This window comes from Shinella sp. WSC3-e, assembly GCF_945994535.1.
GTDB lineage: Bacteria > Pseudomonadota > Alphaproteobacteria > Rhizobiales > Rhizobiaceae > Shinella > Shinella yambaruensis.
Map to the genome: position 1 here is coordinate 167,621 of NZ_OZ000536.1, position 115,343 is coordinate 282,963.

The following is a 115,343-nucleotide window of genomic DNA, read 5'->3' on the forward strand; positions in this document are numbered from 1 at the left end:
ACGAATTCCAGATCCGTGACGTTGGCTTTGGTTTGCCCGACCAGGAATGGGGGGATGGTCCACTCGATGCCCGCAAGATCTCGCTCCTGTCGGCAATCCAGGACACCGGTGCGAAATCCTTCAAATACCACTATGACTTCGGCGACGGCTGGACGCACAGCATCAAGATCGAGCGCACGTTCCCTGTCGTCGCGCTTGCAGATCCAATGCTGATCGAGGCAACGGGGCGCTGCCCGCCTGAAGACGTTGGCGGTCCGTGGGGATACCAGGAGTTCCGCGAGGCGCTCGCCGACCCCGCTCATGAACGGCACGCCGAACTTGTCGAATGGTCGGGCGCCAAAGACTTCGACCCAAACAATGCAGCCTTCGCTGATCTCAACAGAGCCGTGGAAAACCTGGCTGCGAAATGGGCGCGTCGATCACGCCGGAAAGCCTAACCGCAGCAACCTCATCACTATAGCCCGATTTGCCTAACTCGCGCGTGCTCATGCCGCGTGGCTGCTCGGATGCTTACGGTTCACTTCGCGATGAAGCGACAGGAAGGGATCGCGGTCGTCGTCGCGCAGGACAGTCGGAACCTGGTTGCCATTGTTGCGGCCCCAGGGGATCAGATCACGAACACTCATGATTTTTCTCCTTCTCATCTGTTGATTGGACAATATCCGCCCGTGACGCCGGGCAATGGCCCGGCGCCCTGATTGCAGACAACGTCGTTTGAAAAATCAGGCGGCCTGCTTGTCCGCTTCGATCTGCTTCGTCTCGACCTTCGGCAGTGCCACGTCGGTCGAAATCGCGATCTGGCGAGGCTTCATCTCTTCAGGGATTTCCGCTTGAGATCGACGGTCAGCAGACCATTGACGAGCCCTGCACCCACGACCTTGACGTGATCTGCAAGCTCGAACCGACGCTGGAATGAACGGCCGGCGATCCCGCGATGCAGATACTGCTGATTGTCGTCATTCGCCTTCTGCCCGGCGACGAAGAGCATGTTCTGCTCTTGGGTAATCGTCAGCTCGTCCTGCGTGAAGCCGGCCACTGCCATGGCAATGCGGTAGTCGTCCTCACCGGTCTTGATAATGTCGTAGGGCGGCCAGTTGTCGATCGATTCGACACGGCTTGCAGCTTCAAGTGCGTTCAACATTCGGTCGAAGCCGATGCTCGACCGGAAAAGGGGAGAAAAATCGAGGTTTGTCCTCATAACCATATCCTCCTTACAAGCAACATGGATACAAGGAGACGCCAAGAGCACAGGGCGCCTCCTGGACTTGTCGATCCCCGATTGGGCGATCGTACAATAGTCATTCAATTCAGTACGTTGCGGCTTCAAGAGGTTTTCAATAGCAGCATGAAAAATTTTCTTGGCCCGTGGCGAACTGAAGCACTCCGGTGCCTAAGACACCGGGCTTATTGCGCTTCCTCCGCCAGGACAAAATCAAAGCGGGACAGCCAAGCTGTATCGGCCTTTTGGCTTGCTTCAAAAGAAGCCACTAACGATCTCTTCACGCCGAATACGGCGTCGGTTTCCAAATAGGGATCGTCGCCGACAAATGTGTGCGTCACCAGCTTCTGGCACCCAGGCGCCTTAACCAGAAAATGCATATGGGCTGGTCGATAGGGATGGCGACCGAGTGCGCCGAGCATCTCGCCCACCGGGCCGTCATCAGGAATAGGATAAGACACCGGCTTGATGCCGACAAAATCGTAAACCCCGTCTGCCCCAGTTATAAAAATGCCGCGATTGTTCCATTTCGGCTGGATCTCGGGCTGCTGCACATCGTAGAAACCATCTTCATTATCGCACCACACATCGATCTGTGCGCCGACGATAGGCTTGCCCTGCAGGTCGAGCACCCTCCCGGTATAGCGACAGCTCTCTCCCTTACGGTCGAGACTAATCGTATCGCCCATTTGCCGTATAGGCGCGCCCTCAACGTGGAATGGGCCAAAAACGGTGTTTTCCGTTGCGCCTTCGGGCCGTCGGTTGTTGATGGCATCCACCAGCATCGATAATCCCAACGTATCAGAAAGCAGGATGAATTCCTGCCGTTCGGCGCTGCAAATCTTGCCTGTCCGAGTGAGGAAATCGATCCCCAATTCCCATTCGTCCTGCGTCAGGTTAACTTCCTTCGCAAATGCATGAAGATGCTTGACCAGTGCAGCCATGACGGCTGCAAGCCGCGGATCCACCTCAGACCCCATGCGTTCATTGACCGTTTTGATCGAGTTTCCTTCAGCGAAATATCGCGTCATCCCGCTTTCCTCTCAGGGTCGGGCCATTATGCTCGGTTCCCGTCCTTCGAACGCATCGCTGAGCATGCTGACCAGCTTTTTCCCGTTCAGCGGCGCCGGATTGGCATAGGGTGAGGACTGCAACTGGGCAAAGACCTCCTTAAGGTCTTCTTCTTTCAAGCCGAGCGCCAAAAGCGCCAGCGGTCCACCTTGCGCCCGCACCATGTGGTAAAGCGCCAATTCCGGCCGCTCGGTTTTCATCGCCGTCGCAAGATCGGCATAGGCGACTGGCGCGGCCTCTCTATTATATGCCAATACATGGGGCAGCATAATGCAGTGAGTCTGCGCATGGGGCAGATCAAATGTGCCACCAAGCACATGACAGATCTTGTGGTGCAGGCCCATAGTCGTGCCGCCGAGACAGGTACCGCACAGCCAGGCGGCATAAAGAGCCTGCGCCCGTGCCTCCGCATTAGCCGGATCGGTATGGATGATGGGCAACGCAAGCGTCATCGCGCCGACCGCCTCAACTGCCATTAGCCGCAAGATCGGCGTGCAATCGGGCGCGTAAAGCGCCTCGGCTGCATGAGCGAGCGCGTTAACACCACTGGCAAGCGTTATGGCAGCCGGCAGGGAGTATGTAAGTTCCGGATCGTAGATAACGAGACCTGGCAGGATTGCGTCGTCCCGCCGCGTAACTTTGCGCATATTTTCGGTCTCGCCCAGGATTGGTGTCACTTCGGAGCCAGCATAGGTGGTGGGGATCGCGATCTGCGGCAAGCCACAGCGCACCGAGAGTGCTTTGCCGAGCCCGGTGGTCGAGCCGCCGCCGATAGCCACTAGGCAATCAGCATCTAGTGACAGCGCCAGTGCCAGTGCCCTTTCGGTGACATCAACCGGCGTATGCATACGTGCGTCGCTGAAGAGCCCAACGCAGAGTGCTCCGATTTCATCAGCCAGCGACGTTCCAAGCGCGGCCTGTTGCGGGGTCGTCAGAAAGAATGCGCGGCCAAGCCCCCGCATTTTAAGCAGGGGTCCAAGTTCATGCCTGGCACCGGCGCCGAACCGGATGGTCGCGGGCAACATGCGGTGGGTGAAATTTGCCATTGCACACTTAGGCCGAGGTCTGTGAGGGAATGATAGCGTCAGTAAGCCAAGCCTTGCCACGTCGGTAGAGCGCGTCGACTTCTGGGCCCACGAGGCCCGGCATGTCTTTCTTGACCACATAGCCGATGCGAGTTTGGATATATGCCAGATGCCGGTAGCCGACTGGGAATTGCGACAGCAGATCCGCATCCAGATTTAGCTCAGCCGAAGGGTCGACCGGATCGATGCGGTCCTTTTCGTAGATCGGCTGGCGCAGTACGACGCCCCATCTGCCGTCCCGCTTTTCGAAGAAGTCATAGAAGCGCCCCGTGCAAACCACATCACAGATCACGCCATCCACCGACCCGCGCTGCGAAATGGTCATTTTGGTCTGAGCAATGGCTCGCACGCCCTCAAGTTCGATCGAACTGCCCCCCAAGAAGTGCAGGATGCTGACACCCTTTTCAAATCCTTCGCGGCTGACGCGGATGAATTCATCCGCGTCGCCCTGAAACCAGGTAGCCTGCATGACGCCATCGTCATGCCAAACGGAACGGAAACGAGCCCAGTCACCGGCATCGCGCCACACTGCCCAACTTTCAATCAGGTCGCGGATGGCAAGACGATCGAGAAGATCTTCGGACAGGTTCATTCTATTCTCCTTTGCTGGCTTGGTCGCTTCGGCAAAGCTCATCGCTTCAAACCGGAACATCTATGCAAATATTTCGGCGGCGAAATCTGCGAGTATGGCGTTGACCTCGTCGCTCGCCTCGACTTGAGGCGTGTGACCGATCCCTTCCAGCACCCGTAACCGCGCGTCCGGGATGGTCGATGCAGTATGGCGGCCGCTGGCAACAAGACTTAGCCGATCGTTTTGCCCATGAATGACTACCGTGGGGTGCCTGAGCCTGCGCATAAGCCCATCGTGGTCCATAGCTCGACCCATTGTCGCTTCCAGCGCCTGAGGCGGCATCATGTTGTTGTAGGCTAGGATTTCAGCCAGATCGGCCTCAGATGGTGACCTCTCGAAACACATGTCTACGAACTTGGCGCGCGCAGCGATGTTGTCCGCCATGTTTGCAGATTTTGCGCGGATCAGCACGTCAAGACATTCCTGGCTGACATGACCCGGCGCGGACTTGGTGTTGGCATCGATAAACACAAGCCCGGCGATGCGTTTATCATTTTCGTTGCGTTCCAGGTAGTCGAGCATGATCCGCCCACCAAACGACCAGCCGACCAGTATCACCCTCTCCAGCCCGCTCCAGTCGAGCACTGCTTTGAGATCGCTGCTCCATGAATCGCCGGAATTATAGTTCCGGGGCTCCTGCGGCTTCGAGGAGAAGCCGTGTCCACGCAGGTCGAAAGCCACGGATGTCCATTGCGCCAGCTTGGGCGAGCCAAGTTGATACTTCCAGCTCAGCGCCGCTTGCAGAATGCCGTGGATGTACACAATGCCATATTTGCCCGGTGCCGGCCCCACGCTAACCGCAAGCGTAACGTCCGATGTTACGCCAATACGCGTATATTCCATTTTCGGGATGACAAAAGAGGTTTCAGAGTGCATCGAGTTCATCCCAAAGTGCGTCCGGAATCGCAATGGACATCAGGTGCCGGTTTTGCACATATTGTTCGCGCGAGGCGTGGCCGGCCACAAGAGACCGGATGACGGGCTGACGGCCCGGATATTGCAGGGCAGCCGCGACCAGCGGCACACCGAAGCGGCGGCAGGCCGCGTCCATGGATCTGACCCGATTGAGGATCTCCGGTGGTGCCGTATGAAAATTATAGACCGCCCCGTCAATGGCGCCGGTGGCCAGGATGCCCGAATTGAACGGCGATGCGGCGATCACGTCGATCTCGGCTCTGACGCAGTGGTCAATGAGCGGTGCACTGTACCGGTCAAGTAGCGTGACGGCACCGGCAATCATGACTGCTTCGAAATCCGCATGCTCCACCAGATCCAGGCAAGCTTCCCACTCCATTGAAGCAATGCCCACATGACCGATCATTCCAGCTTCCTGTGCCTCGCGAAGTGCCGGCAAGGCGCCTTTGAGAGCCTGATCACGCAAAGCGGGATAACCATCCCCATGATGTTTTCTGTCAAGGTCGTGGATGAAAACGATATCGATATGACCACAGCCCAGATAGCCGAGGCTGCGGCGAAGAGATGCGAGCGTGCCGGTGTGGCTATAGTCGAAGAAAGAGGGTATCGGCGTCGCATTGCCAACGCTCTCGGGCGCCGGATAACGGCCCGTCTTAGTCGAAACGACATATCGCGAGCGCGGTATGTCACGCAGAATTTCGCCCAAGCGCGGCTCGCTTTGACCTTTCGCATAAAGTGGAGCGGTATCGAGATAGCATGACTCCCGCTCGACCGCGTAATGCACGAGGTCCCGAAAACTCTCCTGAGAAGACGACAAGGCAATCGTTCCGCACCCTATCCCAAGCGGCGGAAGCACCGGAAAGGCAGACATTTTCCTACTCATACCTCCCCCCGACGCACTTGCGCAGCGCAAGCGTCTTTAGGACACATTCTCGATACTCTTCCTCTGGTAGAGAGGCGGGCACGACTTTTGCGCCAGCATGCACCGTCATTCCCTTGTCCGTTTGCCACATCGAGCGCGTCACGGCGGCACTGTCGACCGACCCGTCATAACCAAAGAAACCGATCGTTCCAGCGAAGAAGTCCCTCGCGGTCGGTTCCGATTTGGCGATCAATTCGAGAGCTGGCTGACGCTTGTATCCAACCGCGGCGCCATGAGGGGACAGGGCTGCGACCAAGTCCAGCCCGTCGCGGCCTTCAGCCAATCGACCTTCCATGGACGCAAACAGATGCGCCAGATTGAAAAACCGCCGCTCTTCCATCTGCGAGACAAATCTTGCGCCACTATTGTCCGCCAGTGGCGTCAAGGCATCCTTGAGAGCAGAAACCACCACGTCATATTCATCAATTTCCTTGGGGGAAGGCGTCCACACAAAATCCCCGGCCTCGTATGGATGGGTCGCGCCGTCGGTCTCGGCCAAGAAATGGCCATTCGACATCTGCACCAGTCCCAAGGAAGTGGCGCCCCAAGCTTCGACTGAAGTGGTTCTGGCGATGAACATGTAGGTCGAGGGATTGATTCTACGAAGGCGTTTATAAGCCTTTAGGGCGTCGCATCGGTCAGGTGAGCGCAGGCGTACCGAAAGGACAGCGCCTTCTACGGGCTTGCCTTTTCCCATTTGCGCGATCGCTTGCCGTGCGATCTCGCAAAAAGCAACTTCTGAAATCTGTGCGCTCCATGAGGTGCTTCCGACGACTGCTTCGTCCGCCGCTTCGAAGGGGGCAACTGGGTTGGCAAAAGCGGCCAAAACGTCGTCATATAGTTCGCTCGCGGCATTTATGCCGCGCGCCAAAAAAGCACGATCAGCTGCATGGTCCAAGGTCACAAGCAGGTCCGGCTCGAGCAGAATTGCCGCAGGCGTTTCGCGCTCGCCATGATTTGGGGAAACCCCAGATAGCAACTCATAGCCGAGAATTGCCAAGACACCCCCGGATGCCCCGGGAGGCCCCATATCCGAGTTGGCGTTGTTGCTTGCGAGGCGCTTGCGCAACTGCGAAAAGACAGTCTTTTGATCCTCCTTCCACAGTTCATCCTTCCTGCCGCCAAACCCAACAAAGGTTTGAACCGGATCCCTGGTGCGAGGGTTCAGACGCTCAAAAACGAAATCCGGTTGGAGTCCGAGCAATCTCGAAATGATATCGTCGGAAACGTGATTTACTTCTTGAATATCCATGGCGACCACAGCTCCCTCCTCATAGGCCAATCCATGTCAAACGGATGCGTCCGAGCGCATCTTAATGCTATCTCGGTGGCGGTGTCCGCCGCTCCATTGCTTTGACACGACAGCTCATATATCTGGTAAACGGCTGAAAATCCTATGAGTTTTCAGCATAGTCGATATTGTGAATCTTTATGGACCGGCAGCGATTCGCGTCACTCCCTCGGTCGCCTTCATTGGACAGCGGCTATGACGGTCGGGGTGCTGGTAAGTGTTCCGCGGAGAGCGATAGAGTATATTCTTATTGGAGGTTGGGCCCAGCTTCTGGGCGATAAACCGAAGTGGAGGAGACATGCGAAAGGACCAAATTGACAATCAAGCCTTGATCGCCGCAGGGCTACGCCAGCCAATGCTGGACAATGCACTGCTTACTGCTTTCCTCGCCGTCGTCGATTGCGGAAGTTACACGTCAGCGGCCAAATTCCTTCATCGCACGCAGTCAGCGGTAAGCCTGCAAATCCGGCGTCTTGAAGAATCTCTGAACACGCAGCTCTTTGAATTTCCGAGAAATCACGTTGTGCTCAGTCAGAATGGGTTAGCGTTTGTCGAATATGCGCGTCGGCTGGTGGCGCTCAATCGGGAAGCATTGGCCTCCGTCGACGAGGGCGCCATGCGCGGACAAATCCGCATCGGCTCCAACAATTTCTACGCATCAAATGTATTGCCGCCGCTCCTTGTTGAATTCAGTGCGATGTACCCGGACGTCCAATTGATCCTGACTACGGGAGGACAATCAACGCTGGCCGAGGGCCTCGGAAACCGTTTCGACCTGATCTTCAATTTCTATAGGGAGACGGACTGCCGCGGTCAGATCCTCTCCCGCGAAACCTTGCATTGGGTCGAAGCACCAGATCAGCACATATGGAGAAAAGACCCGGTTCCCGTTGCGCTCATGCCCAAGGAGAGTCTGTTGCGTGAGATTATGATCGAGAGCCTCGGACAGCTCGGACGGAATTGGCGAATGGTATATGAGAGTCACAGCCTCGACGCTACGATATCCGCCGTTGCGGCGGGCCTTGCGGTCACCATCTGCGTATCGTCCCGGCTGAATCTCGCCGGGGACACACTTTGCGTTCTCGGGAAGGACGCCGCCGCTAGCCTTCCCGAATGCGTATTTGCAGTAGAACGGGCATCTGGTCCGACAGCGCGGCCGGTTATCGAATTCTATAATTTCATGATTCAACGTCTCGGAACACACGATCTCGCATTTCCATAAAGTTTCTAAATAGCTCAATTTTCCTTTCTCGTTGGCAATTTCCAAGTGGCTGGCCATACTCGCAAGAAGTGTTGGCAAAAGATTTGGGAGGATTTGCATGCCAATTTCGAGAAGAGACTTTTTGGTAGCCGGCGCAAGTTTGTGCGCGCTGACAGCAGCAATGCCCGGGCTGGTGCGCGCCCAGAATGTGCCGGCGATCGCACGCGGCGGCTCGATCGTGGCGTCGATGGATGCGGAACCCGTCAGCCTCCACCCCTTGTTCGGCAACGCGTCGACGACGGACAAATTTCTTTTTAACCAGCTTTTTGACGCACTTCTCGCCATTGCGGAAGACGGCACCGTAAAACCTGCTTTAGCGACCGACTGGGCCTATGGTGATGACAACACGGCGATCACGCTGACATTGCGGAACGACGTGGTCTTTCACGACGGCGAGCCGTTCAATGCCGAAGCGGCCAAATTCAACATCGACTATGCAATCAGCGGGAAAGTCGTTGCTCCCCATGTCAGCGATTTCGCCGACGTCGAGAGTGTCGACGTGCTTGATGAATTTACGATCCGCCTCAACCTGAAGCGTCCCTCTGGAGCAATCCTGGCGGCGCTAGGCACCGAGCCGGCGATGATGATGTCGCCAAAGGCCATCCGAGAGCAGGGTGACGACGTACAGCGCAATCCTGTCGGCACTGGCCCTTTCAAATTCGTGCGCTGGGTGCAGGGAGAATATGTGGAGGCACAGCGTTTCGACCGATACTGGAAGATCGGCGACGACGGGAAAGCATTGCCCTATCTCGACGGGATCCGCATGCGTTTTATCTCCAACAACGCCACCAAGGTTATCGAACTTCAGGGCGGCAATCTTGATCTTGCGGACGCCATTACATCTCGCGATGCGCTTCAGCTGCAAAGCGATTCCCGCGTCAAGCTGCTCTCACCTCCAGGCGGCATCCAGTCTTGGCTTGCCTTCAACAATCAAGCCGAACCTTTCAATAACATCCATGTTCGTCGCGCCGTGACGGCGGCTATCGATAGGAAAGGTCTGCTACAAGCTGTCGCTTTGGGCATGGGAAATACCCCCCCCGTCATGTTTGCCGAGACGGAATGGGCCTATAACGCAACGCCCGCTCCGCACGTCTTCGATCTTGATTATGCGCGCGCCGAGATTGAAAAATCCGGTCTCGGACCGAACATCAAAGCGACGATGAATGTGATTCAGCGTGACCCTGATGTTCAAATATCGCAGATGGTTCAAGCGATGTTGGCTCAAGTTGGCATAACGCTCGATATCCAGGTACTTGAACGTCAGGCATGGGTACAGGCAGTGCTCGACAAAAACTACCAGATCGGCATCGGCCGTTGGTCAATCCCATTCGTGGATCCGGATCAAGTCGTCAATTCGGTACTCGGCCGCGGAGCGCTCAACTGGGCCAATATCGATAACGAGGATCTCAAGCAGCTTTCGATAGAAGCTGCGCAGGCCGTCGACCGCGCTGAACGCAAAGCAATTTACAACAAAATTCAGACGATTTTGATCGATCAGGCCTGCTACAGTTTCCTAATGATGCGCAGCGTCAATTACATCAGTAATCCCAAGCTGTATGGGATAACGTTTGAGCCCAATGGCCTTTGGCTTCTCAGCGGCGCGTATCTCGCGCCATGAATTCGAATGTCAAGCCAAATGCAGATGCCTCTCGGACGGTTGCGCCTGGGGGGAATCAGGGTCCGATCCTGACGGTCGATGCGCTCGAAGTAGGATTCAGTTCTGGAGGTAAGGGCTTCTCGATCGTGGAAGGCGTGTCGTTTGCGGTCAATGCTGGTCGAACGCTTGCCGTCGTCGGAGAATCGGGATCGGGGAAATCCGTAACGAGTCTGGCACTGCTCGGCCTCTTGGGAAAGCTAGCCACCACTCGCGGCCACGCAGCCTATCGAACAAAGGACGGTAGGATCGTTGATCTTCTGCAGCTCCAAGAAAAGGAACTTCGATCCCTCAGGGGGGAGGAAATTTCCATGATATTCCAAGAGCCAATGACCGCCCTGAACCCCGTCCTCCACATAGAGGATCAGTTGGTCGAAGTCTTGCACAATCATCAGAAGATATCGCAGTTGGAGGCTAGGCGGCAGGCCCTTGAGATGCTGCGCTTTGTTGGCATCCCCGACGCTGAGCGCCGGCTGCGAACATACCCGCATGAGCTGTCAGGAGGCATGCGGCAGCGTATCATGATCGCATCGGCGTTGATGCGGCGGCCAAACCTGCTGATCGCCGATGAACCCACGACTGCGCTGGACGTGACCATACAGGCGCAAATCCTGCGCCTGCTTAGGCGCTTGCAGCGATCGCTTGGAATGGCGATGATCTTCATTACCCACGACCTAGGCGTAGTAGGCCAAATTGCTGACGACGTCGTAGTGATGTATTCGGGACGAGTTGTAGAGACGGGTCCGGTGCAGACCGTTCTGCAAGCTCCGCAGCATCCCTATACGCAGGGACTGTTGGGATCCGCACCCCGAGTTTCGGCAGACGGAACACCGGCGCCACTGACACCCATTCCGGGTATCGTGCCCAGTCCCGCAAGCCCTCCCCCAGGCTGCAGGTTTCATCCGCGATGCAGTCAGCATGTCGAGGGGGTTTGCGATGGCATCGAGCCCAAACTCGAGTCGGTGTCGGAAATTCAACAGGTACGTTGCGTGCGCTGGCAACAGATCGCCGCCACAGCGGAGGTGCGTCATGTCTGATCCGCTTCTCGAAGTCCGCTCATTGACCAAAGTGTTTCCGGCCCGAAATCGCGGGGGCGAACCTGTTCGTGCCGTCACCGATGTGAGTTTCGACCTTCTGAAAGGCGAAACCTTGGGTCTGGTTGGAGAATCCGGATCGGGAAAGTCGACCATCGGACAATGCATCGTCCGACTCGTTCGACCTGACCATGGCCAGATATGTCTTGAGAAGCGCGATATTGCGCAATTGTCGCGACGACAGCTGCGTCCCACGCGCAACGCAGTACAGATGATTTTCCAGGACCCAAGCTCATCTCTCAACCCCCGGATGACGGTGGGCGATGCGCTGCGCGAAGCGCTATTTCTTCGTCATCGCCATGACAATCGAGCCGCTATAGAGGCGCGACTTTTCGAGATGATGAATCTTATCGGTTTGCGTCCGGAATTCGTGGACCGTTACCCCCATCAAATGTCGGGGGGACAGAAACAGCGTATCGGCATCGCGAGAGCGCTTGCCATGGAACCCGAAATCGTGGTGGCCGACGAGGCCGTTTCAGCACTCGACGTTTCCATTCAGGCGCAAATCATCACCTTGCTGCAAGGTTTGCGGGAAAAGCTCGGGCTGACGATGCTATTCATTTCGCATGATCTAGGGGTCGTGCGTTATGTAGCCGACAGAGTAGCTGTACTGTATCTGGGTCGACTGGTCGAAATTGGCAAGACCCAAGACATTTTCACGCAGCCACGCCATCCCTACACGGAGGCGTTGCTTTCGGCCATTCCGTCGCTAGATCATCCCCTAGATGAAGAAGAGGAGCTGTATGAAGTGCAGTCCTCAGAGAAGACACAGCCGACCCAGGGCTGCGTTTTCGCACCGCGCTGTCCACATGTCACAACCCAGTGTCTCGAAAAGCAGCCTGTGTTGACGGAAGTGAATGCAGGACATGGCCATGCCTCCGCCTGCCTGCGCCAAGAAATCTATGCATCCCGAATGAAGGCGGAGGGTCATACCGATGCGTAAAATTGCGGACCTTTTGATTCAGACATTGCCGGTCGTATTGATCGTGAGTGTTGTCGCCTTTCTCTTGACCAGTCTGCTGCCCGGCGACGCGGCTGTCTCTCGTCTGGGGCTGGATGCGACCCCCGAACAACTGGCAGCTGTCCGTGAAACCATGGGACTAAACGACCCCGTGCCTATCCGCTACGTCAAGTGGCTAGGCAGCGCTCTGGCGGGAGATTTGGGCACTTCTTTGCGAAGCGGAGAGCCTGTAACCAATATCCTTATGCGCCGTATACCGGTAACCGTAGAACTAGCGGTACTGGGAACGACCTTGGCCATGCTGTTCGGCATACCTGCTGGAATATTGGCGGCTGTCTATCGTAATGGCCTGATCGACGGGATTACTAACATTCTTGCCTTGAGCGGCATGGCTATACCCTTCTTCTGGCTCGGATTGCTCTTGATCATGATGTTTTCGCTCAATCTGCAATGGGTGCCTCCATCGGGCTATGTGCCGTTTCTCGAAAATCCGCTCGAAAATCTCCGCCTTATGGCCCTTCCATCGCTCACGATCGCCGTGGCTTTCGCAGCGACATTGATGCGACAAACACGTGCGTCAATGCTGGAGGTTCTTACAGCTGACTATATCCGCACGGCAAAGTCGAAAGGCACGTCGCCCTTGCGGATCATTCTCCATCATGCACTGAGAAACGCTCTTATTCCAATCATCACTGTGGTCGGCCTGCAAATGGGAACATTGGTTGGGGGTGCCATTGTAACCGAGTCTGTTTTCGGCCTGCCTGGCCTCGGGCGGACGATTGTAGAAGGCATTTTTCAGCGCGATTTCCCTGTCGTTCAGGGAGTGCTCGTTGTCATCGTCGTCGCCGTCGTTGCGACGAATTTTGTAACCGATATTTGCTACCGGCTTGTCAATCCGAGGATCAAATGATGGCAGCATTAGCTGATACAAATCAAGTGCAGGAGCAAGCCACCACCGCCCCGGGCATCCTTGGCAAGGTATTATCTTCCTGGCCGGGCAAGGTCGGCGGCGGGCTTGTCGGGATCCTCATTGTGATCGCCGCGCTTGCGCAGTGGATAACTCCCTATTCCCCGACAGCCGTCGACTATATGACAATTATGACGCCACCGAGTTGGGACCACCCGTTTGGAACTGATGAGATTGGGCGCGACATACTGAGCAGGGTTATGGTCGGCGCACAAACCTCTCTCGTTGTAGTCATTGTCGCCACTTTCATCTCGGCGTCCATCGGTTCCATCATAGGGCTGTTCGCAGGATGGATCGGAGGAGTGACTGAAAAGATCATCATGCGTTCGATGGATGCCCTGCTTGCCTTTCCTCTCATTGTGATGGCTCTTGCAATCATAGCCATACTGGGACCAAGTCTGACAAACGCGATCATTGCCATTGGGATCGCAAAGGTACCTCACTTTGCGCGTCTTGTGCGCGGTGAAGTACTCACTATCCGGGATATGGACTACGTGCGCGCGGTCGAGGTACTTGGTCTTTCCACAACGAAAATTATCCTGCGACACGTATTGCCCAATGCCACCGGTCCTGTGCTTGTTTACATGTCTATCGCAGCTTCCTTGGCACTGATGACCGAAGCTTCACTCAGCTTCCTCGGTCTTGGCGTTCAACCGCCCACACCGAGTTGGGGCGGAATGGTATCGATAGGCATGCAGAATTGGCACTCCTGGTGGATGAGCTTTTTCCCCGGCTTGGCAATCTTTTTAACGGTCATGGCTTTCAACTTGCTCGGTGATGCCATGCGCGATGCCCTGGATCGCCGTACAGATCGGTAGACCGCATCTACTCGCGGAATTCAGTAGTGCCGCGGCGAAAACAATATCCCAATCAGGAGAACCCCAATGGACTTCGAGGGTGAGGGCATTCTTGCGCTCTGGAATGGTGCGGATGCGAGCCGCAGTGAGGAATACAATATGTGGCACAGCCGTGAACATGTGCCTGAAAGGCTGAGCGTACCCGGGATGCGAAGCGCGCGGCGCTACGTTCGAACTTCTGGTGAATTACCTGAATATTTGACGCTCTACGAAGTCGATAACCTATCTGTCCTTGAGAGCCAACCCTATCTGAAACTTCTCGAAAACCCCACTGAATGGTCAAGCTCGATGAGACCATCGTTTCGTGGGTTTCTCAGAAAATGCTGTAACCGTATCGTTAGCTTTGGCGGCGGTATGGGAAGTACCCTCGTAACTCTGCCTCTTGGTCGCGATTTTGAAGGCTCCGCCAAACAATGCGAGGCCCTGATTGAGCATGTTGTGAAAGACGCGGGACCTTTTGTGGCCACACATCTCATTGTGGAAAGCCCTGATATTCCCCCAGTGCCGTTTACCATCGGAGGGGATGACGTTCTACCGCCGTTGACTGGTGCTGTGTTACTGGAGAGCTACGACGCCCAATCGGCCGAAGTCGAACTTAATCGGTTGCTTCCCTTTTTCGCTGACTGCGGCATTGTCCACGAGGATGTCCGGGCCTCCTTTTACGGCCTGGTCTACGCTCTCAACGTAAAATCGCTTGAGCACATCGTTCCGATGAGCAAATCAAACTTTAAGGTTACTGCAGGTTGGAGCGCCTGAACGCTCTAATTTCCGCGAATATGACTTACGCAGTAGACGCCTGTTAAGTCGAAATGTTGGTCCCGAACATGCGCCTTACGGACTGCCATAACTTCCACGACTTCCGCCGCCTCGCGAAGCGCCGCCTGCCCGGCCCGATCTTCAATTATATCGATGGCGCGGCGGATGACGAGGTGACCTACCGGCGCAACACGTCCTCGTTCGAAAGCTGTGATCTGCTGCCGAGCGTTCTGCGTGGCGTCAGCAATGTCGACATGTCGGTTACGGTCATGGGCCAGCGGCTGGCGATGCCGGTCTATTGCTCGCCAACGGCACTGCAGCGTCTCTTTCATCACGAGGGCGAGCGCGCAGTGGCGCGGGCGGCGGGCAAGTACGGCACGATGTTCGGCGTCTCCTCGCTCGGTACCGTCAGCCTCGAGGAAGCGCGGCGGATCAGCGGCGCGCCGCAGGTCTACCAGTTCTACTTCCACAAGGACCGCGGCCTCAACCGCGAGATGATGGCGCGCGCCAAGGAAGCCGGCGTGCAGGTGATGATGCTGACGGTCGACAGCATCACCGGCGGCAACCGCGAGCGCGACAAGCGCACCGGTTTCTCAATCCCGTTGCGGCTCAATCTCGCCGGCGTCGCGCAATTCGCCGTCAAGCCGGGCTGGGCGCTCAACTTCTTCACGCATGAGAAATTCAAGCTGCCGCAACTCGACAGCCATGTCGACATGGGCAGTGGCACCATGTCGATCAGCCGCTATTTCACCGAGATGCTCGATCCTGCCATGAACTGGGACGATGGCGCCGAGATGGTAGAGACCTGGGCGGCCAGTTCTGCCTCAAGGGCATCATGACCGTCGAGGATGCCAAGCGCGCCATCGATATCGGCTGCACCGGCATTGTGCTGTCCAACCACGGCGGCCGCCAGCTCGATGGGTCGCGCAGCGGCTTCGACCAACTGGCCGAAGTCGTCGACGCGGTCGGCGACAAGATCGACGTGATGATCGATGGCGGCGTGCAGCGTGGCACGCATGTACTGAAGGCCCTATCGCTTGGCGCCAAAGCAGTTGGCCTCGGCCGCTACTACCTCTTCCAGCTCGCCAGCGCCGGCCAGGCCGGGGTTAAACGGGCGTTGACGCTGATGCAAGCGGAGCTCGATCGAGGCATGAGGCTGATGGGCTGCTCGTCGATCGACCAGCTAACCCGAGCCAACCTTTGCTTTAGGTGATTTGAGTTCAGAGCACATCAAGGATATGCGACGGCTATCCCAAGTGTAGCAAACAAACCAGATTGACTAAACAAAGAATCAAAAAAACCGATTCCCCAATCAACCTTTGTCCACGAACGCTAGGCGGACAAAACTACCTGAGAATTACTGATCGCGAATACGCGCATCCTGAACGAATTTGCGCTTTCGACCGATGTCGATACCGACGGTTCTGCGTAACTTCCACGTAATCTTCGGTGGCCATACGCATCCGCCTTAGTGCTTCTCAACGGTCGACTGGCGGCCGGAGGGGCAATCAATCGAGAGGACAGGTATGAAGAAGATCATTTCAGGCGTACTCGTTTGTTTGACGCTGACAGCGTGCAGCCAGACGGAAAAGGGCGCCGGCATCGGTGCGGCGAGCGGCGCTATCATTGGTGGGTTGGCAAGCGGCACTTGGGAAGGCGCTGCGGTGGGAGCCGCCGCCGGTGGCGCGGGAGGGGCCGTGGTAGGCAACATCAGTGAACGTAATGAAAGGAGCCGCCGCGATCGCTGGGAACAGCACGACCGGCGTAACTACGGCTGCAGATACCGGGATCAATACGGTCGCTGCCGATAGAGCTTCCGGTATTGGCAATATGCGGAAGGCATTAGGATACCGGGCAGATTCAGGCGTCCCGGTGTCCGTATCTGAACCGCCGACTGCCAGTTGATCCGGCGTCCACACGGTCACGGTGTTCGAATTTATCTGAATCGAACGTATTTTTTCTATAAGGATTCCTGGGAACGACTGCCCGAGATTTTTACGATAAGGCCACTATGAAACTTCTGCTTATCGAAGACGATCCGGAAATGACGGATGCGTTGAGGACGGCCCTCTCCCAGCATGGTATCGTTCTTGACGCCGTTGGAGATCTGGAAACGGCGCGGGAAGCAATCGCGATGGCGCATTACGATATCGTCCTTATCGATCGGCAACTGCCGGATGGCGACGGCAGTACGTTCCTTGCCGATTTGCGTCGCGCGGGTTCAATTACGCGATCGATCATTATCTCCGCTCTGAGTTCGACCGACGAACGTATTTCCGGACTCAATGACGGCGCTGATGACTATTTGCCGAAGCCCTTCGAAATCCCCGAACTGGTCGCAAGAATGAGCGCTGTGCTAAGGCGGGCACCAACAACCGACCCGTCCGTGTTGTCGGCAGGAAACGTCACCTATGATCGTGCTTCAAGCGATGTGCATGTCAACGGCGTCGGGGTTGCGCTCACCCGGCGAGAACTGCTCATCATCGAAACGCTTCTAAGAAACCGCGGTCGTACCGTATTGCGCTCGTCCCTTGAGGGTCACGTCTATTCCTTTGACGATGAGATCCAATCCAACTCACTTGAGGCCAATATGTCACGCCTGCGCCGGAAGCTCAGCGATGCTGAGGCTGACATTGTAATCAAGAACATTCGTGGCATCGGCTATTACCTTTATGAGCAGAAATAGGACAGCAAGCTCATCCCTTCGCTGGCGATTCACGCTTGGCTTCATCGTCCTGCAGGTCTGCGCGATCATCGTCTCGCTGGGCCTGGTTTTCTATCTCCTTTCCGGCATCAAGCCTGATGTGGCCATCACGTCCATCTGGCTGTCTCAGGAAATCGCAGACTCCGTCCGTCTCGAGCCGAATGGCCGGGCCTATCTGGCACCGACGGCCAAACTTAAGGAGATGATGGAGGACGCGCCTGACCTATGGTTCGTGGCAGACATGGGAGAAGATACTGTCCTTGCACACGGCACCCCACCCAAGAAAATCGCCGACAACACCACATTCTTGCGGACGTTCACAAGCGTCGAACTCCATGGTTCTCTGAATGACCCGCTGAGTGTCGCCCGAATGCAGCGTTTCGACACCCAGGCCGGTGAAGCAACGATTTTTGCCGGCGGTGTTCCGATGTCTCAATACGGTGTGACCGTCCTGTTGGGGAACCTTGCCATTGGCGTGCCGGCGCTGATCCTCGTCGCCATCTCCCTCATCGGCGTTCCGTTCGTCACGCGCTGGGCGCTGCGGTCCTTCAGCGATCTGACCGGGCGTCTCGACATGATCGATCTCGACGCTCGCGGCACCCTGGTGGAAGAGCGTGGCTTGCCCAATGAGGTGCTGCGCGTTGTGCGCGACATCAACAGGGCGCTCCGTCGTCTCGATAGTGGCTTCGAGGCGACGGAGCGTTTCTTCGTCAACGCGGCGCATGAACTTCGAACGCCGATAGCTGTCCTGCAGGTAAGGATCGATACCCTTTCACCAAGTGTGGACAAGACACACCTACAGACGGCCATCAAGCGACTTACGGCGATCGCGAACCAGCTTCTCGACACCGAGAAGTATCGGCAGAAGCCTCAGCAAAATGCACCTGTCGATCTCAAAAGCGTTGTGTCGAAGGTAGTCGCCGACCTTGCCCCGTTGGCCATCGTCGAAGGGTATGAGATTGCCTTTGAGAGCGACGCGGAAAATCTCTTCGTTCGTGGTGACGCCGACGCTCTGGAGCGTGCATTCGTCAATCTGGTACGTAATGCAGTCCAGTACGGAGGTGGCAGAGGGCAGATATCGGTTGGAATTGAGGCTGACGGTAGCGTGACCGTGGCCGATCAGGGCTGCGGAATTGCCGGCGACAAGCATGCGCGTATATTCGAGCCGTTCTACCGGGTCAGCCCTCACGGCTCAGGCGCGGGTCTGGGGCTCAGCATGGTCAACGACATCGTGACCCGCCATGGTGGTTACGTCGAGCTTTCTTCCGCGCCAGGCAAGGGGAGCATCTTTGCGGTACGCTGGCGCGACGGGCGCGTTTTCCACCAGCCGTAGGGAGTCGCCGGTTGTGCCGACTGGTCGATAAGACGGTTTCATTCGTTGATGTTGGCCGAACATGGCCGTGATCGCCCTTAATGCTTCGCGGACAATCTCCGGCATGTCATCCACATTGCCAGCACTCTTTGTCGATTGATCGACTGTGACGGTGCGCGCCAAACGGACCAGGCGCGGCAACGGACAAGTAGTGTCAGGTTGCTGTCTGCAGCGCCGGGGTTCGTTCGGCCGTCTGCGCGCGCCGCAGCGACATCCTCTCCCAGTTCCTGATCGAGGCCGTTCTGGTTTGCCTTGTCGGCGGCTTCATGGGGGTCATGCTCGCCCTCGGGCTCAGCGCTCTTTTCAATTTGCTGAGCCCCGACTTCAAAATGATCTTCTCCTCCGGATCCATCATCATGGCCTTCACCTGCCCGACCCTTATCGGTGTCGTCTTCGGCTTCCTTCCCGCCAGCAACGCCGCAAAGCTGGACCCCATCGAAGCCCTGGCGCGCGACTGATGACCCGCAAGCGTCTGTTCGGAACGACGGCAAAAGGTCGTAAGCTGCCCGGCAAGCCTGATCCCGTTGCAGCTCGCTTGTTACGCACTCCGCCTAATTATTGCCTCCCGTAAGGTCCACGTAAGGAATTGGTTCCAAGTCATCGAGGTCGGTTCGACATGTCGTCATCGCACAGGCGTCGCCATCCAAACCTGCATGCATAAGGAGCTAAAATGGAAAAAGTCATCGCAACGTTGTAGTGGCCATTGCCCCTACCGGCAGCTCACAATCTGTTGGCGCGGGTGCAACACTAGCGGCGGTCTCAGGCGCCCTGATCGGTGGACTAACCACCGATTCATGAGAACGCGCAGCCGTAGGCGGAGCCTCAGGGACGATAATTGGCAGGGGCGCGCAGTGACCTGCAATGTCCAGAAGTAGAGAATAACAATGGCGAACGAAGTCTCCCTAAAAACGAAACAAGCAAGGTAGGGCAATTCACCCCGGTGACCGCACCGGCATAACTGACCTTCGCGATAACCGAATTGTTTGATCTGCTTTTGAGCGCCGAGGCGAAGCGGTTCTGTTTCTCAAGAAGGAATTCCGGCAGCACCAGCAGCAACTTTGAAAGCCGTTCACAACGGACTGGCTACGGCCTATCGCGGCAAGGTGATCATGGCCTGCGGCACCGACAAGACGATCACCAGTCTCAAGATTGCCGAGGATCTTGCCAATGTTGGCAAGTAAGTACTGTTCATGGTGCCCTCGCTGGCGCTGATGGCCAAACCATTCGAGAATGAGTCAACGACGCTGTTGTCCCTTTGTGAACCTTCTCAGTCTGCTCTGAAAACCAGTTCTGCAAACGTAAAGGCAGTCAGCAAATTTCATCGCCGCATCACAATGAGACTTCCGAACGGTATCTAGGGCCCAGCAAGCCTCGCCGTGCAAAAGTCATAAAATAAGAGAGGCGACCATCAATGTAAGAATTGAAGAACAAGAATTGTTCTTCAAAAAGGATATTTTTATTGGCGGATTATCCATGCGACGTTTCTGGAAATGGCATCTATTTATAATGGAGTATCTAAATATGAGAAAACAAACCGAACGAGGACTACGGCCTGTGCCCGCAGTGGTGCCGTATCATCGGGTATTAGTCAGTGACAGGCTTCGAATAGGGCGCGACATTCTCGCTCTTGCACTGCTTATCGGCGGATTGTTTTTCTTTAGCTTGTTATCCCCTATAATCGGAGGCGTAATCGACACCCATGTCTTTGGGCGGGTTAATCCCATGTCCGGCGGTACGGACTTCACTCCGGTTTACGTAGCCGGAAATTTCGTTGGGGTCGCCGCGCTCATCCCATGGAGCATGTTTTTACAGCGCTGGCTTTACGGCGTGAAGGGTGCCACGTTGCATTCAGTACGCTCGGTCTTCCGTTTCGATGTGTTCGGTCGTGCTATGTTGATTATTGTACCCATTTGGACAGTCTATATGGTCTTCTTCAACTGGTTCTCGTCATATAACACCACGGAGTTTCGGGTCGCCGACTTGCTTGCTATCTTTGCTGTAAGCGTATTGCTCGGACCACTCCAAAGTGCTGGTGAGGAGTATGGCTTTCGGGGGCTGGTATTCCGGATCGCCTCCAGTTGGGTCCGCAATCCGAGAGCGTCACTTATCGTGGGCATCGCTGTCTCGAGCGTGTTGTTCGCTCTCGTGCATGTGTCGACCGATCCGTGGTTTAACTTGTATTACTTGGCTCTCGGCATCGCCTTTGCAACGATCACCTGGCGAACAGGCGGTCTGGAGAATGCGATTGTTATACATGCTGTCAATAATACGCTCGCCTATATCTTCGTTTTAATACTGCGCGTCGAGTATTTGACAGCCATCGACCGTTCGGCCGGGATGGGGTCAAAGATCATGCTGATGCCTTGTGCGGTGCTTGTGTTTGTCACAATGATTATATGGTTCAGCACCCGTCTCACCGGTCCTGAACGGACACCTCAGAACATGGCTTCCGTCAAAGCACACACAACACAATGAGAGGATCGGGCAAGTCCATGAAAATGCGGCCAAACCCGCCACGAGCCTCGCAAATCAAGTCTTTAACGCGCCTTTGTGTTGGTCGCGGCCCCAGTGTCCTGTTGCCGCCAAGGACTACGTGGGAATTTGTCGGACGCAGAGTGGCAGCTCATTGGGAGCGCTTGCCGGCCGAGCGAGGGCGAGAGTCCCGACCAGCGCAAGATAACCGACGATATCTGAACGGCATGCTCTATATTCTGCGGGGGGATCACGCGGATATTGTGGCCGCAGGCGCAGACGACAGCGAAGATCGCATCGCAGATGCGGCCCTCCCGCGAGCATCTGGCAAGGCTACCGTCGCTTTTCATGTGCCCGATCTCCGGCTCGATGGCGCTTCTTCACCTCGGTGCTTTGCTAGGAGCGGGGTGATGCCACGTCTTGTGCCCGCTGATCAGGATCTTGGTGGTCTCCACGGGCTCTGTTGCGAAAATCAGTTGGCGACCGCAGTTCCCCTTTCGCCGGACACACTTACCCCATTGCCACAGTGACCTGGATGCCGAGGGCCGTGAAGCGGTTCATGGCCGCCGCGCGGATCTGGACCTCGGCAAATGGCGGTCGGAGTCCCGCGACATCAGCCGCAGGCCGAGCTGCTTCATGCGGTTCATTTTCGTCTCCGCCCTGCTGCGGCGGTGATACCCGCTCCAGTTCCGCCAGAGCGCCCGGCCAAAGTGTTTCGAGGCCCGCAGGCTCTCGTTGCGTGCCCGGGCCCCGGGCGTGTCTGGCTTCCATGGCCTCGCATTCCGTCTCGGCGGAATGACCGCCGCTGCAATGTGGGCGGCGATAGCGTCATGGCAGGCCCGCGTGTCGTAGGCACCGTCGGCCGTAACCGTGGCGATCTCCTCGTCCTCTGGGATCTGGGCATGCAGGTCCGGCAGCATCGGAGCATCGCAGACATGGCTCGAAGTGACTTCCACCGCCCGGATCTCGAGCGTTCTTCTTCGATACCGAGATGGATCTTGCGCCAAACCCTTCGTTTCGAGAGGTCCGGCACGGGCCAGCGGAGCCCCGAAAGTTCCAGAAGGCTTGCCACGAAGCAGGTGGCATGGCGGAGCGGCAGGCCGAAGAGAACCTTGATGATCAGGCAGGCCTGGATCGCAGCGTCGCTGTAGGCGTGCTGACGGCCACGCCGCCCTGACGGCGCTGCTTCCCACTGCATCAAGGGGTCGAACCAGACGGTCAAAGATCCGCGCTGCCTCAGCGCCTGGTTATATGCGTGCCAGTGGGTGGTCTGGTAGGTCAGCTTCGGCGGTCTGCTCATGCCATTCGGCTATTACATTGGATTCCCAAAGTGAATCTCAAGCCTTCTTTGTGCAACAAGGTCCTCCCATTATCTTCTGTTGCGCAGCGTGTTCCGAAATAAGTCTTTAGGTGGAGAATGATCCCGCGTGTTATTCGTTGCTGCTAGCCCCGCCATCTTACGGCGCATCAGCTCTGGATTATGGCGCATTCTATGGCGCTGGATAGAATACTGATTGCCATGTCAATTTCTTTGTCACTCGACGTCAGCGGGGGAGCAATGCGGAACACCGCGCCCATCGCGGGGACCTTTACAATATTCATGCTTAAGCCCCGCTCCATGGCCGCTGCGGCAATGCGGTCAGCCATAGCGAGATCCGGCTGCGTGCTGTTTCGATCCGTCACTATTTCGAGACCAATCAGCAATCCCCTTCCCCGCACGTCGCCGATGCAATCATACTTCTGCTGTAGCGCGAGCAGACCGTGCCGCAGCCGTTCACCGGCTTCCCTTGCCCGCCCGACCAATCCATCGCGTTCCACCACATCCAGCACGGCGAGCCCCACCGCGGCCGGCAGGGGGTCGGAAACATGCGTCGTCAGAAAGATGAAACCGCGTTCATGAGCCGCCTCCTCAATCTTGCGGCTTGTCATCACCGCTGAGAGCGGCAGACCGGCACCGAGGGTCTTGGACAATGTCAAGATGTCCGGTGTCACCCCGTCACGCTGGAAGGCAAACATCGTTCCGGTGCGCCCGATCCCGGTCTGCGCTTCATCGAGGATAAGTAACATGTCACGCTCCTCGCATTTGCGCTTGAGCGCAGCGAGGTACCCCTGGGGCAATTCGATGATTCCGCCGGAAGACAGGATCGGTTCCGCAATGAAAGCTGCAAGGCTGCCCGTCGATTGCGCATCAATCAGCGCGAAAGCATCGTCCAGCTCGCTTTGCCAATCGAGGCTCCCATCGGCATGCCGGAAGCGAGGGCGATAAGCCTGCGGCGCGGGGATTGCAAACGATCCAACCGCCGCCGGGCCGTAGCCCTTGCGCGCGGCACTGTAAGTCGCTGAAGCAGCACTTCCCGTCATACCGTGCCAGCTCTTGGAGAACGCGACAATTTCGTGCTTGCCGGTAACACATTTTGCAAGGCGTATCGCGGCTTCGTTCGCTTCGCCGCCAGTCGAAAGCAACATCGCTTTTTCGAGCCCCGGGACCATCCGACCAAGCCGGGCGCAGAGATCGACGACAGGAGACGACAGCATGCCGCTGAAGAGGTGATCAAGCCGGCCGATCTGATCGCGAACGACACGAACCACATCGGGATGCGAATGACCCAGGAGCGAACTCATCTGCCCCGAGGTGAAGTCAAGGATTGCCGCGCCGTCTGTGTCGTAGACAAAGCTGCCTTCGGCACGCTGGATGATCCGCCGCTCGAACACTGGCCCGTAGCGCATGACATGGTCCGAGACATCTGACCAGAAAGAGTTTTTTCCGACGGTATCAGGCATAGCGGTCTCCCTTGCGTTTCGAAGAAGGTATCGCCGATAACCAATCAAGGATAATTAATTCCTCTGCATACAGAATCAAGGAAAACTCATATGAAGCCGAATCTTGACATCGCTCTGTTGCGTAGTTTCGTCGTCGTATCGCGTGTCGGATCAATCCGCGCTGCCGCTGGACGCATCGGGCGCACTCAGTCGGCTATAAGTCTACAGATCAAGCGGCTAGAAGAGATTGTCGGAGAAAGGCTTTTCCACCGCATGGGATCCGGTGTGGCGCTTACTGGCGCCGGCGAGCGCTTCTTCCCCGGGGCAGAGCGAATACTTGCTGTTCATGATGAAACCATAGAAGCCATTCGCTCCGAGAGCGTAACGGGATCGCTTGTCTTCGGATGCCCGGAAGACTATCTCACGGCCTTTTTCCCTGACCTCCTGCGACGCTACGGGGCCAAGTATCCGGGTGTCGAGATAGAGATCGTTTGCGCCCCAACTGTCGAACTCTATCCGCTTCTGCAAAGTCGCCGGATTGATCTGGCGCTTGTTTCTGTTTCTGCTTCGGCGCCGCCCCGAGATATTATTCGATACGAACCGCTGGTCTGGATAGCTTCCGAAAAGGCGCCTGCCCTGCTCAGCGAACCGGTTTTGCCGCTGGCCCTTTCGGGCTCGGAAACAATCGACCACCAAGAGGCGCGAAGAGCGATGGATGCTCTCGGCATCAACTACCGGGTCACCCATGCCAGCAACGGCTTGGCCGGTGTCCTAACGATCGCGCGATCAGGCCTTGCTATAAGCGTGGTAACTCGCGCGGCGGTTCCCCCAGACCTGGCAATTGTCGCAAAAGGTCTGCCACACCTTCCAGAAATAGGCGTCAGCCTTATTTATGCCTCAGCAAAGCCGACGCGTGCAGTACAATCATTCGGGGCTTTTATTTTATCCAGCCTCAAATCGGCATAGCGGCGTGCATCCGATCGCACGACTATCTATTATTTATCGTCAGGGGCGCGACGTCACCGAGCCCGAAAGTACAGAATCGAGTCCCACGAATGCTAGGTCGTGTTGACAAAGTGGATTCCCAAATCAGCGGAAGCGTGATTCAAGACTGCCTTTTAGGAGGCAGTCTTGGCGCGCGGCGACCTGACGGATATGGAATGGCGGATCATTGAGGGGCTGTTGCCCAGCGAACGCGGTAGGAAGTCCCGACCCTCGCACGATAATCGGCAGTATCTGAACGGCATGCTGCATGTTCTCCGGGTCGGCTGCCCATGGCGCGACATGCATGAGCGCTACGGGAAGTGGAACTCCGTCTATGTGCGCTTCCGCCGTTGGGCCGAACAGGGCGTTTGGGACGCTCTGCTTGAGACCCTCGTTGAACTGGGGCTGACGGATGACTGGCAGCACATGATCGACAGCACCACGGTTCGCGGCCATTCGCAGGCTGCGGGCGCTAAAGGGGGACTTATCAGGAGGCTTTTGGTCGATCACGCGGCGGCTTTACGACGAAAATCCACGCCCGAGCAGACGGTCAGGGACGCCCTCTTGGCTTCGTCCTGACGGGCGGAGAGGCTTCGGACTATAACGCCGTTCCTGACTTGTTGGCTATACCGGTCGGCAAACCGAGACTGTTCCTTGCAGACAAGGGCTACGACGGTGATTTCCTGCGTGAAGAACTCCTGATCCACGGCATCAGGCCGGTCATTCCGCCGAAGGCCAACCGGAAGAACCCGCCTGCCTGCGACTTCCGGGCCTATAAGGATCGAAACCGCATCGAGCGGATGTTCAACCGCCTCAAGCAGTTCCGTCGCGTCGCGACCCGATACTACAAGACCCGAAAATCCTTCTCAGCATTCCTCGCCCTGGCCGCCGCAAAGATATGGCTGCCATACTTTGTCAACAGGACCTAGATGGGCCCCGCCCTACACCGGGCTCCCGGGCGGTCAGGCGTTTCAGGCGGGTATTGATGGTTAACGCGCTCATGCGTCTTGGTCACGCCACGGAGTGTCATTTCGTCCAGCGGCTTGCTCGCACGTCAGAGCGCACCCTGCCCCTGGTTGCCTCGAGGGTTGCGCTGCTCGCATCTTGAGCGCGAAACGGTCTGTCATCGTGTACAACGACGGGGCACTTTGCCTTAGCAGGCCGCGCTTCTGTATTCGGACAGGCTCAGCGCCGTTGCGGCAATCGGCGTGCCGCTCATGGGCCAACCCCCACTTCAGTCGACGCAAGTTTGTCTCCTGCACGGACATGCCCTCGTTCAACGCTCTATTTTCGGGAGGAGGGTGTAGCCGAACCGGCTTGAAATAGCCCCGCCAGAAGAGCGATGATGGCAAAACAGGCTACCGCCGTTCCGGCTCCATAACCTGCCATCACAATACCGAATACCGGCGCGCCGACGGTTTGGCCGACGGCGATGGTCAGGAATCCGATCGTCAGCCCGATCGCAGGCCGGTCGGGCAAGGCACGCACGCCCCAGATCAGATAGACACCTGTCAGCATCATATAGGCAGCGCCAAAAAGCGCTCCGCCGATCAGCGCAAAAGCGGGGCCTGCGACATTGGACCCGGCTGCGAGGACGCCACCTGCTATGAGCCACAGAAAGGTCCGATGGACCCGATCGAGGCCGAAGCGGGCGACCAGGTGACCGGCCAAGGCGCCGGTGACGCCGCCCGCACCGATTGCGCTCCACAGGGCGGCGGCTCCCGTCAGTCCCCAGTTCAACCTCTGCGATACAAGCTCGCCGCCAAAGGACCAGAGCGCGGTGCTCGCCGCCCCCATCAGGAAAGAGGCGAGGACAAGATGCAGCACAGCGCCAGTCATTGGTGGCAGACCACCCACGCCACTAGCTTTGCGTGCGCATGGCAGCGATAGTGCAGCGGCGATTGCGAAAACCGCGGCAATAAAGGCAAATACACCGAAGGCCAGCCGCCATTGCCCGGAGATTGCCAGGGTAATCGGCGCCGAGAGGACCACGCCGGCACTTGTCCCCGCATTGATGGCGGTGTTGGTTATGTCCTGCCGGTTTTTCCGGACGGCAGCCGCAACGGCCGCAGCCATTGGCGGTGAGGCAAGGCCGGTGCTTGACCCGGCCACCACGACGGCAACGGCCAGAACAAGTGGGTTCGGAGCGAGTGCGATGCCCGCCATGCCGAGAGCGGCAACCACGCCTGCCGCTGTGGCGACCGCACGGGCGCCAATCCACTCGGTTAAGGCGGCGGAGGTGATGATGGCGATGCAGTAGGCGGCAAAAGCGCCACCGGAGATCAGGCCGCTGAGAGCGGGGCCAAGGCTCAGTTCGGCATTGATTTGCGGCAGGAACAGGCCAAGGGCAAAACGGGCAAAGCCATAGCAGACCGCGATCAGACCGAAGCCCACGGCGCCGACAAGAACAGCAGGGTTCATTGACGCGCCGCCTCCAGCAAAACAGCGGCCGCCGACCGGGCAGCGGACACAGCATCATTCCCGCGATAAACCGCGGCATGGGTCGCCCCTTCGAAGAGGATGAGCACCTGATCGGCCAGGGACGGATCGGCGTGGCTAAGCTCGGCGGAGACAATATCGCCAATCCGTTGCCGGAATGCCGCCTTGTGCGCAGCGACCGCCTCATAGATTTCCGGTATGTTACCGCCGGTCTCTGCCAGGGCGCGAAGGAACAGGCAACCCCGCATCCCCTCGCTCCGGATCCAGTCCGCAAGGGCGGTAAAGAGCGCATCCACGCTCTCCACCTTCATCCGGGCCATGAACCGCCGGTCACGTTCCGCAAGCACTCGCGCCATGAGCTGGGCCTTGCTGCCGGCATGTTTGTAGAGCGTCCGGCTCGACATGCCCGCTGCCGCCGTCAGCAGGTCCACCCCGGTCCCCACATAACCATGGCGGTCGAAAAGCTGTTCGGCGGCGACGGTGAGCCTAGTCGTTAGGTCCATGATCATCTTCCTCGTGAAACGGAGGAAGATGTAAAACGTTCGTTTTACTTATTCAAGTCCAGGTAGGCAAAAAGCAATGAAATCAGCGTCCTCATTGCCCCGCCCCGGTACTGCCGCCGGATGTCGCCGCAGCGGTACCGGTGTTCCGCAAGGCGGCACCGAGCGCCGCGCGACCGCTTCCCGCAAGCCAGGACCGGAACGAAAGTAGGTCGGGATTAAGTTCGCGCATGAAGTCGAGGTCGACGTGTTCTGCAAGGGGGCCGTTTTCAAGACTCGATGCCATCTGCGCCAGATCGGCATTGGCGGCCAATACCTCTTCGGGAAACCGGGCATAGGCGATAGGCCTGCCTGCAACCTCGGTGAACGCGTCGGCCAGCTCCTGGCCAGTGACCCTGTCGCCGGCGATTTTCATCGCTACGCCTGCAAACGGGGCCTCGTTCGCGAAAAGCGCAGCGACAATCTTGCCGATATCTTCCACGGCGATGAGCTGCATCGCTTGATCGGGACGGATCAGCGACACGAGCCGCCCTTCCTCCAGTCCGAAACCGGGCCGGACCAGCATTTCCATGAAGATCATCGGCCGGACAATGGTTGCAGTAAGCGGCAGATCACGAATATGGGCCTCGATACGCGGTTTGGCGTCGAAGCGCGGAACGCCGGTCAGTTTCTCTCCCACGCTTGCACCCGAAGAATAGACGAAATGGTCGACCCGGCTCTTTGCGGCAAGGTTGGCGATGGCTTTCCCGTATCGGACCTCGTCTTCCGCCGACAGGGTGCCGGGCAGCACGCTGAACACGCCACGGACGCCCTTCATTGCGGCCTCGATTGTCGCGGTTTCTTCGAATGAACCGCGCATGAGCTCGGCGCCCGCCTGCCGCAAGGCAATCGCGGCCGGTTTGGAAGGATCGGAGACAAAGGCACGGACGGGCCATCCGGCCTTCAGCAATGCCCTGGCAACCGATCCGCCCTGCCGCCCGGTGGCGCCGAAAACCAGAATAAAACGTTGATCATCTGTCATGGGTTACCCTCGCGTTGAACAAGGGCTATCCATATATACGGTATTCGCTAGGCCGGAAGACGGCACATTTCTGAGCCCCAGGCACAAGAATGTAGCTTACGGAGACAATATTGATCGAGAAAACCGAGGATGGCCGCTCCTTCAGGCCATATCCATCCAATGGCATTTGCGCGAAACTGGGCGATAAATGGACCGCGCAGGTGCTTTGGCAGCTGTCGCGCGCCAGCGGACAAAGGCTGCGCTACTCCGCGCTCAAATCCGGGATCGAGGGAATCACCCAGCGTATGCTGACACTGACTCTGCGCAATCTCGAGCGGGATGGTCTGGTGAACCGCCATTCCTTTCACGAGGTGCCGCCACGCGTCGAATATGAATTGACCGATATGGGCGCGGAGTTGTTACGGGCGTTGGAAAGCGTCAACGCCTGGATATGGGATAATCTGCCGCGCGTCGAGGAAAGCAGGCGAAACTACGATCATGCCGTAAGCTGACTATGCGGTTGCAGTCACTCGGATTCGCTGCCCTGCACAGAATTAAGATCGGACATGACGCGTTCCCTTGTCTTCTGCCATAGCTCAAGCAGTTCGCGGCGACGCCGTGGCGGTTTACGTTCCAGCACCCTGATTCCGAACATGCGCTCCGCGCGGAAATGGCGGATGGCATCGCGCCTTTCGCACCAGGCGATCAACAGGCAATGCGTATCGTCATAGCCGAGAAGGATCGGCCAGACGCTACGCTGGCTGACCGTGCCTTCCAGAGAGCGGTAACTGAAGGCCAGCACCCGTCCCCGCCGAAGCGCGTCGCGCACCAATGTCGTATCCGGCCTCTCCTGCGACACGGGATCGAGGGGACGTATGCCCAGTGTCGGCTGCTCCAGCACGAAACGGCTGCATTCAGGCAAGGCAAACCGGATCTTTGACAAGACATCCTGCGCCAGCCGGGCAAGCGCCCGATCGGGATGCCTGGCAACCCATTGCGCGCCAAGCGCAAACGCCTCGGCCTCTTCCGGGCTCAGCGCCAGCGGCGGCATCTCATAGTCGTCAGCCAGCACATATCCAAGACCCGCCTCGCCCTGGATCGGAACCCTCTGGCCAATCAGTTCGGCAATATCCCGGTAGACCGTGCGCCGGGACACTTCGATCTCTGCCGCAATCGCCGCAGCCGTGACCGGCCGCGATGTGCGGCGTAGGATTTGAATGATCTGAAAAAGGCGGTCGGCGCTGCGCATTCTGGACTCCTGTTGCCACAATGCTGGCATCAGCACTCATTCACAAGGCTTCTTCTCCGATCGTCGATCGGTTCCAGACAGGAAACTAAGATAAAACTCGCCTCTCTTCTCCTCACCGCGCAGGACATCAACGGCCTCGTCGCCTTATATGAAATGGTCACGGGTCTGAAGTCCAAATGGCTGGCGCCCGTCTTTGCCGAAATCGTGACGCCAACGGCAGCGCCGACACCGGTGCTTTTTATAGAAGAGACAGCGGAGCCCGCCGTGAACCGCTCCGCCATTATCGAACTGCAGGTTGCCTATCTGGATGCCGAGTTTGACGGGTTGAAAGGACTCGTTGAGGCCGTCCATCCGCCGAAGCTGCTGCCCTGGGGCAACCGAACCGTCCAGCTACGCGAACCGGAAGGAACGCTTATCAGTCTCCGTATGCCGGTAACCGATAAGAGAAAATGCTTGCGGATTAGGAATGTCTTCGGTTTCAGAGTGTGTTGATTTCCACTGAGAGCTGACCCGGCGCAGCCTGATAGGTCAGCTCTCAGTGGAAATCAACACAGAGTGTATCTGCCCGGTCTGACGGTTTGTTTCACGCAGCCCGGATTTCGCGCTCTATTGGGGGTTTCAGGCAATGATGCCCCACCGATTAAACCATCAGCCCTCCCCATGGACGGGAACAGGCGGAAGAACTGCCTGACTGCGCATTTTGCCCGGTGGCTGGCCGGTCGCGCGTTTGAAAGCACGGGCGAAAGCAGCCTGCGATCCATAGCCGAGGCGATCGGCGACAATGCTGATCGGCATGCCATCGCGCGCGATCCACTTCGACGCCTTCTGCATGCGGAGCGCCGTGACATACTTCTGCGGCGAGCTCCCCGTTACCGAAGCGAAACGCTCTGCGAAAGCGGATCGTGAAGCACCCATCATTTGCGCCATCTCCATGACCGTCCAGGCACGTTCTGGATCGCGATGTAATGCGGCAATCACGCGCCCGACACGTGGGTCACGCAACGCCTCGACCCAGCCTCGGGCCTGACCACAACCGCATTCGATCCATCCACGTACGATGGAGGCTGCCACGACATCCGCCAATCGTGCGAGAATGCCCGCAGAACCGGCTCGTGGCTGCGCCATCTCCCGTTCCATTGCCGCAAGCAGTGGCAGGATCTCCGGTTGCCTGTCGAGCAAAGTGGCCACTGGCATGATTGCCGGCATGAGTTCGACCAGCGGATGAAGTGTGTCGAGATCGAATTCGATCTCACCGGTGAAGACATTGGTGTCCGTGGGGCTGCATACTCCATCCGGGCAGGTAAGAACATCATAGACCCCAAGGCAGAGCGGTTCGCTCCGATAGCTGTCGAAATCGCGTGTTTTCTCGCCCTCCGCCGAAACTAGCCGATGCGCCCGTCCAGTTGGGATCAGGACCGCATGGCCACCATGGAGCCAGAGCGCGTCATGGCCGACAACCTCGAGGCGAACATCCCCGCGTGCCACGAAGTGAAATCGTGCTGCTCGCCCGTCGCCAAAATGAATACCGAACGGGGGCGCAAGACGCAGCCGTCCGTAGCGCGCGCCACGCAGCCGCATCCCAATGAGAAGCTCGCTGAGGATATCGGAGCCAGAATGGCCATCAGAAAATTTGGCGTTTCGATCAAACATTCTGGAATTTTTGGCATAGATTGGCCAGCCACTCCACATCTATTTTTTGCGCGAGAAGTGACAACTCAGTGGAATTGCGATGCTATCCAAGGATAGTCAGCTTAGCGAATATCACAGCTCGTCGGCAAGGTCAGCTGCAGTAACCTCTATGGCCGTTGGAGCCTTCGGTCTGGTCGGATCCGAATTCCTGCCAACCAGCCTGCTGACAACAATGGCCGCAGATCTTAACGACAGCGAAGGGGCGGTCGGACAGGCCGTCACGGCAACTGCGGTTCCGGCACTCATCGCGAGCCTGTTGGTAACGTTCTTGACGCGTAACCTCGACCGCAAAAACGTGATCATCTGCTTTTCGCTGCTGCTGATCATCTTAAATGTCATTGTCGCCTTGTCTCCGTCCATTTGGATGGTCTTGGCAGGCCGCGTCTTTCTCGGGCTTGCACTCGGCGGCTTCTGGACGCTCTCCCTCGCCATAACAGGGCGTCTGGTAAGAGAAGAGTATACCGCCCGCGCCTTATCGATCGTGATGTTCGGCATTTCTGCGGCGACAGTTTTAGCACCGCCCGCGGGGAGTTTCTTGGGTGATCTGATCGGCTGGCGAGGTGTCTTTTTAGTGAGCGCCTGTCTTGGAGGGCTCGCCCTCGTCGGCCAGATCGTCGCCCTGCCACGGCTTCCCCCTCAGGGCCCATCACACCTGGTAGTCCTGGTCGCAGTTGCCAGACGGCCCGGAATCGCTGCAGCGCTGGTATCAGTATTGCTGATCTTCACGGGGCATTTCGCTTTCTTCACCTATATCCGGCCATTCCTAGAAATGGTCACGCATCTGGGTGGGGAAGGAATTTCAACGTTTCTTCTCGGGTTTGGCATGGCGACCTTCGCAGCCAACTATCTGGGTGCCTACCTATTCGAAAAGTCTATGCGGCCAAAGCTTGCCGCAATGCCGTGCACTATGGGTATTCTGGCACTTTTTCTTTTAGAATTCGGGCGCAGTTTCATCATCACCGGCCGTCTTTTGACGTTGTGGGGGTCGCTTTAGGAACCGTTCCCGTTGCCTGGTCAGCGTGGTTTTCCCGCGCTGCTCCTGACGAGGCCGAAACCGCGAGCGGGCTTTTTCTTATGGCCGGAGCCTTCGTGGTCACTTTGCGAGTGCCGGGTTTAGCCAGCGAGGCCCCACCAAACAAAGGCCGGGCCGGCACATCACAGCCATAATAAATTGTCCAGAACAGACCTTCGTTCAATTAATCAATCACAGGAGCACAAAGAGTGAAGAACACGATCGCAGCCGCGTTTTTGGTACTCTGTACAATTGGCTCGACAGCTCGTGCCGAAGTCCCTTTGGCTCGGGGGTCGATCATCGCACCCGATGCCACTTTGGAAACTGTATATGCCGACGGTGTCTGGCTGGAAGGGCCAGTCCAGGCACCCGATGGCCACCTCTACTTCAGCGACGTAACGATTTCCTTCTACAGCGGAATGCAGGATGGCTCGATCCTGTCCCTTGACCCGGAAAACGGTAAGACTACGATCCTGCGCAGCCCTTCCGGCATGGCAAACGGGCTGGCGATCGGGCCGGATGGCGCGCTTCTCGTGGCAGCGGGAGCGGATTTTGGCTGCCGATGCGTCATGCGCACCGATGCCCGGACCGGAAAGACAACCATCATTGCGGGCACGTATGAAGGACTTCCCTTCAACGCACCTAACGATCTGGTGGTTACTTCAAACGGAACAATATATTTTAGCGATACGCGCTACTTTGGGCACGAGCCAATTACGCAGCCTGTCTTCGGCATCTACCGGATCTCTCCAAACGGAAAAGTCGATCTGGTCATCACAGACGCAGCAAGCCCGAATGGCTTGGCTCTTTCTCCGGATGAACGCACTCTATATGTCGCCGAGAACGATATCGGAACACATGACATCGGGCTTGATCGGCCGGCGCGCCAGGGGGGGATGGACATCCTTGCCTATAGCTTGGACGACAGTGGCATGCCGCAGAACCGGCGCGTGTTTGTCGCATCAAACGGCGCCCGCGGCGCCGACGGCTTGACCACGGATGCTGCGGGGAATGTCTACGCTACGATCCAGCAGCCGGACCGTCAGGGTATCTATATCTACGCACCCAGCGGCGAGCTTCTCGCGACGATCCCAACGCCGACAATGCCAACCAATGTCGCGTTAGCCGAATCCGGAACAACGACATACCTCTATGTCACCGGCGGCCGCTTTCTCTATCGCATTAAGACGCTCACCCAACTTAGAACGACTGAATACCGGCCATGAAAGATTGGAAGGGCGATGTGACATGGATTTCTCCCAGAGTATGATTCGACGGCCCAAGGTCACGATCAAATAGCCTGTCAACTTAGCATGTCTTTTCCACTATATGCATGTCACCCACGTGCAAGCATAGCAATTACGATCTCCTGCCGTCACCGACCGCGATGCAGCGCAGGATTTGTATGATCTGAGAAAGCCGGTTGGCGCAACACATTCTAGACTCCTGTTGCCACAATGCTGGCAGCAGGATGCATTTACAAGGCTCCGTCTTCGATCATCGATCGAGTAAAAACAGGAGACTAAAATGAAATTCGCCTCTCTTCGCCTCATCGCACGGGACATCAACGGCCTTGTCGCCTTTTATGAAATGGTCACCGGCCTGAAGGCCGACTGGCTGGCACCCGTCTTCGCCGAGATCGTGACCCCTTCCGCAACTATCGCCATAGGCAGCGCGGAGACCGTCGCACTATTCCAGGAAGGGACGGCGGAGCCCGGCGCCAATCGCACCGCCATTATCGAGCTGCAGGTGGCCAATCTGGACGCCGAGTTCGAGCGGCTGAAGGATCTGGCGGAAATTGTCCATTTACCGAAGCTCTTGCCCTGGGGTAACCAGACCTTCCAGATACGCGACCCGGAAGGAACTTTGGTCAGCCTCTACATGCCGGTGACTGAAGCTGCCAAAGCGCGCTTCGGCAACCGCTAATCCAGTTGTCTGTCGCCGTATTCGTTACCTCCGCGCTAGGGCCTGTTTCTCTCATGTTAGGGGGCAGGCAGGCGTTCGCATGCGATGACGTCAGACGATCGGACTGGCAGCAGCAATTGGTCCAGCGTCAACAAACCGAAGCGCTCGACAAAGATCGCTTCGACTTGGTCCATTGTGTTCTTCAGTGCAGCGTTCACCCTACGCTCGACAAGGCAATCGGGATTGTCGGCCCGCATGCCGATTGCAAAGAGAGTTGGTCTTCCAAGCGCCGAATAGACATCAAGCAAAGTGATCTGATCGAGCGACCTGGCGAGCCTCCAGCCACCGCCATGCCCCCTGTCCGACTGTACATGTCCTGCGTTGCGCAATCCCGCCATGGTGCGCCGGAAGACCGCCGGGTTCGTTCCCATACTCCTCGCCAGGAGTTCCGAGGTAACAGGTTCCCTCACCTGCGCCAGGTGCAGCAGGACGTGGAGCACGTCGGAGAGGCGCGTGTCGCGGTTCATGACATGCGCTTTCTGGGGGAGGAGCGCCGCCGCAAGTTTCCACGACTATCTGGAGTGGGAAATTCCACGGTATGATTGCCGCCACCGCCCCTAGCGGCTCTTTGACGGTATAGGTCAGCGTCTCTCCGGGCAACGCGACGGCGCTGGTGGTTCGACCATCGAGCTTGCTCGTCCATCCGGCAGAATATTCGAAGTTCGCGATCGCTCCCGCGACATCGATAGAGCGCGCATCCGATATGGCCTTGCCGACATCGATGGCTTCGAGATGCGCTAGAAAGGCAGCATCGGCCTCCATCGCTTCCGCCAGCCGCAACATGAGCTTTTGGCGCTCGAGAGGCGACAGCCGACCCCATGTTCCATTGAGCGCCTTCCACGAAGAGTGCACCGCCTGATCAACGATCTGCATATCCCCAGCGGCAAGTTCTGTCAGTGTCCTTTGAGTGAAAGGCTCCACGAGATCGATGGGATCCTGACCCGACAGGGTCTCCCGTCCATCTATGAAGTGGCCGATCGGGCGGCTGACGAACGATACCACCTCCGCGGGAACCGAAAATCGCTCGAAATAGTCTTTTACAACTCGATCCATTGGCTTTCCCATCCGATAGCACCCCATCTAACGACGGCATGACGTAACTGAAATGAGAAAATGCCAAACCGACGTTTGACAATGTACCGAGTTATTTCATCGCCCTGGTAGCGGGGCGCCAAGGCTTCGAAGTGTGTCTTTTCACCGACCCCGTTATCCCGCTATCGGTTTGCAATTGAAGGAAATCGAATTTTGGCCGCGCCCCGTTACACGTCGATTGCCCTCTGGCGGTTAGGATCTGCGCGTTTATGATCAAAAAGCGCTTCCCGGTCGATCCGTTCGCCATGCATAGCTATTCTCCCGCACAAATATCAGCACCGTGATCCGGCGCGGTCCCGGTTGCTTAAGAAACGGCCAATCCACGTGTCATGGGTTTCGGCACCCCTATCCCCTCAAATGTGGCGGGACATGCGGTCGATGACAAACGCTAAGATCAATTCCTGTATAAGCTAGGAAAGACTACGTCCTGATCAACCAAGACATTGAACTTGTAGCCCGGCCGGATTTCCAGCGTCGGCTGCACGTTGAGGTTTCGGCTGATGGTTTGTTCGGCTACGCGACCGAAGCTTTCCGCGAAATTCCGCCTTGCCGCATCGGAGGCCGTATCCTGCGTGGCCAGCGTCGAACTTTCGGGTATGGACGCGTCGATCCCGGTTCCGATCAGCGCAATCAGCGCCGCCGAACCAAATGTCCGCCAATAGTGGTTGTTCACCTTGTCGTGGAAGCCACCGTAGCCTTGCGCATCTGTTCCCGCCATGCCTCCGATCTGCAGCGTGGATCCATCAGGGAAGATGATATCCGTCCAGACGACAAGCAAGCGGCTCTGACCGAGCGACACCTTGCTGTCGTAGCGCCCGAAGAGCTTCGTTCCCTGCGGGATCAGCAGGCGATGCCCTGTTGCGCTGTCGTAAACATTCTGACTGACCTGGGCTGTGATACGACCGGGCAGGTCCGAGTTGATGCCTGATATCAGCGTCGCTGGAATGACCGATCCGCGCTTCAGTTCATACGGCGACTGCTGTGGTAAGACACGATTTGGGAGATATCCGAGTTCCTTGAGATCGGCGTTGAAGAAATCCTCCTTGGAGGATTGTCCATTCGGATCGACATTTTGCCCGCCGAGGCCCGTCCGCAACGCGGCTGCATAGAGATCCGAGGTGCCGCCGGTGGTCGTCGATGACGCAGCATTCGTCGTCGTTCCCGCCGAGGTGGCCTGGTCTGCGCTCGCCTCCAGCTTGCTGCGGTCGATGGCGAGTGGTGCGTCATAGGCAGCGTCATTCGCCTGTAGTCGGGCCATGCGCTGACGATGCCGCTCACGCAGATATTGCTCCCTCTGCTCGCGCTCAAGCCGTGCACGCCAGACCTCTTCGTTTTCCAACTCCTGCCCGCGCTGCTGTTCCTCGTTTTGTCCCGGTTGCGGCGTGAAGGGATTGCTTGACTTTTCCTCGGCCTGCTTCGTCTCGACAGATGTCGGCTGAAACGTGGTTTGCTGCTGTGGCTCACCGATGATGCCATCCGTCACACCACGCTTGATCTGGTCGGCGAAGGTTGACGCCGGATTGCCCGAGCTTGTGTCCGGACCGCCGTCCTTGCTGAAATAGAGTCCACGGGACGAGAGCCCATAGAAAATCACGCCAAGGAAAGCGATGACCAGCACGATCACCACGATAATCGGCAGCCGATTGATCCGCTTGATGCCAGATTCCGCTTCGGCATTTGCAGCACTGCCAAGTTGCAAGGATTGGACCATGATGCTTCCCCTTAGCCGCGTCGCATCAGCGAGAGCGCGCTCGCCGGCGCAGCACCGCTTGCCGTAACGGAATAGGCCCGACCGAGCTCGACGCTATCGGTCGAAAGACGCGCCAACACTTGTCCGTCGAAGGGCACGATCACATAGGCGAGTGGGATGATCTTCGTTCCGTCGTCCGTCTTCTGGTCGGTGACGACGGCGTAACCCCAGCCTTTCAGCGCCGCCTCCAGAGCCTGCCCGAAGGGTGAGGTGTCCGCCTTCAGCGCAACCGTCGCCTTGCCGGGTCCGATCTGCTCGGCAAGCCGGCTGACCATATCGCCGGCAATGGCGCTTGCCGCCGGGCCGGAGATCTCGGGTGGTGCGTTGCTCGCTACGAGACCATCGGTCCCGATAGACTGGCATCCGGAGAGGATGGCGAAGGTGCCGGCTGCGGCAAGGGCGCGGATGGGGCGCAACAGGAGATTGTCGGCAAAGGGTCGCATCACCGTCCTCCTCTTCTGATCGTCACCTTCTCCTGTTTCCAGCCAACGCCCGAGACCAGCACCGCGCGATCGACGTGATAATCGACCACCATCATGTCGCCCTTCATCCGGTAGTTGACGATGCGGTTCTGGCCGCCAGATGTGACGAAGAGAACCGGTGCATCCTGGCCGGAGATCGAGCGCGGGAACTGGATGTAGGTTTTCTGGCCATCGGAATAGACCCGTGTCGGCCGCCAGCCGGCTCTGCCTGACACCGAATAGGAGAAGTTGAGCTGCTCGGCAGGAACGCCGGCGCCTGGAATGGTGCTCGCCTCGAGACGGGCATTGATGTCGGCAAGTTTCGCCGAGACATCCTCCGGATACTCGAATCCGACGCGGGCCATGTATTGCGTGGCATGCGACTTGAGCTGGATATGATAGGTCCGCCGCGACGTCGTCACCACCATGGATGTGACGAGACTGGGCTCCGACGGCTTAACGATCAAATGGATTGCCTGACCACCCGCCGCCCCTGACGTGGCCGGTTCGACCTTCCACCGCACGGTATCCCCGACGAGCACATCGCGAACGACCTCGCCGCCCTGAAGCTCGATGTCGCAGACCTGCAGCGGTGAGCAGACGACCGAGGGCTGAACCTCACCATAGAGAAAGATCACCTTGCCGTCGGCTCCCTTGGTCACGAGCCCGCGCGATCCGCGCCACTGGCCGGAGATGCTGACGCCCTTCGCCTCGTTCGCGGTCACGCCATCGGCCGCAAAGACCTCGGGAGGCGCAAGAATGGAGAACGCCAGCGCTGCTGATATGATGGCGCCGGCAGTCAGCATGGCCGAATAGTTCTCAAGACGGATATTCATGTTCGGGCCATGCCTTTCAAAGCTGCGCGGTCCAGTCGAAGTCCCTGACATAGAGACCGATGGGGTTGAGACGGATGACGCCCTCGTCCTGCGGCGGTGTAAGGGTAACCGTGGCGATGCCGCGAAAGCGGCGGGTGGCCGTCTCCTTGCCGCGGCGGTCGCGTTCGAACTCGGTCCAGTCGACCTGATAGGACTGGTTCGACAGAGCGACGATATTGTTGACCTCGATCGCGACGGTAGCAGTCTTCGCCTTCTCGAAGGGCGAATTGGAACGGAACCAGGCATTGACCTTCTCTGTCGCCGGATCCGAGGTCCTGAGGAGGCCGTAGGTTCGGTCGATATATTGCTTTTGCACCACCGCATCCGGCGTCACGCTTCGGAAATTCGAGACGAAGCTGCCGAGCGTGGCGCGCACCACACGCGGGTCGGCATATTCGATCTGCTGTGGGAAGCCGGCACTGGAGGCCGTGCCGAGCTTGTCGACCTCGACGATATAGGGGACGAGCTTGACCTGCGTACTCTGGTAGAGCGCGTAACCGAAGCCGATCACCGCCATGACCATGCCGGTGACGCCAACGATGCGCCACGCCGCGGCCGCCTTCACATAGGAACCATAGCGCTCGTTCCACTCGTTGCGCGCCGCGAGATAGGGATTGGCGATAGGGGAATTCTCTGGCGGATTGCGTCCGGCCATGGGTGATCATCCTCCAGCTACTTGTTCTCGTTGATGGGTGGGGGCGGCGGCGTTGGTCGGCCTGATTGCCGCGTCTGGTCGAGCTTGGCGTTGGCAAGCCCGAGCAGCGATCCGGCATAGGCGCCGGGTGAGGCGATGGCCTTCTCCTTGGCTGCCGATCCGGCAGCCCATCCAGCACTTCCAATGCCGGACGCCATGCCGCGAAGTGCCGCGCCCGCCATCGACGAGCCCCCGGCCCTCGCCGAGCTCGCCGTCTGCGCCCCTTTTGTTGCAGCACTTGCGCCGAGGAACGCCCCGCCGGCTGCGAAGGTGGCGGCCTGGCCGCCATGGCGGATCGCTTCCATGCCGCCGGCGATGGAGGCGCCCTGGACCACGCCCTGCAGGATCGGCGGGACATACATGGCAATGACGAAGACCACGACCGAGATGCCGGCGATCGCAAGCGTGGTGATGAACTGCTCGGAGGTCGCCGTCGGCGCCTCGGCGAGCCCCAGCAGAATGTCGGAGCCGATCTTGGCGATCATTACCAGCGCCATCAGTTTCATGCCGACGGAGAAGGCGTAGACCAGATATTTGACCGCGAAATCCTTGGTGAAGGACGAGCCGCCAAGACCGAGCATGATCATGCCGGCGAGCAGGCCGACATACATCTCGACCATGACGGCGACGAAAATCGCGGCAACCAACGAGAAGGATACGACGACCACGACCATGGCGAAGACCGCGGCGATCGCCAGCGCGTTGTCTTCCCATAAGCCGAACTTCGCCTGTTCCGACATCTTGGTTGCGACCCGGATGCCCGCGTCGAAGATGTTTGCGGGTGATGCCGAGCCGCCGCCGGCGCCGATTTGGTAGAGGCTATCGACCACGGCTTTGGCGAAGGACGGCCCCTGGTCCAGGATGAAGGCGAAGAGGCCGATGAACATGATCCGCCGCACGAGCTCGGCAAACCAGCTGTCGAGCGAGGCGGCGTTGATCGCCAACCATACCGCGGCAATCCCGATCTCGATACCGGCAAGGATCCAGAACAGCGAACGCGCCGCGTTCATCGCCGTTGTCTCCCAGCCTTTCGCGGCGGTTACGACGGAGTTTTCCAGCGTCGTCAGGACCGAACCCTGTTGGGCAAGCGCCGGTGTCGTCGCCAACAGGATGAGGCCGATCGAAATGAACACGAGTTCCAGCTTCCGGGAGGGGTGGACGATCACCATCGCGGTTTCATCTCCTGCCCGCCACGGACGTCGCGATCCGGATCGCCGCTGAAGAATTTTTCGCGATGCTCGCGGCGCTCGGTTTCGGAAGCAGATTGCGTCGCGGCTGCGCCCGATCCGGACACGGGAGCCGGACGCGGCTGGACCACGTTCCAGGTGACGATGCCGGCGCTGAGCGCGACGATCCCCGCCAATACCAGGATGAACAGCAGACGCGGGCTCACCAGCGTGGCTCCATGGTCTGGCCACCACGGATGTCGCGCTCGGTCGCACTGAAAAATTGTTCACGGCGCGCCTGGGCCAGATCCTTTTGAGCCTGCTCGGACTGGAACCATGTGCCCATCATGGTCATCTGCTGGGAGACGAGACCGCGCAGCTTCTGCATCTGCGCGACCTGCTGTGCGGCGATCTGATGCCCGACTTGCAGTGCCTTCATCTGACCATCGGCCGACTCTGACATCGAGCGAAGCGACGACATCGTGCTCTCTTCGCTGGAAAACTGGTCGGCCGTCAGGTTCGCTGCCTTCAGGGTTCCGGCGATCGTGTCGTGATTGGTGTTCGACCAGTTCTGGTAGGTTGTGGAGAAGCTCGCTCCATCAGGCAGATTGCTCTTCATCTCGGCAAAGCTCTGGAAACGCTGCTTCAGCACATCGTCGATATTACCCATCGAGAAGGCGACGCCCTGTCCTTGGGCGACGACGTTTTGCAGGCTCTTCAGGTCGCCTTCGACCTGCCCCCAGATGTGGTTCGGCAATTGCGCCGTGTTCTGCAGGAGATTGTTGTAGATGTTGAGCTGGTTCTGGATCTGCTCGGCAAGCTGGGAGATCTGGGTGATCTGGTTGTTCACCTGCTCCGCGGACTTGCCGACCAACGAGACAAGCTCGGCATTGTTGGCAAGCTGCGTCCACTCTGTCGCCTGCCCGGTGACGCCGCCGGCTTGAGCCGTGACCGGTAGGGTGGCGGAGAGCATAATGGCCGAGATAATTGTGGCGCACGCCACCTTACTTGGCCGGGAAGAATGTTTCGGCATGGGCGATCCCCCTTTGCTGGAGCCAAGGACAAGGCCATGCGGCCCCATGTTCGGAATGCAGGGCGCGGATGCGCTTCAGATCTTCCTTGCCGGATGCCCCGACAAACGAAAGCGCGACGGGCCCGAGCGCCATGTCGAAGAGCCTGCGGCCCTCGGGCGAGACGACGTAGTATTCGCGCTTTGCAAGCGCCGTCGCGACGATCTCGATCTGCCGTTCGTTGAAGCCGATGCGTTCATAGAACTCTCGCGTGCCTGGCTCCCGCGCGGCCCCATTCGGCAGGCAAATCTTGGTCGGGCAACTCTCCTTCAGCACATCGATGATACCGGAGCGTTCGGCGTCCGAAATCGACTGGGTGGCAAGCACCACACCGCAATTGGCCTTGCGCAGCACCTTCAGCCATTCGCGAATCTTGTCCCGAAACACCGGGTGGCCGAGCATCAGCCAGGCCTCGTCGAGAATGATGAGGCTAGGGTAGCCCGTCAGGCGTTTCTCGATGCGGCGGAACAGGTAGGTGAGGACGGGCACGAGATTGCGTTCGCCCATGTTCATCAGTTCCTCGATCTCGAAGCACTGAAAGGCGCTGAGTGCCAGACCGTCCTCCTCGGCATCGAGAAGCTGCCCCATGGGGCCATCGACGGTGTAGTGGTGCAGCGCGTCCTTGATCTCGCGCATCTGCACGCCCGACACGAAGTCGGAAAGCGAACGGCCTCGCGATTCCGCCATCAGCCCGATCTGCCGGGAGATGGCGTTGCGATAGTCCGGGGTGATGGTCACACCCTGCAGTGCCACCAGGGTCTCGACCCATTCCGACGCCCAGGCGCGGTCGCCATCGGTCGAAAGCTCGGCAAGCGGGCAGAAAGCCAGCGCCCTCCCCTTCCCTTCCGGATGAATATCGCCGCCGATCTGGTAGTGATCGCCATCAATGCCAAGCGTCAGCGGCAGCATCGAGCCGCCCTTGTCGAAGGCGAAGACCTGCGCGTCTGGATAACGCCGGAACTGCGCGGCGATCAGCGCCAGCAGGGTCGACTTGCCGGAGCCGGTCGGCCCGAAGATCAGCGTGTGCCCGACGTCGTCGACATGCAGGTTCAGCCGGAACGGCGTCGAGCCGCTGGCAACCTGCATCAGCGGCGGTGAGCCCGGCGGATAGAACGGGCAAGGCGCCGTCGGGCTTCCCGACCAAACGGAGTTCAGCGGAATGAGGTCGGCGAGATTGCGGGTGTTGATCAGCGGCTCGCGGATATTGGCATAGGAGACGCCCGGCAGGCTGCCGAGAAAGGCGTCGGTCGTATTCAGTGTCTCGATCCGTGCGCCAAAACCTTCCGCCTGGATCAGCCGGCGGACCGCCTCGCATTTCTCCTGCAAGCGGGGCTGCAACTCGTCGAAAATGACGATGACCGGTGTATAGTAGCCATAGGCGACGAGTTGCGAAGAGGCTTCGGCAATCGCATCCTCGGTCTCCGTCACCATCATCATGGCGTCCTGATCGACTGAGCGGCTCTGTGTCTGGAAGAGCTGATCGAAGAAGGGCCTGACTTTCTGCTGCCACTTCTTGCGGGTGCGTTCCAGCTTTGCCCGCGCCTCCTCGGCATCGAGGAAAACGAAACGCGACGACCAACGATAGGTGAGCGGCATCAGGTCGAGGCTGTTCAGGATACCCGGCCAGCTCTCGGCCGGCAGGCCGTCGATCGCCACGAGACCGAGAAAACGATTCTCCACCAGCGGCGTCAGGCCATGCTGCAACTCGGCCGTCACCAGCCAGTCGAGATACATCGGGATCTCGGGTAGGCGGACCGGATGGTTCTCGCCGGTGATGCAGAAGCGGATGAACTGGAAGAGCTCGTCATAACGGGCAACCCGGAAGCCACCACGCTCTGACGTCTCCCGCGTCACCATCCGGCGAATCGAGACGACATTAGCGAGATATTGCTCGACCTCGCGGATCGAGGTCAGAAACGTCTCCAGGGCCTTGTCGGCATAGGTAGCCGATCGGCTAACCGTATCCGAATAGACATAGCGAGTCAGGCCGGAGCGCCGCGGCTCCGGCGGCCGCCATGTCAGGATCATTGCGTGCCGGCTCTCGAAATGCCCCCTCTCCTTCTGGAAATGCGCTCGCCGTTCGGCGTCGATCGCCCGCGTGACCGGATCGGGGAAGTGGCAATCGGTATCGACCGGATAATCATCCGTCGGCACGCGAACCGCCTCGACCTGAATCATCCATCCGGAGCCGAGCCGAGACAGGATCGCGTTGATCTGCCGCGACACCTCGTTGCGTTCGGCGTCGGTCGAGCTCTCGCTGTCCGGTCCGGCGAAATACCAGCCGGCCATCAGCGAACCGTCCTTGAGCAGGATCACGCCGTTGTCGACCAGGCCGGCATAGGGCACCAGATCGGCAAAGGACGGACCAGAATGACGGAATGACTTGACGGCAACCATCGAGAACCCTCAGAACTTGCGCCAGGGCGAGGACGTTGCGCGATAGAACGCCTTGTAGGAGATATGGCGGACATAGACCCGCCGCATCAAAGGATCGGCCTTTGCCATCATGCGCAGTGCCGCGACAGCGATCAGCCAGATCGCGAGGCCGAAGAGCGCTGCGTACCAGGTCAGCACAACGAAGATCAGGATGATGGCGGCAAGTGCCGTCAGCAGCACCAGCTCGCGGTCGGCGCCCATCAGCAGGTTCGGACGCGATAGCGCCCTGTGTACAGGCGAGCGGGAAAGGTTGGAGCCGGGCTCAGCCATGCGCTCCCTCCCCTTCTCTTGAAGGTTCGCGCGGCGGCGTAGCGATGTCGGTCGCTGACGGTGTGTCGGCCGCCCCGATCGACGCACCGGTCGCGCCGAACAAGGCGACGATCTGTGTTGAGCCAAGCAGGACCCCGCCGACAAGGGCGATGAAGCAAAGCCGCCGCGCGAAATCATTCAGTTCGCCACCGAAGATCAGCATGCCGCCGGCGATGGCAACGGCTGCCAGGGCAATAAAGCCGGCGACGGGTCCGGTGATCGATTGCTGGATCTGCTGCAGCGGCGACTCCCATGGCAGGCCGCCGCCGCCCGAGGAGGCCAGTGCCGGTTCTGCGAGGGTTAAAGCGATGGTGGCGAGGCCCAGGGTGGCGAGATTTATCCTTGTCTCATGCGGCATGGCTGTCCTCATCAATCTGGGCGTAGTGTTCGGTCCGGTAGCGGGCATTGCTGAACCCCTCGACATGGATCACGTCCCGGACCCGTCTGCCCTTCCCTGTTCGTTCGATGGAAACGACGAGATCAACGGCCTCGCCGATGACTTCCTGCATGGGCTGCTGGCTCGCTTCCGCGGTCAGTTGCTCCAGCCGGCGCAGGGCCGACATCGCCGTGTTGGAATGGATGGTGGTGACGCCGCCCGGATGGCCGGTGTTCCATGCCTTGAGCAGAGTGAGTGCGGCGCCGTCGCGGACCTCGCCGACAATGATGCGGTCCGGTCGCAAACGCATGGTGCTTTTCAGGAGCCGGGCCATATCGACCGTCTCGGTGGTATGCAGGCACAAGGCGTTTTCCGCCGCGCACTGGATCTCGGCGGTGTCTTCCAGGATGACCATGCGAGCGTCCGGCGCCGTCGCGACGATCTCGGCGATGACGGCATTGGCGAGTGTCGTCTTGCCGGACCCGGTTCCGCCGGAAATGACGATGTTCATGCGCGACGCGATCGCGCTGCGCAGCACAGAGGCCTGTGCCTCCGTCATGACTTTCGACTTGACGTATTCGTCGAGCGGGATCAGCCGCGACGCCCGTCTCCGGATCGTGAAGGCAGGCGCCGATACCACCGGCGGAAGCAGGCCCTCGAACCGATGTCCGCCGATCGGCAGTTCGCCGGAGATGATCGGCTGCTCGTCGTCAGCTTCCGACTGCAGCGCATGGGCGACACTGCCGATGACGACTTCGGCGGTGGCGGCACTCATCGCCCCGGCGGGGGCAACACCGTGCCCCAGCCGTTCGATGAACAGCCTTCCATCGGGATTGAGCATGATCTCGACGACCGTTGCATCGTCGAGTGCGACGCAGAGCTGGTCGCCGAGTGCGTCCTGGAGTTTGCGGACGAGACGAGGATGGGAACGGAGCTGGGTCACGCCGCGCTCCTCAAAGGACCGGCGCCATCGTGCTCGATGGTCGAACGGTAACCTGGCGGGCAAACCGTGTCGAAGCTGGCGCGATCAGCCGGCAGGCTGCCCGCAACGGCTGTGGTATTGCCAATGGCCACGGGATCGCCGAGACGGCTCATCGGCCATCCCGCACGCTTCAGGATGCGCTCGAAGCGAAGATCAGTGGCGGTGACGATCTCGCTGTAACCGTTTGCCATCGACCATTCGATGATGCCGGCGAACATGGTGAGCGTCGCCTGATGGAGGCTCCCTCCCCTCCCCGCTTGAAGCGACGTGTCGACGCAGAAGCGTGAGCTCTCGACCATTGCGGCATGGGGGTCGAGCGAACCGCGCTCCAGCAGTTGCGGGAATATCTGCTCCAGCATCGTCGGGCCAGATGCAGGCAGCAGGCGCGCGCAGCCGACGACTTTCTGGTCGGCGGAGATCGCCAAGATGTAGGTTGGCTGGAGATCATCGTACTGATCCCGCTCACCCTGGTCCGTAATCGTGACATCCCATTCCAGGCGGTCGCCAAACACGGCGGCCCGAAGACGGTGCATCTGGTTCAGGTAGTTGTGGTTGCTTGCGTAGTGGTCGGCCGAGACGCTCAGAATCTGCATTGTGATCTCCGCATGAACTGGTCAGGCGAAGGAAAATCATCTCGTGCTGCGTGTGGCTATGTGCAGATTTGCATCCGGTGATTCTACCGAATCGGCGGTATAGCTCTCGAAAATCGGGCGGAAGGCGGAGTCTAAAATGTTGATAAGAGGTGCAGATCTGCATTTCCTACACCCCGCTGCGAACAACGGGAGGCAGGCTAACTACAAGATAATGATTGATGAATCCGCTTTCGGCTTAACTGGGGCAAAAGCGCGTTAACCTTTCGTTAACCAAAAACGCCTTGCAACCAAACACGCATTCAGTAATCGTCACGGAAAAATGGCATTACATGCCGATTAACCGTGACAAGAGATTCCACCGTGAGCAAAGCTGTTGCCATATCCCGAAATGATCGTCCCTCGGTAGATGTCACTATTGGTGATCACGCTGAACAACTGAGCTCTCAGCTCCAGGCTATGAGCGAAGCCCTGTTCCCTCCGACGTCGCACAAGAGTTTGCGCAAATTCACGTCGGGTGAAGCGGCGCGCCTAATGAAAATATCTGATTCGACCCTTCGAAAGATGACTCTGGCGGGTGAAGGTCCTCAACCCGAACTCGCCAGCAACGGAAGGCGCTTCTACACACTCGGTCAGATTAACGAAATCCGGCATATGCTGGCAGGCTCTGCCCGCGGACGCGAGAGTATCGAGTTTGTGCCCCATCGGCGCGGCTCGGAACACTTGCAGGTCATTGCGGTGACCAATTTTAAAGGCGGCTCCGGCAAGACAACAACGTCAGCCCACCTTGCTCAGTATCTTGCATTGCAGGGCTACAGGGTACTTGCTGTAGACCTCGATCCGCAGGCCAGCCTATCGGCACTCCTCGGCGTTCTCCCGGAGACGGATGTAGGTGCCAACGAGACACTGTACGCGGCAATCCGGTACGACGACTCTAGGCGGTCGCTCAAAGAGGTGATCCGCTCAACGTACTTCGATGGTCTGCATCTCGTCCCGGGAAACCTCGAGCTTATGGAGTTCGAGCACACAACCCCAAAGGCCCTGACTGACCGTGGTTCGAGAGATGGGCTTTTCTTCACGCGTGTCGCCCAAGCATTTGACGAAGTCGCTGACGACTATGACGTCGTTGTGATCGACTGCCCTCCCCAGCTCGGTTTCCTGACACTCAGTGGTCTGTGCGCCGCGACATCAATGGTCATTACGGTGCACCCGCAGATGCTCGATATCGCGTCGATGAGTCAGTTTCTGCTTATGACTCGCGATCTTCTCGGTGTCGTGAAGGAGGCCGGAGGGAATCTACAGTATGATTTCATCCGCTATCTGCTGACCCGGTTCGAACCTCAGGATGCCCCGCAGACGAAGGTCGCGGCGCTGCTGAGGAACATGTTCGATGATCACGTCCTGACTAATCCGATGGTGAAGTCTGCGGCGGTTTCCGACGCCGGCCTTACGAAACAGACGCTCTATGAAATCGGGCGAGAGAATTTAACTCGTTCGACATACGACCGGGCGATGGAAGCTTTGGACGCGGTGAACGCCGAAATCGAAGGATTGATTAAGGCTGCCTGGGGACGCCCATGATTGGAGTATTACAGGATCCCTACATACCGTTGGGAGCTCCCAACAGACTCCACCAGAGCCGATTTCTGTTTTCGTTGCAGGGATCGTATCCAACAATTTTGAACCAAAAGGTTGGGGGAAGCCGCCGCCCAAGCTGCTTTAGCCGCAGCTTGTTGGGAGCTCCCAACAGGCCGCCTTCCGCCGGATGCGGTGCTTCGAAACTAGCTTGCGGAGATCAACGCCATGAGCCGTAAGGACGCGATCGACTCATTGTTCCTCAAAAAGCCGGTTGTGAGCGAAAAGGCTGCAACGGACAAGTCAGCTGCCCGTGTGCGCACTGGCGCAATCTCCGCGATGGGCTCGTCACTGCAAGAGATGGCGGAGGGAGCGAAAACCGCAGCTCGACTTCAGGATCAGTTGGCTTCGGGCGAGGCGGTCGTTTCCTTGGATCCGTCGATGATTGAAGGATCGACGATTGCCGACCGATTGCCGACCGCTATTGACCCAAAATTCGATCAGCTCAAGGCAAGCATCGCTGAAAACGGACAGCAAGTCCCGATCCTCGTTCGACCTCATCCGGAAAAGACTGGCCGGTATCAAATTGCATACGGACGTCGGCGGCTACGGGCTGCCATAGATCTGGGTCGAGAGGTGTCGGCGATCGTCCGAAGCCTGACCGATCGTGACCTGGTGGTGGCTCAAGGACGAGAGAATCTTGATCGCGCCGACCTTTCATTCATTGAGAAGGCGCTCTTTGCGCTCCGGCTCGAGGATGCGGGTTTTGATCGCGCAACCATTACTGCTGCCCTATCGACCGACAAGTCTGACCTAAGCCGCTATATCGCCGTCGCGCGGAGCATTCCAGAAAAGCTTGCTATCCAGATTGGCCCGGCCGCGAAAGCGGGTAGATCGCGCTGGGCAGCGCTTGCTGAAAGCCTCGGGAAACCAAAGGTCATGGACGCTGTTGAGGCGATTCTGGGGTCTGAACGGTTCTTGGACGCAGATAGCGATGCTCGTTTCGCTCTCATCTTCGATGTTGCATCGAAGCGGCCGGCCAAGCCTTCCAGGAAAGTAAAAAACTGGAGCACGCCGAAAGGGAAAAAGGCGGCGCGCATCCAGTTAGAGACCGGGAAGACAGCATTAATTTTCGACGAGAAACTGGTGCCATCTTTCGGAGAGTATGTCGCGGACCAGTTGGATCGTTTGTATGTCCAATTTCTTGAAACGAATGAAGGAGAGAAAGCCGACCGAGGGTGAGATTTGCATCAATTCCGAGCCGCGCTCGGTAGAGATGAAAAACTACGAACCGCAAAAGAAAAAGGCCACCGAAACAAATTCCGGAAGCCCTTCTCTGTAGTGTCGCGACTAAGAGAATCGCATTTCCGAGAATCACCGTCAAGAGTCTTCTGAGGCTCAACGCCGTTTCGGCGAGCAGATTTCTTTTGCCTAGCAGAAGGTAAAAGGAAATGCAGACGCATATCTCGACGACGCCCTTCGGGCGGCGGGCGATGACGCTCGGCCATATCGCAAGTCAAATGACTGCAAAGGCAATCTCACCTGACGCTGCCGTCCACAAGTGGCAGGTCTTCCAGCATATCCGCGAAGCGCGGGAACTGATTGGTGCTACGGATCGGTCACTCACGATTCTCAACGCATTGCTGTCGTTTCACCCGGACACATCCTTGAGCGGCGACGCGGAGCTTGTAGTCTGGCCGTCCAACGAGCAGCTTGCTGCGCGCGCAAATGGGATGCCGCCGACGACCCTCAGACGGCATATCGCGGTGCTTGTCGATTGCGGCGTGATCATCCGCCGCGACAGCCCCAATGGCAAACGCTTCGCTCGCAAGGGAAGGGGAGGGGAGATCGAACAGGCCTACGGCTTCGACCTGTCGCCGATCGTGGCGCGGGCGGACGAGTTTCGAGACCTGGTTGAGGCACTGCAAGCTGAGAAGAAGGCGTTTCGCGTTGCGAAGGAGCGTCTCACGTTGCTCCGGCGCGACATCGTCAAGATGATTGAAACCGGCATTGAGGAGAACGTTCCGGGGAACTGGGGCAGGGTCACGCAGACCTATCAGCGGATCATCGCGAGGCTCCCACGTTCGGCTCCCCGGCAGCTTGTGGACGACATTGCGCAGGAACTTCACGAACTCTGCGTCGATATCCGTGACGTGTTGGAATCATTCGCGAAAACGCAGAATCTGGACGCCAATGAGTCCCATTCCGGTCGTCACATACAAAATTCAAAACCAGACTCTAATTTTGAATCTGAATACGGCTTTGGAAAAGATGATGAAGTGAGCGGCGGCGTTGCGGAAACCGTCAACGTGCGGAGCCTGCCGAAACGGGAGCTACCATTGGGGATCGTGCTGGATGCCTGCCCCGAAATCCGTGAACTGGCACAAGGAGGGGATATCCGGCACTGGCGAGACTTGCTGGCGGCCGCGGAACTGGCCCGGCCGATGCTGGGGATCAGCCCGAGCGCCTGGCGGGAAGCCTGTGAGGTCATGGGAGAGCAGCATGCCGGGATCACGCTGGCCGCGATCTACCAGAGGGCCGGTCAGATCAGCAACGCCGGCGGCTATTTGCGCAGCCTGACGGACCGCGCCAAGGACGGGAAATTCTCGACCTGGCCGATGATCATGGCCTTGCTCAGGGCAAAGCTCGATGCGCAGAAGTCCGGCGACGATCGCGGTCTGGCTGGGAGCCGATCGAATGATGCGGCCGAAGCCGGAGATCGGCTGCAGGTGTCGGATTCACTGTTGAAGAGCTTGAAGGGCCTGCAGACGCCGAAATCGCGATGAAGGCCGCGCTGCTATCCGGCGCTGGAGATCAGTCCCGATCGGCGGGCACGATCGATGAGGTTCTTCACGGACGAGGGCGACCATTTCGAGCCGCCGCGCGGAGTGCGCTCATGCAACCTTTCGAGTTGGGCCGCGATTTCGCGCAGCGTCAGGTCCGAGTTCGACGAGTGAATGCCGGCGACCAACGTCATCAAGCGATCTTCAGGCGGACGGGGAGGGGACTTGCGAAGCAACGCCGCATCGGCCATGCGCTCCGCGACCATCCACTTCACGGCGCGGCGAAGACGCTCTGGCGTCCAATCGAGGCCGCGTTGGTTCAAAACGCGGGCGATGTCGTCCCAGGTGTGATCCGGCCGCATGCGCCGAACGGTCGGAAGCCATTGATTGGCGGTAGCCTGGATGCGATCGCCGTAAGCCGCTTTCTGCGCCGCGGTCATTTTGGCCAGCGCCTCGGGCCGTTTTTCCCGGATACCCGGGTTGCCGGGCAGTCGGCCCTTCGCTTTTGCGGCCTTGATGCCTGCCTTCGTTCGCTCGGAGATCAGTGCGCGTTCTAGCTGCGCCACGGCGCCAAGCACCTGGAGAGAAAACATTCCCTGCGGCGTCGACGTGTCGATCGGATCGCGGAGCGACCGAAAATGCGCGTTCTTCGCAGTCAGATCCTCGATCACCTTGAGCAAATGACTAACGGAGCGCGCCAGACGATCGAGCCGCACGACCACAAGTGTGTCGCCGGCATTGATCTCTCGAAGCAACTTGGACAGGGCTGGACGGGCGCGCGATGCGCCGGATCCGTGTTCCTGAACGATGACGTCACAGCCGGCCGAGCGGAGCTCAATCTCCTGGGCCTCCGTCATCTGTTCGTCCGTCGAGACGCGCGCATAGCCGATTAGCCGGCCCTGTGGTCGACGGGAAGTGCGATTGCGTGTGTCAGCGGGCATCTGGAGCGCCTAAGAGAGTTGTTCTGGTGCGGATTTCCAATTGTAGAAGATAAGGATAACCGATCGTTTGTAAACGTCTCTTGTTTCCATTTGCCGCAGCGCTGAATGTCGAAACCATTGGAAAAATGGCCTTTCTCGTCGACCTGAGGCGCGGTGGGCATACCTCTGTTCAATCCGGAAGGCCTAGCCGCCTTTACTAAGTACGCGCGCGGGAAATCTACCTATGTGACGGAAGCGAAGGACATGATAACTTCTGTATCGGATTGGCAGGCATTTTATTACAATGGCTTACGAAATCGAGAAATTGCCTCTGGAGACGCTTCTTCCAGCCATTGCACGGGCCGAAGATCGACTTGCCCGACTCGACGAGGTTGTACGCCGCAGCCCCGTCGGCGATGGTTTTGTCGAGCGGGGACATTTCTTTGATGCGGCTGCCAGTATGTGGGTGGCGGGCGAACTCGTCCATGTCGAGGACCTCGTGCTCCACGATGCCCAAATGGATATCCGGGCGCCCACCCATGAGCTGACCATCGGGCACACGATCCTCCGTGCTCGGCGTCGGATCTTCGGTGCCGATCCCGCCTGGGCGGTCAGCGAGGGCGGCGTGGCTGCGCTGACAGGAGCGGTTCTCGGCGCGGAGCGGCAGCAAGAGTTCGCGCTGGCCGGGCGAGCAGGGGAGGGGAGCGTCGATCTCGACGATGATGAGGATGGTGTGCTTGCCCGCGAGTTCGCTGATATTGATGCGATCATATGTCGCTCGCAGCGCGTCCTCGACGCGTTGAGCGACGGCTCTGCGCCGACATCCGCAGCGCGCCCCTCACTCGCCGTCGGCGACCTGGTTATCCGCGACCCAGACTGGGATGAGGCGGAACGGCTGTCACAATGGCGTTCGGTCCTGAAGTGTGCAGAAACACTGCCACCCGCACTTGCGGCCGTGCTGTTGTACGACGCCTGGGAATCCTTGGAGCCGGTGCAACGCCAGCACTGGCTCGGTGGCCAGCTCGTCGTCGCCTATCTCCGGTCGAGCGGCAAGATCATCTCGCATCTGCTGGCATACAATGTCGGGCTGAAAGCTGTTCCTCGAGAGCGACGTCGCGCGAGAGAGCGAACGACGCGGTTGCTCGCTTTCCTTGAGGCGATGTCTATCGCGGCGGAGGCTGGTATGAAGGAGATCGTCCGGCTCAACCAGGCGCGGGATCAGATGGAGCGGAGGATGCGCGGCCGTCGCTCGTCGAGCAGCCTTCCGGCGGTGATCGATCTGATCCTGTCGCGCCCGATCGTGTCGGCGTCCATGATCGCAAAGGCGGCCGGGGTGACGCCCCGCGGCGCTCTGAATTTAATTAGCGAGCTTGGTGCTCGCGAGATGACGGGCAGGGGTAGATACCGAGCGTGGGGCGTTCTCTAGACCCGCACGACCTTGCTCCCTTGCCACCAGGTGGCCCGATCATGCAATGCGTTTCACTCTAGCAGGGTTATTCAGCGCTTGTTGAAAACCATCGTCCACTGAAATTCGCTTGACTGGTTTCACCGAAGGCGCCATTTTCAGCAAATGTTGAAAACCGACGACTCATTGAATGAACTCGAAAGCCAAGCAGCGAAGGTTGTTGAGGGGCTGCTGCAGAGTGTGCCCGTCTTACGGATAAACAAAGTGGAGCTGACGTCACCACGCTCCGGCGTCGATATTCTGGTAGAACTCAACATCGATGGGCATCACCATTTCCTGGTTTGCGAGGTCAAGCCAGCGGGCCAGCCGCGGCATGTGCGTGCGACCCTCCTTCAGCTCCACAAAGCCGCGGATCATTTCGATCCACCGGCAACACCGATCTTCATCGCGCCATATCTATCGCCGGATGCGCAAGCGCTATGCCGGGAGTTCAATGTTGGATTTATCGATTTCGTGGGGAACGCGCGGATCGCGTTCGAAAGCGTCTTCATCGAGCGGCAGGTCGACGCGAAGCCACCCGCGGTCCACCGCAGTCTGAAATCAATATTCAAACCAAAGTCGGCGCAGGTTCTTCGGGTTCTTCTTCGCGATCCTATTCGACCATGGCGAGTCGCAGACCTCGCCCAGGCCTCCGATGTCAGCCTTGGCCACGTGAGTAATGTTCGGAGCGAGTTGGTCGACCGCGAATGGGCCGAGGTTACGGAAGATGGCTTGCGGCTTTCTCAGCCCGATGGACTCCTTGACTCTTGGCGCGAAGCCTATGAAGCGCCGGCAGGCGAGCGCATGAGTTTTTACACGACGCTCCATGGCCAATCCTTGGAGGCCTCTGCGCGAGGCGCACTTGGTGCACAGGAAGGCTATCCCCACGCTGCGTTCGCCTCGTTTTCGGCGGCGCACTGGCTGGCCCCTTATGGCCGCGTTGCCACACAACATTTTTACGCGGATGCGGCCGGGCTCAACCGTCTGCGCGATGCCCTGAAACTTTCCCCCGCGGCGTCGGGAGCGAACGTTGTGGTTACGGTGCTTAAAGATCGTGGCCTCTTCAACGATATCGTCGAGCCTGCCCCGAATGTAATCTGCACGAGTCCCGTCCAAACCTATCTTGATCTTTCCATCGCGGGCGAACGCGGAGCGGAAGCTGCTGAACATCTCAGAAAGGAACTCCTTTCATGGCGAAAATAGTGCCGCCCGAGCCTCAGTCCGCAGCGGATTATGAGGACCGCACAACGAAGGCCGTGAAGGGTGTCCTTGTCGAAATCGGACAGATCCTCGGCAGCTTCAAAGGGAAGTTCGCGGTGATTGGTGGTGCGGTTCCCTGGCTGCTGCTCGACAATGAGGACATGCCCCATCTGGGGACACTTGATGTCGATCTCGGCCTCGACGCGGAAGCCCTCGGCGATGGCGAGTATGTGAACTTGGTCGAGGCTCTCTTGGGCAATGGGTACAAGCAGAGGGAGGAACTTCGGCGCTTTCAGCTTGTCCGTCAGGTGCCGGTAAACGATGGCGGGGCGCCCATCGACATCGTCGTCGATTTCCTCATGCCCCGTCACGCGGAGATCGTGAAGAATAGCCCGCCGATCTTGAGCGATTTTGCTGTTCAGCGCGCTGACGGAGCGGACCTTGCTCTTCGCTTCTACCAACTCGTCGCGATATCCGGAGATATGCCGGAAGGCGGCACCAACCGCGTCGAGGTAGCCGTATGCTCGATCCCTGCCTTGCTTGCGATGAAGGGCTATGCCCTCAACGGCCGTCACAAGCAGAAGGACGCCTACGACATCTATTATTGTATTCGAAATTATCCTGATGGGATCGAAGCCCTGGCCGCAGCGTGCAAACCGCTACTCGAGCATGAGAGCGGCTCACAAGGCTATCAATATATTGCGGAGAAGTTCGACGCGCCCGAAGGATATGGGCCGACGAGCGTCCGAAAATTCGTTGCTGAGACGGATATCCTTGATGGTCGCACACCCGAGCAATGGCAGCAGGATGCCTTCGGGCAGGTCGAGGCGTGGCTGCGAGCTCTTGGTTTGCGACATTGACATAGTCACGAGGCGGAACTCGACGGCATAAAAACACATGATTGGGGGGAATGTGGGTAGTTCCGGATCACGCTGGCTCCGATGGGAGCCTCATATTCATGCACCGGGTACCGTACTGAACGATCAGTTTAATGGCACCGACAGCTGGGAGCAATATCTCACCAGGATTGAAATGGCGGCGCCCGTCATCCGCGCGCTAGGCGTCACCGATTACTATTTGCTCGACACTTATGAGCGCGTCCGTGATGCGAAACACCGCGACGGTCGCCTTCCTGGCGTCGACCTTGTCTTTCCGAATGTGGAGCTGCGACTTGCCTTTGGGACCGTCAAGGGCAACTGGGTGAACTGCCATCTTCTCGTCAATCCGCAGGATCCTGATCATGTAGGGGTTACACAGCGCTTCCTCGCGCAATTGACGTTCGAGTATTCTGGGGATCGGTTCGCATGCACGCCAGACGAGCTAACGCGCCTCGGCTCGAGGATCGATCCCGGTCTCTCTGGACGAGCTGCACTCGCACGTGGCGCGACGCAGTTTAAGGTGAGCTTTGAACAGTTGGTGGAGCTCTATCGCGCGATCGATTGGGCCCAAGCCAATGTTCTCATAGCAGTTGCCGGGAGCGAGCATGATGGCACGTCCGGCATGCGGGGCGAAGCTGAAGGGGCGCAGCGACAGGAGGTTGAGCGGTTCGCTCACATCATATTCGCCAGCAGCATCAGTCAACGGGATTTCTGGTTAGGCCGTAAAAGCAGCGCCACGCCGGACGATATCCGCTCCCGGTATGGAGCACTCAAACCCTGTCTGCACGGAAGCGATGCCCATGAGACAGCAAAAGTCGGGGCTCCCGACGGCGATCGCTATTCCTGGGTAAAGGGGGGTGCTCACTTCGACTCGCTGCGTCAGGCGGTCATCGATCCTGCCGGACGGGCATTTGTCGGCGCCGCACCTCCGACTCGCGCCACGCCCTCGCAGGTGATTTCTTGCGTCACAATCCAAAATGCCGACTGGGCGGCAACACCCGTCGTCGAGCTCAACCCTGGGCTCGTCGCTATCATCGGCGCGCGGGGTTCAGGAAAGACGGCTCTCGCCGACGCGATTGCCGCAGGTTGCGATGCGGCTTCTGAACATCTCAGCCCTGCCTCCTTCCTTCTCCGAGCAGGGGATCTACTCGAAGGGGCAAGTGTCCGACTTGACTGGGGCAGCGGCGACCCATCCGAACGCGATCTGCTCGACTACGACTATGATGCCGAGCTAGACGGACGCTTCCCGCGGGCGCGTTATCTTTCGCAGAAGTTCGTCGAGGAACTGTGCTCGGCTGACGGAATGACCGATGCACTTCTGGCCGAGATCGAACGAGTGATCTTCGAAGCGCATCCCGAAAAGGATGGGACATTTCGCTTCGACCAGCTTCTGGAGCTGCGGGCAACGCGCCTCCGCCTCGCTCGCCAGCGCGAAGAGGATGCCATTTCCACGCTCTCGGATCAGATCGGCCTCGAGCGGGAAAAGAAGCGGCAGATCTCTGGGCTAAAGCAGCAGCTCGCCCAGAAGGAGCAGACCGTCAAGGGATTGGAGAGCGATCGCGACAAGCTCATCGTGAAAGGGAGCGAGGCACGGGCCGACCGTCTTTCAGCCATCACCAATGCCGCCGAAAAGGTGCGTTCGTACGTCCGGTACTTCGCCAATCAGGAGAGTTCGCTCCTCGGCCTGCAGGATGAGGTGAAGGCGTTTCGGCAAAACAAAGCGCCGGAAGCGCTTCGGCAGACGAAATCGAGCTTCGTCGCGGCTCGTCTCGATGACACGGACTGGCAAGCATTCCTGCTTGAGTATCATGGTGACGTCGACGCCGCCCTGGCAGCCAAGCTTGAGACCACACGAAAGAATGCGGCAGCGTGGCGAGGGGTGCCTCCGGCACGTATCACCGATCCCAATCAGTCCTATCTGGCAGAGGGTGCGGACCCAGAGAAGACGCCGCTTGCAGTGTTGGAGGCGGAGGCATTGCGTCTGCAGGCTCTCATCAATATCGACACCGAGACCGCGCAGAAGTTTGCAGCGTTGGTCAAGCGCATTGCCGAGGAGAATACTCAGATCGAGGCCAGCCGCGCCACGCTTGCCGATTGCGAAAAGGCCGCTGTGCGCATGGCGGATCTCAGCAAGCAGCGGCGGGACAGCTACCTACGCGTGTTCGAAGCGATTATCGCCGAAGAGCAGGTCCTGCGTGACTTGTATCAGCCTCTGGTCGACCGCCTACAGGCCGCCCAAGGCACGTTGCAGAAGCTGTCCTTTTCGGCCAGCCGGCATGCCGATGTAAAGCAGTGGGCCGCGCTCGGCGAGAAGCTTTTCGACCTGCGGCGCGCCGGCGATTTTAAGGGAAAGGGCTCGATCGAACAGTGGGCCAACGCCAACCTCCGAAAGGCGTGGGAAACAGGTGATGTGGGCGCCATCGATACGGCGATCCAGCACTTCACTGATGCCTGGCAGGACGAGCTTCTCGCGGTGGCCAATGTACCGGCGAATGATCAATCGGCATATCGAAGCTGGCTGATGCGTTTCGCAAAGTGGCTGTTCAGCACCGACCACATCCAGATCGCCTACAGCATCGATTACGAAGGCACCGACATCACAAAGTTGTCGCCGGGTACGCGCGGGATTGTCTTGCTCCTCTTGTACTTGGCGCTCGACGAGAGCGATCATCGGCCCCTGATCATCGATCAGCCCGAGGAGAATCTCGATCCCAAATCGATCTTTGATGAACTGGTCGCCTTGTTCATCGCGGCCAAGGCCAAGCGGCAGGTCATCATGGTCACCCACAACGCCAACCTCGTGATCAACACGGATGCTGACCAGATCATCGTCGCTAGCGCCGGCACGCATAGCCCTGGCGAACTGCCGTCAATCACCTACGTTTCCGGAGGACTGGAGGACGCCGACATGCGCCATCAGGTGTGCAGTATCCTGGAAGGGGGCGAGGACGCCTTCAAGGAGCGCGCTCGGCGTCTTAGGGTAAGGTTGCAGCGATAGACTGATGGATCTCCGTTCTATCGATGCGCTCCCCTTCTCCGTTAGCCGGTTCGATGGTCGTGAGAACAGAATGCAAGGCCGCGCAGCTGGCAGCGTCGCGGTGTGCTAGGCCGCACGCCGGGACCGTGATGGGCAGGCGATCGGGCTCCGCTGCCACACGAGAGAACAGGAACCCGACCGCCAGGAGCTATGTCAGCGCGAATGGCCCCTCATCCCAGGAGGCTTCGGTGAAGTCGTTGAGCATGAGACCAAGACGACCGGGATCGGTCGCAAGGAGGTAATGCCATTGGCCATATTGCCCCAGTCGGTTGACGGCATCAGTCCAGCGCTGTGCCGCTTTCGCCTTTGCGTCCGCGCCGTCCGTCATCTGCCCTTTGATCTCGATGACGACATTCTGATCCGTGTCGGTGACGACGATGAAGTCCGGCACATATTTGGCCGGAATTCCACGATTCCGATAGGGAATGAAAAAGCCAAGCCGGTCATTCTTGACCCACCTTTTCACGCCGGGATGACTATCGAGAAGGAAGGCGGCGCTTTGCTCCCATCGCTGCGTGTCGGCGACCATCGCATTCAGATGGCAGTGTGTCACGGGATAGATGGGCTTCGTCGTATGGAAATCGACATAGAGGGTGCTGCCACGCCCGGCTGCACCCTGCGGGACGACAGCGACCTCTGCGTCGGCGGTTGATGAACCCTTCTTGATCGCCTCAAGCAGGGAGCCGATCGCTGCCTGCATATATTCGCCGACCAGCAGAACGTCGCAGGGCTGGCTGCCGCCTTTCCGATCCAGCTTCTCGGCCAGGAAGCGCTTTGCAGCGAAAGCGACCTTTGGAAAGAGATGCTGTGTCGGCACCGCCGCCGCGCCGTTATCGGCCTGCCAGCGCAGGCAGATTTCGCGCGCGAGCCGGAAGGCGACCTGCTGGTCGCGGAACATCGCGCGCCAGTCCTTGAGCGACAGGACCGGCTTTTCGCCCGGACCGTAGGCCGCGAGAGTGCCGTCCGGCGTCGTCAGCGGGGTCAGCTCGACGATCTGCGGAATCCTCATCGGATCGATCGTGACCTTGGCGACCTGGTCCCAATCGATGAAAACCTCAAACTGCCCGGACTGGTGGTAGCCGGTCACGACCGGAAAGGTGATCTCGAACTCGGCCTTCTCGGGCACCGAATAGATATGATTGGGTTCCGGCTGCGGGGGAGTCGGTCCGGCAGGCGCAACCTTGAACGGGATCAACTCGAACGGCACGCCGAAGACCTTGGCGGTCTCCTCGGCGAACATCTGCGTTTCCTCGTTCAGGGCATAGCTCTTGCGGCGCAGCGCCCGGCCGACAACCTGTTCGCAGAGCAACTGCGATCCGAACGGTCGCAGGCCGACAATATGTGTGACGGTGTTGGCGTCCCAGCCCTCGGCCAGCATTGCGACCGACACGATGCAGCGCACATCCCGGCCCGGCGGGATGCGCTCGTCGATCCATTTCAGGGAGCCGTCATTGTCGTCGCTGGCGACCTTGTCGTTGTGTTTGCGGACCAGCTCCGACCATTCTTCCGGCACCTTGCCGCCCGGCCATTCGGCCTTGCCGACCGTATCGAGGATGTAGCGCAAGCGGCGGGTCTCGTCCTTGCTGCCGCCTTCCTCGATGTCCTCGATGACCTTTGAGTCGATGCGGACCGTGACCTCCTGGCCGGGTGAATTCCGAAACCAGGGCGGGGAAACGCCGTAGCCGTCATTGCCGTTCGCAAGCCAGGAATGGACTTCCTTGGCGACGGCCGTGTCGCGGCAGACGACAATGAAGACAGGCGGCACGGGATGTTTGTGCTGCTGCTTCGAGAACTGCTCCCATTCAAGAAAGCGCTCATGCCACTCGGCCGCCAGTAGATTGATCGGCGCGCTGGCATAATTCATGACCAGCTCAGGTGTGAGATTGGTGCCGTAGCCGTCTTCCTTGGCTTTAGCCTGCACCCATCGCCAGATATTGAAATAGGCAGCTTCCTCGGCCCCGGTCACGTCACGGGCGGGCAATTGCGGGATTTTGACAAGGCCGGACTCGATGGCATCGAGAAGGCCGAAGTCGGAAACGATCCACGGGAACGGCTTACCGACCTCATTGCCGGAACCCTGGATATAAAAGGGCGTAGCTGACAGATCGACGCAGAGATTGATCCCCCGCCTGCGGCTGCCGCCGGCAAGGCGGTTTATGCGGTCTAGCCCCTCGATCCAGATTGTCGCCTCGCGCTCATTCTTCTTCGCAAGGTCCTTGTCTTCCTCAAGAGCCTGATCCTCGGCTCCGGCGTCGCCGCGCCGATAGGCGTGATGCGCCTCGTCGTTGAAGATCAGCCAGTGCGGGCTGCGTCCTTTTCCGCTGCCCAGCTCGCGCCGGATGCGCTTGAACCAGGCCGCGTCGGATTCAAAGTATTTGATTTCGACGGATTCGTTTTCCTTGCCTGCGTTTTTCACGACTTCCACAGGCTCTCCGGTCTTCACGACCTTTGCGGAATCGCCGTTGACGGTGTTGGTTTCCTTCTTCGCAAGGCGGTGCCAGTTCGCGATCATGACCTCGCCGCGCCGCAATTCCTCCATGCGGTGCGGCGGCACAAGCTGGCGCGTGCGATAGAGGCTCAGGTCGCCGAGCGCAGGGTCCAGCTCCTGCAAACGCTCGCGGATCGTGACGTTGGGGCAGACGATCAGGATGGTGTCGGAAAACCGATCGTCGCGGGGCGAGGCAGTGCGGTTGAGAATCGACCAGGCCGTCAGCATGCCCATGACGGTGGTCTTCCCGGAGCCGGTCGCCATCTTGCAGGCGTAGCGGATGAAGGCGCGAACGCCGGCGGCCTTCGCCTCCAGGCCGGGTTCGTCCTTTGGAATCTCCGGCAAGCCCTTGTGGTAAACGTCGTTGGCCTCGATGAGGAAGATGATCGTCTCGACGGCCTCAATCTGCGCGAAGAACAGCCGCTGCATCCGGTCGCTGCTGCGCCATAGCTCCAGCAATTCCTTGGTGACGGGCGACGCGCCGTCATAGGCGATACCGCCGGACCGACTGCCTGAACGCCATTCCTTCACCCGATCGCGGATGAGGTTGACGATCTCGAGCTCGATTTCCTCGCCCTTCTCGCTCTCGAAAAGCTCGGCCTGCTTCTTATTCTTCCGTCCGCGCCCGGCGTGTTCCGGCACGCGGTAGAAATAGCTGGCGCGCCGTCGTCCTTCTGCCTTGACTGGCGGCTTCCCGCGTTCAATCTGCCAATGGTATTCCGGCTCGCGGAACGGCGAATTGATGATCGGGGAATCGACCTCCGCGACGGTCAGCGGCGGTTGTTGCTTCTCCTGCGCGGCGGGCATCAGCGGGCTTCCTCCGCGCTTTTGACGACCATCAGCTCATTGCCGCGCTCGTCGATGGCCTTGACCGCGATCCGTTTCTTGTCGCCGAGAACGAACGGCTCGCTGACCGTTCCCGCCAGATGTTCCCAAACAGTGTCGGCGAACTGGCCCTTGAGCGACTTCTGTAAATTGTCCCACGCACTGGTCTTCGGGAAAAACACCTGGGACGCAAGAAACGCCATGCCATTGTAATTGGTGTCGAGCATCCAGCACGGCAGGTTTTCGGCCTTGATCTCGTCCGTCTCCATCGTATCCGGCCGGAAGATGTCGAGCCCTTTGATGACGACGCGGCGCAGCGGCGTCCCGTCATCGCGTTTTCCGGCGGCTTGCAGCTCCACGTCTGGCAGGCCGGTGATGGAGAAAATCTCGCTGGCCTTGCTGGTTTTGAGCAGGTCGGACATGACCACGTCCGGCGTTACAGACACGTAGACCGTCGGAATTTTCAGCTTGTCGAGCATTTCCCGCGCCTTGGCCTGGATCGCGAAGCCGAACAGGAAAAGCTGCTGGAAGCCCTGCTGCAAAGCCTCGGTATGTGCGTTGAAGACATACTCGGAGCCGATCGCGCCGTCTTCTGGTCCGAAGACGAAGGCGATCCGCTTTTCGGTTCCATCCCGCGCCACGCCTTCGGCGTGAAGATACTCGCGGTCGGAAAGCGGGCTAACAGCCTCCAGCTCCAGCGTCACATTCCCCGGCAGACGTAACGTTTTGCTCTGGCGCAGGACTTCGATCATGCGGTCCAGGTAGGAACGGGGGCTACTCGATTGCGGCTGCATGGCCTGATGCGGTGCATCTTCTTCCAAGCTCATCGCGGCTTGGATGGTCGCCTCCACTGTAAACGGACCGCAGACACGGGTGATCTTGTCGTTTGTTTCCGCGCGATCGGGAATAGTTTCGCATTTCGGATCTTCATCATTGGCGATAGATTTCAACGTGATCCGGGGCACGAGACCCCCAGTTTCCTCTCCCTTGTTGTTGCGCTTTCGCTCGTAGACAAAGCCACCTAACGGGCCTGTGGCTGGCTCTTTGAGCCTATACCAAGGGTAGGTGCTGGTCAGCAGCCGTTGTCGTGCAAGGGCAATCGGCACCCGAGAGGTGTCAACCGTGATCCACCGACGGCCCCACTGTTCAGCTACAACGGCAGTCGTGCCGGAACCGCAGGTGATGTCTAGCACGAGATCGCCTGGCTCGGTCGTCATCAACATGCAGCGTTGCACGACCGAAGGATTTGTCTGCACCGTATAAAGTTTTTTTGCTGCGAAGCCGCTAGTCCCGGTATCCGTCCAGACGTTTGACACAGGAAACAAAGGGAAGTCTGATAGATACCGTTTGTACCGCAATGAATTGCCCATCGCCAAAAGGCGATTATTTTCTGCGAGCTTCCGCATGCCATTCGGAGTAGTTTTCCAATGGCAGTTTGCGGGCACCCGAAAAATCTTGCCATTGAAATCAAATGGTTCGGTATTGCCGGACGTCCCCTGTGCCGACATGTCGCCATGCGTAAGGATGCGAAAGTCGCCAGAAATTTTGCTTGGGTCTGCCTGTTCCTCGGCGGTCATAGAACGAAAAACTGAGCCATCCAAAGACTCAACGTAGGTGTATTGCGTTGCGCCTTCTTCGCCCAATTCTTTTTGCAGGTATATCTGCTGATACTTTACGCTCTTGATGTCTTTCGCATACCAAAGGAGATAGTCAGCAACATTTGAAAGAAGTTTGGGGCTAAATCCGCTTGTTTTATTGAATGCGATAATGGAGCAAAAATTAGCCGCTCCAAAGACCTCATCCAATACTTCGCGCACATGATGCAGGTTGTCGTCGGAAATCTGGACAAAGACAGAGCCGGCTTCTGTCAGCAACTCGCGCGTTAGCGTCAGCCGGTCGCGTAAGTATGTAAGGTAAGAGTGAAGACCCAGCTCCCACGTGTCCCGATAAGCCTTTACCATCTCGGGTTCACGGATCATTTGATTGTCCGGTCCATGCTTCACGTCCCGTTGGCGCACGAACGGCTGGAAATTCGAACCGTACTTCACGCCATAAGGCGGGTCGAAATAGATCATCTGAACCTGGCCGCCCATGCCCTCATATTCAAGCAGGGAGTTCATGACCTGCAAGGAATCGCCGAGGACGAGGCGGTTGGTCCACGGCCCTTTGTGCTCGTAGGCGTCGAGCTTGTCGGCCACGTCGAGGTCGATATCGCCGAACAGGTCAAGATTGGTGCCGAGCGCCTTGTGCGATTTGAGGGTTTCGAGAATGGCCTGCGTCGAATGACGCTCATGCACGAATAGCGGCAGCGTTGGCACCGTCACCTGCTGCCGTTCGGCCTTGCCGGTCCAGTTGAGGAACGGTTTGGTCAGGCTGCGCAGCCGCGCCGCGCATTGCGAAAGGGACGTGAACCGTTCCTCGGTGCCCTGCCAGACCTGCGGTTCAGCAAAGACGGCGGCCTCGCCCTTCTCGGCGGCATCGGCAACCAGCGTCAAAAGCCATTCAGCGAAGGCACGATCAGCGTTTTCATCCCATGAGAGTTCGGGCGCAAGGCTGGAATCGTAGCGGTAGGTCCTGGGCGCTTTCTTACTCGAAAACTGCGCTTCAACGCCGACATCGGGGCGCTGCACTGACTCCTGTTTATGCTTGTATATCGATGTGCCCGAAAGATTATCCTGCACCATCCGAAAACTACCCTCCTGCCCCAAAATTCTTACTGCTGCCCTTGCTGCGCATCGTGCAGCTTGCTGTCGATATTCAAATCAGTTTTTGGCCTGAGTGATATTTGCAGATCAGCCAGCTCCGCGACAACCTCAGATTCAAATCTCGTAAATAGCTGAACCAACTCTTCCTGTCGTGGCTGACCGAATGCCAATCGATAGGTCGCCAAAGATTTCTTTAAATTTCCGTAGCGCTCAACTTCTCTGCTGAACGGGGGGATAAGAACTACGCGCTCGATTTTTTCGTCACCGGGGTATAGCCAGTAAGGCACGATGTCACCAGGGCGGCTCTGTGAGATCTCCTGCTGCCGAGCGGCCTCGAACATGCTTTCCCATGGTGCGATACAATCATCGCCACGGAGCGCAAAATCACCAAGCTTGGCAGCGATATTGCGCCGGACAGCGTGGTTCTTGAAGCGATGAACCCGCCCTTCGCGCTGTTCTATGTCAACCGGATTTCGGGGCAGATTCCAGTGCACGATACGTGCACAATAGGGATGGAAGTCCAAACCTTCCTGGCCAATCGAGGTTGTCGCCAGTACAAATGGACGAAAAGGCGACTTGAAGGCGGCTTGCACGAGCGTCGTACGGCGAACCCCCTTTTCGTCCTCCGCTTTTGTCGCAAATCGCATCGCAAAACGCGCCCGCACCTCGAAGGTCTTATCGTGCAAGCGCGAGCGCCCTGCCGTCCAGTGATCCAGCGTTATTTGAGCTGGCCTCAATGCGACGACTTCTACGACCTTGTTGGCGATGAGAGCCGCGCGTTGTCGCGCGTCCAGTTCGGCAGCATGCTCAGCGTCGACCACGAGCTGGAGGTATTCGTCCAAAACAGCGGTCAGATCGTGTCTCGCGGCATGCGCATTGACCTGGCGCCAGTAGTTCAGGGGCGATGTTTCTCCCAACAACGCCCTGGTTTCCGGCTGATTATACAGGCTCCGAAATCCGAGCGCGATCGCCATCGCTGCCCCGACAAGGGCAGGATCGTTCAGAGGTAGCTCTGGGCATAGACGGCCCAGCGCGCGAAGTGCGCAGGTTGCAGGGGACCCGAGGGCAAATTCTGCGAGCTTGTCGTAGGTATCCTTGACGTCTGCATCGTCGAGATGATCTTCGCCTTCGAGTGCGTTTCCTATTATCTCGATGGTGCGCGCCATTGCCCCGTGTTCATCATGACCTTCATGCTCGATCGCACCGAGCCTTCCCCAGTCCACGCCGCTCCCCAATTTTTCCTCAAGTGTGAGCGGCAGAAGCCGATCGGATCTCTCGGTCAGACGTGTTAGATGCTTTGCGTCGATACGCTCGGTTAACACTTCGACCACTTGGAGATGCAGCTCATCATAGCTTGGCGCATGTCCATACCGGCGCTCCAATGCCAAGGGGTCGATCCACGCCGCCAGGGTAGGGGAAGGGCAGAGCATTGGCATCATCTCCTCGATGCCAATGGGACGGCTGGTGCGGCTGACGAGGTCGGCCGTCATTCCCATGCGCCGACTTGCTTCATGCGAAAGAAGGGCGGCGACCGCGTCAGGCACCATCGACCAATCCGAAAATATGAGCGACTTGGTTGCCGGGATCTGCTCGCCGAATGTTGGCCGAGACGGCGGAATCCACAACGCGCGATCAAGCTGATGCTGGAAGGTCGTATCCGCCATAACCCGCATTCGTGCGTTACGAAGCGGAATCTCCCCATAGCCCTCGACCTGCTCCTTGCTGATGAGGAACGGAGCGGCAGCCTTGATTGCGTGGCGAAGTTCTTTAGATGGCCGGAGCTTCACCGTCTGTAGTTTCTGCCGGAGCTTGTAGTCACGCATGAAATTGAGAAGGTACGGCGCCGACTTCCAATACTCCACTACGCCCGGCGCACCGACGAGCGCTGCTACCTGAGCAATCACCTTCGCCTCCTTAAGATCCTCTGTTTCGATCGTCAGCTGCGGCTTGCTCTCCCTGACCAGCGCATTGCGATCATCGCTGGAATCAACGCGCTCGGTTCGGGCAATGACCTCACTCAAAATGTGTTGAACGCGATCACGCGTGACGCGGGCATCAAATCTTGTCTCCGGCATTGCCTGCAATGCCCGGCGAAAACGAGTCAGCTCGTGCTCCAGCTCCTTGATCCGCGCATCGCCATCTTCTGCGCCAAAGAGGAAGCGCATGGTTCGCAGGAAATCACTGTAGTGATCGCCATCTTCTGGATCGTCGCTATTCAAGGTCAGCATGCGGTATGGTGTTGCTGACAGGAGCAGCAACCGAGCTTTCGAGCCGTCGCCGCCAGAGTAGGAAAAGAGCGCCCGCGCGAGCTCCGCCGCGGCTGCCTTTTCTGGAGCCAACTGTGCATCGTGTTCGTGCAACAGGTCGGCGAACCGCTGAAATTCGTCAAGAATGATCAAATCGGGGGTCAACGCATCGACACAGATACGTGCCAGGATCCGCCGCAATTCCCCTATGATGGAAGCTGGCCGCTGATCGACGGGATAGTTTGGATTTTTCTTACTCCTCGCCAACTCCGCGGCTGCGCGAATCCGCTGGATGAATTCATCTCCAACAGCCGCGTTGAAATTCTTCGAGATCTCCTCGGAAATTTTCTGCGTGCGTATCCAGTCAGTCCAGCCAGGCCAGTTTTCTGCCTCCACGCCTCCGCGGAAGACGCGCTGCACGCCGCCGTGTCTGATGCCGAGCCTCTTTCTCAGCATCTCGTAAATCAGGACTCGTTCTTTTGCGGTACCTAATGATGACTTCAGATCGAGTGCTGTTCCTGGGGTGAGGCTGATAAGGTTCACGGGCTGTGAGGCAATCCCGCCCTCCTGCTCGATTTCGAGCGGTAGCAAAGTAAGGCGGGTATTGAGAGGTTTTGTCGCCGAGCCAATAACGTTGAGCGACTTGATGTTCTGCTCGGCAATCGCCTGGTTGGAGCATATGTAGACGACGTCGATACGGTCGACCTTGCCGGTCAACTCTTGGATTGCTTTAGCAATGACTCCCCGCGCCACCATGGTCTTTCCAAGGCCCACCTCGTCGGCAACGAGAAACTGCGCCGTGGTCTGCGCATCGGTGAATAGACGCCGAAACACGTAATTGACTGTGGCCCGCTGAAAAGGTTTGAGGAGCTTTAGATGCTCTTCTGCTTGATAAGTCATTTTCGGGCTCCTTTGATGGCTACGAGCGGCGCGAAGCTGGCCCACAACTGAAGAAAATCCTCGGGGACTATGCTTTTGCCACCGTCATCTAGGCGCTTGATGAGGTGATCGATCTCGGCGAGCTCACCACCACCGAGGGTGAGGGCTCGCACCATCGGCTCCAGCAACGCGTTGCCACCTTGACCGAGCCTTCGAAGCCATTGGCCCTCACCGGCAGTTTCGCTTTCGAGGAAGCTGCCTTCACCCAAACTCCCGAGAAGCAAGCTCAGATAGCGGAAGAAGTTCTCGACATTGGCAATATGTGCTCGCAGGACGGCAGCATCCCGGCCATCGGGCAGACCGATGAGACGGGCGCCCAAAGTGAACGCAACCTCTACGCCTGTACCCTCATCGCGGAGCCTCATTACAAGCCAGCGTGTAACGTCGCTCAAAGAGACGCTGCTTACAGCCATTCTCGGCGCCGTGCCGCAGAGCAAAGGCGCCGCGTCATATCCCCGTTCATTCGCAACCGTAATGGGGCGAACGAAACATCTCACTCCCGCCGGTATCTCGATCGGCGAAGTCTTGCCGGATAGCACCAGTTCGAGCCCAATGGCGTCGGGAAGTTGGGTACAGTGTAGGTCGAGCGGCAGCGCCGCGATCCTGGTGCGCAAAATTTCGAGCACTTTCTCAGCGGCTGCAGCGGCATCCTGCCCGGGCGGCTCAGATGGCACATAGGGCGTCAGAAGTCGTTGAAATTCGTCCGAGAAAAGCGTTTCGGCAATTGAACCCATGCGGCTTTTGGGGCCGTCCAAGGTTGCCATGATTTCTACGTTTTGGGTACGACCGCCGCGGCCGGGGATCAGCGCAGCGCTCGTTGCGTTGGCGGAGCCAAGATGGACATGAAGACGTGATCCCCGCTCCACCACGTAGGCCTTGGCATGAAGGCCCTCAAGATCGGCAGAATCTATCTCGTCACGATCTTCTTCCTCGTAACGAGTCGCTCGGTCATCGAGGGTCCGTATGTCAAAAAGCTCGCGAATCTCAGGCTTGATGCAATCCAGTTCCTCGGCCCGTGCCACGAGTTGACAGGCTGTCGGCTCCTCGTAGTCTTTGGCCAGGTGCGCGAGCGCGGCACTGCTTACGAAAGGTGAGAGAACGGCGAGGCGCTCGCCCTTTTGCGGAGACCAGGCGCCAGGTTTCAAACCATTCACTGCGAAGGTGACTTTGGTGGCGCCAGCGGGGAGATCATCCCAGAAGCAGTGCTCGAGATCGCGCGCGAGCGACGGAAGAAATTTGGGTGCCGGCGGGCGATTTGCCGAATTCGCCAATCCCGGAAGCGCGCGAAGAAGCTGCACGACAGGCTCGTTCGCATCGTTGATATTGTCGCCAACCTTCCCGTCGAGGCAAAGAGCCAGGTCCCAGGATCGATCATTCGTGAGGTTCCGTGACAAAATGGCGAGCCGCATGCGCGTGGGCTGTCCCTCTTGTTCCGGTTGGAAACGGATGCACCACAGCTTCGGATGGAATGCACCGCCCTCCGGCGCCGAAACCTCGATTATCGTCTTCTCGTAAAGCGCCATCAGCCGTGCTGCATTCGGGCGCGCCTCCTTGATGCGGCCCCGATCACAGTAGATGGCCATTCTGCCGGCCATCCGTTCGACGCTTTGCAGCAGGGCCAGCGGGCTCCGCAACATCTCGTCACGGTTCTCGGCGTCTCGAAAAACGATGGCGATTGGAATGGTGAGCGCCGTCTCGAAGTCAAGCGAGTAGGTTGTCGCTGCGGCATTGTCGAACCGATATTGATCGGGCGCGCGCACCAGAGACGTGTAAAGTTCGCGATTTTCAGGGTTGAACACGGGTTCAGCCGGCATCGGCGAGCTCCCCGAGGTAGCTTCTTGAAATACCCCATCTGAAATCGAGACGGGCGTCGCCAGAAGCACCTGACCATCTCTCTAGTGGCGCATCGTGCAGCAGGCGGGCCTTTAACCGCTTCAGGCCGTGTTCTCGGTGCTTTAGAAGCTCGATCGCTGCACTGTCTGTCTCCAATTGGACCGAGCCATCCCGCGCCATGGATGCCCAGCTGCGGATAAAATCACGAGACGACTTCGTCAAATTGTGGCTGGTCTTGCCAATAAGGCTAAAAAGATCGTCGAGATCCCACTCATTCAAGCTCAGATGCCTGAGCTCTGCCCTCCAGGCTTCAAGTCGCGACCGGTAATGCTCCACCAGGGCTGGAGCATCTGCATGCTTTTTGGCATTCGGTCGCGCAGCGGCGCGGAGCGCCAGCAGAAGATTGTAAAACAGACTGGCGCCATACATCACGCCCGAGAATCTTTCGGCGTGACGCAACATCGCACGATTGGATTTCGAGATGCTGCCTTCGTCCACCTGCCACGGCCAAGCCTGAGAATAAGTCTCACCCGTGCGCGCCAGTTCATTCAGCAGTGTTGGCTTTGCATTGCCGGCAATGCGATCTCGCAGGAAATCCGCTTCTTCTAGTGTCAGCGCAAACGTTGCCGAATCAAACAGATTGCCGGGCGCTTTAGGTAGGCTTGGCGCCCATAGTTTCAGATCGTGATCCTTCAGGCTTTCGGGACCATAGGAGAGGAAAGTCGCTTGGGACCCTGCCAGGGTGCGTATGCCAAGGGTGTTGAGACCTGCCCAATAGACGCTTGAGGCGAGCCGCTTGAGGTTTCGGCCGGCATCTCGGCCGATCACGCCGATCGTTTCCTCGCCCCGAAGCAGAGCTTCGCTCAACCGGAATTCCAGGTCCCGAGCAATATTCGTCCGCTCCGCTTGTGTCGCCTTGCGACTTTGCGCCTCAAGGTAGATCCAAGGAATAAAAAGCATATAGCGTAGCCGCGTCTGGATTGTGCTGGTGCCTGGAAAAAGGAGATCGGCAAGACCATCGCGCACTGTTCCCAAACCTAATTCGTCGCGAGCTTCAGGTTGTTTGAAGAGATCGATCAGCGTTTGTGCGCGTCGCCGCTCCTCGGGGTCGAAATCAATCCAAGCAAGATAGGACATACAAATTCCGTCTAGGGCGCTGAGTGGAACAGACGGCTCGTTCCTGCCGCGGAAGTGGTCACGGTTTTGAACTGGCCTGATGAAAAGTCGGCACGTTGTGAAGGGCCCCCCGCAATCAGGATGGAGGGGAGGGAACATTTGGCCTGACCGCGATCACCGTCGCACTCGTCATCAGGACGATCAGCCCCTGTTCTGCTCCCGTCATTTCGAGATACGCACGGACCTGCGCCCGATAATGGTCAAGCGTTTTGGGATCGGCATTTACATCGCTCTTCCAATCGATGACCACAGCTGGCGTCTCCCCTGGACCAACCGTCAGCGCATCGGCTATGCCCGCCGTTGCGACCAGCTCAGCGTCTTTCTCGCGAAGCGCGTAAACGGGGAACTCGGCAGACAGCGCCGGCCGGAGGGCTGCGATTTCGGGCAGCCTTAAAGTCCGTCCAACGCAACCAGCCAGCTCCTCGGGGGAGAGCCCGGCAGTTGGGTCGGCGACCGGAACTACGCCAAGCGCACGGACGAGCTCCCCGGCTCGCGCAGAGAGCGCCGCGTGCGAGTCGCCGGTTTCGCCGTTCAGGACTTCTTCCATGAGCTTGTGAAGGACGAGCCCGCGCTCACGGCCACCCTGCACGGTGGAGGAAGCTACGAGCTCCGGCGGTGTATTATCATCCGAACCGGTCCAGATATCGGCTTGCTCTTCCTGCAAGACCGTTCCGGCTGCATTCTCGTCACGGCTCGGAGCAAGCCATTTCAGTAGGATCTGCTGATCCGTGATTGCGCTGGCCTCAGCGGCGAAGCTCTCACGCGTCTGACTGTTGCTGTGGCCGTGAGCTACCACGACTGGATCTGGTGGTAAATGCGATACGTCCAGCGCGGCGAGGTCCGCGAGTGACAGATCTACAAGACCAATCCAGGCAGACTTCGAAGGGGCTACGTCCAGGCGTGGCAGGATCAGCAGCTCACGGGCACGGGTCGCAGCGACATACCAGAGACGGACACGTTCTCGGTCCAATTCCGCCTTCTCGGCTTGCCGCGCTGTGTCATAGCCAGAGGGAGGGACACCGAGAACAGGGCAGTAGAAAGTGTCGTTCTGCCGGTCAATCACCGCGCTGTCAGGTGCCATTACGCCGGTCATAGTGTTGATGGGGATAACGACCGGCCATTCGAGACCTTTGGCAGCATGCATGGTGAACAGCGCGACGGCTTCCTCTTGCGCGTCGGGTCGACCCTCGACCGCCCGGGCCTCGTCAGTCCAGGCCGCCGTCATCGCCTCGGAGAAGGCGCGTAGGCCGCGCACCGCATAACTGCTCGAGAGGCTGAGATATAGGTCCACATTGGCGAGCGCCCGCTCGGCCTGACCCCGATGTCGATCGAGCAGAATGGGACGCAAGCGCAGGACATCCACGGCTTGCGACAGCAGTTGGTGCGGCGTGGTGCTGTTGCCGCGCCGCTGGAGTGCCTGCAGCTTTTCAATGACGTCGCGCGCTAGCGGATGACTGATTGCCGCCGGGTCGACGCCAAGGTCGAGGCGGGGGATTCGGTCAGGTTCCTCCTCGGACCGGGGGAGAGCCCAGACCACGTCCAGGAACTCTTCTTCGCTGAGCCCGACCAGCGGGCCGCGCAGCAGCGCCCCCAGCGCCAGAGTGTCACGGCGATCGGCCAGCGCACGGGTCAGTGCGATAAGATCCTGCACCTCCTGCCGGCGGAAAAGGCCCTTGCCGGCTTGCGTTGCCACCGGAATGCCGCGCCGTTCAAGGGCTTCCTCATAACGCCACAAATCCGCGCCGGTCGGCGCGAGAAGAGCGATGTCACCCGGTTGACAGGGGCGTTCCGCGCCGGCTTTCCGATCCAGAACGGGATGGCTACCGATTAAGCGAGCACACAGCTCAGCCACAGCGTCGGCTTCGGCATCGCGTTGCTGTTCGGCGCTGGCTTTGCCATTCTCGTCGGCGACGGCGATGTCGAGCGCGGCAACACAGACGCCGCCGCGGTCGTCATGGAAGGGATCGAGTGCGGTGAAGCCGGGCTGTCCGTCCGCTGACAGGATCGCCTCGAAGCGCTCGTTGACGAATGTGAGGATCGAGGCGCAGGACCGGAAATTGGTCGAGATCGACACAAGACCGTCCGCATCCTGCACCGAAAAGGCCGTCCGCGCCTGGACATAGGCGCCGACGTCGGCGCCGCGGAAACGGTAGATCGCCTGTTTGGGATCTCCGACGAGGAAGAGCGCCCCAGGCCGGATTCGAAAGCTGACCCAATCTCGTGGATCCTCCGCCGGGTCACCGCAGAGCCGCCAGAAGATTTCCGCCTGAAGCGGATCGGTATCCTGGAACTCGTCGACGAGGACCTTCGCGTACCGTTGCCCGAGCGCCCGTCGCACGGCCTCATGGTCACGCAGCAGATCCCGTGCGGCGTAGATCAGGTCGTCGAAATCGAGCTGGGCGCTAGCGCGCTTGTGCTCTCGATACCGGTCCAACATCAGCCGTGCTTCATCGATCAGCGCTGCGAGCACCTGGCCAGACGCCGACTGAAGGAGGGCGGTCCACGCAGCGCAGCAGGCGTCAAAGAAGTCTTCTGCGGCATCGTTCAACCGGTCGGCGTCGGCTTTGGAAAGCCCCGCCTGTTTTGCCGCCGCCGCCCATTTGCCCTTCTTGCGATAGGAGGAGAAGTCGCCAGCCTTGGTGCACAAGTCGGGATGTGGGCGCGAGACCAGCAGCCCGACTAAGCCGGCAGGCGTTTCCGCGTTCAACACGGCGGGCAAGCGCGCAGCCATTTCGGAAAAGCGTGCCGCATAGACCTCCGTCTCCGGCTCACGGACGCTGGCGGTCTGCATGAAGGCGGAGAGATCATCAGCCGCCTGCCGAAACGCTTCCAAATGGTCCGCAAGCGGTATCACCGCCGGAGCGACGAGGCTCCTGCGCCGGCGCAGCGCTTCGGCGACCCTGTGCATCAGGGCCACGGTCTCGCCAGGGCTGTGCAGAACCATTTCGGCGAGGATGCCATCATGGTCGCCGGACAACCTCTCTCGAAGCCAGCCATCCACTATTTCAAGAAAGGTGAGGTCGGCCTGGTTGCGGTCCATGACCGTGGCACCCGGATCGATATCAGCCTCTGCCGGATAGGGCTTGATCAAACGCTGACAGAACCCATGGATTGTCGAACAGGTGATCTCGTCGATCGCGGCGCTCGCTGCGATGAGATTGTCACGCTGCATCTGCGACAGACCGCTTGGAAGCCCCACCCGAAGTTCGGGTGCAATGTGGCCCACCGCAAGATCGCTGACGAACTCCCGAACACGGGAAAGGAGCTCGCTCGCCGCGAGCTCAGTGAAGGTGACGGCGGCAATCGCGCGAGGTGCAACACCCTGTGCCAACATCACAGCGATGCGGCCGGCCATAACCGCTGTCTTGCCAGAACCTGCTCCTGCCTCGACGAGGATGGAACGCTCGTGGCCGCTGATGGCATCGCGCCGGGCACTGTCATCCTTGAGGATTCTTTGCATGATGGTCATCATTCCGCCTCCCACACCTGAGCGACTTCGCCAAGCCGCTCGCTCGCGGCGGGTTGCTTGCGTTTGCAGTATGTTGCGTTGGCATTGGCCGGCAGGGCGAATGCGAGGTCGTCGTAGTCACCGCCCGTGTCCGGACCCGGCAATGCGGCGCCACTTGCAAGCGCGCTACGCGCAGCCCGCAGGAACTGCGTGATCTCAGCCAGCATGGCTTCCGGATCATCCAGCCGAACTTCGAGCGGTTCGCGCGGATAAAGTAACGACGCGCTAATCGCGACCTGGTCGCCCAACAACGCCTTCACGGCGAAGGCGTAGAGGCAGCGTTGCAGCTCACGCCCGCCATTCAGTCGAATTTCGCCTTTAGGAGGCTTGCCAGTCTTGTAATCGCGAACGAGCGCCCGGCTTCCGTCGCCGGCAATGTCGAGCCGATCGATATAGCCCGCGATCTGAAAGCCCGTATTCGGGATAAGGACAGGCAAGCTCGCATTCCAGGGAAGCACCGCCGTCGACTTCGGCTCGGCCCCTCCGAAGGGAACTTCGCTATAGGAGCGGCTTGCTGGTAGATGTTCGTCGCCGTAAGAGAGGGCCCGCGCCGCCAGAAGGCGCACGTCGCTGAGTGTTCGCTCCCAGATAACTTTAGGAGGAACCGGGCGTTCACTTTCCCAATCAATTGCGGCCGCATCCGCAGCCTCCGCCACGGCTCTCTCGATCGCGGACGCATCTGCGGAGGACAGACCGCCGGCCGCTTCGAGGGTCCGCAAAGCGCGATCCAATACCAGGTGGATCAGATCGCCTGCTGCGAGGGCATCGAGCACAAGAGGCTCGGCGCTGCTCTGCGGTGCGCGCCAGCCGAAGGCGTAGCGCCAGAGGAAACCAATTGGGCCGCGCAGCAGCGTCTTCAGCGAACTGGCCGACTGCGTTCGCGCAAGGATCGTGAGAATGAGCGGATGATCAGGTCGCACGAGGCCGTCATGGGACGTGATGTCAGGCGAGCGCCAGTCGCGCCAGCAACTGCGGGCAGCGATCGCTTGGGCAACCGCTGCGAACTCTTGCGGTCGCGCCATTAATCGATCGGTTTCGCTAAATGCGTGCTCGGGAATGGCGTTGCGACGCAGGTACGTTTCGTCGCCATGGGCAGCAAACAACGGACTGCGCCCGAGCAGACGACCGTCGCTGTCGCGACGGGCGCGAGAGAGGACGACCTCGCCCGACGTAGTCGCGATAATTGTTTCAAAATCCCTGCGATCTGCGAGGCTGACCGGAAGCGGGTCGAGCTCGGCGGTCGGAATGATGTGGTCGGGAATCAGCCGGTCCTCGGCAATCCCGCGCGGCCAACGAGAGGAGTTGAGACCGATCAGCCGAACGAAGCGCCGGGGTGAGGCCGCGAGCGCGCTTGCTGGCATCCAGACAACCGACACGCAAGCCTCAAGCCCGTCATCCTGCTTTAGCGCCTCGAGCGTGACATCGACAGATTCGGCAGGCCCGGCGAGCAGCGCCTTGCGCCAGATGGCCAATGACCGACCTTTAAGGAAGGCATTGCCTATCTCCTGAGCAGCGGCGGGTCCTTTTGCCAATATGTCAATCGCCTTGCGCAGCGTTGGTGCGTGATCCTTAGCATCGGGCCAGTCTGCTGGCTTGAGGCGCAAGAGCAGTCGGTTCCAGGCGGCAGATGTCGACAAGGGTGCATCGTTCGGCAGAACGCGCAGCCAACCGTCGGGAAGCATCGTCAACGGTGCCGATTCTCGGCACAGCGTGGCAAGGCGGCGCAGACGGGATTGTGAGAGCCCGCGCACAACGATGTCGGCAAGTGCGGCAGCCGCCTGGCCTTCTCGTGTCGCGACCGCCCGCATACCATGGACGAAATGCAGATCGAAATTGGCGTCGGCGCGCAGCGCTAGGAAATGATCGTCATAATCCGCCGGCGAAGCCGTGGCGATTGCGATTTCAGACGGTGAGATGCCAGAGCCAAGCAAGGTGCGAGCCCAGCGCATGGCCTCTATGGCTTCGTGATACGCGGTCGCGCCGCTGACAGACCGAACCGCCGGCGCTTCAGCCTTGCCCCGCACAACGGCGACGCCGCTCTCGGTTAGCCAGCTCGGGACCGACCGGGGACCGGCCGTCCACTGAACCGGAAGGCGCTCGGCCAGTTGCTTGATCAGCGGACGCCAACATGGAGAAAGCTCTGTCAATCCGACAATCTCGATCTTCCCGAAAATCGCGGGTGCATGGGCGATGCGGCTACGTGCTGCCGCGACGATGTCGACCGGGCGCATCATTCCGGCAGGCAGTTGCGCCAGGACTGCGGTTTCCAGCCGGGAGATTGCTGACAGCCGCGGATGATCACTCGCCCGAGCGGCCAGATCGATGCCGGCGCGCCAAGCCTTGTGCAGTGTGTCCGCCGCTGCCCCGATCATGCCCGGCAGCATCTTGATGCTTTCCAACTCCCCCATTGGCGTACTGGGGAGAACTGCTTGGATCGCCGTGCGCAGGCTTTCCTCATCGATCGGCCGCGCGAATCCCCCGGCAAGCCGCACCGCAGCTTGCTCAAAGGACATAATCTGAAGGCCGTGGCAGGCGCCGCGGGCCGCAGCGAGGCGGGCTTCGCGCATAGCGAGGCGACCATGAACGACGAGTGTTGACCGGCTCGAGTTGGTCATACTGCTTTCCTTACTGGGCTGATCCTCGCCGAGGCGTGGTTCACGACCTACGTGCTTACGGACGCACGACTCTCTCGAAGTTGAGTGCGCTGCATCTTTTCTATGAGGTATTAGTGATGTTTCGAAAGTACACTTCCGCGCGAAATGCTTGCGCGGAAATGTAACTCACAAGTTTATTTTGCAGGGCGTCCCGAGATCCATGCCCAGAGGCGCTGCCAGAGACTGTGCTGTACTTTCACCGGAGCGGGCTGAACGGCAGGCGCGACCTTTGGCGGCTGCCCATAGAAGCGGGCCTTGGCCGCGCGATCGCGACGTCGCTCGGCTTCGACCTGCTCCTCACTCCAAGGACCGGCTTCGATCACCTTGCCCCGGTCGATCACATAGTGCGACCGGCACTTCAGCGTCCAATTACCGATCGACGGTCGAAGCGAGACTGTCTCGCCGTCGAACGTCATCTTCCAGTCCGTCGGCGTGAAAGGCGTGACGACCTCCTCGCCGCAGCCGCAGCAGCAGCTATGGGCCGATGTCGCATATTCGATCGAAACATAGAGCACGCCTGGCTCCAGGCGCTCAGGGATGTGTTCGATGAAACGATGGTCGAGTCGCTGGTGCCGCATCACGCAAAGTCTCCGTTGATCAGCATGTTGCCGTCGGTGGTGTAGGTGCAGTGATGCTCGCGCTCGAGGTCGCGATAGAACCCGCGAATCTTCTTCCATTTCACGACCGCGAGAACGGCATTCAAGGCGTTGAGATCGGCGACCTGGATGTTGGATGCGTAGATATCCTTGGCGCCGCCGCCAACGAAGGAGATGCGCTGCCGCGCGTGATCTCGCTTTTCCGGCGTGCTGGCGGTGACCCGCAGGATGCCGCCGAGCGACCCATCATCGAGCTCAAGCCCCATCCCGACATCGATGAACGCGGCTCCGATCGCCTCGAGCTTCTCCACGATCAACCGTTTCGCCTCTCCAGCATCGAGAGAGAGGAATGCAAAGGTGACGCCGTCGAGAACGTGGAGATTGTCGGCGCTCAGCGCGGCGTCGTGCGCCGCGACGTTGCGGTGCATCCGGCTGTAGATGCGCTTCAAGTATTCGACCTTCTTGGGTGCTTCCCGCAGTTCCTCCAGGCTCGGAGCACCCGGTGCGCGGAACGCGTTATGGGTCAGGAACTCGTCGCTATCGAACAGATGGATTTCCCGAACCGGCGTCTTTGCGACGAGATCGAGAACATAGCCGCCGGTGCCGCCGAGCCCGATGATGGCGATCTTTTCATTGACGAGCCGCTCTGTCAGCATGCCGATACCCACGCGGTCGGAGGCTGTTTCGACGTAGTTGAAGACACTCTCTTCCTCCTGCTCGGGCTCACGGAAAGTGTGAGCTGTCACGCCGGGCTTCAGCACAGCCGCCGGGCCCGCGATTATGTTCGCGTAGCTCGTCATCTTGTGGTGGTAGTCCGTATAGCCACCTTCCGGCTTGCTGGAGAAGCTGTGCGTCGCCTTCAAGCCGTGACCAAGGTCGAAGGCGCCGTTGGCGTGCGAAATCCCCTGAATTCGTGCGCCATTGGCGTGGCATGGGAAATCACCGTCCCAGTGGACGACATGTGTGTCAGGCGTGCGCGTCTGATCTCCGGCCAGCGTAAGGCTGGAGATCAAGGTGCCGGTGCGCACTTGCCGGCGTTCATCGACATAAGGAATCTCGCGCATGACGAGATAGCCGCCCCGCTGCTGGACGAAGTAGCCTTCGTCCATCAGGCGCTTGAGGTCAGGATTACGATTGAACAGTGCGCGTGACATTGAACACGGTCCCCTTCTTCTTGACATCGACAGAGCCGCCGGCCCCGAGTTCTCCGGCATGCGGCGCAGATGCCGCATGCCGGTAGGTCATCGAGAAGACGACGTTCGGCGGGTGCTGGCCCGGAAAGGCGAGCTGGACGATCTGCTCGAACGTCACCGTCCGCTCGTCCACCGTGCGGAGGCGCGAGTTGACGATGATCTCAAAGGTAATTGGCGGCTTCGGAGCGGTGATGAAACGCTCGATGCCGGCGCCGGTCAGATCGAGCAGTTCGTTGTGTTCGATCAGACGATCTTCACCGCCTTGAACTTCGAGGAAGACCGCCTCGTTATCACCCGGCTTGGCCAGGCCATAGAGGACCGCGCCGCTGATAACGGGCTTGCCCCAGCGCAGTTCGTCGTCATTGAGGATCAGCTTGAAGTCGCGGTCCGTCTCAAAAGCAATGAAACGTTCAGCTCCGCGTTCGCGCAGATCGAAGGGCTCGTTCAAGCGCACGTCCTCGAAATCGCCCGAGGGCAAAATCGCAAAAAGACTGTAACCCTGCCGAGGGTCGAGGGCGGCAGCTTCGAGCAACTGACGTCCGAGCGGCAAGGGATCGGTCACCTGACGGTGCTGAAAATTGAGATCGCCCTCAGCGAGGAGGAAGCGATAAACCCGCGCCGGACGAAGCGGCCGGCCTTCGCGCAGCGCATCGCCGACATCGTCAAATTCAAGAAGTTCTTGTGTACTCATAGATTGGTTCCTTAGATTTGCGCCGTGGCGACGCCGCGGCTCTAAAGATCCAATCGGAGCGAGATTGGCCGACCGGTAAGGTCAGGCAAACTTTTTTTTCAAGGGGCCTTCGGGGGTCGGTCCACAAATGAAGAAAGCTGGGCAGTTCGGGCAGGTGAATGGTGAAACGTCAGCCGGGAAACGGCCGGCGCGAATGTCGACAAGAAACTTTGCAAGCTTGTCCTTGCGCCCTGTTAACTCGCGATCCGACAATGAGAGCGAACGCGCTTCGCCATCGGAGAGATGAACCAGTTCAGCGACGGCGCCGGGGAAGGCCTGCTTGACCGCGAGGATCAGCGCCGCAGCGCCGACGTCCTTGCTCTCCGCAGATCGCATGTGACCTGTGCCGACGCGCCGCACGGCGCGAACACCGTCGGGTCGAACCAGCACCTCATCCGGTTGGACGAGTATTTCCTCACCTTCAATTGTGAGGCTGACCGCTGCGGAAGGCTCCGCGACGGCTCCTGCGCGGCTGGACAGGAAGAAGCGCAGCATCGCCATGGCCAGGTCGAGGAATTCGGCGCGATAGCCGTGATCTGAGAGCCCTTGGCTGGCAAACGCTGCTTCAGCACGATTTTGGAGGTCCTGCTCGGAAGGTGACAGATCGGCTGCAATCATCGCCCCGACGACTGAGCGAACTGCCTCATGCAAGTGCATAAAGGCGGTAGCGGTTCGACGGCCGCCGACCTGGAGGATGTGCGTGTAAAGAAAGCGGCGAGGGCATGATTCATAAAGTGCGATTTGCGGTCCACTGAAGCGAAGCCGTCCGTCGATGATCAATTCGACACCTCGCGCTTCGGCCGCCAGCGGAAGTGGCCGCGTCGGCACGATCGAGCTGCGCGTCAACGCCCCAAGACGATCGAGGAATGGCGAGAGCGGCCGATTGTGACCGTTGCTCTTCTGTGTCGGCGCATAGAGGACCAGGCGATCGCGAGCGCGCGAGAGCGCAACATAGAAAAGGCACTCCTGTTCCTCGGCCTGGCCCGCTCGGAATGCTTCCAGTACGCTGCCTTCAGAACCTGTGATCATGCCCGGGGGCGCCGGACAGGGCGGGGCAGGGGGCGTGCGTGGAATCGTATCGCTGTTGAGACCCAGGATATGCACGCCTTCGAACTCCAGGCCTTTGGCGCCGTGAATAGTCATCAGCCGCACACCATCAAGATGTTGAGCTGCTGCTGGCAACTGACGCAGGTCACGGTCGTCGCCGAGGCGCACAAGCCTGCGCACGCGATCAAGCAGGCGCGTGATAGGTAGTCCGCGCCCCGACGGCTGTACTCGCACGAAGTTGAGAAACTGCCAGATAGCAATTCCCCGGGTTCGATCGCCGAGGTCCAGCGATGTCCCGAGACGCGCCGCAATCTGCGTGCGATCGAGGAGCAGTGTTGAGAGGACAGTCCAGGGCGAGGCGGCTTCGTCGAAGGCTGCGAGAGCAACTGAGAGCTTGCCGAGTGCCTCGCGTCCAGCCACACTCACGCCTGGGATTAAATCGACGTGCTGAAGCCAACTTGCCGGAGCGGGATCTGTGGTTCGCAGATGCTCGAAAACTTCGGCGACGTCTGCGAAAGACATCGCGAAATCCGGCCAACAGGCGACTCGTACCAAACCCATGGCGCGCCGGTCAACGAGGATCGATAGGATTGCCAGAAGATCCTTGACCTCACTTCGTTCAAACAGGCTTCCCAGGAATAGGACCGGCACGCCGAGCCGTTCGAGATCTTGACCGATCCTCGACAGCTTTTCGTTTCCGGTGCATAAAACCGCCTGATTGCGATAGGCGTGGCCCGCGCGGCGGAGTTCCTCGATCGCGTCCGCTAAAGCGACCTGCTGCTCTTCGGCACGCTTGACCGTGCGCAACTCTGGCCCACGCCCATTGCGGTCCCGCTCTGCTTCGAGACCACTATCGGCGTCACCTGCTCGCATCGTGACAGCAAAGTTGGAAAAACTGTTGACGATCTCTGACGCCGAACGATAGTTGCGCTTCAAACGCCCGCGCTTGCCGCCGGCAAAGTCTTCCTTGCCGAAGCGAGTCATGTTGAAGGATGAGGCTCCACGGAAGCGATAGATGGACTGCTTGGCGTCGCCGACCACCCAAAGATTGCGACCGTCAGGTCGTATTGCGCTTAACAATCTCACACTGCTGCGGTTCACGTCCTGATATTCATCGACTAGGACATGATCGTATTGTGCCTGGAGTGTTTCGCGAATGGCCGCATCCTTTTCAAGCAGTTGCACCGGCAGCGCGACAAGGTCACCGAAGTCGATGCAATGCGCGTTGCGCTTGAGCTGCTCATAGGTCGCGTAGACACGAGCCACCTCGACGGCACGCTCTGCCGCTTCGCGGGCCTCGGTGTCAGTTGCCTTCGTTAGCATGGCGCCAGCGAGCGCGGCGTAACTGTTGGCGTCGACCACCTCATCCTTTGCTCTGGATATAGCAACCAGCATGTCGGAGATGATTTGTGTGGGATCATACAGGTTACGATAATGAGCCAGCCTCAGACGCGGAAACTCCTCTTCTAGGAGCTCAACTGCCTCAGTACGATCCATCATCCGTGGATCTTTTTGTAAGCCGAGCTCCGCATAGAACCGGCGGATGATATCGAGGCCAAAGGCGTGAAACGTGCCGATCCACATTGCGGCCGCTGCGTCGGGCCTCTTGCGTGCGATCCTTTCGGCCATTTCACCCGCTGCCTTGTTCGAGAACGTCAGAAGCAGGATGCGCCTTGGATCGACACCGTCTGCGAGGAGGCCTTCAACGCGTGCGACTAACGTCTGGGTTTTGCCAGTGCCTGGACCTGCTTCAAGCAGGTAGGCCCCTCCGCGATGCCCCGCCGCCGTTGCTTGCAAGGGATTCAAGGGCCGTTCCTCATGCGCTGCCGTCGGCTTGGTCGGGAAGGGCGGCAACAAGAGGGCATCAAGCAGCTGTTGCGCCACGACCTCGAACGGCGCACCGAGCTTCTCGGCAATCTCAGAAGCAGAAAGCCCTCCAGCTACGTGGAGTTGTCGGGCGACACTACGAGGAAGCAGCAGCTCTCTCGCGAACAGATCCATCTGGACTTCGCGCCGTTGCTTGCGCCCATAGTCGACAACCCGATCAATACCGACCGGTGATGGTTCGGCGGCGCGGGCGGGGTCGATCGTCGGCGCAGACTCATCGTCCGGATCGTCGCCAAGCTCGACATGCCCGATCTCGTGCGCAACAAGGAAGGCTTTCTCGAATAGAGAGCCGACATTCTCATGAAGGATCAGATCGTCGGCGGCTATGAAGGTCGCGCGACCGCCGTTGAGCATAGCTGCACCCGCCGCAGTCGGCTCAACGTCAATCCCCCGCCGCGTGGCCTCGGCGACGACGAATTCATATGGTGCCCAAGGATTAGCGCCGAATTCGACAAGGTGAGCGTGAAGCTCGGCGGCGACTTGCCTGGCAAGCTCCACGCTGTCCATATCAGTCCGTCTCCCCCAAAAGCCGGGTTCGCTTCTCAACGGGAATGCCGGCGTCGATCAACACCTTTTCGAAAGTGACCTGTTCACCCGTGGTTGGCTTTCCGTCAGCCTTGTAGCTACGAGCCGCAGCCAGTGGGGTGGCTCCCCAAGACAACTCCAGCTGGGCGACGGAGCAGCGCATTGCGATCGCCAGATTTTCAAGAAAACGGCGAGGGATACTGAGAAACGACACGCGCCGTTCACGCAGTGCCGTGACGACCTGGCGCGGGATGTCCAGTTGGTGAGCGACAGTGCGCCAGTCAGCGGCTGTGAGAGCCGCAAAAGGATCTGGAATTGCCTCGGGCAGAGCCCTCGCATGTTGCGACCAGGCGGCATCAATCAGCGCCTGATCCGCAGCGGAAGGGGGCGCGGCCTCTTCCGAGGTCTCGCGGCTGAGTTCGCGCGAGAGATCGACGAGTTCTGCGGCGTATTCTGGGTAAAGACGCAGGTAGCGTTCGAGGGTCGAGCGATCGGGCTCGCTTTCGACTGCGAATGCGTCGAGCACGGCTTCGCGGGATGGGCGTTCGCCGGCGGGACTCATTGCTTTTCACCGTCGGCCAGAGCCACCCGCAACGCTGCAAACGCTTTGTCGCGATAAGTTCGGATCGTTTTTTCGGAACGACCTAGGGCCTTGGCGATGGTCATGACGTCTGGCTCCTTAGAATCTATTGGGAAGCCCTGTTTCAGCATATGTATGATCCTGATTTGTTCTGGCGGTAAACCTTCAATCGCCGCATCCAAACGCGACCGGTAAGACGGATCGTCAAAATCCGATGCGGCGAAAGGATCATGGGCTCCGGCCGCTGCCTCGACCTCTGCTGACAGTTCACCACTCTCCTCGTCATATTCGAGAGGCTTGGATCTGTTCTCGTCGCGCCAAGCCTGTTCCTGAGCATCGCGTCGCAAGCTCGCCACAGCGCCATCGAATCGCACCTCGAAATAATCGAGTTTGTCGACGTATGATGCTCGGTCTGCGGATAGAATTTCTACAAACCGGCTGAAGACTTTGTCACGCACCACGCTGCGCGTCAGCGATTCAGTCTTGCCGTCGGAGTTCTCCGGTTTGGGCACGCTACGGAGCACCCGCTCCATAAGTATACGATAAAGGCGCTCGAACCATGTTTCGTTATTGTCGTGACGACTAGCGCGGATGAAATATACGAGGCACTCGCTGGGTACATATCCCGGCTCGGAGCGCTTCGTAATTGCAGCTCTGCCGATTAACTCGTCGCGTGGCAGCGCGGCCAACTCGGCGATGAGTGTTTCCACCCTCCTGTCGCGCTCATAAAGCTCGCCAGTAAGTCGTCGCTTGCGCAGCGGAGCTACAACCGTGTTGCCGTTACGATGCGCTTCCGGCTCCGGTTTCGCCCCCACTACTCCCTCCAACCTCTTCATAGCCCCGTCCGCTTAGTCTGCGTTCTTGTTCAAACTCGCCTCAAGCGAAGCGATGCTGTCGATCACGGCTTCGAACCCCTGCGGGTCGCCGAAGATCATGCCCTGCATAGCCCGGTAATCAATGCGGAGCTGTTCGATCATCGCGTCGTGCGGCGCAAGTGCGAAGGAGCCAGGAACAGCGCTGGCGAGATCGAAGTCGGGCCGATTGAAGAACATGCGGGCGTGCGCGACGCAATCTTCACCGAGCGCTCTATCTTTGATGGCCGCTGCTCCTACCGGTGTCGCGACGAGCCGATGCAGATCGTAGTAGTGTCGCGAAACCCGTTGGCCACCGCCCTTTAGTTCACCGCGCTTGTCGAACCACCGCCGCAGCCCGTGGACAATGACGACCTTGTCCCAAAAGGTTCGTTCAGGATCGACAGTCCGCACGGCTGGCACCGTCAGGTCAAGCGCCGGAAGATCGTCATCGACATAGGGTTTAATCGGCACTTCGCTATTGGGATCAAGCGCAGACTTTGCACCTGACTCAATCTTGATGGCCGCCCTCACATACTCCGACCGTGGTGTCGCTGCCGGATACCAGATCAACAAGGTCTGGCCATCGGGATCGGTGTCGTCGGCTTCGATCCTCGCGTTTGAGGGATCAGCGCCGGCGGCCTTGAGGCGGTCCGCAAGAATTTTCGTCAATTCGTCGCGCAGGGGTCCGTTAATGTAGGCTTTGCAGGCATCCTTGATCGCCTCGAGACGTGCTTTGCGTTTCTTTCCACTGAGCTCCTCAAGTTCCTCGATGGTCGCCGGCTCGCCAATGTCATCTCTAAATACCGTGACATCTATGTCTTCGGAGAACCGGCTGATTAGACCGAATCCCTTGGATAATGAGGTTCCGCCTTTGAAGAGGAGGCGAGGACCACTGTCGTTTAATCCGTTGAATAAGACATCTAGGGTCCAACAGACCCAAAAGTCTTTTTCTATGTTCTGGGCGGCCGTGCCGAGCCGCTGCGCCGTCGTATCGAAGGCGCTCAACATCGCAGCTTCTCCAGCTGCAAGGACCTCGTCATAAGCTGGATTCATTTCTTCATTGCCTGGAGTGACTGCGTTTGTTGCTTGTTATGCGGGTCGAGACCGACTTACGTTTCAGGCGAGGATCGCCATGGCGATGTCCATCATCGTCGTTGCGGTGATGATCGTCGGCGTCGTAATCATCTGCAGTGCGATCGCTACTGACATGCTGATCATGATCGCCCCTCTCGCCTTCGATGAGCGGCTTGAGAAATGTCCACATCCATGTCGGAAGCGCGGTAATGCCCGCTGCCAAATCGGCTTTAATGGCCGCGCCGACCGCAGGATCCTCGAAAAGCTTGGCAAGTTTGCCGCTCACGCGGTCACTTTCACCTTCGCGGAGCAAAATATCGCGAATCCAGTAAAGCGCTTGAACGACCCGCATTGCCGGTCGTCCGGCCCAGAACAATTTGCTGGCGGCTGTTGGACGAAAGGTGATCGTCACATTGCCGAGCTTGATCGGTCGCCGACGTGCATCGGTATGGACGATAATTTTTGCAGGAACAGCGTCTGTCAAACCGAGGTCATTTGCTGCAGTCATTCCGTCTACAAGCATACGGGTTTGATCGCGGCGCCCAACGGCATCGATAACAGAGCGCGGATCGGGAGGATTGGGCTTTTGAGTTAGTTTGTTAAAACCAGGCTGGTCATAAAGTCCTCGATCGATCCGCCTGAGGATTTCTGTTTTTGTTAGGCGTTGCAACGCCTTGTCGACCGCATCTCGCGAGGCGAGGTCAACGAAATCGCTAGGCGTCCAAACCTTGCGCGGTGAATCCCCACGTATGCGTTCGAGCATTGCTGATTTCAGATCGGGTGAGTCGGCTGCCATGTCCGAAAGATGTATACTTTTTTCGGACAAAAGGCGAGTCCGAAATATACATACAAATTTCGGACAAACGCTCCGTATGTTCATTGACGAATGCTGAAAACGCGAATGGTTGGCATCGGCCGTGCCGACGCGAAATGCGTTCGGTATCGTGCGATCTGGCCGGTAGAGCAGTTGTTTCCGGCCGACACGATCAATTGGAAGAGCGATTGCAGACCTCGCGCAGCCGCGCAGGCGACGTGGCTCGTTCATTCGGCGCTTCGTCGCTGCGTGTGGTCACAGCCGGGATACTGGTTACACCCGAGAAAGCGGCCGTTGTTGCGACCTTTCCGTTCTACCAGTTGGCCCACGCCGCACGCCGGACATTGATTTAGCGTATCACCATCAATGGTCTCGAAACGCAAGTTTTCGCCGGCGATTTCTGAGAGCTCCCGAATATATCTGGATGGCTCACGGCTGTTCGTAAGCAGGAACACGCCGCGGCTTGCGCGGGTCAATGCGACATAGAAAAGGCGGCGCTCCTCGGCAAACTCAAATGTCTCCGGTCGCGGCATGACTAGATTGAACAGCTCGTCGTCCTCTATCCGGCTTGGCACCCCATAGTCGCCTTCACTGACATCGAGCAGAATCGTATAGTCGGCCTCAAGTCCCTTGGCTCGATGGAACGACAGTCCCGACACCTCGATATGCTCGAATTTTGGTGTCGCCCCCCTGAACGGGTCCAGCTGGTTGTAGCGCCACAGCACCATGACCTTGAGTTTCTGGTGTCCATCACTCCGCCACTGTACGGAAATCCCGCCAAGGAAGGTGTCGAGGCGCTTCAGCAATCGGAGGCATGAATCGGCGAAATCTGGCTTGCCCCCTTCACCGTCGGTCGGAATGACCCGGATCGACCGCGCAATCGCGGGCCGTGTCGATCGCACCGACTTTTTAAGTTGGGCGGCATTGCGCTGCACGAAACTGGCGGCCGTCTCGGCGATGAGCTGGTTGCAACGATAGGTCTGCTCCAGTCGACCTTGCCAGCTTGCCCCGAAATTCGCCTCGAACTGCGTGAAGATCGTTATGTCCGATCCGGCGAAGCGATAGATGGACTGCCAGTCATCGCCAACCGCAAAGATCTTGGTGAATGCCTTCTGATGCTTCAGCGCCTTAATCAGGTTCGCACGCGGCTCGGAAATATCTTGAAATTCATCGACCAGGATAAGGGAGTAGGGGCTCTGATACTGTCCGGCTTCCACGAGCCGCGTGGCATTGGCGATCATCGAGTCGAAGTCTATGCGATTGGCTTTTTCAAGCTTCCGGGAATAGGTCTCGGTAATCTTCCAGACGACCTGAGCAAACTCTTTGGCGCGGGTGCGGTCGTGGAGCGCCTTGGCCCGCTCAAGCAGCATGTCCAGGGTGAGGTGACTGGCGCGGATGTGTTTGATGCAGACCGCAATCAGCTTGTGATAGTGCTTGATGACAACAGGCTCGAGGGCTTTGACGATCGCCGTATAGCTCTTTCTTTCGAACGAGATGCCCCGTTTCGTGAGCTGCGCCTCGAGTTCCTCAATCAGCGATCCATTGCACGCTTGTGCAGACGTCGTCTGGAAAACGTCCATCCCCGCCTTGCGGTAGCCGGCCAGCTTGTGTTCGGCATGGGTGGCGTAGTCTGTGAAGGGTGATGAGCCATCGGCATTGATAGCCAGATGCTCGTGTATCGTCTTGCTGGTGGGGTAATAGAAGTCCGGATGGACGTACCGGATCTGCCCGTTTTTCTCTTCGATCGGGATCTGGCGTTCGTAGTCGAATTCGACGGAATGCAGCCACAGCCAATTCGTGATTGTCTGCTCCTGGAGCGACTTCACATGTATCCCGGCCATCGTGCCGATGGTCGCATTGCCTTTCCGCCGGCGCACCGACAGATAGCGCTCGTAGTCAGCCTCAGAACCAAACACCTCGACCGGGATATCCGCCTTGGGATGAAGGACGAGGAGGTTGACCCAGAGATCGGCGAATTCCGCATCTGATCGCAGCAGATCGTCAATGATCTGTTCGATGATTTTCGCTTCGCCGGCAGGGTGTTCGACCCAGTCGGCGAGCTGTGGGGGACGGCCTTCGACCTCCTCGATAATTCCGCGACCCAGCGCATGAAACGTGGTCACTTTACATTCCGAATTTCCTGGATCTACCGCGAGCTGTCTGGATATCCGCTTCTTTAGCTCGTCAGCGGCGCTCTTGTTGAAGGCAAGGACGAGAATCTCTTCAGGGCGATAGAGCTGCTTGTCGAGGACATAGGCGACCTTGCCGACCATGGTTGCGGACTTGCCCGACCCCGCTGAGGCGACAAGAAGATTGTTGTCCTCCAGTCGAATGCATGCCTCGCGTTGCTGATCGGACAAGGACCGGCCGTCTAAATTGTCAAAGAACGACCGGTATCTCGACAGCTCAGCTGAGACAAACGCGTCATTATATCTGTGGCGCACGTCCGGATCGGTAACGAACGCGAGCGATCGGGGCAGCACCGCTTTCAGGGTGGCCGGCATCAGTTCCGGGTCGAACAGAGGGTGCGAAAGCGCGGCCGCGGCTTCACCGGTTACGCCCGCAATCGCACGGGCGAGGTCGGCATGGGCCAGATATTGCCGGTTACCCTCGGTGATAGTCTGTAGTTTCGTATCCACCTCGCTCAAGCGGTCGGTGTCAAAGCTGATCAGGTCGAAGAGGTGGCTGTTGATGAAGCTGTAAAGGTTTGCCGCAAGCCGGGTTGCTGCCTCTTCTCCGAGGCACGATAGGGTATGAATCCCTTTACGCGAGCGGACTTCAACCGAGTGCCACAGCAATGCCTTGGTGACAGAAATTGCTATGACATCCAGGCAAGGAAGATCGAGGGCGCCGTTCACATCGAGCTGCAAGGCTGCTGGTAACGACACGTTCAGCCTGACCTTCCATTTTCCTTGGGGAAGGAGCCGAGCAAAAAATCCAGGTCGGTATGTTCGAACGCGATCAGTCATCAGGGTTTAAGCGCTACCTGCCGGGACATGAACCCATCGAAGAGCAGGTCAAAGAGAACATGTTTGGGGTAGCAGATAGCTCATGGATATTCGCCATTTTTCAACGGGATGTTGCTAGGTCAAACCGATTATCACCAATGAGTAAAAGATCGATCCGATGACGCGAAACTTCCATTGCCGTGCCTGCCAGCACAACCTCTTCGACTGCACCTGCGAGTGTTCCAGTACCTTCGTTGCCGGGGCGGAACAACTGTCTCAATTTCTGGCGTTCTGTCTGCGAGGCGCCAAGCACGAGGTTATCATTTCTTCACCGTGGATCACCGGCGGAGCCTTGGCGACGATGTGGACGGAGTTGATGGGCGCGGCAAGAAGGGCAGAGATACATTTCTACACCGACTATGAGTTCAATCTGATGCAGGTCGACAAGAATTGCAAAGTTGAGGACTTGTTCGAGACATACAAGCGGTCTTTTGCCGAGGGCATTCGAATGCTCCGGGATTTGGGCGTTACCGTTCACCGATTGCGCGGAGCCCACAATAAGTCGCTCATTGTCGACGAAAGGATCTTCGTTGACGGTTCCTTCAATTGGCTGTCAGCCTGGCGCGATCCCAAATCGGAATTGACGCGCCACGATTCCGCTGTCGCCATATGCGGCCGGCGCGCTACGCGCCACCGCATGCAGTATCTTGAGCAGCAGTTTAATGTGCCGCTTGAGATGGAGCCAATTTTACTGGATCGCGATGACGAGGATGCGCTCACATACGATTTTCTCAATCTGACCTCGGAAGGCAATCGCTTTTTCACCGGCCGAGACGAGCCGACCTATACGACCGACGTTGCGCTTCCGGTCGGACAGCCCCTTTTCTTTTCCATCCTGGAGGAGTTCTCCGGGGTCATCTTGAAACGGGGTATAGATCGGCAAGTGCTCGACCGGAATGACAACAGCATCCGATTGGTACGCGACCGCGATGCCGCGATCGACCATGCTTGCGTATCATGGGGAGATGAAGTGCTTGTGGAGGACGCCAACAGCTTCGCCATCTTTGAGGTTGACCGTGCGCAACTGAAAAATTTACACCTCTTTGGTAGCTTTGGTAGCTTTGGTAGCTTTGGTAGCTTTGGTAGCTTTGGTAGCTTTGGTAGCTTTGGTAGCTTTGGTAGCTTTGGTAGCTTTGGTAGCTTTGGTAGCTTTGGTAGCTTTGGTAGCTTTGGTAGCTTTGGTCGCACTCACCGCCGCTCGGACTATCGGACGCCGCTCCAAACCCGCGACATCATTCCGCCGCAGGCCCTAAGGCGCGACCGGACCACCTACGTCCAACAAGGTTAAAGATCGTGCTTAGTCTCCGCTTCGGCCAATCGTTTGCTGCAAGAGAGCAAACGTCCGGTCGAGGCCGTCAAGGCGATTGCCGATCAGGAAGGCGCCGGTCACCGCTAAGCATCTGCATGGCGCTTGATGGAAAGAACGCCGGGTCGTGGCTGTCGCTGCGGAACCGGTGAAAGATCTGTGCTGGAAGAACCGCCTGGCCCTCCGAAGCAAACCAACCCCGCTCTTTATGGATGGCGTCCTGGACCAGGTCCGGATCTCCGACGATCAACCCGTTGAGGGTCGGCTAGCAAGCTGCCGCCGCTCGGCTTCGCCTTCGCGGTGATCGCGACCGTCCCCGGTCCTTCGAGGAGCCATCGAGCGGGATCGGCCCGCTCCGGACGGAGGTTTCTCACATGGCACAGGATCTTGCATTCGCTCAACGCCACGCATTCGCACTTGCCCGCACTCTGATGGTCCCGGTCACGCTCTTCAGGTCCGGAAACGAGTTTGGCGTTCTCCCGAGCGACGAACTCGATGACGGCGAGGTCGAGACCATCGCCGAATTCGATCCCTTCGAATACGGGCCGGCTCATTGAGCCGGCTTTCCCCTTTTTAGGTGCCGCTTGCGAGCGGCAGGCGGCAAGGGAAGCTTCGCCGCGGCTGGCACGGCCAGCTCGGCAAGGTGCAGATCTGCACCTTGCCGGCCGCGCCCTTGCCACCTTTGCTCTTCGCGGGCCGCCGGAAAGGGGTCCCGCAAACTGCGGGGAGAAAGGAAACGGACAAGAAGGGCGGACGTGCGAGCGCCGACAGAAAGCATGGAGAAAAAAGAACTGGAAGACTTGCGGGACCGTGTTCTCTGCGGCGTCGTGTTGGAGCAGTCCGGCTTTGCGGTCGACGTGAAGGAGAGCACCCGCAAGGCGGTCAAATATCGGCGCGGTGCGGAAATCGCCATCGTCATCCATGACGGGCGGGGTTGGTTCGATCCCCTGTCCGACGCGAAAGGCGACGTCTTCAGTCTCGCCGCGCATCTCGAAGGAGTGTCCTTCGTCGAAGCGCTCGACCAGGTCGCCGCATTGGTCCATTTTGTCGCCAAAGAGCCGGTGTGGACCCGAAAAGCTCGAGATCCCGTTCCGGCCGCGACCATCCCCGAGCGGTGGGCAAAACGCCGCAAGCCTTGGCGAGGGTCGATGACGTGGCGCTATCTGCGTGCTGAACGCTGCCTGCCGGAGACCATCATCCGTGCCGCCCTCCAAAGCGATGTGCTGCGGGAAGGTCCCTACGGCAGCATGTGGGCCGCCCATGTTGATGCCGATGGCGGCGTCACCGGCTGGGAGGAGCGCGGCCCCGACTGGCGTGGCTTCTCGACAGGAGGGTCAAAGGTTCTGTTCCGGTTCGGCGCCCTCGACGCCTCACGCCTCTGCGTCACCGAGGCGGCGATCGACGCCATGAGCCTGGCCGCGTTCGAAGGAATGCGAGAGGGAAGCCTCTATCTCAGCACAGGCGGGGGATGGTCGCCGACGACAGAAGCCGCGGTTCGCGTGCTCGCCGCGCGCCCCGGCGCGCAGCTCGTCGCCGCCACGGATGCCAACAGTCAGGGCGAGGCCTTTGCCGGCCGCCTGCGCGATATCGCAGAAGATGCCGGCTGCGACTGGTTCCGCCTGACGCCGCCGGCTGAGGACTGGAACGACGCATTGCAGGAGAGAAAAGGAGAAGAAAAGGAAAGAAGGGTGGGTAGGGGAGGCCTGCCGCATGCCCGCCGGCCGCGTCAAGGGTGAAGCTTCGCCCGGCTGAAGCCGGCCCTTGACCCGACCGGACGGAGAGGCGGCCGCGGGGGAGGGGTCAGGAAGGGCTGAAGAGAAGATGGAGTCATCGCAAAGATGAGCCGCGCTTCAGCCCGACGAGGCTGAAAGGAGCCCGCTCATGAACCTCTCTCCCATCCGTAAAGTCTATCAGGGCATCGCCGATCGCCGCCAGATGTTCCGCATGTTCGACCGTCATGCGCAGCGCCCGAACCGATGGGAGTGCGACGACAGTGCGCTTTATCGCGGCGAATGGTTCGAGATCGGGGAGGCTTGCCACGATTACATGTTCGAGATCCTGCCGCCCCTCTGGATGCGGGGTGAGATGTTCGCCATGCGCGAATTCCTCACCGGCTCGATCACCAGCATCTTTTTCACGCTGTCGATCGACGGGCGTATCCGGCACTTCCACGGTTATTGCGACCTGATCGACAAGGGTTCGCCCGAGCGCATGCGCACCGCCATCATCGAGCGTGAATCCCGTCCTGTTCGGGCGATGACGCGCGAGGAGCGTCTCGAACATATCTGGAGCAGCACCGCTGACGACTATCGTGGCTATGCCGGCGAGCGTTGGCCGGAGGCTGATCGTGGCAAACGCACGGTGATGTTCTTCGCCAGACCAGGCGGCACCACATGCAAGCTGCTGGAAGACCTGACGGACGTGGAGATCGCGGCGAAGCTGCCGGTACATCTGCGTTACCTGCCCGACGCGCTCGCGGCGTGACGGAGGGCGGCATGTTCACTTTCTCACTCACGCACATTTGCGCCGTTCTGGCGCGTGGCCGTGCCGACGCGGCCGCAAACGGCGGCTTTCGGATTCCGTATCAGGGAATATCCCCTGAAGCCGAGGCCAGAGCCGGCCTGTGGCTGGTCGGTGACGAGAGCGTCTACCTTCTCTCGAACGGAAAACTCGCCGAGGGACAGCGTCCGCTCGTCATCTATGCCGAGGAATGCGATCCGAAGAGCAATCCGGATTACTGGCACTACAAGCGCCGATATTTCGGGGGCGATGACGGTGTCGAATTCATCGACGCGGTAGAACTCGAACAGCTCGTCGCGGCTCAGCCCGACGCGACGCATCTGCGGATCGTGATGGACGACACGTCCATATCCATCAGCGTGATCCGCCGCTGACGCGGCGCACCCTTCCAACAACTTCGCGACCGCCCCGCCCGGAGGCTCACCTCCAGCGGAACGATGGCGCTCGCCCCTTTTTCAAGGAGAGCATTTTCATGTCCAACGATCCTTTTTCGCTTGATCCGTCTGGCACCCTCGACATGTTCGGGAATACAGCCCTGTCGTCAGGGCTCGGCCTGGGCGTGACGGCCTTCGGTGGTCTCGCGCGCGAGGCGGCCCCCGAACCTGCGAATGACGACGATCCCGATCCGACGCCGCCTGCGCCCGCACCGGCGCTGCCGATCGCGCCGCCCCTGCGCTCAGCACCACGCCGGCAAGGGGAGCACACGAACTTCTACCTCGATGATGGGGAGGATCGCGGCCTTGCTGCGTCGTGGAAGGAACGTGCGCGATTGAGCGTGGCGGCAATCCTGATCGCCAATGAGATCGAGCGGAACAAGGTCCCCGTCACGCGCGAGCATCAGCAGCGGCTGATCCGTTTCACCGGCTTCGGCGCCTCCGAGCTGGCGAACGGCATGTTCCGCCGTCCGGGCGAGGTGAGTTTCCGGGATGGGTGGGACGATCTCGGCTCGTCGCTCGAAAGTGCCGTCTCGGAGAGCGACTATTCCAGCCTGTCGCGTTGCACGCAGTATGCGCATTTCACGCCGGAGTTCATCGTCCGCGCGATCTGGGCGGGATTGCAGCGCATGGGCTGGCGCGGCGGTCGCGTACTGGAGCCGGGCATCGGAACGGGCCTGTTTCCGGCGCTGATGCCGAGGGCGTATCGCGACAACACTTATGTAACCGGTGTCGAACTCGATCCGGTGACTGTGCGAATCGTAAAGCTCCTGCAGCCGAAAGCCCGGATTATCGAAGGGGATTTCGCGCGCGCCGATCTCTCGCCGATCTACGATCTCGCCATTGGCAATCCACCGTTTTCCGATCGCATCGTGCGTTCGGACCGGCACTATCGGTCACTTGGTCTCAGACTGCACGACTACTTCATCGCGAGGTCCATCGATCTCCTGAAGCCCGGCGCCTTCGCGGCCTTCGTCACCAGTTCCGGCACGATGGACAAGGTTGATGCGACAGCCCGCGAGCATATCGCCAGATCGGCCGACCTGGTTGCGGCCATTCGTCTGCCCGAAGGCAGCTTCCGCCGCGATGCCGGCACGGACGTCGTCGTCGACATCCTGTTCTTCCGCAGGCGCAAGGCTGGAGAACCTGAGGGCGACCAGACCTGGCTCGACGTGGATGAAGTCCGCCCGGCAACAGAAGACGAAGGCGCTATTCGCATCAATCGCTGGTTCGCACGGCATCCTGATTTCGTGCTTGGCGACCACGCCCTGACGTCGGGTGCGTTCGGGGAGACCTATACGTGCCGTGGTCGCGCCGGCGTCGATCTCGAAGTGGCGCTGAATGCTGCCATCTCTCTTCTTCCGGAAGATCGCTACGACGGCGAGCCGTCAGCAATCGACATCGACCTGGAGGACGAGCTCGGGGAGATCGTCGATCTTCGCCCCGGAAAGAGACAAGTTCGCGAGGGCAGCTTCTTCATCGATGCCAGGCACGGCCTGATGCAGATGGTCGAGGGCTCTCCGGTTCCGATCAAGGTTCGCAAGGGGCGGTCTGCCGAGAGGCAGCCAGGCGAATGCCTGTCCGGAAAGCATGTCCGCATCATCCAAAAGCTGATCCCGGTCCGGGATGCTCTGCGGGAGGTGCTGAAGGCTCAGGAACAGGATCGCCCGTGGAAGGATCTTCAGGTGCGCCTGCGCATCGCCTGGTCCTCGTTCGTCCGTGATTTCGGACCGATCAACCACACTACCGTATCGATCTCTGAAGATGAGGAAACCGGCGAGGTTCGCGAGACACATCGGCAACCGAACCTTCAGCCTTTCCGTGACGATCCCGATTGCTGGCTGGTGGCCTCCATCGAGGATTACGACCTCGAAACCGATACGGCCAGACCGGGTCCCATTTTCTCCGAACGGGTGGTCTCACCTCCGGCCACCCCGGTGATTACGTCCGCGGCTGATGCGCTCGCCGTGGTGCTCAACGAGCGCGGCCGCGTCGACGTCGACCATATCGCCGAACTCCTGCATCGTGACCCCGATGCGGTCATCGCCGACCTCGGCGACGCCATCTTCCGCGATCCCTCGGATGGGTCGTGGCGGACCTCCGACGCCTATCTTTCCGGCCCGGTCCGCACCAAGTTTGCGGCCGCTGAAGCCGCCGCTGCGCTCGATACCGCTTATCTGCGTAATGTCCGGGCGCTACAGGAAGTCCAGCCGGCCGATCTACGTCCGTCGGATATTACCGCACGCCTCGGAGCGCCGTGGATCCCGGCGTCCGATGTCGTCGCCTTCGTGTACGAGATGATGGGGGCGGATATCCGCATTCATCATCTGCCGGAACTGGGATCATGGACGGTCGAGGCTCGGCAACTTGGTTATAGCGCCGCCGGCACCTCGGAATGGGGCACGAGCCGCCGCCATGCCGGCGAACTGCTTGCCGATGCGCTGAATTCACGCGTGCCGCAGATCTTCGACACCATCAAGGACGCCGATGGCGAGCGGCGGGTGCTGAATGTCATCGATACCGAAGCGGCGCGCGACAAGCTCCAGCGGATGAAGGATGCCTTCCAGACCTGGGTTTGGACCGACCCTGATCGCACCGACCGGCTGGCGCGGGTCTATAACGACCGCTTCAACAACATAGCGCCGCGCAAATTCGACGGCTCCCATCTGAATTTACCCGGCGCCTCTGGCGCCTTCGTTCTTTATGGGCACCAGAAACGCGGCATATGGAGGATCATCTCCTCCGGCTCCACCTATCTTGCCCATGCTGTTGGCGCCGGCAAGACGATGACGATGGCAGCCGCCATCATGGAGCAGCGGAGGTTGGGCCTGATCGCCAAGGCGATGCTGGTCGTTCCCGGCCACTGCCTCGCACAGGCGGCGCGCGAGTTTCTGGCGCTCTATCCCTCAGCGAACATTCTCGTCGCTGATGAGACCAACTTCACCAAAGACAAGCGTCAGCGTTTCCTGTCGCGAGCCGCGACGGCGGTCTGGGATGCGATCATCATCACGCACTCCGCGTTCAGGTTCATCGGCGTGCCATCCGCCTTCGAACAACAGATGATCCACGACGAGCTGCAGCTCTACGAGGACCTGCTGACCAAAGTTGATGACGAGGACCGGGTCTCCCGCAAGCGGCTCGAGCGGCTGAAGGAGGGCTTGCAGGAGCGGCTGGAGGCGCTTTCCACCCGTAAGGACGATCTGCTGACCATCTCCGAAATCGGCATCGACCAGATCGTTGTCGACGAAGCGCAGGAATTCAGAAAACTCTCCTTCGCCACCAATATGTCGACGCTCAAGGGGGTCGATCCGAACGGGTCGCAGAAAGCTTGGGACCTTTATGTGAAATCCCGTTACATCGAGACGAAGAATCCGGGCCGGGCGCTCGTGCTTGCCTCCGGCACCCCGATCACCAACACGCTCGGAGAAATGTTCTCGATCCAGCGCCTGCTCGGCTACGAGGCGTTGCGCGAGCGCGGCCTGCACGAATTCGACGCCTGGGCCTCGAACTTCGGGGATGAACGCACCGAACTGGAGCTTCAGCCATCCGGCAAATACAAGCCGGTCAGCCGCTTCGCCAGTTTCGTCAACGTCCCCGAACTGATTGCTATGTTTCGGGCCTTCGCCGACGTTGTGATGCCGGAGGATCTTAAAGCGCACGTCAGGGTGCCGGAGATCGCGACGGGCAAGCGGCAAATCCTGACCGCTGCGCCAACGCCTGCCTTCAAAGCCTACCAGCAGATCCTCGAAACCCGCATCAAGGCGATCGAGATGCGCGAGGGGCCGGCGCAGCCCGGTGACGACATCCTGCTGTCCGTTATCACCGATGGCCGCCATGCCGCGATCGATCTCCGCCTGGTCATGCCGGCAATAGATGACGAGCCGGAGAACAAGCTCAATCTGCTGGTCCGTAACGCTTTCCGTATCTGGAGGGAAACTTCGGAGAACAGCTATCGCCGCCCGGACGGCAAAGTCTACGAGCTGCCCGGTGCGGCGCAGATGATCTTCTCCGATCTCGGGACGACCAATGTCGAGAAGACCCGCGGCTTCTCAGCCTACCGCTGGATCCGCGACGAGCTCATCCGCATGGGCGTGCCGACATCGGAAATCGCCTTCATGCAGGATTACAAGAAGACCGAAGCGAAGCAGCGCCTGTTCGGCGACGTCCGCGCCGGCAAGGTTCGCTTCCTGATCGGCAGTTCCGAAACGATGGGCACCGGCGTCAACGCCCAGCTTCGCCTGAAGGCCCTGCATCATCTCGATGTGCCGTGGCTGCCGTCGCAGATCGAACAGCGGGAGGGCCGTATCGTGCGCCAGGGCAATCAGCATGACGAAGTCGATATCTTCGCCTATGCCACGCAGGGAAGCGTCGACGCAACGATGTGGCAGCAGAACGAGCGCAAGGCTCGGTTTATCGCCGCGGCACTGTCCGGCGATACTTCCATCCGCCGGCTGGAGGATCTGAACGAAGGTCAGGCCAACCAGTTCGCCATGGCCAAGGCGATTGCCAGTGGTGATGAGCGCCTGATGCAGAAAGCGGGCCTGGAAGCCGATATTGCCCGGCTTGAGCGCCTGCGCGCCGCCCATGACGACGACCTGTTCGCCGTGCGCCGGCAGCTTCGCGATGCCGAGCGTGAAATCGAGACGGCAAACCGCCGTATCGGCGAAATCGGCCAGGACATCGAACGGCTGGTTCCGACCTCCGGCGATGCCTTCACCATGACCGTGATGGGCAAGCCATACACGGAGCGGAAGGATGCCGGTCGGGCGTTGATGAAGGAGATCCTCACCCTCGTCCAGCTCGGCCAAGAGGGCGAGGTTCACATCGCGTCGATCGGCGGCTTTGATCTCACCTATGAAGGCGAGCGCTTCGGCCGGGGTGACAACTACCACTACCAGACCCTGCTTCAGCGCACCGGCGCGGATTATGAGATCGATCTGCCGGTGACCGTCACGCCGCTTGGGGCCATCTCCCGCCTCGAGCATGCACTCGGCGGGTTCGAAGAGGAGCGGGAACGTTATCGCCTGAGGTTGGATGAGTACCAGCGGCGGCTTTCCTCCTACCAGTCGCGTCAGGGTGGCACCTTCGCCTTTGCCGACGAACTGGCTGAGAAGCGCCAGAAGTTGCGTGAGGTCGAGGAGGCGCTGGCGAAGTCTGCGCGCGGTGATGCCGAGGCCGAGGAAATTGCTGCTTAGCCCCGTTTCTGACGTCGCTTCTGACCTTGCCCTGTCTCGCTCTCGAAGGATAAGGATGGGCAACGCAGGAGCGCCTCAACGGAGAGCGGAAATCTGCTGTCAAGGATGCCAAGATCAGTCAATGGCGCGGATAGAATATTCGAAACTCGGCTTCTGCGACGCACTACCCGAGGAAATTCGCGGGACGATCGAGATGATGGCGCCGCAATTCCTTGCCGAAACCTGGCCCGTGCGGTTTGTCGCGCTGCTGTCGATGTTGGAGGAGATCACAGCTCAGGTGGAGGAAGCTGGTCGTCCGTTTGTCGTCAACAATTGGGTGATCATCGTCAGCGGCTTGCTGGAACACCTGCCACGCGATCTGTCGTCGCCTGAATGCCTGGCCTTGATGCGCCACAGCGCCCTCGAGCCTTTCCGGCAAAGTGCTATGCGAGAGTCACCGTGCTTGGACCAGCACGATGAACTCTTGCGGAGCAAATATCCGCAGTGGTCGGTAGTCGAGGACCTCCTCCGGGAATATGAAACATGGGCTGCGAAACAATCGCTGATAAAACCCCACTAGCAGTGATACGCATACGCAGACAGGCAAGGTCAAGTGGTTCCGACGTCTTCCTGCACCTGAGCAATATAGCCGATCCCGCCTGCCCGGTAATTCAGCCCGGCTTTGCGCCTTCAGTATGTGGTGGAGCGCAAGGACAGCACGGTCACAGCTAAGGATGTCCGCTCTTTATCGGCCACCATGCCCGGCATGGAGACGGATATCAACGACGAATCCGAGAGGGGATAAATCCCTACACCATGGGCCAGGCAGAACCTGCAGGCGCCTTCGATTGTGTGTGCTGCCTCGCGTTTCCCTCACCCGTCTGAAAAAGTAAGAGGAGGAAAGCAAGGAGAAAACCCTTTCGCAGAGCGGTCGACCCGTCGCCGCTGGCGCTCAACCGCCCCCTCCGCAACCCTGCCGGTCGTTCTCGCAAGGCTTCGCCCCGCTCGCCCTGACCGGCAGGGCCGCTCGGGCGCAGTTGCGCCGGTCTGCCCGCCCTGCGGTCCGGGAAATGTCTTCGGAAAGAACTGAAGGCGGACAAGAGCCGGCGATGTGCCGGTTCCGAAACCCCGGAAGGAGCAAATCCCATGCAGATCCTCAAACTCGATCCCCGCGCGCTGAAGGACAATCCCGACGACGCGCGCCGTTCCAAATCGTCGCCGCAGGCTGACGCACTGCTTCTGGCGACGGTGAAGGCGGTCGGCATCATCCAGCCGCCGATCGTGTCGCCGCAGACGGATGGTGGGAACGGCTATATCATCCAGGCCGGTCATCGCCGCGTCCGACAGGCGATCGCCGCCGGCCTCGAGGAAATCGAGGTGATCGTCCGCGAGGCGGCCAACGATAACGGTGCCATGCGCTCGATGGTCGAGAACATCGCGAGAGAACCTCTCAACGGGGTGGACCAGTGGCGCGGCATAGAACGGCTCGTTGCGCTGGGCTGGACGGAGGAGGGGATCGGCGTTGCGCTCGCCCTGCCGGTTCGCCAGATCAGGAAACTCAGGCTACTCGCCAACGTGCTGCCGGCCATGCTCGACCACATGGCGCTCGGCGACATGCCCAACGAGCAGCAGCTCCGCACCGTCGCCGCCGCGGCGCTCGACGAACAGAAAGAGGTGTGGAAGGCGCACAAGCCGAAGAAGAACGAGCGGGCGGACTGGTACAATATCTCCCGTGCGCTCTCGAAAACCCGCATGTATGCGAAGGATGCAAGCTTCGGTGACGATCTCGCCGCGGCCTACGGCATCGAGTGGGTCGAGGACCTGTTTTCGCCGGCCGACGAAGACACGCGCTATACCACCAATGTCGAGGCTTTCCTCGGCGCCCAGCAGGAATGGATGACCAATAACCTTCCGAAGAAGGGCGCGATCGTCGAGGTCAACAGCTGGGGTCAACCGGAACTGCCGAAGAAGGCGGAACGCGTCTACGGCAAGCCGTCGAAGTCCGACCATGTGGCCATGTATCTCGATCGCGACGGCAAGGTGCAGTCGGTTGCCTTCCGCATGCCGGAGGACAGCAAAACGAAAGGCAAGGGCGGCGTCTCCGCGACAGGCGGGCAGGGCGATGTTCTCCATGACGGCAGGATCATCGATACGCCGAAGCCGCGCCCTGACGTCACCCAGAAGGGCCATGACATGATCGGCGATTTCCGCACCGACGCCCTGCATGAGGCGCTCGGCCGCGCGCCGATCGAGGACGACATGCTCATGGCCTTGCTCGTTCTCTCACTTGCCGGCCAGAATGTCCGCGTCGACTCTGGCTCCAACGACACCGTGTTCGGACCGAAGCGTTTCCGGCGCCATGCCGCCCGCCTCTTCTCCGGGGACGGCAAGCTTTCCTTCGATATGGAGACGGTGCGCGTCGCCGCCCGCTCCATGCTGATCGACGTCCTGTCCTGCCGCCGCGGCATCTCGAACAGCGGTGTCGTTTCCCGCATCGCCGGCGATGCCATCGGCGCCGACGGGTATCTCACGAACATGGGCTCGGAAGACTTCCTGTTGTGCCTGTCGCGGCAGGCGCTGGAATCGGCAGCGAAGGAGGTCAATGTCCTGCCGCGTCCAAAGGTGCGCGAAACCCGTGCGGCTTTGGTCGAACACTTCAAGGAAGGCCATTTCGTCCATTCGTCGGCGCTCTTCGCGCCCGATTCGAATGATGTCGCCGATCTGATCAGCCAAGCCGATACTCTTGACGATGATGAAGCCCAGGTTGACGCCGCAGAGGATGGCCTCGACGGCGAGCCCGTTGAGGGCGCCGCGGTCGATGCGGAGACGGATCCAGGCGAAGGCGCTCCGATTGATGGGAGCGTCGTAGATGAAGGTGAAGCTCTCGATCCGTTCGAGGGTCAAGCCGATCTGCTCGACACGTCAGACGATGCTCCTGATGCAACCGATCTCGACGATGAGCAGGAGGCCTATTGCATCGCGGCGGAATAGCCGCACGCCTCACTTCCTTCCGAATGATGTTCCGCCGCCGGTGATCTCCATCGGCGGCGGTTTCGTTTGCGCAACCCTCGAAACTTAGGGAGAACTTGCATGTCCGCGCATATCGCATTCATGGCACCCATCGGCTCGATCATCGCCTGGTCGGACGGCGCGCCGCGGCCACCCGAACGCCATCGCAGGAAGCTGTCTGCATGGCAGAGCAATAACAGCAGCGGCCGCCTGATCCGCAAACAGGGAGAACTTGGCTCAGGCAGCAGCATCCTGCCCGCGAGCTTCACGCTTCATGAAGACGACCAAGGTGCTGCTTGCGTCATCACAATCCGCGTTCATTGGACTTTCTCGCTGGAGACCCGTCTGACGTTCACGATTGCAGAACGCCCTGCCATCGGCAGTTGCCGCGTGTTCGATCGCGCCGGCGACAATGCCGAGCTCGTCCATCTCGCAGCGAACCGCCGAGCCGCAGAGGAATGGCTGTCCCGACACGGCTATCCTCATGCCGTGCTGGAGGTCGTCACTGCGGACGAGGTCGCTGCCGACGTCGTGGAAGGGAGGGCGGCAGCATGAACACCAGCCCTGTCATGACCGAAGCCAATGACACCTCCGGATATCCGGAGGTCTCTTTTGGGCGATCCGCCGATGGCTTTCCGGTCGCCCGTGTCGCCGATACGGCGTTCGCGATGGTGCCCGGCCGTAATGGGCGGCACTATCTTGGCCTCGGTGGTAAGATCGCCCGGCCGCTTGCCGAGTGGCGGCGATCCGACTTCTACGGCCATTCCGGCGAACTCGCCGACGAGGCGGCGTTTCGTGCACGCGTGATCGAGAACGCCGAACATCAGCGCGAACGGCAGGCACTTGGCCGCTGCGAGATCTTCACCCGTGTCCATACGCCCTGGGGAATGCCGCAGCGCACGACCGTCTATGCGCAGGGTATCGAGTGCCATTCCACCGCCGGGCACGGCGGCTTCAAGCTCTCGGCCGAGCGCAACCGAAAGGTTCACCCGCTGCTGCGGTCGAAAGACGGCTTCTATGAGGAGGACTCCGCCTGGGCGATCGTCGCGATCACCTTCCCCCATCTGTTCACCGCGTTCGAACGCCGGTGCGCGGAACGGTCCATCAAGGAATGGTGGCCCGACGCCTGGGAAACGATCTTCGTCACGACCCTTGCGCCGGGGGAGTCCCATGTGAAGGACCGTCGCGCTTTCGAGGCGGCCCATGCCGGTGACTGGATCGTCATCTCCGCCCTTCGCTCCGATCATCATCCCGGCATGATCGAAGTGATCGCCACGCGTGGCGGGAAGCGGGAGCACAATGCCGGGGAACGACGGTTTCTCGTGCCATCTAGTGAATACGAGCCGGGCCGCTTCGGTTTCGTCATCGATGTCGATCGTCATCGGTCCTATGACGGGCCATCGAGCTTTGTCGTCTGGCAGGGGAGGGAGACGTCATGACCCGGTCCCCGGAACGTCAGGAGTTGCTTTTCCGGATGGAAGAGGCCCGCCGCCAGACTCAACGCCAGCTCGACATGATCGACCGGCAGATTACCGCCAAGATGACGGCTCTCATCCCGTCGCTCGGGCGGCGCCGAAGCGGATACCGGCGGGGTAAACCGCCCGCGCCGGAAGCCTTCCTCGCCCGCTATCGCTCCAGTCTGGCGGCGATCACCGCGGAACGGCAGCCGGAGATCGATGCTCTTGCTCGCAAGCTCGCGCGCCAGGAGGCGGCCATCGCCGCTTTCCAGGCGCGACCGGAATTTAATGCTTCCGCTCGGGGTCCGGAACGAGGATGCCGTCATCACCGTCGTGAGAGGAGCGCGCCATGAGGCGCTTCGACGCCGAGCCCCTTCCACCTCTGACCGAGGAAGAGGTGAATGCCCTTCAGCATTATGCCGCCAGACACGGGCGTTCGTGGAAGCGCATCCTGAACAACGCCTGGATGGGCGAAGCGCCCCATGACGATGTCGGGATATTACGCCGACTTCGCAACACGCACGGCCCCACCTGGCTTGATCGTTACCGCTTGCCCAAACGGTAGCGCATCCCGTCAGCGCTTGCGCACGAATTCCGTGCGCAGGACCAGCCCCTTGATCGCGTCGTGGCGGCAATCGATCTCTTCCGGATTATCGGTGAGCCGGATCGACCTGATGACGGTGCCCTGCTTCAGTGTCTGGCCGGCGCCTTTGACCTTCAGATCCTTGATCAGCACTACGGAGTCGCCGTCGGCTAGAATATTGCCGGAGGCATCCCGGACTTCGGCTGTCTTCGCCTTCTCCGCGGCAAGTTCGGAGGCCGGCTGCCATTCCCCGGTTGCTTCGTCATAGACGTAATCGTCGTTGCTCTGGTCGCTCATCTGTCGTGCCCCTTCCCTGGGAGACCTTGCAAGGGTCCCGCATGTCAGGAGCGCATCTATCGCGGAAAGCCGCCGAGAGCAAACCGCCGCTTTCCCATCGAGGGCGCCTCGCAGACCAGCGGACATCAGGAGGGCCGTCAAAGCATTCCGGTCCTGGTGAGCGAAGCTCTTCCGGCAGATGGGAATTGGTTTTGGCGCGCCTTGCCTTGTTTCCTCTTCGGCTCTGGCATCCGATGTCGATCCCTTGGCCGTTCCGCCCTTCGGTTTCGTTGCGGTCTGAACCGGCTGCCGGTCGTTTCAAGGCCGCTGTCGCGCCGCGGGGCGGCCGGTCATGCCGCTTGTCGCAGAGCAGGAACGCGGGCCTCGCAGGTCTCAAAGACCCGCTTGCTCGCGCACCGGCTCCGCTCGATCTGGCCTGCCCGGACCCTGAAACGCCCGGCTTGCGCCGGCTCCTCTTGACCGCACCGAAGGGCAGATCGGCCAAGGGGGCCGAACCGCTTCGGGGAAACCGAGAAGGAAACCACCATGACAAAGTCCGCAACCCAGTCCCGCCAATCCGCCCGAGTCGTCCAGCTCCGCAAGGGCGCCACCATCGAAATGGTCCGCCTCACATGCCCCGATGAAGCGCAGGCGCTCCGGATCGCCGAGAGCTTCGGGACCGCCATTCTCGACAGCGACGGCATCCGCGACATGCACGAGCGCCTGATCATCGAAACCGCCACAGGACTCTCCGAGGGCTTAAGCGAACGGGCGATGCAGATCCATCTGCAGCGCATCGTTGGAGCGTATGTCGGATCCGCTCATGGCGCGGGCCAGTTCTACTCCCGCGCCGTCAGCGAGGCGCGTGACGCCACCGCTAAGGGTGTCGCCGATGCGCGCGACGAGGATCTCGACGGTCCCGTCGGCTATGACAGCGCCGCCCAGCGCAAGCGCGAGTTCGCGGCCGACATGGGCGTTCAGGCGCACGCGCTGCGGATGGCCGCCGAAAGTGCCGTCGCCGCCTACGAGCAGATCGTTGGCGAAGCATGGAAGCCCTTCGACCGGCCTGTCGACAATCCGGGCCAGTCCCTCGACCGCAAGGCGGCCGCGGCGCAGATGTCGGCCTTCGATTGAGGCCGACCTGGCGGAGCTTCGGCTCCGCCTTCATCGTATCCAGGAAGAAGCCGTCTCCTCACGGGGGGCGGCTTTTCGCGTTTCGACGTCGCGGCGAAGTCGCATCAGGAGAGGTGAGAGAGAGAAAGAAATCGGGGCGAGAGACAGGCGCCATCGCGGCCCGTCCCTTCTGTCGGTCCTGCAGGAGCCGGCGGCAGGCGCAACGGCTACGCCGTCCTTCTCTTCGTTCCGGCCGTTCCGGTGCGCATGCCGCCCGACCGCTCCTGCCATCGACCCTCCGCGACGGGGCCGCGATGGGCGCGGCCTCACACGGAGGTCAGAAGGATGAGCAGGAAATCAGCAAGCGCGAGGATTGACATCTATGCGCGGATCACGGAGCGCATTGTCGCCGATCTGGAGAAGGGCGTGCGCCCGTGGGTGCAGCCCTGGAGTGCCGGCAACATGTCCGGCCGGATCACCCGGCCGCTGCGCCATAACGGCCAGCCATATACGGGGCTGAATGTCCTCCTGCTCTGGTCCGAGAGTATCGCCAGCGGGTTCATGTCGGCGACTTGGATGACGCTGCGCCAGGCGAACGAACTCGGCGCCCATGTTCGCAAGGGCGAGAGCGGCGCGACCGTCGTCTACGCCAGCCGCTTCACGAAGACCGAGAAGGATGCCGGCGGCGGTGAAGTCGAGCGCGACATACCGTTCCTCAAGGCGTACACGGTGTTCAATTGTGATCAAATCGAGGGGCTTCCGGATCACTACTATCACCGCCCGGAACCGGGCGCAGAGCCGCTCGGGCGCATCGAGTACGCGGACCGCTTTTTCGCCAACACGGGCGCGGTGATCCGGCATGGTGGGTCACAGGCCTTCTATCAGCCATCCAGCGATAGCATTCAGATGCCGGGTTTCGAGACGTTCCGGGATGCCGACAGTTATTACGCCGTCCTCGGACATGAGGTCACCCACTGGGTCGGCGCAAGCCACCGGCTGAATCGGGATTTGAGCCGCTATCACAAGGATCGCACGGATCGCGCGCGCGAAGAGCTTTGTGCCGACATAGGGGCATGTTTCCTCTGCGCCGATCTCGGAATCGTGCCCGAGCTGGAGCCGCGGCCCGATCACGCGAGCTATGTGGCCTCGTGGTTGAAGCTGCTCGACGGTGACCGCCGGGCAATCTTCCAGGCGGCCGCACATGCGCAACGCGCTGTCGCCTATCTTCATGACCTCCAGCCGAATGCGGAGCGGAAGGCTGCCTGATGGTGACGCTCCGAACATCGATGGGGAGGGCGACCGGCCTTCCTCATCCGGCCGTGCGAGCTTCGATTCATCTGTTGGAGAAACCTTGCAGATATGGGCGAGCCGATCTACATTATTTCTTGAATTTATCTACATGGAGTGACCCATGCCGATCAACGTCAACAATCCTGAAGCGGACGCGCTCACGCGCAAGTTCGCGCATATGGCTGGCGTCAGCATTACTGATGCGATCGTGATTGCCATGAAAGAGGCGATCGAACGCCGCCGTCACGAGGAGACGCCGCTGCAAACCGCTGCCCGGCTCCGCGAACAACATGGCGTCAAACTCGATGAGGCTCAGAGACAGCCGCTTCCGCACGAAGCCTACGACGAACTGTGGGAAAGCTGATGTTCGTCGATGCCTGCGCCATCATAGCGCTCCTCTCCGACGAGCCGGAAGCGGAGCGTGTCTCCAATGCGATCGCGTCCGCGAAGGTCGCCTTCACATCCCCGGTTGCCGTGCTTGAAGCGGTGCTCGGCCTTGCCCGCTCCGACAAGTTCGGCCTCGCCGTGGCGGAGGTAGAACCGATCGTCATCGAGTTCCTCGATGAGCGCGGAATCGAAATCCGCGATCTCCCGCCTGCGGACGCGACTACCCGGATCGCTCTTTCCGCCGCGCATCGCTATCGCGCGGGCCGCCGGGGCCTCAATCTCGGTGACTGCCTGCATTATGCATGCGCCAAATATTATAACGTACCCATTCTGGCGACGGCAGATGAGTTCAGACAGACAGACGTCGACACCGTACCCTGACGCGGCCGGCCATGATGGCTGGTTTCGGGCGAAGGTGCAGGAGGCCTTGGAAGATTCCCGGGCCGACACTCCCGACGAGAGGGCCGAAGCTCATTTCGCCGAGCGACGTCTAACGGCGCGGTGCAGTGTCGGCGATCGTCACGTGTAGGCCCTTCTGATCGGGCGGGCGAAGTCGGCAGGCACGCGGAACGAGCCCCGCCGCGCGACGGCGGATCTGGTGTGGTCGATATAGGCATGCCGCGAGCCTGTTGGTTTCGAAGCGCTCCCATTCCTTCCTCTCGACCGCCCTCCAGGGAGGTGCCGTGAAACCCGGGTTGCCCGCTTGTCCGAGGATACGCGCGCGATGGAAGAGCCGCCATAAGATCGGCGCCGACCAGCGCATTCGTTATGGACATGATGCGGATGGGGCGTCGGTGAGGGATCGACGGACACGGCGAGCCGTGCGGACGGGAGCCATCGTGAGAGAGCGGTGCCATCACCGCGGTCGCCGTCGGGGATCGCCGATGAACTCCGGGCCATGATCGGTGTTCCTTGCTCGATTGAAGCGGGCCACACCCACGCAGACCTCGATGGATCTGGTGTGACCGAAGGACGACTTCGTCTCGATCGCCATCCCGCAACGGCCGTCCGCAACTTTCTTCCCCTGCGAACTGCGTTCGCATTCCTCGCGGTAACCAAGAAAGCCGCTCCCGGCCGTCCTCCACTCACGTTCCGGCCCCCCGGGGTGCGGCGTCGATCGCCATCGGTCCTTACACCGCCATCGAGGCCGCGGTGGGCGCGGCTCGAGCAAACCGGAAAGTAGAGTAGGAGCACAGCGCCTGCCTGCCTCGCGGCAGGTGGTTTCTGCGCCCCTCTCGCCGAACCGGACGTGCAAGTTTTCCAAGCCACCGGCTCTCCATGCGTGGCTATCGCCACGGGTGGCCCTCACACGGACATGAGGGTGTCGAACGATGCCCAGAAGCGATCAGCTCCTTTTCGGAACTTCTCGTCAGGGTCGTTCCATCCGTTTGGTATTCGTATGCCCCGGAACGGGAAGCGGGTTGACCCGCCCTCCCGGAAGAACCGCAGCGATTTCGGTCCGTCGACCCATCGCCAGCGGCTGTCGGGTGCTGTTGCACGGAAGCGGCGACATAGCTCACGCCATGTCGCCTTTCGATACTTCTTGCGCAGCCATCGCCCGATGCGCTCCCATAGCCACCAATCCAGACCGGAGAAGTCCCGCGTGGCCCATGTGGCGTAGCGGTAGTAATTTCGCCAGCCGGTGATGACCGGGTTGAGGCTCTCGATGAGATCGGCAAGGGATTGACCTGTCGGTGTCTCCTTCACCCTGACCTTGATCTTGTGGCGCAGATCCTTCAGCTTGCTCTTCGGTATGAAGAGATTGCCGACCATACGGCCGGTGCGGCGAGCCTTGGTCTGCACTACCCGATAGCCGAGGAAGTCGAAGCCTTCCCCAACCTGGGTGATCCTGGTCTTTTCCATCGACAGTTCCATGCGCAATTCCTGCTGTAGGAACTGCGCTAGCGCCAGCTTTTCGGTCTCCGCTTCCTCACGTGTTCCGTCCGTCAGCACGACGAAGTCGTCGGCATATCGAACGGCGAAGAATGTCGGCCTGTTTCTCCGGCGGTCGTAAAGCCGCCGATCGGCTGCATTCTGCGGTCGCTCGCGAGGACGCATCGACCACCGTCCATACCTCTCGTCAATGGCAGCCAGATAGATGTTGGCCAGCAACGGCGAGATGATGCCACCCTGCGGGGTGCCCGTGACAGGGTGGCGGACGGAGCCCTCGACCATGACACCGGCCTTCAGGAAGGCGAGTACGAGCCAGAGAACCTTTCGATCTCCGACACGGCAGCGTACTCGCTCCATCAGCACATGATGATCGACGGCGTCGAAGCAGCCCCTGATGTCCCCTTCGATCACGAAGCGGTACTCGGAGGTGCCGCTGGGTGTGGGGTGCAAATGACGCTGGATGTTCGCCAGCGCATCATGGGTGCTCCTGCCGGGCCGGAAGCCGTATGAGGTCGGATAAAAGTCCGCCTCGAAGATCGGTTCCAGCACGAGCTTCAAAGCCATTTGTACCAGTCGGTCCTTGAGCGTTGGAATGCCGAGTGGACGCACCTTGCCGGGTTTGCCCGGTTTTGGGATCAGCCTTTGCCGGACAGGCTCGGGCCGATATGTGCCGCCGCGCAGCTCATTTCGGATATCCTCGACGAATTGCACAGCGCCGCCCGGCCGCTCTTCAACCGTTTTCCGCGTGACGCCATCGGTTCCCGGTGTTCGACTGCCCTTGTTACGGGACAAGCGTCGCCAGCTTTCCGAGAGCGTCCTGCGGTCGCATACGATGTTGAACAGATCCGCGAACACCTTGTCGGCGTCCGCGACACTCCACCTGTGAAGTTTGCGCTGCATGTCGAGGACGAACACGGTATTCACCGCATCGGGCTTCATCGGCCCACCTCCTGCCGGCTTGCTTCACTCACTGTCTCCCTTCGCCATGTGGACGGCTTTCCCGCCCTCGGACTACTACGAAGACTCCGCCCCCAGCCGCGCCGATCATCGGTCGCCTCGATCATCTCGCGCCGTCCGGCGGGAGAGAACACGGCAAGGTTCCCAAGTTCACCTGTTGTCCCTTCGCCTGCCTTAGGGACCGACTCTACCCCGTGAGAACTCCGGCCATCGGCCACCGCAAGCTGGGCCGCTGGCTGACGCGCGCGACCGCGCACGCCCCTGATCCCCGGTAATCCAGCGGAGATCGGCGCTTCTCCGGTCTTTCGACCGACCTGCCCACTTCCGGCTTGGCAGGTTCCATGTTGCAACGAGGCTTCAAACATCGGTTCGATTATTCTTCCCATAACAGGCATGCTTGCCGGACCGGCCACGGGCGGAAGTCCCTGGCCGTCCGACTTTGACGGGTTCTGCTTATTTATGGCTTGCCGAAGGCACCCGGCTTACCTCACCCGTCTGCTTCAGCCCCCGCGCTTGCGGCGCGTTGGCGGCAGGGTCTCCCACCCTGCAGGGGCAAAAAGTGCGCGTGACGGTTTCCAGCCGTCACTCTTGGCGCACGTAGAGTAGGAGCACAGCGCCTGCCTGCCTCGCGGCAGGTGGTTTCTGCGCCCCTCTCGCCGAACCGGACGTGCAAGTTTTCCAAGCCACCGGCTCTCCATGCGTGGCTATCGCCACGGGTGGCCCTCACACGGACATGAGGGTGTCGAACGATGCCCAGAAGCGATCAGCTCCTTTTCGGAACTTCTCGTCAGGGTCGTTCCATCCGTTTGGTATTCGTATGCCCCGGAACGGGAAGCGGGTTGACCCGCCCTCCCGGAAGAACCGCAGCGATTTCGGTCCGTCGACCCATCGCCAGCGGCTGTCGGGTGCTGTTGCACGGAAGCGGCGACATAGCTCACGCCATGTCGCCTTTCGATACTTCTTGCGCAGCCATCGCCCGATGCGCTCCCATAGCCACCAATCCAGACCGGAGAAGTCCCGCGTGGCCCATGTGGCGTAGCGGTAGTAATTTCGCCAGCCGGTGATGACCGGGTTGAGGCTCTCGATGAGATCGGCAAGGGATTGACCTGTCGGTGTCTCCTTCACCCTGACCTTGATCTTGTGGCGCAGATCCTTCAGCTTGCTCTTCGGTATGAAGAGATTGCCGACCATACGGCCGGTGCGGCGAGCCTTGGTCTGCACTACCCGATAGCCGAGGAAGTCGAAGCCTTCCCCAACCTGGGTGATCCTGGTCTTTTCCATCGACAGTTCCATGCGCAATTCCTGCTGTAGGAACTGCGCTAGCGCCAGCTTTTCGGTCTCCGCTTCCTCACGTGTTCCGTCCGTCAGCACGACGAAGTCGTCGGCATATCGAACGGCGAAGAATGTCGGCCTGTTTCTCCGGCGGTCGTAAAGCCGCCGATCGGCTGCATTCTGCGGTCGCTCGCGAGGACGCATCGACCACCGTCCATACCTCTCGTCAATGGCAGCCAGATAGATGTTGGCCAGCAACGGCGAGATGATGCCACCCTGCGGGGTGCCCGTGACAGGGTGGCGGACGGAGCCCTCGACCATGACACCGGCCTTCAGGAAGGCGAGTACGAGCCAGAGAACCTTTCGATCTCCGACACGGCAGCGTACTCGCTCCATCAGCACATGATGATCGACGGCGTCGAAGCAGCCCCTGATGTCCCCTTCGATCACGAAGCGGTACTCGGAGGTGCCGCTGGGTGTGGGGTGCAAATGACGCTGGATGTTCGCCAGCGCATCATGGGTGCTCCTGCCGGGCCGGAAGCCGTATGAGGTCGGATAAAAGTCCGCCTCGAAGATCGGTTCCAGCACGAGCTTCAAAGCCATTTGTACCAGTCGGTCCTTGAGCGTTGGAATGCCGAGTGGACGCACCTTGCCGGGTTTGCCCGGTTTTGGGATCAGCCTTTGCCGGACAGGCTCGGGCCGATATGTGCCGCCGCGCAGCTCATTTCGGATATCCTCGACGAATTGCACAGCGCCGCCCGGCCGCTCTTCAACCGTTTTCCGCGTGACGCCATCGGTTCCCGGTGTTCGACTGCCCTTGTTACGGGACAAGCGTCGCCAGCTTTCCGAGAGCGTCCTGCGGTCGCATACGATGTTGAACAGATCCGCGAACACCTTGTCGGCGTCCGCGACACTCCACCTGTGAAGTTTGCGCTGCATGTCGAGGACGAACACGGTATTCACCGCATCGGGCTTCATCGGCCCACCTCCTGCCGGCTTGCTTCACTCACTGTCTCCCTTCGCCATGTGGACGGCTTTCCCGCCCTCGGACTACTACGAAGACTCCGCCCCCAGCCGCGCCGATCATCGGTCGCCTCGATCATCTCGCGCCGTCCGGCGGGAGAGAACACGGCAAGGTTCCCAAGTTCACCTGTTGTCCCTTCGCCTGCCTTAGGGACCGACTCTACCCCGTGAGAACTCCGGCCATCGGCCACCGCAAGCTGGGCCGCTGGCTGACGCGCGCGACCGCGCACGCCCCTGATCCCCGGTAATCCAGCGGAGATCGGCGCTTCTCCGGTCTTTCGACCGACCTGCCCACTTCCGGCTTGGCAGGTTCCATGTTGCAACGAGGCTTCAAACATCGGTTCGATTATTCTTCCCATAACAGGCATGCTTGCCGGACCGGCCACGGGCGGAAGTCCCTGGCCGTCCGACTTTGACGGGTTCTGCTTATTTATGGCTTGCCGAAGGCACCCGGCTTACCTCACCCGTCTGCTTCAGCCCCCGCGCTTGCGGCGCGTTGGCGGCAGGGTCTCCCACCCTGCAGGGGCAAAAAGTGCGCGTGACGGTTTCCAGCCGTCACTCTTGGCGCACGGATCACGACAATGGCAGTCATCGGCGAATTCACCACCAACGGCAACAACTCGATCATCGGCAACGTGCGCACGCTCACGGTCAGCATGCGGGTCCGCCTCAACCCCATCGAGCGCGTCTCGCGCGACGCCCCGGACTTCCGTATCACCGCCGGCAACGGTGTCGAGGTCGGCGCAGGCTGGAAGGCGGTCTCCAACGACGGCGAGGAATATATCTCGGTCAAGCTGGACGACCCGAGCTTCAACGCCCCGATCACCGCGGCCCTGTGGCCGAGCGAGAAGGAAGGCGAATACGCCCTCATCTGGAACCGCCCGAAGCGGGAGGCTTGATCGCCACGCCCAGGAGCTCCGCCACCGGGCGGGGCTCTTCTTCTTATGTCGCCTGAGGAAGCCGGTCGCGGGCATCGAGCCCGCTTCCGGCCTTTCGGGTGCCATCCGGAGAGCTGGGGGGTCTGCTCAGTTCGTCCGAGAATGCCATGGCGGACCGAAGGCGTCCAGCACGAGCGGTACCCCCAAAATGCTGGCGCATTTCGGCTCCCCCGCTCGCCGCCTCCGGCGGTCGCGTTCCGCGATCCTGGACTCCTCCGCTCCGCGATGACGCGCGGCGTCGTCTTTCACAAGCGTCAAGGAGACGACGATGACGATTTCTCTCGAAATGCAAATCGAGGAACTGAAAGCTGAGCTCAGGGCCGTTCTGGACGCGAGCGAGCGCTGCCAGATTGCGGTGGAGCTGGAACTGGCGCAGGCCGAGCTTGCGGCCGTTGAGGCCGAACAGGACGGCCGTATCAGCGGGGAGCCTCCTTTCTAGGAGACTTCCATAGGGCTGCCGATCTCAGCAGCCCACTCGCCTCAGCCGTTCAGTGCGTCCTTGACCGCCTTGCCGGGCGTGAACGTCAGCTTCTTCGAAGCGGCGATCTTGATCGTCGCACCGGTTGCGGGATTGCGGCCCTCGCGTTCCGGCGTGTCCTTGATCTTGAACTTGCCGAAGGATGGGATGGAAGTTTCCGCGCCGCTCTTTGCCGCCTCTGCGATCTGGCTGAACACGCTTTCGACGATGGCCTTGGCCTGTGTCTTGGTCAGGTTCTGCTCAAATGCGATCTTGTCGGCGATTTCGTTGGTGGTAGTCATGAAGGACAGTCTCCTCTGCTGGTGGTTGTCCTTCAGCTATGACGATGAAGACGCGGCGCCGATAGAGGCGCGAATGCTGGAAGTGTTGGCAGATGCGAGAAAACCACAGGAAACAAGCAGGCTCGGGCTGTTCAAGGTCTGTTATTTGGCGCGGTGGGCGTCGCGATAGCCCCGCTTTCGTTTCGTGCGCTCCAGGCGCGATAGCGCCCTGTCTGCATCCTCTTGGCCGTCGAAGGTTTCCATCATCGTCTGGCCGCTAGATCCGATCCGGCCCCAGTTGCGGATGACGGAGGCGCCGCCGAACAGCGTCGGCTGGATCGCAAGCGTATAGAAGCGACGCATGTTCCGGGCCGCGTCGATACGGTGAAGATGAATCTGGCCTGTCCCCTCGTTTTCCATGATTGGATTCTCGCTTCGTTTTGAAGCAGCGTCCAACGACTTCCATGAATCGATCCTGCGTGATTGATTCATCTCGCTGATGGTTTTCCCCTCCGGAGGTAGAGGGGCGTGGGCGAGGCGGCTTTGCCGCACGGCTCTATGCGCTGAAGCGCACCGAACCCGCCAAGCGGTTTCGTCCCATGCGGGTTTCGATCCTCTCGCGGACCGGCTCGCCGCCGGCACCTGGTTGCGCGGGTTCAGGCGCTGCTGTCATTCCCTTTTTGCCCTTCACGATGAAACCTGTTCTGCCCGACACAGGCTTTCATGTCCTCGCGCCGGAACCAGATCGCGCGACCGCATCTGAGCGGTGGATTGCCTGCCGTGAACACGATCTGCTCGTCGCTGCGCATGCGCAGGACTTCGTGCGGCATGATCAGCGGCCGGCGGCTGAGCTGTTTTGAGCGCGAGCGCGACGAACCCTTCATGCCGGTGGAGCGGTTTGTCTGGTCGACCTCGACCGTGGTGTCGCCGCAGCGCTTCGAGATGTAGTCGGCCGTGTCCGGATCATTGATCGCAGCGAACGAGATCCACGATGCGGACTCGAACCATTTGCTGGTCGCGTCACGGCCGCCATAGGCCTCGCGCATCTGGCCGATCGACTGGAAGATCATGGTGAGCGTGATGCCGTATTTCCGGCCAGCGTCGCGGGCCGTTTCAAGGATGCGCAGATAGCCGAGGCGGGCGACCTCGTCGAGCAGGAAGAGCGTGCGCCCCTTGACCGCGCCATTCCGGTTGTAGATGGCGTTCAGCAGCGAGCCGATGACGACGCGTGCCAGTCCCGGATGGGCTTCCAGCACCTTCAGATCGAGCGCGATGAACAGGTCCGCTTCGCCTCCAGCGAGATCGTCGGTCGAGAAACTGTCGCCCGACACGAGCGCCGCATAGTTCGGATAGGAGAGCCAGTGTGTTTCCTTGACGGCATTGGCGTAGACGCCGGAAAACGTCTCCGGCGTCATGTTGACGAAGACGGCAACGTTCTCCTTCACGAATTCGGACTCGGACTGCTCGTAGATCCGCGTCAGGCGTTCGCGCAGCTTCGGCTCCGGCTCCGAGAGATTGGCCCGGACGCGGCGCAGCGTCTGGTCTTTCTCGTCCGTATGCCCGGAGAGACAAACGTCGGCGATCAGCGCCGTCAGGAGCTGCATGGCGGATGCGCGGAAGAAGTCGTCGCGGGCCGATGCGGCACGCGCATTGTCGGTCATTATCCACGTCGCCACCGCGACGATGTCCTCTTCCTTCGTGTTGCCGTGGCGGCCGATCCAGTCTAGCGCGTTGAAGCCGATCGCGGGCGTGGCAGGATCGAGCACGATGACGTTTCGGCCCGCCTTGCGCCGGTGATCGACGACCATCGGTGCAACTTCGCT

Annotated in this window: 92 protein-coding genes and 9 pseudogenes (2 of these 101 running past the window's edge); 48 read left to right on the plus strand and 53 right to left on the minus strand. The window is 59.6% G+C overall.

Translation table 11 applies throughout. From position 1 onward, the window contains the following. Positions 1–437, plus strand: the 3' portion of a protein-coding gene (locus AABF56_RS34800; protein WP_050747119.1) for a plasmid pRiA4b ORF-3 family protein. The gene continues 148 nt to the left of window position 1, outside the view; only the last 437 of its 585 coding nucleotides appear in the window; its start codon lies beyond the left edge, outside the window; its stop codon occupies positions 435–437. A 75-nt stretch (positions 438–512) separates the two neighbouring features. On the opposite strand, the pseudogene AABF56_RS34805 reads toward AABF56_RS34800, so the two are convergent. The 8 genes and pseudogenes from AABF56_RS34805 to AABF56_RS34840 form a co-directional block, all read right to left on the minus strand. Beyond that, a pseudogene (locus tag AABF56_RS34805) lies at positions 513–626 on the minus strand (Hsp20/alpha crystallin family protein); the annotation flags it as partial. A 96-nt stretch (positions 627–722) separates the two neighbouring features. Then, positions 723–1,198: pseudogene (locus AABF56_RS34810) on the minus strand (Hsp20 family protein). A gap of 206 nt (positions 1,199–1,404) precedes the next feature. Further along, positions 1,405–2,250 (minus strand): intradiol ring-cleavage dioxygenase, encoded by an 846-nt coding sequence (locus AABF56_RS34815; protein ID WP_272809224.1) that lies wholly within the window; start codon positions 2,248–2,250, stop codon positions 1,405–1,407. A 12-nt stretch (positions 2,251–2,262) separates the two neighbouring features. Next, positions 2,263–3,336, minus strand: coding sequence for a maleylacetate reductase (locus AABF56_RS34820; RefSeq protein ID WP_272809225.1), 1,074 nt, complete (start codon positions 3,334–3,336; stop codon positions 2,263–2,265). Positions 3,337–3,343: 7 nt separating this feature from the next. Next, positions 3,344–3,967, minus strand: coding sequence for a nuclear transport factor 2 family protein (locus AABF56_RS34825; protein ID WP_272809226.1), 624 nt, complete (start codon positions 3,965–3,967; stop codon positions 3,344–3,346). Positions 3,968–4,027: 60 nt separating this feature from the next. Beyond that, the gene (locus tag AABF56_RS34830) at positions 4,028–4,882 is read right to left on the minus strand and encodes an alpha/beta fold hydrolase (protein WP_272809227.1); all 855 of its coding nucleotides are present in this window, start codon (positions 4,880–4,882) and stop codon (positions 4,028–4,030) included. Beyond that, entirely contained in the window at positions 4,872–5,792 is a 921-nt protein-coding gene (locus AABF56_RS34835) for an aldo/keto reductase (RefSeq protein WP_272809228.1), read from the minus strand. The genes AABF56_RS34830 and AABF56_RS34835 overlap by 11 nt, the downstream gene beginning before the upstream one ends. Before the next feature lie 4 nt (positions 5,793–5,796). Further along, positions 5,797–7,095 carry a chorismate-binding protein gene (locus tag AABF56_RS34840; RefSeq protein ID WP_272809240.1) on the minus strand — a complete coding sequence of 433 codons (1,299 nt, stop codon included), beginning with the start codon at positions 7,093–7,095 and terminating at the stop codon, positions 5,797–5,799. A gap of 337 nt (positions 7,096–7,432) precedes the next feature. Here AABF56_RS34840 and AABF56_RS34845 point away from each other — a divergent pair, with 337 nt between their 5' ends. The 15 genes and pseudogenes from AABF56_RS34845 to AABF56_RS37870 all read left to right on the plus strand — a co-directional run. After that, the gene (locus AABF56_RS34845; protein ID WP_272809229.1) at positions 7,433–8,356 is read left to right on the plus strand and encodes a LysR substrate-binding domain-containing protein; all 924 of its coding nucleotides are present in this window, start codon (positions 7,433–7,435) and stop codon (positions 8,354–8,356) included. A gap of 97 nt (positions 8,357–8,453) precedes the next feature. Then, positions 8,454–10,013: an ABC transporter substrate-binding protein gene (locus tag AABF56_RS34850; RefSeq protein WP_272809230.1), complete on the plus strand. Its 1,560-nt coding sequence runs from the start codon at positions 8,454–8,456 to the stop codon at positions 10,011–10,013. Then, positions 10,010–11,086, plus strand: a complete 1,077-nt coding sequence (locus AABF56_RS34855; protein ID WP_272809231.1) for an ABC transporter ATP-binding protein — start codon at positions 10,010–10,012, stop codon at positions 11,084–11,086. Before AABF56_RS34850 ends, AABF56_RS34855 begins: the two co-directional genes overlap by 4 nt. Continuing rightward, positions 11,079–12,086 carry an ABC transporter ATP-binding protein gene (locus AABF56_RS34860; protein WP_272809232.1) on the plus strand — a complete coding sequence of 336 codons (1,008 nt, stop codon included), beginning with the start codon at positions 11,079–11,081 and terminating at the stop codon, positions 12,084–12,086. Before AABF56_RS34855 ends, AABF56_RS34860 begins: the two co-directional genes overlap by 8 nt. Beyond that, a complete protein-coding gene (locus tag AABF56_RS34865) occupies positions 12,079–13,014 on the plus strand; it encodes an ABC transporter permease (protein ID WP_272791955.1) in 936 nt (311 codons plus the stop codon). Before AABF56_RS34860 ends, AABF56_RS34865 begins: the two co-directional genes overlap by 8 nt. Next, positions 13,011–13,889, plus strand: a complete 879-nt coding sequence (locus AABF56_RS34870; RefSeq protein ID WP_272791956.1) for an ABC transporter permease — start codon at positions 13,011–13,013, stop codon at positions 13,887–13,889. Before AABF56_RS34865 ends, AABF56_RS34870 begins: the two co-directional genes overlap by 4 nt. 66 nt (positions 13,890–13,955) lie before the next feature. Continuing rightward, a complete protein-coding gene (locus AABF56_RS34875; protein WP_272791957.1) occupies positions 13,956–14,684 on the plus strand; it encodes a hypothetical protein in 729 nt (242 codons plus the stop codon). 68 nt (positions 14,685–14,752) lie between these two features. Continuing rightward, positions 14,753–15,897, plus strand: a pseudogene (locus tag AABF56_RS34880) (alpha-hydroxy acid oxidase). 313 nt (positions 15,898–16,210) lie between these two features. After that, the gene (locus tag AABF56_RS34885) at positions 16,211–16,495 is read left to right on the plus strand and encodes a YMGG-like glycine zipper-containing protein (protein WP_272791958.1); all 285 of its coding nucleotides are present in this window, start codon (positions 16,211–16,213) and stop codon (positions 16,493–16,495) included. Between the two features lie 200 nt (positions 16,496–16,695). Then, positions 16,696–17,370: a response regulator transcription factor gene (locus AABF56_RS34890; RefSeq protein WP_272791959.1), complete on the plus strand. Its 675-nt coding sequence runs from the start codon at positions 16,696–16,698 to the stop codon at positions 17,368–17,370. Next, positions 17,336–18,721 (plus strand): sensor histidine kinase, encoded by a 1,386-nt coding sequence (locus tag AABF56_RS34895; protein ID WP_272791960.1) that lies wholly within the window; start codon positions 17,336–17,338, stop codon positions 18,719–18,721. Before AABF56_RS34890 ends, AABF56_RS34895 begins: the two co-directional genes overlap by 35 nt. A 215-nt stretch (positions 18,722–18,936) precedes the next feature. After that, positions 18,937–19,218 (plus strand): annotated as a pseudogene (locus tag AABF56_RS34900) (FtsX-like permease family protein); the annotation flags it as partial. A gap of 600 nt (positions 19,219–19,818) precedes the next feature. Beyond that, the gene (locus tag AABF56_RS34905) at positions 19,819–19,941 is read left to right on the plus strand and encodes a hypothetical protein (protein ID WP_272791961.1); all 123 of its coding nucleotides are present in this window, start codon (positions 19,819–19,821) and stop codon (positions 19,939–19,941) included. A gap of 253 nt (positions 19,942–20,194) precedes the next feature. Then, positions 20,195–21,235: a CPBP family intramembrane glutamic endopeptidase gene (locus tag AABF56_RS34910; RefSeq protein ID WP_272791962.1), complete on the plus strand. Its 1,041-nt coding sequence runs from the start codon at positions 20,195–20,197 to the stop codon at positions 21,233–21,235. Positions 21,236–21,328: 93 nt separating this feature from the next. After that, positions 21,329–21,477, plus strand: a pseudogene (locus AABF56_RS37870) (IS5/IS1182 family transposase); the annotation flags it as partial. A gap of 3 nt (positions 21,478–21,480) precedes the next feature. Here AABF56_RS37870 and AABF56_RS34915 read toward each other — a convergent pair. From AABF56_RS34915 to AABF56_RS34925, 3 genes and pseudogenes are all read right to left on the minus strand, one after another. Continuing rightward, a pseudogene (locus AABF56_RS34915) lies at positions 21,481–21,687 on the minus strand (IS5/IS1182 family transposase); the annotation flags it as partial. Between the two features lie 55 nt (positions 21,688–21,742). Beyond that, positions 21,743–22,532, minus strand: a pseudogene (locus tag AABF56_RS34920) (IS5 family transposase). 167 nt (positions 22,533–22,699) lie between these two features. Further along, entirely contained in the window at positions 22,700–24,013 is a 1,314-nt protein-coding gene (locus tag AABF56_RS34925) for an aspartate aminotransferase family protein (protein WP_272791964.1), read from the minus strand. Positions 24,014–24,103: 90 nt separating this feature from the next. Between AABF56_RS34925 and AABF56_RS34930 the strand changes: the two genes are divergently transcribed. Next, positions 24,104–24,958, plus strand: coding sequence for a LysR family transcriptional regulator (locus tag AABF56_RS34930; RefSeq protein WP_272791965.1), 855 nt, complete (start codon positions 24,104–24,106; stop codon positions 24,956–24,958). Between the two features lie 165 nt (positions 24,959–25,123). After that, positions 25,124–25,905, plus strand: a pseudogene (locus AABF56_RS37875) (IS5 family transposase). Between the two features lie 355 nt (positions 25,906–26,260). Here the strand turns inward: AABF56_RS37875 and AABF56_RS34945 are convergent. The 3 genes from AABF56_RS34945 to AABF56_RS34955 form a co-directional block, all read right to left on the minus strand. Continuing rightward, positions 26,261–27,397: an MFS transporter gene (locus tag AABF56_RS34945; RefSeq protein ID WP_272791967.1), complete on the minus strand. Its 1,137-nt coding sequence runs from the start codon at positions 27,395–27,397 to the stop codon at positions 26,261–26,263. Further along, positions 27,394–27,918: a TetR/AcrR family transcriptional regulator gene (locus AABF56_RS34950; RefSeq protein ID WP_272791968.1), complete on the minus strand. Its 525-nt coding sequence runs from the start codon at positions 27,916–27,918 to the stop codon at positions 27,394–27,396. Before AABF56_RS34950 ends, AABF56_RS34945 begins: the two co-directional genes overlap by 4 nt. A 91-nt stretch (positions 27,919–28,009) precedes the next feature. After that, positions 28,010–28,936, minus strand: coding sequence for an NmrA/HSCARG family protein (locus AABF56_RS34955; RefSeq protein ID WP_272791969.1), 927 nt, complete (start codon positions 28,934–28,936; stop codon positions 28,010–28,012). 110 nt (positions 28,937–29,046) lie between these two features. On the opposite strand from AABF56_RS34955, the gene AABF56_RS34960 reads away from it, so the two are divergent. Then, entirely contained in the window at positions 29,047–29,427 is a 381-nt protein-coding gene (locus AABF56_RS34960) for a winged helix-turn-helix transcriptional regulator (RefSeq protein ID WP_272791970.1), read from the plus strand. 14 nt (positions 29,428–29,441) lie between these two features. Here the strand turns inward: AABF56_RS34960 and AABF56_RS34965 are convergent, their stop codons facing one another. Beyond that, positions 29,442–30,164 (minus strand): helix-turn-helix transcriptional regulator, encoded by a 723-nt coding sequence (locus AABF56_RS34965; RefSeq protein ID WP_272791971.1) that lies wholly within the window; start codon positions 30,162–30,164, stop codon positions 29,442–29,444. 90 nt (positions 30,165–30,254) lie between these two features. Between AABF56_RS34965 and AABF56_RS34970 the strand changes: the two genes are divergently transcribed. After that, complete coding sequence (locus AABF56_RS34970; RefSeq protein ID WP_272791994.1) at positions 30,255–30,656, plus strand: VOC family protein; 402 nt, start codon at positions 30,255–30,257, stop codon at positions 30,654–30,656. Between the two features lie 156 nt (positions 30,657–30,812). Here the strand turns inward: AABF56_RS34970 and AABF56_RS34975 are convergent, their stop codons facing one another. Next, complete coding sequence (locus AABF56_RS34975) at positions 30,813–31,853, minus strand: AraC family transcriptional regulator (RefSeq protein ID WP_272791972.1); 1,041 nt, start codon at positions 31,851–31,853, stop codon at positions 30,813–30,815. A gap of 40 nt (positions 31,854–31,893) precedes the next feature. Between AABF56_RS34975 and AABF56_RS34980 the strand changes: the two genes are divergently transcribed. The 3 genes from AABF56_RS34980 (at position 31,894) to AABF56_RS34990 (ending at position 34,791) form a co-directional block, all read left to right on the plus strand. Next, complete coding sequence (locus AABF56_RS34980; RefSeq protein ID WP_272791973.1) at positions 31,894–32,847, plus strand: MFS transporter; 954 nt, start codon at positions 31,894–31,896, stop codon at positions 32,845–32,847. A gap of 227 nt (positions 32,848–33,074) precedes the next feature. Next, complete coding sequence (locus AABF56_RS34985; protein ID WP_272809234.1) at positions 33,075–34,091, plus strand: SMP-30/gluconolactonase/LRE family protein; 1,017 nt, start codon at positions 33,075–33,077, stop codon at positions 34,089–34,091. Between the two features lie 301 nt (positions 34,092–34,392). Beyond that, a complete protein-coding gene (locus tag AABF56_RS34990; RefSeq protein WP_272791975.1) occupies positions 34,393–34,791 on the plus strand; it encodes a VOC family protein in 399 nt (132 codons plus the stop codon). Positions 34,792–34,847: 56 nt separating this feature from the next. On the opposite strand, the gene AABF56_RS34995 is transcribed toward AABF56_RS34990, so the two are convergent. The 14 genes and pseudogenes from AABF56_RS34995 to traI all read right to left on the minus strand — a co-directional run bounded on the left by AABF56_RS34995 (position 34,848) and on the right by traI (position 46,634). Continuing rightward, positions 34,848–35,297 (minus strand): Rrf2 family transcriptional regulator, encoded by a 450-nt coding sequence (locus AABF56_RS34995; RefSeq protein WP_272791976.1) that lies wholly within the window; start codon positions 35,295–35,297, stop codon positions 34,848–34,850. Positions 35,298–35,388: 91 nt separating this feature from the next. Continuing rightward, positions 35,389–35,910 (minus strand): annotated as a pseudogene (locus AABF56_RS37880) (aldehyde dehydrogenase family protein); the annotation flags it as partial. A 406-nt stretch (positions 35,911–36,316) separates the two neighbouring features. After that, positions 36,317–37,633 carry an IncP-type conjugal transfer protein TrbI gene (trbI, locus tag AABF56_RS35000; RefSeq protein ID WP_272791977.1) on the minus strand — a complete coding sequence of 439 codons (1,317 nt, stop codon included), beginning with the start codon at positions 37,631–37,633 and terminating at the stop codon, positions 36,317–36,319. A gap of 11 nt (positions 37,634–37,644) precedes the next feature. Beyond that, complete coding sequence (gene trbH, locus AABF56_RS35005; RefSeq protein WP_272791978.1) at positions 37,645–38,115, minus strand: conjugal transfer protein TrbH; 471 nt, start codon at positions 38,113–38,115, stop codon at positions 37,645–37,647. Continuing rightward, complete coding sequence (gene trbG, locus AABF56_RS35010) at positions 38,115–38,969, minus strand: P-type conjugative transfer protein TrbG (RefSeq protein ID WP_272791979.1); 855 nt, start codon at positions 38,967–38,969, stop codon at positions 38,115–38,117. Before trbG ends, trbH begins: the two co-directional genes overlap by 1 nt. A 16-nt stretch (positions 38,970–38,985) precedes the next feature. Continuing rightward, complete coding sequence (locus AABF56_RS35015) at positions 38,986–39,663, minus strand: conjugal transfer protein TrbF (protein ID WP_272791980.1); 678 nt, start codon at positions 39,661–39,663, stop codon at positions 38,986–38,988. Positions 39,664–39,680: 17 nt separating this feature from the next. Next, a complete protein-coding gene (trbL, locus tag AABF56_RS35020; RefSeq protein WP_272791981.1) occupies positions 39,681–40,871 on the minus strand; it encodes a P-type conjugative transfer protein TrbL in 1,191 nt (396 codons plus the stop codon). Further along, positions 40,865–41,095: an entry exclusion protein TrbK gene (gene trbK / locus AABF56_RS35025; protein ID WP_272791982.1), complete on the minus strand. Its 231-nt coding sequence runs from the start codon at positions 41,093–41,095 to the stop codon at positions 40,865–40,867. Before trbK ends, trbL begins: the two co-directional genes overlap by 7 nt. Next, positions 41,092–41,901: a P-type conjugative transfer protein TrbJ gene (gene trbJ, locus AABF56_RS35030; RefSeq protein WP_272809235.1), complete on the minus strand. Its 810-nt coding sequence runs from the start codon at positions 41,899–41,901 to the stop codon at positions 41,092–41,094. The genes trbK and trbJ overlap by 4 nt, the downstream gene beginning before the upstream one ends. Then, on the minus strand, positions 41,873–44,335 hold the full coding sequence (locus AABF56_RS35035; protein ID WP_272791984.1) for a conjugal transfer protein TrbE: 2,463 nt from the start codon (positions 44,333–44,335) through the stop codon (positions 41,873–41,875). Before AABF56_RS35035 ends, trbJ begins: the two co-directional genes overlap by 29 nt. Before the next feature lie 9 nt (positions 44,336–44,344). Then, entirely contained in the window at positions 44,345–44,644 is a 300-nt protein-coding gene (locus tag AABF56_RS35040; protein ID WP_272791985.1) for a conjugal transfer protein TrbD, read from the minus strand. Then, the gene (gene trbC, locus AABF56_RS35045) at positions 44,637–45,041 is read right to left on the minus strand and encodes a conjugal transfer pilin TrbC (RefSeq protein ID WP_272791986.1); all 405 of its coding nucleotides are present in this window, start codon (positions 45,039–45,041) and stop codon (positions 44,637–44,639) included. The genes AABF56_RS35040 and trbC overlap by 8 nt, the downstream gene beginning before the upstream one ends. Further along, the gene (gene trbB / locus AABF56_RS35050; RefSeq protein ID WP_272809236.1) at positions 45,031–46,002 is read right to left on the minus strand and encodes a P-type conjugative transfer ATPase TrbB; all 972 of its coding nucleotides are present in this window, start codon (positions 46,000–46,002) and stop codon (positions 45,031–45,033) included. The genes trbC and trbB overlap by 11 nt, the downstream gene beginning before the upstream one ends. Then, the gene (traI, locus tag AABF56_RS35055; protein ID WP_272791988.1) at positions 45,999–46,634 is read right to left on the minus strand and encodes an acyl-homoserine-lactone synthase; all 636 of its coding nucleotides are present in this window, start codon (positions 46,632–46,634) and stop codon (positions 45,999–46,001) included. Before traI ends, trbB begins: the two co-directional genes overlap by 4 nt. Before the next feature lie 360 nt (positions 46,635–46,994). Here traI and repA point away from each other — a divergent pair, with 360 nt between their 5' ends. The 3 genes from repA (at position 46,995) to repC (ending at position 50,992) form a co-directional block, all read left to right on the plus strand. Then, complete coding sequence (repA, locus tag AABF56_RS35060; RefSeq protein ID WP_217005167.1) at positions 46,995–48,212, plus strand: plasmid partitioning protein RepA; 1,218 nt, start codon at positions 46,995–46,997, stop codon at positions 48,210–48,212. A 222-nt stretch (positions 48,213–48,434) separates the two neighbouring features. Next, entirely contained in the window at positions 48,435–49,448 is a 1,014-nt protein-coding gene (gene repB, locus AABF56_RS35065) for a plasmid partitioning protein RepB (protein ID WP_272809183.1), read from the plus strand. 209 nt (positions 49,449–49,657) lie between these two features. After that, positions 49,658–50,992 (plus strand): plasmid replication protein RepC, encoded by a 1,335-nt coding sequence (gene repC / locus AABF56_RS35070; RefSeq protein ID WP_272791876.1) that lies wholly within the window; start codon positions 49,658–49,660, stop codon positions 50,990–50,992. Between the two features lie 11 nt (positions 50,993–51,003). Here repC and AABF56_RS35075 read toward each other — a convergent pair whose 3' ends face one another. After that, positions 51,004–51,930, minus strand: a complete 927-nt coding sequence (locus AABF56_RS35075) for a recombinase family protein (protein ID WP_272791877.1) — start codon at positions 51,928–51,930, stop codon at positions 51,004–51,006. Between the two features lie 283 nt (positions 51,931–52,213). On the opposite strand from AABF56_RS35075, the gene AABF56_RS35080 reads away from it, so the two are divergent. The 4 genes from AABF56_RS35080 (at position 52,214) to AABF56_RS35095 (ending at position 58,429) form a co-directional block, all read left to right on the plus strand. Then, on the plus strand, positions 52,214–53,335 hold the full coding sequence (locus tag AABF56_RS35080; protein ID WP_272809184.1) for an RHE_PE00001 family protein: 1,122 nt from the start codon (positions 52,214–52,216) through the stop codon (positions 53,333–53,335). A 144-nt stretch (positions 53,336–53,479) separates the two neighbouring features. After that, positions 53,480–54,556, plus strand: coding sequence for a type IV toxin-antitoxin system AbiEi family antitoxin (locus tag AABF56_RS35085; protein ID WP_272809185.1), 1,077 nt, complete (start codon positions 53,480–53,482; stop codon positions 54,554–54,556). Further along, entirely contained in the window at positions 54,544–55,413 is an 870-nt protein-coding gene (locus tag AABF56_RS35090) for a nucleotidyl transferase AbiEii/AbiGii toxin family protein (RefSeq protein WP_272809186.1), read from the plus strand. Before AABF56_RS35085 ends, AABF56_RS35090 begins: the two co-directional genes overlap by 13 nt. Before the next feature lie 37 nt (positions 55,414–55,450). Further along, the gene (locus AABF56_RS35095) at positions 55,451–58,429 is read left to right on the plus strand and encodes a TrlF family AAA-like ATPase (RefSeq protein WP_338341948.1); all 2,979 of its coding nucleotides are present in this window, start codon (positions 55,451–55,453) and stop codon (positions 58,427–58,429) included. A 187-nt stretch (positions 58,430–58,616) separates the two neighbouring features. On the opposite strand, the gene AABF56_RS35100 is transcribed toward AABF56_RS35095, so the two are convergent. From AABF56_RS35100 to AABF56_RS35175, 16 genes are all read right to left on the minus strand, one after another. Further along, positions 58,617–61,763 (minus strand): BPTD_3080 family restriction endonuclease, encoded by a 3,147-nt coding sequence (locus AABF56_RS35100; protein ID WP_272809188.1) that lies wholly within the window; start codon positions 61,761–61,763, stop codon positions 58,617–58,619. Then, entirely contained in the window at positions 61,763–64,465 is a 2,703-nt protein-coding gene (locus AABF56_RS35105; protein ID WP_272809189.1) for a site-specific DNA-methyltransferase, read from the minus strand. Before AABF56_RS35105 ends, AABF56_RS35100 begins: the two co-directional genes overlap by 1 nt. Positions 64,466–64,494: 29 nt before the next feature. Beyond that, positions 64,495–67,632 carry a C-terminal helicase domain-containing protein gene (locus AABF56_RS35110; RefSeq protein ID WP_272809190.1) on the minus strand — a complete coding sequence of 1,046 codons (3,138 nt, stop codon included), beginning with the start codon at positions 67,630–67,632 and terminating at the stop codon, positions 64,495–64,497. Next, the gene (locus AABF56_RS35115; RefSeq protein ID WP_272809191.1) at positions 67,629–69,485 is read right to left on the minus strand and encodes a phospholipase D family protein; all 1,857 of its coding nucleotides are present in this window, start codon (positions 69,483–69,485) and stop codon (positions 67,629–67,631) included. Before AABF56_RS35115 ends, AABF56_RS35110 begins: the two co-directional genes overlap by 4 nt. Next, positions 69,475–70,641, minus strand: a complete 1,167-nt coding sequence (locus AABF56_RS35120) for a DUF6361 family protein (RefSeq protein ID WP_272809192.1) — start codon at positions 70,639–70,641, stop codon at positions 69,475–69,477. Before AABF56_RS35120 ends, AABF56_RS35115 begins: the two co-directional genes overlap by 11 nt. 115 nt (positions 70,642–70,756) lie before the next feature. After that, positions 70,757–74,149, minus strand: a complete 3,393-nt coding sequence (locus tag AABF56_RS35125; protein ID WP_272809237.1) for a UvrD-helicase domain-containing protein — start codon at positions 74,147–74,149, stop codon at positions 70,757–70,759. Further along, entirely contained in the window at positions 74,149–76,803 is a 2,655-nt protein-coding gene (locus AABF56_RS35130; RefSeq protein ID WP_272809193.1) for a PD-(D/E)XK nuclease family protein, read from the minus strand. The genes AABF56_RS35125 and AABF56_RS35130 overlap by 1 nt, the downstream gene beginning before the upstream one ends. Before the next feature lie 173 nt (positions 76,804–76,976). Next, complete coding sequence (locus AABF56_RS35135; RefSeq protein ID WP_035243685.1) at positions 76,977–77,423, minus strand: DUF6527 family protein; 447 nt, start codon at positions 77,421–77,423, stop codon at positions 76,977–76,979. Next, complete coding sequence (locus tag AABF56_RS35140; protein ID WP_272809194.1) at positions 77,420–78,592, minus strand: ThiF family adenylyltransferase; 1,173 nt, start codon at positions 78,590–78,592, stop codon at positions 77,420–77,422. Before AABF56_RS35140 ends, AABF56_RS35135 begins: the two co-directional genes overlap by 4 nt. Then, entirely contained in the window at positions 78,567–79,322 is a 756-nt protein-coding gene (locus AABF56_RS35145; RefSeq protein ID WP_272809195.1) for a multiubiquitin domain-containing protein, read from the minus strand. The genes AABF56_RS35140 and AABF56_RS35145 overlap by 26 nt, the downstream gene beginning before the upstream one ends. 81 nt (positions 79,323–79,403) lie before the next feature. Continuing rightward, positions 79,404–82,802, minus strand: coding sequence for a UvrD-helicase domain-containing protein (locus AABF56_RS35150; protein ID WP_272809196.1), 3,399 nt, complete (start codon positions 82,800–82,802; stop codon positions 79,404–79,406). Between the two features lies 1 nt (position 82,803). Beyond that, entirely contained in the window at positions 82,804–83,382 is a 579-nt protein-coding gene (locus tag AABF56_RS35155) for a hypothetical protein (RefSeq protein WP_272809197.1), read from the minus strand. Continuing rightward, on the minus strand, positions 83,379–84,236 hold the full coding sequence (locus tag AABF56_RS35160; RefSeq protein WP_272809198.1) for a DNA-binding response regulator: 858 nt from the start codon (positions 84,234–84,236) through the stop codon (positions 83,379–83,381). The genes AABF56_RS35155 and AABF56_RS35160 overlap by 4 nt, the downstream gene beginning before the upstream one ends. 12 nt (positions 84,237–84,248) lie before the next feature. Then, positions 84,249–85,307, minus strand: a complete 1,059-nt coding sequence (locus AABF56_RS35165) for a nucleotidyl transferase AbiEii/AbiGii toxin family protein (protein WP_272809199.1) — start codon at positions 85,305–85,307, stop codon at positions 84,249–84,251. Between the two features lie 4 nt (positions 85,308–85,311). Next, complete coding sequence (locus tag AABF56_RS35170; RefSeq protein WP_272809200.1) at positions 85,312–86,373, minus strand: DUF6088 family protein; 1,062 nt, start codon at positions 86,371–86,373, stop codon at positions 85,312–85,314. Beyond that, positions 86,370–89,111 carry a UvrD-helicase domain-containing protein gene (locus AABF56_RS35175; protein WP_272809201.1) on the minus strand — a complete coding sequence of 914 codons (2,742 nt, stop codon included), beginning with the start codon at positions 89,109–89,111 and terminating at the stop codon, positions 86,370–86,372. Before AABF56_RS35175 ends, AABF56_RS35170 begins: the two co-directional genes overlap by 4 nt. 157 nt (positions 89,112–89,268) lie before the next feature. Between AABF56_RS35175 and AABF56_RS35180 the strand changes: the two genes are divergently transcribed. The 12 genes from AABF56_RS35180 (at position 89,269) to AABF56_RS35235 (ending at position 103,615) form a co-directional block, all read left to right on the plus strand. Then, on the plus strand, positions 89,269–90,438 hold the full coding sequence (locus AABF56_RS35180) for a hypothetical protein (protein ID WP_272809202.1): 1,170 nt from the start codon (positions 89,269–89,271) through the stop codon (positions 90,436–90,438). Between the two features lie 392 nt (positions 90,439–90,830). Beyond that, on the plus strand, positions 90,831–91,013 hold the full coding sequence (locus AABF56_RS35185; protein ID WP_272809203.1) for a hypothetical protein: 183 nt from the start codon (positions 90,831–90,833) through the stop codon (positions 91,011–91,013). Positions 91,014–91,232: 219 nt separating this feature from the next. Then, a complete protein-coding gene (locus tag AABF56_RS35190; protein WP_272809204.1) occupies positions 91,233–92,192 on the plus strand; it encodes a DUF3991 and toprim domain-containing protein in 960 nt (319 codons plus the stop codon). Between the two features lie 145 nt (positions 92,193–92,337). Then, positions 92,338–92,940 carry a DUF1419 domain-containing protein gene (locus tag AABF56_RS35195; protein WP_272791895.1) on the plus strand — a complete coding sequence of 201 codons (603 nt, stop codon included), beginning with the start codon at positions 92,338–92,340 and terminating at the stop codon, positions 92,938–92,940. A gap of 11 nt (positions 92,941–92,951) precedes the next feature. Beyond that, positions 92,952–93,350, plus strand: coding sequence for a DUF3085 domain-containing protein (locus tag AABF56_RS35200; RefSeq protein WP_272809238.1), 399 nt, complete (start codon positions 92,952–92,954; stop codon positions 93,348–93,350). Between the two features lie 98 nt (positions 93,351–93,448). Further along, positions 93,449–98,605, plus strand: a complete 5,157-nt coding sequence (locus AABF56_RS35205) for a DEAD/DEAH box helicase family protein (RefSeq protein WP_272791897.1) — start codon at positions 93,449–93,451, stop codon at positions 98,603–98,605. 121 nt (positions 98,606–98,726) lie between these two features. Continuing rightward, on the plus strand, positions 98,727–99,164 hold the full coding sequence (locus tag AABF56_RS35210) for a hypothetical protein (RefSeq protein WP_272791898.1): 438 nt from the start codon (positions 98,727–98,729) through the stop codon (positions 99,162–99,164). A 566-nt stretch (positions 99,165–99,730) separates the two neighbouring features. Next, positions 99,731–101,575 (plus strand): ParB/RepB/Spo0J family partition protein, encoded by a 1,845-nt coding sequence (locus AABF56_RS35215; RefSeq protein WP_272791899.1) that lies wholly within the window; start codon positions 99,731–99,733, stop codon positions 101,573–101,575. A 99-nt stretch (positions 101,576–101,674) separates the two neighbouring features. Beyond that, complete coding sequence (locus tag AABF56_RS35220; protein ID WP_272791900.1) at positions 101,675–102,148, plus strand: hypothetical protein; 474 nt, start codon at positions 101,675–101,677, stop codon at positions 102,146–102,148. Next, positions 102,145–103,032 carry a DUF7007 domain-containing protein gene (locus AABF56_RS35225; protein ID WP_272791901.1) on the plus strand — a complete coding sequence of 296 codons (888 nt, stop codon included), beginning with the start codon at positions 102,145–102,147 and terminating at the stop codon, positions 103,030–103,032. The genes AABF56_RS35220 and AABF56_RS35225 overlap by 4 nt, the downstream gene beginning before the upstream one ends. Then, positions 103,029–103,403 (plus strand): hypothetical protein, encoded by a 375-nt coding sequence (locus tag AABF56_RS35230; RefSeq protein WP_272791902.1) that lies wholly within the window; start codon positions 103,029–103,031, stop codon positions 103,401–103,403. Before AABF56_RS35225 ends, AABF56_RS35230 begins: the two co-directional genes overlap by 4 nt. Beyond that, on the plus strand, positions 103,400–103,615 hold the full coding sequence (locus AABF56_RS35235; protein WP_272791903.1) for a hypothetical protein: 216 nt from the start codon (positions 103,400–103,402) through the stop codon (positions 103,613–103,615). Before AABF56_RS35230 ends, AABF56_RS35235 begins: the two co-directional genes overlap by 4 nt. Before the next feature lie 9 nt (positions 103,616–103,624). On the opposite strand, the gene AABF56_RS35240 is transcribed toward AABF56_RS35235, so the two are convergent. Further along, complete coding sequence (locus AABF56_RS35240) at positions 103,625–103,930, minus strand: alkylphosphonate utilization protein (protein WP_272791904.1); 306 nt, start codon at positions 103,928–103,930, stop codon at positions 103,625–103,627. A 525-nt stretch (positions 103,931–104,455) separates the two neighbouring features. Between AABF56_RS35240 and AABF56_RS35245 the strand changes: the two genes are divergently transcribed. The 4 genes from AABF56_RS35245 to AABF56_RS35260 all read left to right on the plus strand — a co-directional run bounded on the left by AABF56_RS35245 (position 104,456) and on the right by AABF56_RS35260 (position 107,080). After that, the gene (locus tag AABF56_RS35245) at positions 104,456–105,043 is read left to right on the plus strand and encodes a hypothetical protein (protein WP_272791905.1); all 588 of its coding nucleotides are present in this window, start codon (positions 104,456–104,458) and stop codon (positions 105,041–105,043) included. 324 nt (positions 105,044–105,367) lie between these two features. Continuing rightward, positions 105,368–106,288, plus strand: a complete 921-nt coding sequence (locus AABF56_RS35250) for an ArdC family protein (RefSeq protein WP_272791990.1) — start codon at positions 105,368–105,370, stop codon at positions 106,286–106,288. Between the two features lie 145 nt (positions 106,289–106,433). Further along, positions 106,434–106,676: a type II toxin-antitoxin system VapB family antitoxin gene (locus AABF56_RS35255; protein WP_272791906.1), complete on the plus strand. Its 243-nt coding sequence runs from the start codon at positions 106,434–106,436 to the stop codon at positions 106,674–106,676. Then, positions 106,676–107,080: a type II toxin-antitoxin system VapC family toxin gene (locus AABF56_RS35260; RefSeq protein WP_064334948.1), complete on the plus strand. Its 405-nt coding sequence runs from the start codon at positions 106,676–106,678 to the stop codon at positions 107,078–107,080. Before AABF56_RS35255 ends, AABF56_RS35260 begins: the two co-directional genes overlap by 1 nt. A gap of 924 nt (positions 107,081–108,004) precedes the next feature. Here AABF56_RS35260 and ltrA (AABF56_RS35270) read toward each other — a convergent pair. Together ltrA (AABF56_RS35270) and ltrA (AABF56_RS35275) are read right to left on the minus strand one after the other, a co-directional pair. Then, a complete protein-coding gene (ltrA, locus tag AABF56_RS35270) occupies positions 108,005–109,531 on the minus strand; it encodes a group II intron reverse transcriptase/maturase (RefSeq protein ID WP_272809205.1) in 1,527 nt (508 codons plus the stop codon). A gap of 741 nt (positions 109,532–110,272) precedes the next feature. Then, the gene (gene ltrA, locus AABF56_RS35275) at positions 110,273–111,799 is read right to left on the minus strand and encodes a group II intron reverse transcriptase/maturase (RefSeq protein ID WP_272809205.1); all 1,527 of its coding nucleotides are present in this window, start codon (positions 111,797–111,799) and stop codon (positions 110,273–110,275) included. 626 nt (positions 111,800–112,425) lie between these two features. Between ltrA (AABF56_RS35275) and AABF56_RS35280 the strand changes: the two genes are divergently transcribed. Then, positions 112,426–112,743 (plus strand): DUF736 domain-containing protein, encoded by a 318-nt coding sequence (locus AABF56_RS35280; RefSeq protein ID WP_210057624.1) that lies wholly within the window; start codon positions 112,426–112,428, stop codon positions 112,741–112,743. A 307-nt stretch (positions 112,744–113,050) separates the two neighbouring features. Next, the gene (locus AABF56_RS35285) at positions 113,051–113,221 is read left to right on the plus strand and encodes a hypothetical protein (RefSeq protein WP_272791908.1); all 171 of its coding nucleotides are present in this window, start codon (positions 113,051–113,053) and stop codon (positions 113,219–113,221) included. A 41-nt stretch (positions 113,222–113,262) separates the two neighbouring features. Here AABF56_RS35285 and AABF56_RS35290 read toward each other — a convergent pair whose 3' ends face one another. The 3 genes from AABF56_RS35290 to traG all read right to left on the minus strand — a co-directional run. Continuing rightward, on the minus strand, positions 113,263–113,541 hold the full coding sequence (locus AABF56_RS35290) for an HU family DNA-binding protein (RefSeq protein ID WP_272791909.1): 279 nt from the start codon (positions 113,539–113,541) through the stop codon (positions 113,263–113,265). A 141-nt stretch (positions 113,542–113,682) separates the two neighbouring features. After that, a complete protein-coding gene (locus AABF56_RS35295; protein WP_114048293.1) occupies positions 113,683–113,940 on the minus strand; it encodes a WGR domain-containing protein in 258 nt (85 codons plus the stop codon). A 236-nt stretch (positions 113,941–114,176) separates the two neighbouring features. Continuing rightward, positions 114,177–115,343 carry the 3' portion of a Ti-type conjugative transfer system protein TraG gene (traG, locus tag AABF56_RS35300; protein WP_272791910.1) on the minus strand. Its footprint extends 768 nt past the window's final position, so only the last 1,167 of its 1,935 coding nucleotides appear in the window; its start codon lies beyond the right edge, outside the window; the stop codon is at positions 114,177–114,179.

Excerpts from the sequence above, each read along its gene's own strand:
- AABF56_RS34815 (WP_272809224.1), bottom strand. The coding sequence starts at position 2,250 with ATGACGCGATATTTCGCTGAAGGAAACTCGATCAAAACGGTCAATGAA.
- AABF56_RS34820 (WP_272809225.1), bottom strand. The coding sequence starts at position 3,336 with ATGGCAAATTTCACCCACCGCATGTTGCCCGCGACCATCCGGTTCGGC.
- AABF56_RS34825 (WP_272809226.1), bottom strand. The coding sequence starts at position 3,967 with ATGAACCTGTCCGAAGATCTTCTCGATCGTCTTGCCATCCGCGACCTG.
- AABF56_RS34830 (WP_272809227.1), bottom strand. The coding sequence starts at position 4,882 with ATGCACTCTGAAACCTCTTTTGTCATCCCGAAAATGGAATATACGCGT.
- AABF56_RS34835 (WP_272809228.1), bottom strand. The coding sequence starts at position 5,792 with ATGTCTGCCTTTCCGGTGCTTCCGCCGCTTGGGATAGGGTGCGGAACG.
- AABF56_RS34840 (WP_272809240.1), bottom strand. The coding sequence starts at position 7,095 with ATGGATATTCAAGAAGTAAATCACGTTTCCGACGATATCATTTCGAGA.
- AABF56_RS34845 (WP_272809229.1), top strand. The coding sequence starts at position 7,433 with ATGCGAAAGGACCAAATTGACAATCAAGCCTTGATCGCCGCAGGGCTA.
- AABF56_RS34850 (WP_272809230.1), top strand. The coding sequence starts at position 8,454 with ATGCCAATTTCGAGAAGAGACTTTTTGGTAGCCGGCGCAAGTTTGTGC.
- AABF56_RS34855 (WP_272809231.1), top strand. The coding sequence starts at position 10,010 with ATGAATTCGAATGTCAAGCCAAATGCAGATGCCTCTCGGACGGTTGCG.
- AABF56_RS34860 (WP_272809232.1), top strand. The coding sequence starts at position 11,079 with ATGTCTGATCCGCTTCTCGAAGTCCGCTCATTGACCAAAGTGTTTCCG.
- AABF56_RS34865 (WP_272791955.1), top strand. The coding sequence starts at position 12,079 with ATGCGTAAAATTGCGGACCTTTTGATTCAGACATTGCCGGTCGTATTG.
- AABF56_RS34870 (WP_272791956.1), top strand. The coding sequence starts at position 13,011 with ATGATGGCAGCATTAGCTGATACAAATCAAGTGCAGGAGCAAGCCACC.
- AABF56_RS34875 (WP_272791957.1), top strand. The coding sequence starts at position 13,956 with ATGGACTTCGAGGGTGAGGGCATTCTTGCGCTCTGGAATGGTGCGGAT.
- AABF56_RS34885 (WP_272791958.1), top strand. The coding sequence starts at position 16,211 with ATGAAGAAGATCATTTCAGGCGTACTCGTTTGTTTGACGCTGACAGCG.
- AABF56_RS34890 (WP_272791959.1), top strand. The coding sequence starts at position 16,696 with ATGAAACTTCTGCTTATCGAAGACGATCCGGAAATGACGGATGCGTTG.
- AABF56_RS34925 (WP_272791964.1), bottom strand. The coding sequence starts at position 24,013 with ATGCCTGATACCGTCGGAAAAAACTCTTTCTGGTCAGATGTCTCGGAC.
- AABF56_RS34930 (WP_272791965.1), top strand. The coding sequence starts at position 24,104 with ATGAAGCCGAATCTTGACATCGCTCTGTTGCGTAGTTTCGTCGTCGTA.
- AABF56_RS34945 (WP_272791967.1), bottom strand. The coding sequence starts at position 27,397 with ATGAACCCTGCTGTTCTTGTCGGCGCCGTGGGCTTCGGTCTGATCGCG.
- AABF56_RS34950 (WP_272791968.1), bottom strand. The coding sequence starts at position 27,918 with ATGGACCTAACGACTAGGCTCACCGTCGCCGCCGAACAGCTTTTCGAC.
- AABF56_RS34955 (WP_272791969.1), bottom strand. The coding sequence starts at position 28,936 with ATGACAGATGATCAACGTTTTATTCTGGTTTTCGGCGCCACCGGGCGG.
- AABF56_RS34965 (WP_272791971.1), bottom strand. The coding sequence starts at position 30,164 with ATGCGCAGCGCCGACCGCCTTTTTCAGATCATTCAAATCCTACGCCGC.
- AABF56_RS34975 (WP_272791972.1), bottom strand. The coding sequence starts at position 31,853 with ATGTGGAGTGGCTGGCCAATCTATGCCAAAAATTCCAGAATGTTTGAT.
- AABF56_RS34980 (WP_272791973.1), top strand. The coding sequence starts at position 31,894 with ATGCTATCCAAGGATAGTCAGCTTAGCGAATATCACAGCTCGTCGGCA.
- AABF56_RS34990 (WP_272791975.1), top strand. The coding sequence starts at position 34,393 with ATGAAATTCGCCTCTCTTCGCCTCATCGCACGGGACATCAACGGCCTT.
- AABF56_RS34995 (WP_272791976.1), bottom strand. The coding sequence starts at position 35,297 with ATGAACCGCGACACGCGCCTCTCCGACGTGCTCCACGTCCTGCTGCAC.
- trbI (WP_272791977.1), bottom strand. The coding sequence starts at position 37,633 with ATGGTCCAATCCTTGCAACTTGGCAGTGCTGCAAATGCCGAAGCGGAA.
- trbH (WP_272791978.1), bottom strand. The coding sequence starts at position 38,115 with ATGCGACCCTTTGCCGACAATCTCCTGTTGCGCCCCATCCGCGCCCTT.
- trbG (WP_272791979.1), bottom strand. The coding sequence starts at position 38,969 with ATGAATATCCGTCTTGAGAACTATTCGGCCATGCTGACTGCCGGCGCC.
- AABF56_RS35015 (WP_272791980.1), bottom strand. The coding sequence starts at position 39,663 with ATGGCCGGACGCAATCCGCCAGAGAATTCCCCTATCGCCAATCCCTAT.
- trbL (WP_272791981.1), bottom strand. The coding sequence starts at position 40,871 with ATGGTGATCGTCCACCCCTCCCGGAAGCTGGAACTCGTGTTCATTTCG.
- trbJ (WP_272809235.1), bottom strand. The coding sequence starts at position 41,901 with ATGCCGAAACATTCTTCCCGGCCAAGTAAGGTGGCGTGCGCCACAATT.
- AABF56_RS35035 (WP_272791984.1), bottom strand. The coding sequence starts at position 44,335 with ATGGTTGCCGTCAAGTCATTCCGTCATTCTGGTCCGTCCTTTGCCGAT.
- AABF56_RS35040 (WP_272791985.1), bottom strand. The coding sequence starts at position 44,644 with ATGGCTGAGCCCGGCTCCAACCTTTCCCGCTCGCCTGTACACAGGGCG.
- trbC (WP_272791986.1), bottom strand. The coding sequence starts at position 45,041 with ATGCCGCATGAGACAAGGATAAATCTCGCCACCCTGGGCCTCGCCACC.
- traI (WP_272791988.1), bottom strand. The coding sequence starts at position 46,634 with ATGCAGATTCTGAGCGTCTCGGCCGACCACTACGCAAGCAACCACAAC.
- repB (WP_272809183.1), top strand. The coding sequence starts at position 48,435 with ATGAGCCGTAAGGACGCGATCGACTCATTGTTCCTCAAAAAGCCGGTT.
- repC (WP_272791876.1), top strand. The coding sequence starts at position 49,658 with ATGCAGACGCATATCTCGACGACGCCCTTCGGGCGGCGGGCGATGACG.
- AABF56_RS35075 (WP_272791877.1), bottom strand. The coding sequence starts at position 51,930 with ATGCCCGCTGACACACGCAATCGCACTTCCCGTCGACCACAGGGCCGG.
- AABF56_RS35080 (WP_272809184.1), top strand. The coding sequence starts at position 52,214 with ATGGCTTACGAAATCGAGAAATTGCCTCTGGAGACGCTTCTTCCAGCC.
- AABF56_RS35085 (WP_272809185.1), top strand. The coding sequence starts at position 53,480 with ATGTTGAAAACCGACGACTCATTGAATGAACTCGAAAGCCAAGCAGCG.
- AABF56_RS35090 (WP_272809186.1), top strand. The coding sequence starts at position 54,544 with ATGGCGAAAATAGTGCCGCCCGAGCCTCAGTCCGCAGCGGATTATGAG.
- AABF56_RS35095 (WP_338341948.1), top strand. The coding sequence starts at position 55,451 with ATGATTGGGGGGAATGTGGGTAGTTCCGGATCACGCTGGCTCCGATGG.
- AABF56_RS35100 (WP_272809188.1), bottom strand. The coding sequence starts at position 61,763 with ATGCCCGCCGCGCAGGAGAAGCAACAACCGCCGCTGACCGTCGCGGAG.
- AABF56_RS35105 (WP_272809189.1), bottom strand. The coding sequence starts at position 64,465 with ATGGTGCAGGATAATCTTTCGGGCACATCGATATACAAGCATAAACAG.
- AABF56_RS35110 (WP_272809190.1), bottom strand. The coding sequence starts at position 67,632 with ATGACTTATCAAGCAGAAGAGCATCTAAAGCTCCTCAAACCTTTTCAG.
- AABF56_RS35115 (WP_272809191.1), bottom strand. The coding sequence starts at position 69,485 with ATGCCGGCTGAACCCGTGTTCAACCCTGAAAATCGCGAACTTTACACG.
- AABF56_RS35120 (WP_272809192.1), bottom strand. The coding sequence starts at position 70,641 with ATGTCCTATCTTGCTTGGATTGATTTCGACCCCGAGGAGCGGCGACGC.
- AABF56_RS35125 (WP_272809237.1), bottom strand. The coding sequence starts at position 74,149 with ATGACCATCATGCAAAGAATCCTCAAGGATGACAGTGCCCGGCGCGAT.
- AABF56_RS35130 (WP_272809193.1), bottom strand. The coding sequence starts at position 76,803 with ATGACCAACTCGAGCCGGTCAACACTCGTCGTTCATGGTCGCCTCGCT.
- AABF56_RS35140 (WP_272809194.1), bottom strand. The coding sequence starts at position 78,592 with ATGTCACGCGCACTGTTCAATCGTAATCCTGACCTCAAGCGCCTGATG.
- AABF56_RS35145 (WP_272809195.1), bottom strand. The coding sequence starts at position 79,322 with ATGAGTACACAAGAACTTCTTGAATTTGACGATGTCGGCGATGCGCTG.
- AABF56_RS35150 (WP_272809196.1), bottom strand. The coding sequence starts at position 82,802 with ATGGACAGCGTGGAGCTTGCCAGGCAAGTCGCCGCCGAGCTTCACGCT.
- AABF56_RS35155 (WP_272809197.1), bottom strand. The coding sequence starts at position 83,382 with ATGAGTCCCGCCGGCGAACGCCCATCCCGCGAAGCCGTGCTCGACGCA.
- AABF56_RS35160 (WP_272809198.1), bottom strand. The coding sequence starts at position 84,236 with ATGAAGAGGTTGGAGGGAGTAGTGGGGGCGAAACCGGAGCCGGAAGCG.
- AABF56_RS35165 (WP_272809199.1), bottom strand. The coding sequence starts at position 85,307 with ATGAATCCAGCTTATGACGAGGTCCTTGCAGCTGGAGAAGCTGCGATG.
- AABF56_RS35170 (WP_272809200.1), bottom strand. The coding sequence starts at position 86,373 with ATGAACGAGCCACGTCGCCTGCGCGGCTGCGCGAGGTCTGCAATCGCT.
- AABF56_RS35175 (WP_272809201.1), bottom strand. The coding sequence starts at position 89,111 with ATGACTGATCGCGTTCGAACATACCGACCTGGATTTTTTGCTCGGCTC.
- AABF56_RS35180 (WP_272809202.1), top strand. The coding sequence starts at position 89,269 with ATGACGCGAAACTTCCATTGCCGTGCCTGCCAGCACAACCTCTTCGAC.
- AABF56_RS35185 (WP_272809203.1), top strand. The coding sequence starts at position 90,831 with ATGGCACAGGATCTTGCATTCGCTCAACGCCACGCATTCGCACTTGCC.
- AABF56_RS35190 (WP_272809204.1), top strand. The coding sequence starts at position 91,233 with ATGGAGAAAAAAGAACTGGAAGACTTGCGGGACCGTGTTCTCTGCGGC.
- AABF56_RS35195 (WP_272791895.1), top strand. The coding sequence starts at position 92,338 with ATGAACCTCTCTCCCATCCGTAAAGTCTATCAGGGCATCGCCGATCGC.
- AABF56_RS35200 (WP_272809238.1), top strand. The coding sequence starts at position 92,952 with ATGTTCACTTTCTCACTCACGCACATTTGCGCCGTTCTGGCGCGTGGC.
- AABF56_RS35205 (WP_272791897.1), top strand. The coding sequence starts at position 93,449 with ATGTCCAACGATCCTTTTTCGCTTGATCCGTCTGGCACCCTCGACATG.
- AABF56_RS35210 (WP_272791898.1), top strand. The coding sequence starts at position 98,727 with ATGGCGCGGATAGAATATTCGAAACTCGGCTTCTGCGACGCACTACCC.
- AABF56_RS35215 (WP_272791899.1), top strand. The coding sequence starts at position 99,731 with ATGCAGATCCTCAAACTCGATCCCCGCGCGCTGAAGGACAATCCCGAC.
- AABF56_RS35220 (WP_272791900.1), top strand. The coding sequence starts at position 101,675 with ATGTCCGCGCATATCGCATTCATGGCACCCATCGGCTCGATCATCGCC.
- AABF56_RS35225 (WP_272791901.1), top strand. The coding sequence starts at position 102,145 with ATGAACACCAGCCCTGTCATGACCGAAGCCAATGACACCTCCGGATAT.
- AABF56_RS35230 (WP_272791902.1), top strand. The coding sequence starts at position 103,029 with ATGACCCGGTCCCCGGAACGTCAGGAGTTGCTTTTCCGGATGGAAGAG.
- AABF56_RS35235 (WP_272791903.1), top strand. The coding sequence starts at position 103,400 with ATGAGGCGCTTCGACGCCGAGCCCCTTCCACCTCTGACCGAGGAAGAG.
- AABF56_RS35240 (WP_272791904.1), bottom strand. The coding sequence starts at position 103,930 with ATGAGCGACCAGAGCAACGACGATTACGTCTATGACGAAGCAACCGGG.
- AABF56_RS35245 (WP_272791905.1), top strand. The coding sequence starts at position 104,456 with ATGACAAAGTCCGCAACCCAGTCCCGCCAATCCGCCCGAGTCGTCCAG.
- AABF56_RS35250 (WP_272791990.1), top strand. The coding sequence starts at position 105,368 with ATGAGCAGGAAATCAGCAAGCGCGAGGATTGACATCTATGCGCGGATC.
- AABF56_RS35255 (WP_272791906.1), top strand. The coding sequence starts at position 106,434 with ATGCCGATCAACGTCAACAATCCTGAAGCGGACGCGCTCACGCGCAAG.
- AABF56_RS35260 (WP_064334948.1), top strand. The coding sequence starts at position 106,676 with ATGTTCGTCGATGCCTGCGCCATCATAGCGCTCCTCTCCGACGAGCCG.
- ltrA (WP_272809205.1), bottom strand. The coding sequence starts at position 109,531 with ATGAAGCCCGATGCGGTGAATACCGTGTTCGTCCTCGACATGCAGCGC.
- ltrA (WP_272809205.1), bottom strand. The coding sequence starts at position 111,799 with ATGAAGCCCGATGCGGTGAATACCGTGTTCGTCCTCGACATGCAGCGC.
- AABF56_RS35280 (WP_210057624.1), top strand. The coding sequence starts at position 112,426 with ATGGCAGTCATCGGCGAATTCACCACCAACGGCAACAACTCGATCATC.
- AABF56_RS35285 (WP_272791908.1), top strand. The coding sequence starts at position 113,051 with ATGACGATTTCTCTCGAAATGCAAATCGAGGAACTGAAAGCTGAGCTC.
- AABF56_RS35290 (WP_272791909.1), bottom strand. The coding sequence starts at position 113,541 with ATGACTACCACCAACGAAATCGCCGACAAGATCGCATTTGAGCAGAAC.
- AABF56_RS35295 (WP_114048293.1), bottom strand. The coding sequence starts at position 113,940 with ATGGAAAACGAGGGGACAGGCCAGATTCATCTTCACCGTATCGACGCG.